This window comes from Micromonospora chalcea (assembly GCF_002926165.1).
GTDB classification, from domain to species: Bacteria; Actinomycetota; Actinomycetes; order Mycobacteriales; family Micromonosporaceae; genus Micromonospora; species Micromonospora chalcea.
This window is the reverse complement of the sequence record NZ_MAGP01000097.1, coordinates 1-95884: the sequence shown is the minus strand read 5'-3', so window position 1 is coordinate 95884 and position 95884 is coordinate 1. Positions and strand designations below refer to the sequence as shown.

Annotated in this window: 80 protein-coding genes, 1 pseudogene and 2 riboswitches; of the genes and pseudogenes, 34 read left to right on the top strand and 47 right to left on the bottom strand. The window is 73.9% G+C overall.

Going from position 1 to position 95884, the window contains the following annotated elements:
• Positions 1–127 precede the first annotated feature (127 nt).
• The 3 genes from BAW75_RS10745 to BAW75_RS10735 form a co-directional block, all read right to left on the bottom strand.
• Positions 128–2884: a beta-L-arabinofuranosidase domain-containing protein gene (locus BAW75_RS10745; protein WP_104113477.1), complete on the bottom strand. Its 2757-nt coding sequence runs from the start codon at positions 2882–2884 to the stop codon at positions 128–130.
• A gap of 55 nt (positions 2885–2939) precedes the next feature.
• Positions 2940–4322: a glycoside hydrolase family 43 protein gene (locus BAW75_RS10740; RefSeq protein WP_104113476.1), complete on the bottom strand. Its 1383-nt coding sequence runs from the start codon at positions 4320–4322 to the stop codon at positions 2940–2942.
• 182 nt (positions 4323–4504) lie between these two features.
• Positions 4505–4717 (bottom strand): hypothetical protein, encoded by a 213-nt coding sequence (locus BAW75_RS10735; protein WP_104113475.1) that lies wholly within the window; start codon positions 4715–4717, stop codon positions 4505–4507.
• A gap of 166 nt (positions 4718–4883) precedes the next feature.
• Here BAW75_RS10735 and BAW75_RS10730 point away from each other — a divergent pair, with 166 nt between their 5' ends.
• Both BAW75_RS10730 and BAW75_RS10725 read left to right on the top strand, forming a co-directional pair.
• A complete protein-coding gene (locus BAW75_RS10730) occupies positions 4884–6110 on the top strand; it encodes a sensor histidine kinase (protein ID WP_104113474.1) in 1227 nt (408 codons plus the stop codon).
• Complete coding sequence (locus tag BAW75_RS10725; protein WP_030499160.1) at positions 6098–6754, top strand: response regulator transcription factor; 657 nt, start codon at positions 6098–6100, stop codon at positions 6752–6754. Before BAW75_RS10730 ends, BAW75_RS10725 begins: the two co-directional genes overlap by 13 nt.
• Positions 6755–6810: 56 nt before the next feature.
• On the opposite strand, the gene BAW75_RS10720 is transcribed toward BAW75_RS10725, so the two are convergent.
• Positions 6811–7977, bottom strand: coding sequence for a serine hydrolase domain-containing protein (locus BAW75_RS10720; protein WP_104113473.1), 1167 nt, complete (start codon positions 7975–7977; stop codon positions 6811–6813).
• A gap of 235 nt (positions 7978–8212) precedes the next feature.
• Here BAW75_RS10720 and BAW75_RS10715 point away from each other — a divergent pair, with 235 nt between their 5' ends.
• A complete protein-coding gene (locus BAW75_RS10715) occupies positions 8213–8683 on the top strand; it encodes a hemerythrin domain-containing protein (protein ID WP_064445625.1) in 471 nt (156 codons plus the stop codon).
• Positions 8684–8734: 51 nt separating this feature from the next.
• Here the strand turns inward: BAW75_RS10715 and BAW75_RS10710 are convergent, their stop codons facing one another.
• Complete coding sequence (locus tag BAW75_RS10710; protein WP_104113472.1) at positions 8735–9634, bottom strand: hypothetical protein; 900 nt, start codon at positions 9632–9634, stop codon at positions 8735–8737.
• A gap of 349 nt (positions 9635–9983) precedes the next feature.
• Here BAW75_RS10710 and BAW75_RS10705 point away from each other — a divergent pair, with 349 nt between their 5' ends.
• The 5 genes from BAW75_RS10705 (at position 9984) to BAW75_RS10685 (ending at position 16664) form a co-directional block, all read left to right on the top strand.
• Positions 9984–11600: a cellulose-binding domain-containing protein gene (locus BAW75_RS10705; protein WP_104113480.1), complete on the top strand. Its 1617-nt coding sequence runs from the start codon at positions 9984–9986 to the stop codon at positions 11598–11600.
• A gap of 180 nt (positions 11601–11780) precedes the next feature.
• On the top strand, positions 11781–12590 hold the full coding sequence (locus BAW75_RS10700; RefSeq protein WP_104113471.1) for an ABC transporter ATP-binding protein: 810 nt from the start codon (positions 11781–11783) through the stop codon (positions 12588–12590).
• Between the two features lie 28 nt (positions 12591–12618).
• Positions 12619–13608 carry an ABC transporter substrate-binding protein gene (locus BAW75_RS10695; protein WP_043323338.1) on the top strand — a complete coding sequence of 330 codons (990 nt, stop codon included), beginning with the start codon at positions 12619–12621 and terminating at the stop codon, positions 13606–13608.
• 5 nt (positions 13609–13613) lie between these two features.
• Positions 13614–15716 (top strand): iron ABC transporter permease, encoded by a 2103-nt coding sequence (locus BAW75_RS10690; RefSeq protein ID WP_104113470.1) that lies wholly within the window; start codon positions 13614–13616, stop codon positions 15714–15716.
• A gap of 45 nt (positions 15717–15761) precedes the next feature.
• A complete protein-coding gene (locus BAW75_RS10685) occupies positions 15762–16664 on the top strand; it encodes a siderophore-interacting protein (protein ID WP_104113469.1) in 903 nt (300 codons plus the stop codon).
• Positions 16665–16711: 47 nt separating this feature from the next.
• Here the strand turns inward: BAW75_RS10685 and BAW75_RS10680 are convergent, their stop codons facing one another.
• Genes BAW75_RS10680 through BAW75_RS10665 form a run of 4 tightly spaced genes read right to left on the bottom strand, consistent with a single transcriptional unit; the run spans position 16712 to position 21929 of the window.
• Positions 16712–18496, bottom strand: coding sequence for an IucA/IucC family protein (locus BAW75_RS10680; RefSeq protein WP_104113468.1), 1785 nt, complete (start codon positions 18494–18496; stop codon positions 16712–16714).
• Positions 18493–19077, bottom strand: coding sequence for a GNAT family N-acetyltransferase (locus tag BAW75_RS10675; RefSeq protein WP_064445630.1), 585 nt, complete (start codon positions 19075–19077; stop codon positions 18493–18495). Before BAW75_RS10675 ends, BAW75_RS10680 begins: the two co-directional genes overlap by 4 nt.
• Positions 19074–20348, bottom strand: a complete 1275-nt coding sequence (locus BAW75_RS10670; protein ID WP_104113467.1) for a lysine N(6)-hydroxylase/L-ornithine N(5)-oxygenase family protein — start codon at positions 20346–20348, stop codon at positions 19074–19076. The genes BAW75_RS10675 and BAW75_RS10670 overlap by 4 nt, the downstream gene beginning before the upstream one ends.
• A gap of 27 nt (positions 20349–20375) precedes the next feature.
• Positions 20376–21929 carry a pyridoxal phosphate-dependent decarboxylase family protein gene (locus BAW75_RS10665; RefSeq protein WP_104113466.1) on the bottom strand — a complete coding sequence of 518 codons (1554 nt, stop codon included), beginning with the start codon at positions 21927–21929 and terminating at the stop codon, positions 20376–20378.
• Between the two features lie 228 nt (positions 21930–22157).
• Between BAW75_RS10665 and BAW75_RS10660 the strand changes: the two genes are divergently transcribed.
• Both BAW75_RS10660 and BAW75_RS10655 read left to right on the top strand, forming a co-directional pair.
• Positions 22158–24194, top strand: a complete 2037-nt coding sequence (locus BAW75_RS10660) for a penicillin acylase family protein (protein WP_104113465.1) — start codon at positions 22158–22160, stop codon at positions 24192–24194.
• Positions 24191–24748: a GNAT family N-acetyltransferase gene (locus BAW75_RS10655; protein WP_104113464.1), complete on the top strand. Its 558-nt coding sequence runs from the start codon at positions 24191–24193 to the stop codon at positions 24746–24748. The genes BAW75_RS10660 and BAW75_RS10655 overlap by 4 nt, the downstream gene beginning before the upstream one ends.
• Before the next feature lie 13 nt (positions 24749–24761).
• Here BAW75_RS10655 and BAW75_RS10650 read toward each other — a convergent pair whose 3' ends face one another.
• Positions 24762–26987 (bottom strand): hypothetical protein, encoded by a 2226-nt coding sequence (locus BAW75_RS10650; RefSeq protein WP_104113463.1) that lies wholly within the window; start codon positions 26985–26987, stop codon positions 24762–24764.
• A gap of 174 nt (positions 26988–27161) precedes the next feature.
• Between BAW75_RS10650 and BAW75_RS10645 the strand changes: the two genes are divergently transcribed.
• Together BAW75_RS10645 and BAW75_RS10640 are read left to right on the top strand one after the other, a co-directional pair.
• Positions 27162–27446 carry a thioredoxin domain-containing protein gene (locus tag BAW75_RS10645; protein ID WP_244206077.1) on the top strand — a complete coding sequence of 95 codons (285 nt, stop codon included), beginning with the start codon at positions 27162–27164 and terminating at the stop codon, positions 27444–27446.
• Between the two features lie 22 nt (positions 27447–27468).
• A complete protein-coding gene (locus tag BAW75_RS10640) occupies positions 27469–28698 on the top strand; it encodes an epoxide hydrolase family protein (protein ID WP_051610913.1) in 1230 nt (409 codons plus the stop codon).
• A 53-nt stretch (positions 28699–28751) separates the two neighbouring features.
• On the opposite strand, the gene BAW75_RS10635 is transcribed toward BAW75_RS10640, so the two are convergent.
• Both BAW75_RS10635 and BAW75_RS32305 read right to left on the bottom strand, forming a co-directional pair.
• Positions 28752–29717, bottom strand: coding sequence for a golvesin C-terminal-like domain-containing protein (locus BAW75_RS10635; RefSeq protein ID WP_030499177.1), 966 nt, complete (start codon positions 29715–29717; stop codon positions 28752–28754).
• The gene (locus BAW75_RS32305) at positions 29717–29869 is read right to left on the bottom strand and encodes a hypothetical protein (RefSeq protein WP_166456009.1); all 153 of its coding nucleotides are present in this window, start codon (positions 29867–29869) and stop codon (positions 29717–29719) included. Before BAW75_RS32305 ends, BAW75_RS10635 begins: the two co-directional genes overlap by 1 nt.
• A gap of 210 nt (positions 29870–30079) precedes the next feature.
• Between BAW75_RS32305 and BAW75_RS10630 the strand changes: the two genes are divergently transcribed.
• Complete coding sequence (locus tag BAW75_RS10630; protein ID WP_104113462.1) at positions 30080–31315, top strand: glycoside hydrolase domain-containing protein; 1236 nt, start codon at positions 30080–30082, stop codon at positions 31313–31315.
• Positions 31316–31370: 55 nt separating this feature from the next.
• Here BAW75_RS10630 and BAW75_RS10625 read toward each other — a convergent pair whose 3' ends face one another.
• Positions 31371–32261, bottom strand: coding sequence for an SGNH/GDSL hydrolase family protein (locus BAW75_RS10625; protein ID WP_104113461.1), 891 nt, complete (start codon positions 32259–32261; stop codon positions 31371–31373).
• Positions 32262–32672: 411 nt separating this feature from the next.
• Here BAW75_RS10625 and BAW75_RS10620 point away from each other — a divergent pair, with 411 nt between their 5' ends.
• Positions 32673–33746 carry a hypothetical protein gene (locus BAW75_RS10620; RefSeq protein WP_064445638.1) on the top strand — a complete coding sequence of 358 codons (1074 nt, stop codon included), beginning with the start codon at positions 32673–32675 and terminating at the stop codon, positions 33744–33746.
• Between the two features lie 63 nt (positions 33747–33809).
• On the opposite strand, the gene BAW75_RS10615 is transcribed toward BAW75_RS10620, so the two are convergent.
• The 13 genes from BAW75_RS10615 to BAW75_RS10555 form a co-directional block, all read right to left on the bottom strand.
• Positions 33810–35663, bottom strand: a complete 1854-nt coding sequence (locus tag BAW75_RS10615; RefSeq protein WP_104113460.1) for an AfsR/SARP family transcriptional regulator — start codon at positions 35661–35663, stop codon at positions 33810–33812.
• 101 nt (positions 35664–35764) lie between these two features.
• Positions 35765–36721, bottom strand: coding sequence for a Gfo/Idh/MocA family protein (locus BAW75_RS10610; RefSeq protein WP_104113459.1), 957 nt, complete (start codon positions 36719–36721; stop codon positions 35765–35767).
• Complete coding sequence (locus BAW75_RS10605) at positions 36705–37550, bottom strand: inositol monophosphatase family protein (protein ID WP_064445640.1); 846 nt, start codon at positions 37548–37550, stop codon at positions 36705–36707. The genes BAW75_RS10610 and BAW75_RS10605 overlap by 17 nt, the downstream gene beginning before the upstream one ends.
• A complete protein-coding gene (locus BAW75_RS10600) occupies positions 37547–38080 on the bottom strand; it encodes a flavin reductase family protein (protein ID WP_043323361.1) in 534 nt (177 codons plus the stop codon). The genes BAW75_RS10605 and BAW75_RS10600 overlap by 4 nt, the downstream gene beginning before the upstream one ends.
• On the bottom strand, positions 38077–39570 hold the full coding sequence (locus tag BAW75_RS10595) for an amino acid adenylation domain-containing protein (RefSeq protein WP_104113458.1): 1494 nt from the start codon (positions 39568–39570) through the stop codon (positions 38077–38079). The genes BAW75_RS10600 and BAW75_RS10595 overlap by 4 nt, the downstream gene beginning before the upstream one ends.
• Positions 39571–39635: 65 nt before the next feature.
• Positions 39636–40748 (bottom strand): acyl-CoA dehydrogenase family protein, encoded by a 1113-nt coding sequence (locus tag BAW75_RS10590; RefSeq protein ID WP_244206076.1) that lies wholly within the window; start codon positions 40746–40748, stop codon positions 39636–39638.
• Positions 40741–41901 (bottom strand): acyl-CoA dehydrogenase family protein, encoded by a 1161-nt coding sequence (locus BAW75_RS10585; RefSeq protein WP_104113456.1) that lies wholly within the window; start codon positions 41899–41901, stop codon positions 40741–40743. Before BAW75_RS10585 ends, BAW75_RS10590 begins: the two co-directional genes overlap by 8 nt.
• Positions 41898–42152 (bottom strand): phosphopantetheine-binding protein, encoded by a 255-nt coding sequence (locus BAW75_RS10580; protein ID WP_043323366.1) that lies wholly within the window; start codon positions 42150–42152, stop codon positions 41898–41900. Before BAW75_RS10580 ends, BAW75_RS10585 begins: the two co-directional genes overlap by 4 nt.
• A gap of 4 nt (positions 42153–42156) precedes the next feature.
• Positions 42157–43404 carry a type III PLP-dependent enzyme domain-containing protein gene (locus BAW75_RS10575; RefSeq protein WP_104113455.1) on the bottom strand — a complete coding sequence of 416 codons (1248 nt, stop codon included), beginning with the start codon at positions 43402–43404 and terminating at the stop codon, positions 42157–42159.
• Entirely contained in the window at positions 43397–44896 is a 1500-nt protein-coding gene (locus tag BAW75_RS10570; RefSeq protein WP_104113454.1) for a class I adenylate-forming enzyme family protein, read from the bottom strand. The genes BAW75_RS10575 and BAW75_RS10570 overlap by 8 nt, the downstream gene beginning before the upstream one ends.
• A complete protein-coding gene (locus BAW75_RS10565; protein WP_104113453.1) occupies positions 44893–46137 on the bottom strand; it encodes an acyl carrier protein in 1245 nt (414 codons plus the stop codon). Before BAW75_RS10565 ends, BAW75_RS10570 begins: the two co-directional genes overlap by 4 nt.
• Before the next feature lie 76 nt (positions 46138–46213).
• Positions 46214–47428 (bottom strand): inositol-3-phosphate synthase, encoded by a 1215-nt coding sequence (locus BAW75_RS10560; RefSeq protein WP_104113452.1) that lies wholly within the window; start codon positions 47426–47428, stop codon positions 46214–46216.
• 39 nt (positions 47429–47467) lie between these two features.
• The gene (locus tag BAW75_RS10555) at positions 47468–48742 is read right to left on the bottom strand and encodes a DegT/DnrJ/EryC1/StrS family aminotransferase (protein WP_244206075.1); all 1275 of its coding nucleotides are present in this window, start codon (positions 48740–48742) and stop codon (positions 47468–47470) included.
• 105 nt (positions 48743–48847) lie between these two features.
• Between BAW75_RS10555 and BAW75_RS10550 the strand changes: the two genes are divergently transcribed.
• The 3 genes from BAW75_RS10550 to BAW75_RS10540 are packed head-to-tail and all read left to right on the top strand — an operon-like array spanning position 48848 to position 52712.
• Positions 48848–49984, top strand: a complete 1137-nt coding sequence (locus BAW75_RS10550; RefSeq protein ID WP_244206074.1) for a glycosyltransferase — start codon at positions 48848–48850, stop codon at positions 49982–49984.
• A 14-nt stretch (positions 49985–49998) separates the two neighbouring features.
• The gene (locus BAW75_RS10545) at positions 49999–51438 is read left to right on the top strand and encodes a condensation domain-containing protein (protein ID WP_104113450.1); all 1440 of its coding nucleotides are present in this window, start codon (positions 49999–50001) and stop codon (positions 51436–51438) included.
• A gap of 38 nt (positions 51439–51476) precedes the next feature.
• Positions 51477–52712 carry an MFS transporter gene (locus tag BAW75_RS10540; protein ID WP_043323370.1) on the top strand — a complete coding sequence of 412 codons (1236 nt, stop codon included), beginning with the start codon at positions 51477–51479 and terminating at the stop codon, positions 52710–52712.
• Positions 52713–52733: 21 nt separating this feature from the next.
• Here BAW75_RS10540 and BAW75_RS10535 read toward each other — a convergent pair whose 3' ends face one another.
• The gene (locus tag BAW75_RS10535; protein ID WP_104113449.1) at positions 52734–53762 is read right to left on the bottom strand and encodes a ribonucleotide-diphosphate reductase subunit beta; all 1029 of its coding nucleotides are present in this window, start codon (positions 53760–53762) and stop codon (positions 52734–52736) included.
• Positions 53753–56149: a ribonucleoside-diphosphate reductase subunit alpha gene (locus tag BAW75_RS10530; RefSeq protein ID WP_043323373.1), complete on the bottom strand. Its 2397-nt coding sequence runs from the start codon at positions 56147–56149 to the stop codon at positions 53753–53755. Before BAW75_RS10530 ends, BAW75_RS10535 begins: the two co-directional genes overlap by 10 nt.
• Before the next feature lie 113 nt (positions 56150–56262).
• A riboswitch (cobalamin riboswitch) is annotated at positions 56263–56479 on the bottom strand.
• Between the two features lie 119 nt (positions 56480–56598).
• Here BAW75_RS10530 and BAW75_RS10525 point away from each other — a divergent pair.
• Positions 56599–57414, top strand: a complete 816-nt coding sequence (locus BAW75_RS10525) for a PrsW family glutamic-type intramembrane protease (protein WP_104113448.1) — start codon at positions 56599–56601, stop codon at positions 57412–57414.
• 326 nt (positions 57415–57740) lie between these two features.
• Here BAW75_RS10525 and BAW75_RS10520 read toward each other — a convergent pair whose 3' ends face one another.
• The 5 genes from BAW75_RS10520 to BAW75_RS10500 all read right to left on the bottom strand — a co-directional run bounded on the left by BAW75_RS10520 (position 57741) and on the right by BAW75_RS10500 (position 61888).
• Positions 57741–58367 (bottom strand): LysE family translocator, encoded by a 627-nt coding sequence (locus BAW75_RS10520; protein WP_030499184.1) that lies wholly within the window; start codon positions 58365–58367, stop codon positions 57741–57743.
• 3 nt (positions 58368–58370) lie between these two features.
• Complete coding sequence (locus tag BAW75_RS10515; RefSeq protein WP_030499185.1) at positions 58371–58883, bottom strand: acyl-CoA thioesterase; 513 nt, start codon at positions 58881–58883, stop codon at positions 58371–58373.
• Positions 58884–59014: 131 nt separating this feature from the next.
• Positions 59015–59228, bottom strand: a riboswitch (cobalamin riboswitch).
• A gap of 228 nt (positions 59229–59456) precedes the next feature.
• Entirely contained in the window at positions 59457–60065 is a 609-nt protein-coding gene (locus BAW75_RS10510; protein ID WP_104113447.1) for a copper resistance CopC family protein, read from the bottom strand.
• Positions 60066–60098: 33 nt separating this feature from the next.
• Entirely contained in the window at positions 60099–61325 is a 1227-nt protein-coding gene (locus tag BAW75_RS10505) for a Dyp-type peroxidase (protein ID WP_104113446.1), read from the bottom strand.
• On the bottom strand, positions 61322–61888 hold the full coding sequence (locus BAW75_RS10500) for a copper chaperone PCu(A)C (protein ID WP_104113445.1): 567 nt from the start codon (positions 61886–61888) through the stop codon (positions 61322–61324). The genes BAW75_RS10505 and BAW75_RS10500 overlap by 4 nt, the downstream gene beginning before the upstream one ends.
• Before the next feature lie 214 nt (positions 61889–62102).
• Between BAW75_RS10500 and BAW75_RS10495 the strand changes: the two genes are divergently transcribed.
• Entirely contained in the window at positions 62103–62504 is a 402-nt protein-coding gene (locus BAW75_RS10495; protein ID WP_104113444.1) for a Fur family transcriptional regulator, read from the top strand.
• A 46-nt stretch (positions 62505–62550) separates the two neighbouring features.
• Here BAW75_RS10495 and BAW75_RS10490 read toward each other — a convergent pair whose 3' ends face one another.
• The 4 genes and pseudogenes from BAW75_RS10490 to BAW75_RS10475 form a co-directional block, all read right to left on the bottom strand.
• Entirely contained in the window at positions 62551–62943 is a 393-nt protein-coding gene (locus BAW75_RS10490; protein WP_043323383.1) for an SCO5389 family protein, read from the bottom strand.
• 141 nt (positions 62944–63084) lie between these two features.
• Complete coding sequence (locus tag BAW75_RS10485) at positions 63085–68544, bottom strand: ATP-binding protein (RefSeq protein ID WP_104113443.1); 5460 nt, start codon at positions 68542–68544, stop codon at positions 63085–63087.
• Between the two features lie 182 nt (positions 68545–68726).
• Entirely contained in the window at positions 68727–69008 is a 282-nt protein-coding gene (locus BAW75_RS10480; RefSeq protein WP_104113442.1) for a DUF2188 domain-containing protein, read from the bottom strand.
• 86 nt (positions 69009–69094) lie between these two features.
• Positions 69095–70473: pseudogene (locus BAW75_RS10475) on the bottom strand (rhodanese-like domain-containing protein).
• 191 nt (positions 70474–70664) lie between these two features.
• On the opposite strand from BAW75_RS10475, the gene BAW75_RS10470 reads away from it, so the two are divergent.
• The 3 genes from BAW75_RS10470 (at position 70665) to BAW75_RS10460 (ending at position 72288) form a co-directional block, all read left to right on the top strand.
• Entirely contained in the window at positions 70665–71315 is a 651-nt protein-coding gene (locus tag BAW75_RS10470) for a class I SAM-dependent methyltransferase (RefSeq protein ID WP_104113441.1), read from the top strand.
• Between the two features lie 87 nt (positions 71316–71402).
• Complete coding sequence (locus BAW75_RS10465; protein ID WP_104113440.1) at positions 71403–72017, top strand: superoxide dismutase; 615 nt, start codon at positions 71403–71405, stop codon at positions 72015–72017.
• Between the two features lie 4 nt (positions 72018–72021).
• Positions 72022–72288, top strand: coding sequence for a superoxide dismutase (locus tag BAW75_RS10460; RefSeq protein ID WP_104113439.1), 267 nt, complete (start codon positions 72022–72024; stop codon positions 72286–72288).
• Between the two features lie 16 nt (positions 72289–72304).
• Here BAW75_RS10460 and BAW75_RS10455 read toward each other — a convergent pair whose 3' ends face one another.
• The 7 genes from BAW75_RS10455 to BAW75_RS10430 all read right to left on the bottom strand — a co-directional run bounded on the left by BAW75_RS10455 (position 72305) and on the right by BAW75_RS10430 (position 78395).
• Positions 72305–73531, bottom strand: coding sequence for a sugar efflux transporter (locus BAW75_RS10455; protein WP_244206072.1), 1227 nt, complete (start codon positions 73529–73531; stop codon positions 72305–72307).
• A 68-nt stretch (positions 73532–73599) separates the two neighbouring features.
• Complete coding sequence (locus BAW75_RS10450) at positions 73600–73905, bottom strand: DUF2470 domain-containing protein (protein ID WP_013286808.1); 306 nt, start codon at positions 73903–73905, stop codon at positions 73600–73602.
• On the bottom strand, positions 73902–74567 hold the full coding sequence (locus tag BAW75_RS32855; protein ID WP_244206071.1) for a biliverdin-producing heme oxygenase: 666 nt from the start codon (positions 74565–74567) through the stop codon (positions 73902–73904). The genes BAW75_RS10450 and BAW75_RS32855 overlap by 4 nt, the downstream gene beginning before the upstream one ends.
• 3 nt (positions 74568–74570) lie before the next feature.
• Complete coding sequence (locus BAW75_RS32850; RefSeq protein ID WP_244206070.1) at positions 74571–75440, bottom strand: heme ABC transporter ATP-binding protein; 870 nt, start codon at positions 75438–75440, stop codon at positions 74571–74573.
• Complete coding sequence (locus BAW75_RS10440) at positions 75437–76540, bottom strand: FecCD family ABC transporter permease (protein WP_104113437.1); 1104 nt, start codon at positions 76538–76540, stop codon at positions 75437–75439. The genes BAW75_RS32850 and BAW75_RS10440 overlap by 4 nt, the downstream gene beginning before the upstream one ends.
• Entirely contained in the window at positions 76537–77571 is a 1035-nt protein-coding gene (locus BAW75_RS10435) for a heme/hemin ABC transporter substrate-binding protein (protein ID WP_244206069.1), read from the bottom strand. Before BAW75_RS10435 ends, BAW75_RS10440 begins: the two co-directional genes overlap by 4 nt.
• Positions 77568–78395: a neocarzinostatin apoprotein domain-containing protein gene (locus BAW75_RS10430; protein ID WP_104113436.1), complete on the bottom strand. Its 828-nt coding sequence runs from the start codon at positions 78393–78395 to the stop codon at positions 77568–77570. The genes BAW75_RS10435 and BAW75_RS10430 overlap by 4 nt, the downstream gene beginning before the upstream one ends.
• Before the next feature lie 193 nt (positions 78396–78588).
• Between BAW75_RS10430 and BAW75_RS10425 the strand changes: the two genes are divergently transcribed.
• The 3 genes from BAW75_RS10425 to BAW75_RS10415 all read left to right on the top strand — a co-directional run bounded on the left by BAW75_RS10425 (position 78589) and on the right by BAW75_RS10415 (position 82261).
• Entirely contained in the window at positions 78589–80082 is a 1494-nt protein-coding gene (locus BAW75_RS10425) for an HtaA domain-containing protein (protein WP_064445664.1), read from the top strand.
• A gap of 95 nt (positions 80083–80177) precedes the next feature.
• Entirely contained in the window at positions 80178–81362 is a 1185-nt protein-coding gene (locus tag BAW75_RS10420) for a WxL protein peptidoglycan domain-containing protein (protein ID WP_104113435.1), read from the top strand.
• Positions 81359–82261, top strand: a complete 903-nt coding sequence (locus BAW75_RS10415) for a hypothetical protein (RefSeq protein WP_104113434.1) — start codon at positions 81359–81361, stop codon at positions 82259–82261. Before BAW75_RS10420 ends, BAW75_RS10415 begins: the two co-directional genes overlap by 4 nt.
• Here the strand turns inward: BAW75_RS10415 and BAW75_RS10410 are convergent.
• Complete coding sequence (locus BAW75_RS10410) at positions 82258–83832, bottom strand: FMN-binding glutamate synthase family protein (RefSeq protein ID WP_104113433.1); 1575 nt, start codon at positions 83830–83832, stop codon at positions 82258–82260. The genes BAW75_RS10415 and BAW75_RS10410 overlap by 4 nt on opposite strands.
• A 40-nt stretch (positions 83833–83872) precedes the next feature.
• Between BAW75_RS10410 and BAW75_RS10405 the strand changes: the two genes are divergently transcribed.
• The 4 genes from BAW75_RS10405 to BAW75_RS10390 all read left to right on the top strand — a co-directional run bounded on the left by BAW75_RS10405 (position 83873) and on the right by BAW75_RS10390 (position 86378).
• Entirely contained in the window at positions 83873–84484 is a 612-nt protein-coding gene (locus BAW75_RS10405) for an RNA polymerase sigma factor (RefSeq protein WP_104113432.1), read from the top strand.
• Positions 84477–85190 carry a hypothetical protein gene (locus BAW75_RS10400; RefSeq protein WP_104113431.1) on the top strand — a complete coding sequence of 238 codons (714 nt, stop codon included), beginning with the start codon at positions 84477–84479 and terminating at the stop codon, positions 85188–85190. Before BAW75_RS10405 ends, BAW75_RS10400 begins: the two co-directional genes overlap by 8 nt.
• 65 nt (positions 85191–85255) lie before the next feature.
• Positions 85256–85780 carry a hypothetical protein gene (locus tag BAW75_RS10395; protein WP_104113478.1) on the top strand — a complete coding sequence of 175 codons (525 nt, stop codon included), beginning with the start codon at positions 85256–85258 and terminating at the stop codon, positions 85778–85780.
• 37 nt (positions 85781–85817) lie between these two features.
• A complete protein-coding gene (locus BAW75_RS10390; protein ID WP_043323404.1) occupies positions 85818–86378 on the top strand; it encodes a DUF5872 domain-containing protein in 561 nt (186 codons plus the stop codon).
• Between the two features lie 64 nt (positions 86379–86442).
• Here BAW75_RS10390 and BAW75_RS10385 read toward each other — a convergent pair whose 3' ends face one another.
• Both BAW75_RS10385 and BAW75_RS10380 read right to left on the bottom strand, forming a co-directional pair.
• Positions 86443–87636, bottom strand: a complete 1194-nt coding sequence (locus tag BAW75_RS10385; RefSeq protein ID WP_104113430.1) for an endo-1,4-beta-xylanase — start codon at positions 87634–87636, stop codon at positions 86443–86445.
• Positions 87637–87838: 202 nt separating this feature from the next.
• The gene (locus BAW75_RS10380) at positions 87839–88843 is read right to left on the bottom strand and encodes a LacI family DNA-binding transcriptional regulator (RefSeq protein ID WP_043323408.1); all 1005 of its coding nucleotides are present in this window, start codon (positions 88841–88843) and stop codon (positions 87839–87841) included.
• 177 nt (positions 88844–89020) lie between these two features.
• On the opposite strand from BAW75_RS10380, the gene BAW75_RS10375 reads away from it, so the two are divergent.
• From BAW75_RS10375 to BAW75_RS10355, 5 genes are all read left to right on the top strand, one after another.
• Positions 89021–90289: an ABC transporter substrate-binding protein gene (locus BAW75_RS10375; RefSeq protein ID WP_244206068.1), complete on the top strand. Its 1269-nt coding sequence runs from the start codon at positions 89021–89023 to the stop codon at positions 90287–90289.
• A complete protein-coding gene (locus tag BAW75_RS10370) occupies positions 90286–91284 on the top strand; it encodes a carbohydrate ABC transporter permease (RefSeq protein ID WP_043323411.1) in 999 nt (332 codons plus the stop codon). Before BAW75_RS10375 ends, BAW75_RS10370 begins: the two co-directional genes overlap by 4 nt.
• The gene (locus BAW75_RS10365) at positions 91281–92147 is read left to right on the top strand and encodes a carbohydrate ABC transporter permease (RefSeq protein WP_043323413.1); all 867 of its coding nucleotides are present in this window, start codon (positions 91281–91283) and stop codon (positions 92145–92147) included. The genes BAW75_RS10370 and BAW75_RS10365 overlap by 4 nt, the downstream gene beginning before the upstream one ends.
• 39 nt (positions 92148–92186) lie before the next feature.
• Complete coding sequence (locus tag BAW75_RS10360; protein WP_104113428.1) at positions 92187–94511, top strand: beta-xylosidase/alpha-l-arabinosidase; 2325 nt, start codon at positions 92187–92189, stop codon at positions 94509–94511.
• Between the two features lie 149 nt (positions 94512–94660).
• Positions 94661–95764: a glycosyltransferase family 39 protein gene (locus BAW75_RS10355; protein WP_104113427.1), complete on the top strand. Its 1104-nt coding sequence runs from the start codon at positions 94661–94663 to the stop codon at positions 95762–95764.
• Positions 95765–95884: the final 120 nt, after the last annotated feature.

Below are 95884 nucleotides of genomic sequence, written 5' to 3'. Positions count from 1 at the left end.
GACCCACCCACCCCCCCCACCACAGCTCGCCGATCTTGCACTTCGCGCCCGCAGGATGTCCGGTTGGCGAACTTCGCGGGGGCCGAGAGTGCAAGATCGGCGAGCTGTGGTGGCGGGGGTGGGTGGGTCAGAGGAAGCGCCAGCGCTGGTGGGCGGCGCCGGTGTCGTCGGCGAGGACCGCCTGCGCGCCCTGGGTGCCGGAGCCGCCGCTGAGGCCGAGCACGCGGCCCCCGTTCGCGCACTGGATCCGGAACCAGCCGCCGCCGCCGTGCCGCAGCCGCCACCTGTGGTCGGCGGCGCCGTTGTCGGCCCACTGGACGATCCGGGCGCCGGCCGCTGTCGAGGCGCCCTCGACGCCCAGCACCTTGCCGCTGTTGCCGTTGCGTAACCGCAGGTAGCCGCCGGTGTCCACGAGCGCGGTCCAGAGGTGGTCGGCGGTCCCGGTGTCGCCCCACTGGATGACCGGCCCGCCGTCGGCGGTGGACATGTTCTGCACGCCGAGCACCAGCCCGCTGCCGAGGTTCTGGATCCGCCGCGCCCCGTTGGGCAGGAACCGCCACTGGTTGTCGAGGCTGCCGTTGTCCGGGTCCTGCACGGCGAACGCGCCCTGGGCGGTCGAGCCGCCGGAGATGCCGAGCAGCTTGCCGGTGTGCACGTTGCGCAGCTTGTGGCTGCCGTCGCCGACGTCGACGACGGCCCAGAGATGGTCGGCGGTGCCGTTGTCCGCCCACTGCAGGATCCGGGCGCCGTCGGCGGTGGACATGTTCTCCACGCCCAGCACCTTGCCGCTGTTGACGTTGCGCAGCCGTAGCGCCGACCCGTCGACCACGAGCTGCCAGTCGTGGTCGGCGGTGCCGGTGTCACCCCACTGCAGCGCGAGCCCGCCGTCGGCGGTGGACATGTTCTGGATGCCGAGCACCAGCCCGCTCGCCGCGTTCGCGAGCCGGAAGCTCGCCTCGCCACCGCCGCCACCGCCCGTGCCGATCCGCCAGTAGACCGTGTAGTTGTGCCCGTGGGCGTCGTAGAACGGGCCGAGGTCGACGGTGGCGCCGTCGGCCCGGGCGGTGAACGCGAGACTGCCCGTGCCGGTACGGGTGACCGAGGCCGGGTCCAGCGTCGGCAGCGCGCTCAGCGTGGTGTTGCCGTAGTTGCCGGAGAGCACCACCGGCCCGTACGTGATCGCGGCGACCGCGGCGTCGTCGTTGGCGGCCACCGTCGCCACCCGCATCGGCAGCCGGACCGTGACCGTGTCGCCGGAGGTCCAGTCGCGGGTCAGGGCGGCGTAGCTGCCGGGCGTGGTGGCGATGCCGGCCGCGACGCCGTTGACGCTGACGCTCGCCCCGGTGGCCCACGCCGGGATCCGGATCCGCATCGTCCACGAGCCGCTCACCGAGCCGGTGACGGTCAGCGTCGTGGTGTCGCCGACCGGGTACGACGTGGCCTGGGTGACGGTGATGCCGCGCTGGCTCCAGGTGAGCACCGAGGGCATGAACAGGTTGACGGTCAGCGTGGTGCCGTTGTGGAAGTAGATCGCGTCGGCGAGCGTGGTGTTGGTCTCCAGCCCAGTGCCCTGACAGCACCAGAAGGAGTTGTAGTCGGTGCTCCACGTGCCGCCGCCCCACGCCGGGCCGACACCGCGCCGCCCGCCCGGGTTGAGCGGGGTGAAGTAGGTGACGTGGCCGTGCGCGTCGGCCGGGTTCTGCTGGCCGATCATGTGGTTGAGCAGCGCGCGCTCGTAGAAGTCGGCGTACGCGACGCGGTCCGGGTCGAGCTGCCACAGCTCCCGGGTCAGCTTGAGCATGTTGTACGTGTTGCACGCCTCGCACGTGTCGTTGCGCAGGTAGCCGGCGATCGCGTTCGGGGCGCGGAAGTGCTCGGCCTGGCTGTTGCCGCCGATGGCGTACGTGTGCGCGCCGACGGTGATGGCCCACGCGTTGGTGGCGATGTCCCGGTAGCGGGTGACGCCTGTGGCCTTGTACTCCCGGGCCGCGCCGATCCACTTGGGCACCTGCGTGTTGGCGTGCAGCCCGTTGAGCTGGTCGGAGTTGGCGGCGAGCGGGTTGAACACGGCGGCGTGGTCGAACCGCTGCGCGACGGTGAGCCACCGCCCGTCGCCGGTCTGCTGGTAGAGGTCGGTCAGCACCGCGTTCATGCCGCCGAACTCGGTGCCGAGCATGGCCTGCATCTGGGCCGAGGTGAGCCGGCCGGTGCGCTGGTCGACCCAGCCGGCCAGCGCCAGCAGCACGTCCCGGGCCTGGGTGCTGCCGATCAGCCGCCACACGTCCAGCAGCCCGGCCAGCGTCTTGTGGATGCAGTAGTAGGGGACGTTGCCGTTGCTGAGCGTCCGGGCCTCCAGCGCGGTGAAGTCGGACTCCGGGAAGCCGGACAGGTAGCCGGCGCTGAACCCGGCCGCGCCGTTGTTGGCCTGGCAGCGGGCCAGCTCGGCGACCATGGTGAGCGCCTTGTCCCGGCAGGTGGTGTCGCCGAGCACCGCCCACGCCTGCGCCCAGGCGGTCAGGAAGTGACCCTGCATGTGGGTGCGGAACGGGAAGTTCGGCGCGTCCCAGCCACCGTTGGCGGCGGCGCCGCCGGTGGACAGGCGGTGGTTGGCCCGGAAGTTGTAGAGCAGCCGGTTGACGTCCACGAAGCGCAGGTACGCCACTGTGCGGTTCTCGTTGTCCTGCCACCGGCTCGCGGTCAGCCGGACCTGGCCCGGGTCGAACGCGTACGCGGACACGCCGATGTCGGGGCGGGCCGGTGGCAGCGCGGCGTGCGCCGTACCGCCTGCGGTGACGGACCCGGCAGCGGCGCCGGCGGTCGCCGCGACGGCGGTGGCGCCGGTGGCGCGGAGCAGGAATCGGCGGTTCACCAGGGGAGCGGGCATGGACGGCCTCCGTGGCGGGGGACGGTGGTGGCGGGGACGGTGGTGGTGGGAACGGCTACGCGGTGACCCGGAAGGTGGCGTCCTGCCGGTCGACCGCGGGGGAGCCGGCGCCGAGCGGGTCGATGCGCAGCCGGTAGTCGTAGTGCCGCAGGTAACGGGTGGGGAAGTTGTACGAGCGGAACGACGACCAGGTGGCGTCGGCCAGGCCGGCGGTGCGGTGGAAGGTGGCGTCGGCGCGGAACGTGGCGGTGCCGTCGTTCGGGTCCAGCCGGACCGCGTAGTCGTAGTGCCGCAGGTAGTTGCCGGGGTAGTTGAGCGACTCGAACGAGACGCCGGCAGCGTCGGCCAGGCCGGGGACCATCCGCCACATCTGGTCCTGGTACGGGTCGAACGGGTACGCGTCGACGCGGGCGATCCGGTCGGCGTGCCGCACGTAGCGGTCGGGGAAGTTCGACGACTTGAGCCGGACCCAGTTCGGCGTGCCCCAGCGGTTGACCAGCTCGGCGTACTCGGCGTCGGTGATGCCGATCATCGAGCCGTGCTTGGAGTTCAGCGGCGGGGTGTAGTCCCGCTGGCTCAGCGGCGTCCACGAGTTGCCGGAGATGGTCGTCGTGGACCAGGCGTAGTAGTCGTTGTTGACCGGGCTGAACGAGTCGCCCCACAGCCGCCAGCCGCCCTCGTTGGTGCGCAGCAGCAGCGGCGCCTCGATCGCGTTGCCCTGCCGCAGCCCGCTGGTGTACGTGGTGAAGCTGTTCGGCGCGGCGGTGGTGGAGCGGGCGCCGTAGAGATATCCGTCGTCGAGGTTCTTGTAGTAGAGGTACGTGGTGCCGCCGTCGACCACCACGTCGCCGTCGAGCACGCCGAAGGCGGGGCTGAAGTAGACCTGCGACGCGCTGACGGTGCGGAAGTCGCTCGTGTAGTTGACGAACAGTACGTCCCGGCCGTTGTTGGCGGAGTAGACGATGGCGTACTGCCCACGGGTGGCGTCCCAGAACGCGGTCGGCGCCCAGGTGTGGGTGTCGAGCGTGTGCATCCGGATGCGCCGGTAGCCGGTGAACGCGGTCAGGTCGGCCGAGTCCCACACGTGCAGGTACTGGCTGGTCAGCCCCCAGTTGGTGCCCTTGAGGTCGGTGGCCAGCACCACGAAGGTGCCGTCGGTCCTGCGCAGCACGAACGGGTCGCGCAGGCCGAGCTGCCCGGCGGTCGGGGTGACCACCGGGTTGTTCTGGTTCAGCGGAGTCCAGTTCAGCCCGTCCCGGCTGACGGCCAGGTGCAGGCCGTAGTCGGCGCCGAGGCCGTTCGGCGTCTCGGTGAAGTAGGCCATCGCGTAGGCGGTGTTCGCCGCCGCGAACGCGCCGCGGGGCAGGCTGAGCGCGCCGGAGGCGGCGGCAGCCGCGGACAGGGCGCCGACTGTGAACGCGCGTCGGGTCAGGGGCACGACGGGGGCCTTTCTCTGCGGTGGAGATGACGGCCGCGTTAACGCTAACAATCCCCCTTAGCCTGGCGTTCATATAGCTGACTGTCAATCGATTCGCAGCGCTGACGCGAACGCCGCAGGGCGGGCCGCTCGTTCTCGCGGCCCGCCCTGCGGCGGCTGTCCGGCGCCCGGCCGGCGAAAGATCAGCGGTTGCGGTAGTGGTCGACGGCAAGCGTCCCACCGCTCAGCAGCGCCAGCGCGCCGAAGGCGGAACCGGCCCACGGGTTGCCGACGACGCTCGACAGCACCACGTTCGCGGCCACGCTCACGATGAGCACCAGCCAGAGCAGCGGGCGCATCCGGGTAATCGACGACGGGGCGGCGGCGGGCTCGGCGGTACGGTCCAGGTCGTTCACGGCTGCCTCCTCGATGATTTCTGCTACCACCGACAGTAGGGACGGGAGCGGCCGGTAACGATCCCGCCAGCACGACAGTCGTGGTACAGCAGGCTGTACTTTCCGCGCCCGGGCCTGCCGGGCGGCGACAGCGGTGACCTATCGTTTCGCCCGGGGGTGGGCCGGGATGGAGTACGTGCGGAGGCGGTTCCGCGTGGCGGTGGCCGCTCTGGAGCACCTCGTCGGCGGGCTGGGCACCGCAGTGCTGGCCCTGGGCACGCTGCTCGGGACGCTCGTCGTCGCGGCGGCGTGCGTCGGCGGGGTCGGGCTGCTGCTCGTACCCGGACTGCTGCAGGCCGTGCGGTCGGTGGCCGACCGCGAGCGCGCCCGGCTGTCCCGGTGGGGAACGCCGATCCCGGCGCCCGGCCCGGTCCCGGCCGGGGTGCGCGCGGCGCTGCGCGACCCGGTGGTACGGCGGGAGCTGCGCTGGGTGGCCGTCCACGGGACGCTCGGCTTCGGCGCCGGGCTGCTCGCGTTCGTGCTGCCGATCTACGCCGTGCAGGACATCACGTTCCCGCTCTGGTACCGGCTGGTGCCGCCGGAGGCCGGCGCGCCCGGCATCGGCTGGTGGCACATCGACGGGCTCGGCGACGCGCTCGCGGTCGCCGTGCTCGGGGTCGGCTGGCTGCTTCTCGCGGTCTCGACCGGCCCGGCGCTCGCGCGGATCCAGGCCCGGCCGGGCCGGCGGCTGCTGCCCCCGCCGCCCGGGTTCGACCTGTCGCTGCGCGTCGCCGAACTCACCGCCACCCGGGCCGCCGCGCTCGACGCGCACGCGGTGGAACTGCGCCGCATCGAGCGCTCGCTGCACGACGGCACCCAGAACCGGCTGGTCGCGGTGAACGTGCTGCTCGGCGCCGCCCGGCGGGCGGTGCGCCGCGACCCGGACCGCGCCGACGAGATCCTGGAACGCGCGCAGGACGCGGCCGAGCAGGCGCTCGGCGAGCTGCGTACGGTGGTGCGCGGCATCCTGCCGCCGGTGCTCGGCAACCGGGGGCTGGCCGGGGCGTTGACCGGACTCGCGGCGGAGTGCGCGGTGCCGTGCCGCCTGTCGGTGGACGTCGACGTGCGCTGCGCGGCGTCGGTGGAGGCCACCGCGTACTTCGTGGTGGCCGAGGCGCTGACGAACGTGGTCCGGCACAGCGGCGCGGACGGCGTCGAGGTCGTCGTGCGCCGGGAACGGGACCGGCTGCTGGTGACCATCACCGACGACGGGCGCGGGGACGCCGACGAGACGCGCGGCTCGGGGCTGACCGGCATCCGCCGGCGGGTCGAGGCGTACGACGGGCGGATGACACTGACGAGCCCACCGGGAGGACCGACGAGGATGCACGTGGAGCTGCCATGCGGATCGTGATCGCCGAGGACGACGCGCTGCTGCGCGAGGGGCTGGCGCTACTGTTGCGCGCCGAGGACCTGGACGTGGTGGCCACCGCCGGCACGCCGGGGGAGTTCCTGACCGCTGTCGACGAGCACCGGCCGGACGTGGCGATCGTCGACGTGCGGATGCCACCCACCCACACCGACGAGGGCATCGTCGCCGCGGTCGAGGCCCGCCGCCGCCGTCCCGGCCTCGCGGTGCTGGTCCTGTCGGCGTACGTCGAGCAGGCGTTCGCCACCGAGCTGTTCGCGGTCGGCGCCTCCGGGCTCGGCTACCTGCTCAAGGAGCGGGTGGGCCGGGTCGAGGAGTTCCTCGCCGCGCTGCACCGCGTCGCGGGCGGCGGCAGCGTGATCGACCCCGAGGTGGTCGGGCAACTGCTCGCCCGCAACCGGCGGCCGGACACCGCGCTGGCCGAGCTGTCGCCGCGTGAGCACGAGGTGCTGGCGCTGATGGCCGAAGGGCTGGGCAACGGCGCGATCGCCGAGCGGTTGTTCGTCACCGAGGGCGCTGTGCACAAGCACATCCGCAGCATCTTCGCCAAGCTGAGCCTGCCGCCGGACGACCGCGCCGACCGCCGGGTCACCGCGGTGCTGCGCTACCTCGACGACGGCCGCCGGTAGCGCACACGCACGCGCGCCGCCTCGCGGTGAGGCGGCGCGCGGACGGGTCGGCCGGATCAGCGGCGGGTGCCGCACAGGGCCGCGTCGACGGTGCTGGTGACCGCCTCCAGCATCTCCAGGCTGGTCGGCAGCGCGGTCACCGCGACCACGGCGCTGCGCCCGTCGGTGGTGGACAGGTTGCGCGTCTCGAAGCCCTGGATGTCGCCGCCGTGCCCCCAGGCGTGACCGCCGCAGGGCAGCTCGTGCCGGGCGATGCCCAGGCCGTACTCCCACACCCCGTTGGGCTCGAAGTCGGGCGCCGGCACCGTGCGCGTCAGCGCCGCCTGCTGGGCCGGCTTGAGCAGCTTGCCCGCCAGCAGCGCCTCGAAGAACGTGCGCAGGTCCGACGGCGTGGAGACGAGCTGACCGGCGGCCCAGCCCAGCGACGGGTCCATCCGGGTCACGTCGACCCACGGCGCGCCCGGCTCCACCGCGACGTATCCGCGCGGCAGGCGGCCCGGCAGGTCCTGCTCGCCGGTCTGCGGCCAGTACGTGTCACGCAGCCGCAGCGGCTCGATGATCCGCTGGGTGATCTCCTCACCCACCGGACGCTTGGTGACCCGCTCGATGATCAGCCCGGCCAGCACGAAGTTGGTGTTGCTGTACTCCCACTTCTGACCCGGCGGGAAGCGCCGCGACTGGGTGAGCGCCTCGTCCAGCAGCCGGCGCGGGTCGAAGTAGTCGCTGCGGCGGTCCACCAGATCCTGCGCCTCGCTGAACACGACCTCGTCGTAGTCGGGCAGGCCGCTGGTCTGCTGCAGCAGCTGGCGTACGGTGATCCGCCGCCCGTCGTTGCCGTTGGCGCGCACCATCCCGGGCAGGTAGCGCTCGACGGTGGCGTCGAGGTCGATGCGGCCCTCGCCGACGAGCTGGAGAACGACCACCGCGGTGAACGTCTTGGTGTTGCTGCCCACGCGCACCCGGGCGTCGCGGGGGATCGCGGCGCCGGTGCGCAGGTCACCCACGCCCGCGGTGTAGTCGCGCACCCGGCCGTCGCGGCGTACGGAGGCCAGCACCCCGGGGAAGCCGTGCTCGGTGACCAGGCCGTCCAGTCGCGTCTGGACGGCGTCGGCGGCGGGACGCCGGGCGTCGGTGGTCGTGGCGGACGCGGCGGGCACACCGAGCGCGGTGACGGTCAGCAGGGCCGTGGCGCCGACGGCCATCGGGAGGGTACGGCGGGTCATGGGAACTCCTCGACGGAGGTGAACGGGTACGGGCTCAAGCCTCGCCAGAACCGGTCCCGCGTTCCATCCCACCAGCTACCGGGCCGGGGTAGCGCTGGCACTACTTGATCGCTCCCGGCGTCGCCGGTTAGGCTCCGCGCAGCGTCGCGTGCCGGTGGCAGACCGTGTCAGGCATGGAGGCGCCGGATCGAAGGGAGCACGACGATGACACTCGTCGTCCCTTCGCCCTCGCCACGTGGCTGAGGGCGAACAGACCAGGCTGGTGGCCTGGAGCCGGGAGATGCGCGCCGTCCACGAGCGGCTGCGCGAGGCGCTTGAGGTGACCCGGCGGGCGCTCGCCGCCGGTGAGCCGGCACGGCCCGCGACACGGGACCTGCTGCTGTTCTGCCACGGGTTCTGCGCGGCGCTGACCGCGCATCACGAGGGCGAGGACCGCAGTCTCTTCCCGGCGGTCGCGACGCGCCATCCGGAGCTGCGCGAGACGCTGGACCGGCTGCGACAGGACCACTCGATGATCGGTTACCTGCTGGCCGGGCTGGGTGCGGCGGTGGCTCGCGACGCCCCGCCCGACGAGCTGGCCCGGCACCTGGAGGGCGTTGCGGCGATCATGGAGTCGCACTTCCGGTACGAGGAGCGGCAGCTTCTTTCGGTGCTGGAGACGCTGGCGCTGGACGCCGACCCGGCCGACGTCCTCGGACCGCTGTGACCCCGGGTCGCGGCCCGGCGGGATGCGCGCCGCCGGGCCGCGACCGGGCGTTCAGTTCAGGCCGCAGGTGGCCAGCGCGTCCAGGTTCGGGCGCTGCGCGCCGACCCGGTTGAACGCGATCTCGATGCGGTCGAGCGCCGCGACGCGCTTGCTGCGCAGCGGCCCGAGGATCGCGTTGTCGATGAAGGCCGGTCCGCCCTCGGGGCGCACCGCGAGCTGGGCGAGGCGGGCGTTCGCCTCGGCGATCTGCTTGTCCAGCGTGGCCAGTTCGGCCTGCACCTGGCCGGCGGCCGCAGCCGGGACGGCGGGCAGCGCGACACGCGGGCAGTTGACCGTCCGGGCCGGTCCGGCCGCGTTGCCGTTCTGGCCGCCGGCGTTCCCGTTCTGGCCCCCGGCGTTGCCGTTCTGACCGCCGTTGTTCCCGTTCTGGCCCCCGGCGTTGCCGTTCTGACCGCCCGCGTTGCCGTTCTGGCCGCCGGCGTTCTGGCCGGCGCCGCCGTTGACGGCGCTCGGCACGCCCGGGGCGTTGAGCGAGCAGGCCGCCAGCGCGTCCAGGTCCGGGCGCGGCGCGCCGATCCGGTTGAACGCGATCTCGATGCGGTCGAGCACGGCGACGCGCTTGCTGCGCAGCGGGCCGAGGATGGCGTTGTCGATGAACGCCGGTCCGCCCTCGGGGCGTACCGCCTGCCGGGCCAGCCGCTCGTTCTGCCGGGCGATCTCCTGGTCCAGGTTGGCCAGTTCCCGCTCCACCTGGGCCGATGCCGCCGCCGGTACGGCCGGCAGCTTGTCGCGTACCGTCGGGCAGTTCACGGTCTGCGCGGCGGCGGTGGTGGCCGGGCGGTTGTTCTCGCCCGCCGACGCCAGTTGCAGCCCACCGGCGAACAACAGCGCCGCGAGGGCGCCCACCCCGCCGAGCTTCAGGACCGCGGTCTTGCGCGTACCCCTGGCCATGCACCTCTCCTCTGGTTGACCGGGAGGGTGCGGCGGCTGCCGCGCCGTCTCCACGGTGCGAAGTGACGACTGGAGGAATCGTGCTCGTGCCCGCTCCGGCATCGCGGTTCCGGCCGATGTTCCCGTCGGCAGTGGATACGGACGGCGGCGCGAGATCGTTCAGCGCACCCCGGATGTTTGACCGCATCGACGTCCGTCGTTAGGCTGCGCTGAAAGCGCTTACTGCGCGGGAGACGTGAGCGTTCGGCATGACACGGACGTCCGGGCGACAAGGCCCGCCCCTGACACCGACCGGGCATCGGTGCCGGTAGCGGCGTGGGCACCGCACCACCACCCGGAGGAGATCATCATGATCAACCGACACCGTCGTACGGTGTTGTGGACATCGGCCGCGGCGACGGCGGCGCTCGCCGCGTCCGGCCTGGCCGTCGGCGCGACCGCCGCCCAGGCGGCCGCCGGCTGCCGCGTCGACTACGCCGTAACCGCGCAGTGGGGCGGCGGCTTCACCGCCAACGTCAACCTGACGAACCTCGGCGACCCGCTCAACGGATGGGCCGTCACCTGGACCTTCGCCGCCGGGCAGACCGTCGCCCAGGCCTGGGGCGCCGAGATCACCGCCAGCGGCGCGTCGGTGCGGGCCGCCAACGTCAGCTACAACGGCAGCCTGGGCACCAACGCGAGCACGTCGTTCGGCTTCAACGGCACCTGGAACGACACCAGCAACCCGATCCCGACCTCGTTCGCCGTCAACGGCGTCACGTGCACCGGTGGCGTCACGCCCACCACCGACACGCCACCGACCAGCGCCCCGCCGAGCAGCCCGCCCCCGAGCACCCCGCCGCCGACGACGCCGCCACCGACCACGCCGCCGCCGGCCGGCGGCGCGATCTACGCCGCGCCGAACGGCACCGCCGGGGCGGCCGGCACCCAGGCCAGCCCCACCACCATCGCCGCGGCGATCACCCGCGTCGGCGCCGGCGGCACGATCTACCTGCGCGGCGGCACCTACAGCCTGTCCCAGACGGTCACCGTCGCCGCCGGCAACAACGGCACGTCGAGCGCCCGCAAGAACCTGTACGCCTACCCGGGCGAGACGCCGATCCTGAACTTCTCGGCGATGAGCGAGGACCCGGCCAACCGGGGGCTGGCGCTGAACGCCTCGTACTGGCACGTGCGCGGGCTCGTGGTGGAGCGGGCCGGTGACAACGGCATCTTCGTCGGCGGCAGCAACAACATCATCGAGCGGACGGTGACCCGCTTCAACCGCGACACCGGGCTGCAACTGTCCCGGATCGCCTCCAGCACGCCCCGCGACCAGTGGCCGGCGAACAACCTGATGGTGAGCGTGGAGTCGCACGACAACGCCGACTCCGACGGCGAAGACGCCGACGGCTTCGCGGCCAAGCTCACAGTGGGCGGTGGCAACATCTTCCGGTACGCGGTGTCGCATCACAACATCGACGACGGGTGGGACCTCTACACCAAGTCCGACACCGGCGCGATCGGCACGGTGACCATCGAGGACTCCCTCGCGTACAGCAACGGCACGCTCAGCAACGGCACCCAGAACGGCAACGGCGACCGCAACGGCTTCAAGCTCGGCGGTGAGGACATCGCCGTCAACCACACCGTGCGGCGCACCATCGCGTACCGCAACGGCAAGCACGGCTTCACGTACAACCGGAACCCGGGCACCATGACGATCTCGAACAATCTGAGCATCGACAGCACCGAACGGAACTTCTCGTTCGACGCCGGCACCTCGGTCTACCGGAACAACACCTCCTGCCGCTTCGCCGGCAGCGGATCGAACGACAGGACCGTCGGGAACGTGGACGGCTCGAACCAGTTCTGGTCCGGCGCCAACGGTTCCCGCTGCGCCACGTACTCCGGTGCCCTGGCCTGGTCCTTCGCCGGCGACGGCCGCCTCACGGTGACCCTCGGCGGCCGCCCGGTCTCGCTCTGACCCCCGGCGCCCCACGCGGTTGACCATGAGGTTGGCGGCCGGATCGGAGATCGACAACGCCGTCAACCTCATGATCGACCGGGTCGGGGCCGGGGTGGGGGAGGGGAGATCGGGCCGAAGGACCGGCTTGACAGGATGATCGAGTCTTAGGTTAGCCTAACCTGCGTGACGAGCGAAGCAGTGCGGGCCGACGGCCTGACGGGCAGTGAGCTGCGGCTGGGCTACCACGGCAAGACGGTGGTGCACGACGCCGCCATCACGCTGCCCCCCGCGGCGGTGACCGCGCTGGTCGGCCCGAACGGCAGCGGCAAGTCGACGCTGCTGCGCGGGCTGGCCCGCCTGCACCCGCTGGAACACGGCGAGGTCGTGCTCGCCGACGGCACCCCGGCCCGGGCGCTGTCCCCCCGGGACTTCGCCCGCCGGGTCACGCTGCTGGCGCAGAGCCGCCCCACCCCGAGCGGGGTCACGGTGCGGGACGTGGTCGGCTACGGCCGGCACCCCTACCGGCAGCGGTGGCGCGCCGGCGACCCCGACGGGCCCGCCGCGATCGACCGGGCCATGACCGTGACAGGTGTCGACGGCATGGCCGGCCGGCCGGTCGACGAGCTGTCCGGCGGCGAGCTGCAACGCGTCTGGCTGGCCACCTGCCTGGCCCAGGACACCGCGATCCTGCTGCTGGACGAGCCCACCACGTTCCTGGACCTGCGCTACCAGGTGGAGATCCTCGACCTGATGCGCGACCTCGCCGACACCGCCGGCGTCGCCGTCGGCGTGGTGCTGCACGACCTCAACCAGGCCGCCGCCGTCGCCGACCAGGTCGTGCTCCTGCACGAGGGCCGGGTCCGCGGCACCGGCACGCCGCACGAGGTGTTCACCGAGGCGGCGCTCACCGAGGCGTACGGCATCCGCGTCGAGGTGATCGTCGACCCGGTCACCAACCTGCTCTCCACACGTCCCGTCGGCCGGCACACGACCCGTATCCCCGCCTGACCGATCCCTGCACACAGAAGAGAAACCGATGCTGCGTACCCGCCTGACCCTGCTCGCCGCCGCCGCGGCGAGCGCGCTGCTGATCGCCGGCTGCGGCACCACCGAGGAGCCCGCCGCCGCACCGTCCTCCTCCGACGCCGCGCCCACCGGCCCGGTCACCGTCACCGACAGCCGGGGCAAGACCATCACGCTCAAGAGCCCCGCCACCAAGGTCGTCGGCCTGGAGTGGGGCGAGGTCGAGATGCTCGTCGGCCTCGGCGTGATGCCGGTCGGCGTGGCCGACCCCAAGGGGTACGCCACCTGGGTGACCGCCGCCCCGCTCGACCCGAGCGTCAAGGACGTCGGCACCCGGGGTGAGCCGAGCGTCGACTCCATCGTCGCCCTCCAGCCGGACCTCGTGGTGATGGAGGCCGAGCGCGGCTCCGCCGTCGTCACCCAGCTGGAGAAGTACGTCCCGGTGCTGGTCACCAAGGGCAGCGACGCCTCCGACAACATCGGCCGGATGCGCTCGGACCTGAAGATGATCGCCACCGCGACCGGGCGCACCGCGCAGGCGGACAAGCTGCTCGCCGACTTCGACGCCGCGCTCGCCGACGGCAAGAAGAAGATCGCCGACGCCGGTGCGGCCGGCAAGCAGTTCGCGATCGCCGACGGCTGGAAGGAAGGCAGCACCGTCTCGATCCGGATGTTCGGCGAGGGCGCGCTCGTCTCCCAGCTCGGCATCCAGCTCGGCCTCAAGAACGCCTGGACCGGCAAGACCGACGAGATGTGGGGCCTGGGCCAGACCGACGTCGAGGGCATGACCGTCCTCAAGAGCCAGGACCTGCACTTCTTCTACAACGCCTCGGACGGCACCGACGTGTTCGCCGACGGCCTCGCCGGCAACGCGATCTGGCGTTCCCTGCCGTTCGTCCAGCAGAACAAGCTGCACAAGATGCCCAACGGCATCTGGACCTTCGGCGGCACGCTCTCCGCCAAGCAGTACATCGACGAGCTGGTCAAGGTCTACACGGCTTGAGCGCGATGACCGCCCCCGCCCCACCGGGGCCGGCCACCCGGCCGGCCCCGGCCGGGCCGCCGCCCGCCCGGCGCAGCCGGGTCGCCGGCGCGTTCGCCCTCGCCGCCGCCCTGCTCGTCGCGATCACCGCGGTGCACCTCACCCAGGGCACCTCCTCGGTCGGGGCGCTGGACCTGCTCCGGCTGCTCACCGGCGGCGACGACGAGACCGCCCGGGTGCTCGTCGCCTCCCGCCTGCCCCGGCTGCTCACCGGCCTGGCCGTCGGCGTCGCGCTCGGCTTCGCCGGCGCGGCGTTGCAGTCGACCACCCGCAACCCGCTCGCCTCGCCGGACACGCTCGCCGTCAACGCGGGCGCGCACCTGGCGATCGTCTCCACCGCCGCGTTCGGGATCGCGCTGCCCGCGCTGCCCGCGGGCGGGCTGGCGTTCTGCGGCGGACTCGCCGCCGCCTCCCTGGTCATGCTGCTCTCGGCCGGCGGCCAGGCCGCCACCACCCGGCTCATCCTCGCCGGCTCGGCCACCGCGATGGCGCTGTCCTCGCTGACCATGCTGCTCATGCTGCTGTTCGAGCAGGCCACCATCGGCCTGTTCGCCTGGGGCAACGGCTCGCTCGTGCAGGGCGACCTGGTCGCGTTCACCCAGCTCGCCCCCGTGATCGCTGTCGCCGCACTGGTGCTCGTGGCCCTCGGGCACCGGCTGGACCTGCTCGCCCTCGGCGACGACACCGCCACCGTGCTCGGGCTCAACGTGCGTCGTACCCGGCTGACGGTCGTGCTGCTGGCGGTGCTGCTCTCCGCCGCGGCGGTCACCCTGGCCGGCCCGATCGGCTTCGTCGGTCTCGGCGCGCCGGTGATCGTCCGGCTGCTCGGCAAGTGGGTGCCCGAGGTGCACCGGCACCGCGTCCTGATGCCGCTGTCCGGCATCGTCGGCGTGGTCATCGTGCTCGGCTCCGACGTGCTGCTGCGCGCCGTGCTCGGCGGCCAGGCCGGTGTCGACGTGCCGACCGGCGTGGTGACCACGCTCTTCGGCGCGGTGCTGCTGGTGTGGCTGGCCCGCCGCCACCGCGACGCCGGACCGACCCGGCAGGCGCCGGGCGGCCACGCCGCCGTGCGCTCCCGCGGCTTCGTCGCCGCCGTCGTCGCGGTCTGCGCGGTCGTCGCCACCGCCGCGCTGGTGCTCGGCATGCTCGCCGGTGACACCTGGGTGCTGCTGGGCGACATCGTCAACTGGGTGCAGGGCCGCACCGGACCGGCGTACACCTTCGTGCTGGACGCCCGCTGGCCGCGCGTCGCCGCGGCGCTGCTGGCCGGCGCCGCGCTGGCCCTGGCCGGCACCACAGTGCAGGCGGTCTGCCGCAACCCGCTGGCCGAGCCGGGCATCCTCGGCATCACCGGCGGCGCCGGCATCGGCGCGGTGTCGCTGCTGACGTTCGCGCCGATGGCCGGCGTGCTCGCCCTGTCCGGCGCCGCCGGTCTCGGCGCGGTCGTCGCGTTCGCGCTGGTCTACGGCCTGGCCCGGCGGCGGGGACTCAACTCCGACCGGCTGGTGCTGATCGGGTTCGCGGTCTGGCAGGGCGGCACGGCGATCATCACGTTCATCGTGGTGTCCTCCGACCCGTGGAACACCGGCAAGGCGCTGACCTGGCTGTCCGGCTCCACCTACGGGCGCACCGCCCCGCAGGTGCTGCCGGTGGCGATCGCGCTGCTGGTCGCGCTGCCGGTGGTGGCCGCCGTGCGCCGCGAGCTGGACCTGCTCGCGCTCGACGACGACACGCCCCGGGTGCTCGGCGTCCGGCTGGAACGCGCCCGGCTGGTCGCGCTCGGCCTGGCGGCGCTGCTCACCGCCACCGCCGTGTCGGCGGTCGGCGTGATCGGCTTCGTCGGCCTGGTCGCGCCGCACGCGGCCCGGGCGCTCGTCGGCGGGCGGCACACCCGCGTCCTGCCGGTCGCGGTGCTGGTCGGCGCCACCCTGGTCAGCCTCGCCGACACGCTCGGCCGCAGCGTCATCGCCCCCGCCCAGGTCCCCGCCGGTCTGGTCACCGCCATGATCGGCACCCCGTACTTCGTCTGGCTGCTGTGGCGTTCCCGCGCCGCCGCGGCCGCCCGTTGACCCGTTCGCCGACGAACCACCCCCCGCACGTGAGAGGAATGACGCATGACCAGCACCCTGGCCGTCGCGCCCTGGCGAGTCTTCACCGTCGAGGTCCGCGCGCTACGCCGGCTCGGCCCGTCGTTCCTGCGCGTGACGCTCACCGGCCCGGACCTGGACCGGTTCGCCGACAACGGGTACGACCAGCGGATCAAGCTGGCCCTGCCGCCGGTCGACGGCGCGTCGGGGGAGCTGCCCGACGGGCCGGACTGGTTCCCGCGGTGGCGTGAGCTGCCGGAAGCGCTGCGCAGCCCGATCCGCACCTACACCGTCCGCGCGGTCCGGCCGGAGGCGTACGAGGTGGACGTGGACATGGCGCTGCACGGCGACGGCGGCCCGGCCACCCGCTGGGCCCGGCGGGCCCGCCTCGGCGACCGGATCGCCGTGGTCGGCCCGGACGCCGGCTGGGACGGCCCGCACGGCGGTGTCGAGTTCCAGCCGCCCGCCGGGGCGACGCTGCTGCTGGCCGGCGACGAGACCGCAGCGCCGGCGATCTGCGCGATCCTGGAGCGGCTGCCCGCCGACGCGCGCGGGCACGCGCTGGTGGAGGTGCCGGAGACCGGCGACGAGCTGCCCTGCCGGCCCCCGGCCGGCGTCACGGTGACCTGGCTGCCCCGCGACGGCGCCCCGCACGGCAGCCGGCTCACCCCGGCCGTGACGAGCCTGGCCGGCCGGCTGGTGCCGGTACCTGTCGCGGCGGGCGCCGCGCCGCTGGCCGAGGTGGACGTGGACCGGGACATCCTCTGGGAGGTGCCGGAGCGGCCCGACGGCGCGGCGCTCTACGCCTGGCTGGCCGGGGAGGCGGCGGTGATCCGCGGCCTGCGGCGGCACCTGGTCACCGAGCGGGGCATGGACCGGCGCGCGGTGGCGTTCATGGGCTACTGGCGGGCCGGTCGCGCGGAGAACTGATCGTCCCGTGGGAGCGGGCCGGCGCACGACGCGCCGGCCCGCTTCCGTCATCCGCGCGGCGCGTACGGGGCGAGCGGGTTGACCAGCGTGCCGGCGAACTGCAACGCGGCCGACGGGTCGGACAGGTCCACCATCTGCTGGTTGTTGCGCAGCTGGAGCCGGTTGAGGCAGGACAGCGTGAACTCCGGCGCGAACAGGTCGTGCCGGCGCATCCGGTCGGCCAGGTGCGGCACCATGGCGGCGTAGTCGGCGGCGCACGCGGCGACGGTGCGCCAGAACTCGGCCTGGTCGAGCACGCCCCGGGTGTGCAGGGTGGCGCTGAGGTGCCGCAGGAAGCAGTCGAAGACGTCGGTGAAGATGGACAGGATCTTCTCGTCCTCGGGTACGGCGGCCCGGATCCGCCGGACCCGCTCCGGCAGGTCCGCGTCCGGGTCCATCACCACGATCTCCTCGGCGATGTCCTTGAACACGACCCGCTCGACGACGCCGTCGCGCAGCACCAGGATGACGTTCTCGCCGTGCGGCATGAACGCCAGGTCGTGGGCGTACAGGCTGTGCAGCAGCGGCACCAGGTAGGCGTCCAGGTAGCGGCGCAGCCAGTCGGCCGGGGCCAGCCCGGACTCGTCGATCAGCGCCGCGGCCAGTGACCGGCCGTCGCGGTCCAGGTGCAGCAGCGAGGCCATGGTGGCCAGCCGCCGCCCGGGTTCCAGCCCGGGCACCGGGCTCTCCCGCCACAGCGCCGCCAGCATCTTCCGGTACGGCGAATAGCGATCGGTGGCCGCCTCGTACTGCCGGTGCCGGTAACCGATCGCGGCGCGCTCCCGGATGATCGACAGGCCGGTGCGCTTGAGCACCGGGTCGCCCTCGATCAGCCCGGCCAGCCAGTCGTTGATCGCCGGCGTGGCCTCCATGTACGCGGCGGACAGCCCGCGCATGAAGCCCATGTTCAGCACCGACAGCGCGGTCTTCACGTAGTGCTTCGCCGGGTCGCTGACGTTGAAGAAGGTGCGGATGGACTGCTGCGCCAGGTATTCGTCCGGCCCTTCGCCGAGGCAGACCAGCCGGCGCGCGGCCACCTCACCGGCGAACGTGACGGCGAGCTTGTTCCACCACTGCCACGGGTGCACGGGGACGAACAGGTAGTCGGCCGGGTCCAGGCCCAGCCCGGTGAGCGTGCCGGTGAACCCGGCCAGCGTCGCCTCGCCCAGCTCGGCCCGCATCAGCGTGTCGTAGTCCAGGTCGTCGGCGCAGGTGAACGTGGTGTGGTCGCGGTGCGCGGCGAGCCAGAGCAGCCGTACCGGCGCGGCGGCCTCCGGGGCGTACGCGCGGTACTCGTGCACGCCGAAGCCGAGGCGGCCGTTGTTGGCCACGAAGCAGGGGTGGCCCTCGGTCATGCCGGTCTCGATCGCCTGGAACCCGGCGGCGGCCAGCTCGGCGGCGCTCACCGCGGGCTTGGCCAGCTTGTACGCGGTCCCGGCCAGCGTGGAGGTGATCTCCTCCAGGTAGACCGGCAGGATCGCGTCGGTGAGGCCGAGCGCGCCGCGCAGCTCCACGCACAGATCCACGGCGTCCGGCGGCAGGTCCGCGCCGTCGCGGCGGCGCACGATGCTGTCCGCGTCGACCTCCCAATGGTCCAGCGCCAGCCGCCGCGCCGCGAACCGGTACTCGACGGCGGCGTCGTCGCTGCGGACCAGCCACTGCCCGGGGCCGGTGGGCTCGGGGGTGATCAGGCGCTCGTGGGCGAACTCGGCGAGCGCCTTGCGCACCAGCAGCCGGTTGGCGGTCGCCCACGCCTCGGGGGTCAGGTGGTCCACTGCTGCGCTGGCGTTCACGCCGGTGCCCCTTCCTCGCCTGCGGGCGCGCCGGTGGCGGCCCGGAACTGGTCCCGGGTGCAGACGCTGAGCAGCGCCTCCTTCTCGGGCTTGCGGATCGGGCCGACGACGGTGAAGCCGACGGCCGCGTTGAGCGCGTGCACGGCGGTGTTGCGCACGTCCGGTTCCACCACCACGCGGCGGGTCGCCGGGTCGGCGAACAGCCAGGCCATCACCGTGGTGATGACGGCGCGGGTGAAGCCGTGCACCGGCGTGTCGGCGGGCGCGCAGAGGAAGTGCATGCCCACGTCGCCGGGCTCCGGGTCGTACAGGCCGACCAGCTCGACGTGCGCCGGGTCGTACCGTTCGGCCAGGAACGCCGGGGTGCCGCGCCACGACCCGAGGTACGCGTCGTGGTGCGGGTGGTCGGCAATGCGCCGGTACTCGGCGGCGACCGCGGCCACGTCGGCGTCCTGCATCAGCCAGAACGCGGACTTGGGATGGGTGACCCAGCGGTGCAGCAGCGCGGCGTCGGCGTCCGGGTCCAGCGGGCGCAGCGCGAACTCGCCCAGCGCGTCGTCGACGCGGGTGAACGCGCTCACGCCGGCGCTCCGAACTCCTGGAAGGCGATGCTCTTCTCCACCGGGTAGTGCTCGCGGCCGGTCATCTCCCGGATCAGCCACGAGTTGCGGTACGGACCCATGCCCAGGTCCGGCGAGGTGATGCTGTGCGTGTGCGTGCCCCCGTTCTGCAGGAACACCCGGCGGCCGGTGTGGTCGACGCTGTAGTTGCGGGCCACGTCGAAGCGGCCGTGCGCGTCGAAGCGCAGCCGGTCGCGTACCGGCGCGAGGAACTCCGGCACCCGGTAGTGGTAGCCGGTGGCCAGCACCAGTCCTGCGGTGTCCAGCGTGAACGCGCGGTCCTGCTCGGTGTGGCGCAGCCCGAGGCGGTAGCGGCCGTCGGCGTACGCCGCCTCGACCAGTTCCGTGTTGGTGAGCAGCCGGGTCGGCGCCGGCCCGTGCAGGCTCTTGGCGTACAGCAGGTCGTAGATGTCGTTGATCAGGTCGGCGTTGATGCCCTTGAACAGCGGCTTCTGCGCGGCCTCCAGCGCGTAGCGGGTCGGCTCGGGCAGCGCGTGGAAGTAGTCCACGTAGTCCGGTGAGGTCATCTCCAGCGTGAGCTTGGTGTACTCCAGCGGGAAGAACCGGGGCGAGCGGGTCACCCAGGTGAGCTGGTAGCCGTACGTGTCGATGTCGCCGAGCAGGTCGTGGAAGATCTCGGCGGCGCTCTGGCCGCTGCCGACGATCGTGATGCTGTCCTTGGCCCGCAGCGCCTCCCGGTGTTCCAGGTAGCGCGAGTTGTGGATCATGTCACCGCCCAGCCCGGCGCAGGCCGGCGGCAGGTACGGCGGCGTGCCGGTGCCGAGCACGAGGTGCCGGGCCCGGTGGGTGACCGGCCCGTCCGGCATGTCGGCGCGCACCACGTACCGGTCGTCGGTCGCGTCGTACTCGACGGCGGTGACGGCGTGCCGGAAGCGCAGGTTCGGCAGCTTGGCGGCGGCCCAGCGGCAGTAGTCGTTGTACTCGGCGCGCAGCGGGAAGAAGCTCTCCCGGATGTAGAACGGGTAGAGCCGCCCGGTCTCCTTCAGGTAGCTCAGGAACGAGTACGGCGAGGTGGGGTCCGCGAGCGTGACCAGGTCGGCGATGAACGGCGTCTGGAGCCGGGTCGATTCGAGCAGCATGCCGGGATGCCAGTCGAAGCTGTCGCGGGCCTCCAGGAACAGCCCGTCGAGGTCGTCGATCGGCGCGGTGAGGCAGGCCAGGCCGAGGTTGTAGGGGCCCAGCCCGACGGCGATGAAGTCGTGGGTCGACATGGGGTTCTCGTTCTCCTCGACGGGGGGTCAGCCGACCGGGCAGGACAGCTCGGCGGCAGCGGTCCGGGCGTACCAGGCGGCGTGGTCGGCGATGAGGTCCAGCACGTGGGCGATGTCGTCCACTGTGGTCTCGGGGTTGAGCAGCGTGAGCTTCAGGTGGTGCGCGCCGTCGACCTTGGTGCCGGCGACCAGGGCGGCGCCGGAGGCGGCCAGCGCGTCGCGGGCGTGCAGGTTGGCCTCGTCGGCCAGGTCGGGCGCGAGGCCGGACGGCCGGTAGCGGAAGACCACTGTGCTCAGCTGCGACGGTGCGGCCACCTCGAAGCGCGGGTCGGCGTCGAGCCGCTGCCACGCCTGCGCCGCGAGGTCGACGACCTGGTCGGAGAGCGCGCCGACCGCGTCCGGCCCCATGATCCGCAGGGTCAGCCAGAGCTTGCAGGCGTCGAACCGCCGCGTCGTCTGGATGCTCTTGTCGACCTGGTTCGGGATGCCCTGCTCGACGGCGCGGGCCGGGTTGAGGTAGTCGGCGTGCCAGGTGGCGTGGCGCAGCGCCCGGCCGTCGCGCACCAGCAGCGCGCTGGAGCTGACCGGCTGGAAGAACGACTTGTGGTAGTCGACTGTCACCGAGGTGGCCCGCTCGATGCCGTCGAGCAGGTGGCGGCGGGTGGGGGAGACGAGCAGCCCGCAGCCGTACGCGGCGTCGACGTGCAGCCAGACGCCCGCGTCGGCGCAGATGTCGGCGATCTCGGGCAGGGGGTCGATGCTGCCGAAGTCGGTGGTGCCGGCGGTGGCGACCACTGCCATCACCACCTGACCGTCGCGGTGGCAGCTGTCGATCGTGCGGGCCAGCTCGTCGGCGCGCATCCGGCGGGCCGCGTCGGTGGGCACGGTGAGCACCGCGTCGGCGGCGAGGCCGAGCAGCTTGGCGGCCTTCTGCACGCTGAAGTGCCCGGCCGCGGAGGTGATGACGCGCAGCTGGGACAGCACCTGCGGCCGGTCCGGCCGGGTGGCCGCGCCACCCACCGCCCGGCGGTACGCCTCCTCCCGGGCCAGCAGCATGGCCTGGAGGTTCGACTGGGTGCCGCCGCTGGTGAACACCCCGTCGGCGGTCGGACCCAGCCCGATCCGCCCGGCCGTCCACTCGATCAGGCGCCGCTCCATCAGGGTGGCCCCGGTGCTCTGGTCCCAGGTGTCCAGTGAGGAGTTCACCGCGCTGAGCACCGCCTCGCCGAGCAGCGCCGGGATGACCACCGGGCAGTTGAGGTGGGCCAGGTAGCGCGGGTGGTGGAACCACACCGCGTCGCGTAGCCACACGTCGTGCAGCTCGTCCAGGGCGGCGTCGGTGTCGCCGAGCGGCCGGTCGAGGTCGATGCCGCCGATGAGCGGCGCCAGCTGGTCGGGCGTGACGCCGGTGAACGGCGTGTCCACCTCGCCGACCCGCCGGGCGACCCGGTCGACGCCGCGCGCCAGCACGTCCCGGTACCGCCCGAGCGAGCCGGCGTTGAACAGGTGGTCGCGGGCCGTGGCGGCGGCGCGGCCGGTGTCGGTGGGCGCGGCGCCGGTCGGGCTCCCGATCGAACTCATGCGACTTCCCAGCGGTCGTACGGACAGGACGTGCGGCCACAGCCGCGGCGATCAGGTTAGGTTAGGCTCGCCTAACTAGCAAGCGCGACTCGGTGCTCTTTGTCCTGGAACTACCGCCGGTTGGCGCCTGCCGCGTGTCGCGGTAAGGTCGCCCTCGGTTAGGGGAGGTTATCCTAAGTTGACTGTGGAACGGAACCGCCGCCCGGCGCGCCGAGGCGGGCCGAGACGGTGACGCGCGTCGATCGCGATCAGTGGGGCGTGCCGCAACTGTGGGCCGGTGACGCCGACGCGCTGGCCCGTCTGCAGGGGCGTGTCGCCGCGACCGACCGGGCGTGGCAGATCAGCGTCGAACGATGGCGTGCCGAGGGCCGCCTGGCCGCCCACGTCGGACCGTCCGAGCTGGCGTGGGACCGGTTCGCCCGCCGCGTACGGCTGGACGACACCGCCCGGCGCTGCTACGAACGGCTGGACCCGGACACCCGGCGGTGGGTCGAGGCGTACGTGGACGGGGTCAACGCCGGACTCGCCGAGGGCGCCGCCGCCGCACCCGAGTTCGCCGCCACCGGCGCCGCGCCCGAACCCTGGCGCCCCTGGTCGCCGCTCGGCGTGTTCCTCGTCCAGCACGTGCTGTTCTCCACCTTCCCGAACAAGCTCTGGCACGCGCACGTGGCCCGCACGCTCGGCCCCGATGCGGCCGGACTGTTCGCCGTGGAGGGACCCGCGTCGTCGGGCAGCAACGCCTGGGTGCTGCCCGCCGACCCGGCCACCGGGCGCGGCCCGCTGATCGCCGGCGACCCGCACCGGCTGCTCGAACTGCCCGGCGTCTACCAGCAGGTCCGGCTGGCCTGCCCGGAGTTCGACGTGGTCGGCCTCGCCTTCCCCGGCGTGCCGGGCCTGCCGCACTTCGGCCACACCGGGCACGTGGCCTGGGCCGTCACCAACGCGATGGCCGACTACCAGGACCTCTACCGCGAGCGGCTGCGCCGCGACGGCGACCGGGTGCTGGCGCGCGACGCCGACGGCTGGACCCCGGTCGCGCGTCACGTCGAGGAGATCGAGGTCCGCGGCGGCGACCCGGAGACGGTCGAGGTGATCGAGACGCCGCGCGGGCCGGTGATCGACCACGACCGGGTCACCGGCGAGGCCATCGCGCTGCGCGCCCCGAGCCGGGTGGAGGCCCGGCTCGGCTTCGAGGCGCTGCTGCCGCTGCTGCGCGCCCGGCGCGCCGCCGACGTCGCCGACGCGCTGCGCCACTGGGTCGAGCCGGTCAACAGCGTGCTCACCGCCGACACCGAGGGCGGCGTCCGCCGTCTGGTCGCCGGCCTGGTCCCGGTACGCGACGAACGGTGCCGCCGGGAGCCGGTGCCGGCCTGGGAGCCGGCCTACCGGTGGCGGGGCGACTACGTGCCGCCGGTGGACGAGCGGGTCGACGGCGTGGCGGTGTGCGCCAACGACCGCCGCGACGACGTCGCAGCGCACGGTGTCGACTTCGCCCCGCCGCACCGGGCGCGCCGGATCCGCGCGCTGCTCGCCGAGGGCGCCGAGGCGTCCACAGTGCACACCGACGACCGGCTCCCGGCCGGCCCGCTGTACCGGCTGCTCGACCGGCTCGACCCGGGCCGGCTCGACGAACCCGCCCGCGCGCTGCTGCGGCGGCTGCGCCGATGGGACCGGGCGATGGCGGGCGGGTCGGCCGAGGCGGGCGCGTACGCGGCCTGGCGGGCGGCGCTGGCCCGGCGGCTGCGCGTACACCCGGGGTTGCGTGCGCTCGACGAGCCGTGCGGGTTCGACGAGCTGTTCGCCCCCTGGACCGACCCGGCGGCGCGGATCGGCCTGGCGCTGGATCACCTCGCGGCCGGGTTCGACCTCGCGGAACCGGCGGCCGAGGCGCTGGCCGAGGTGGCCGCCGGCCCGCCGCCCGGTGAGTGGGGCAGCCGGCACCTGCTGCACCCGGTGCACCTGGGCGTCGCCCCGGCGGTCACCGACGCGGTGACCGCGATGCGGGAGCGGGTGGCGCTGGCCGGTGACACCGACTGCGTGCTGGCCACCTCCAGCGTGCCGGGCGTCTCCGACGCCTGCTGGCGCGGCCCGGTGGCCCGCTACGTGTGGGACCTGACCGACCGGGCGGCCAGCCGCTGGATCGTCCCGTTCGGCGCGTCCGGGCGCCCCGGCGATCCGCACTTCGCCGACCAGCTGACCCACTGGGCCGCCGGGACGCTGATCCCGGTGCCCGCCGGCCCACTGACGGGAGACGAGACGACGTGATCCACCTGGAGTCGATTTCCGGCCTCGGCGCGCTGGCGCTGGAGCCGCTCCGCCCCGAGCGGGACGCCGGCCTGCTGCACGGCTGGGTGATCCGGCCCCGCAACCGGTTCTGGGGCATGGGCTCGCACACCGTCGACCAGGTACGCGACATCTACGCGTTCGTCGACGGGCTGGAGACCCACCACGCGTACCTGATCCGGCTCGACGGCGAGCCGATCGGGCTGTTCCAGACGTACCAGCCGGAGGCGGACCCGGTCGGCGAGCGTTACCCGGTGCAGCCCGGCGACGTGGGGATGCACCTGCTGCTCGACCCGCCCCGGCGGTACCCGCGCGGCGTGACCGGCGCGGTCTTCCCGGCCCTGATGCGGTTCCTGCTGCGCGACCCGGCCGCGCGTCGCGTGGTGGCCGAGCCGGACGTGCGCAACGACGCCATGCTGCGCCGCCTGCGCATCGAGGGATTCACGCTCGGTGAGGAGATCGACATGCCGGACAAGCGGGCGAGGCTGGCGTTCCTCACCCGGGAGCGGTTCGAGGCGGACCACCCGCCCGCGTGAAGCCATGCCCGCGTCACGGCTCGGCGGCGCGCAGCCGCCCGGCCAGGTCCCGCACCGTCTCGGCGTACGCCGGGTCGTCCTCCGACGGGAGGTGACCCTTGATCGGCGGGGGGACGCTGTCCCAGGGCGGGGCGACCAGGCTCTCCGGATCCCGGAGGCGACGGTCCACAGTTGCCTCCGGGCCGGTGACGCGGGCCGGCTCGTCCGGGCGGTGCGGGGAGAAGATCCATCCGCCCAGCGCGTCGGTGTCCCGCCACAGGTTGCGCCACCGCCAGCCGATCCGGCCGCCGATCCCGCGCAGCATCTCGCCGCCGACGTAGGCGGGGAACAGCCGGGCGTAGAGCCGGCGCAGCGGCGAGCTGTAGGTGAGCAGGGCGACCCGCGCGCTGACCTCCGCCGGTAGCTGCAGGACGGTGGCGGCGACGAGCACCGAGCCGTGGCTGTAGCCGGACAGCAGCACCCCGTTGCCGCTGTGCACCAGGTACGTGATGCGCCGGGCCAGCTCCGGCACGGCCCGCTCGGCGTAGCAGGGCGGTGCGAACGGGTGTGCCGCCCGGGGCCAGAACGTGGCCAGGTCGAAGAGCACGCCGACGTGGTGCCGGAACCCGGGACTGCGGTAGGCGAAGATCCCGGCGAGGATGAGGGCCAGCACCGCCGCCGAGATCGCCACCCCGCCCACCTCGATGCCGAACATGACCAGCTCCGCCGGGACGTGCGTGCGGTGCTCCAGCGTCTCGCCCGGATCGGGACGGACCAGCGCCATCGCGGTGGTCGCCGCGCCCAGTCCGGCCATGACGGCGAACAGCACCGCCAGCGGCACCAGCAGGTCGGTGAACCGGGCCCGCACGATCATCGTCCGGACCTGCCGCAGCCGGGGCGCCGCCTCGGCCGGCGGCGACGGGAAGTCCCGCTCGACGATCGCCCCGGCGGCCCGCATCCGGCCGCGCCGGGACACCAGCGCCACCACGGCCGCGACCACCAGGGTGACCAGCAGCGCGCGGAAGAAGCCGTAGATCGCCCAGGTGTACGCGTGCGTCGGGCCCGGTATGTCGTCCGCCGGGGACACGCCCCGGTCCAGCAGGTCGGCGGTGCGCTGGACCAGCTCGGCGGAGTACGCCACCGCGAGCCCGCCCGCCGCCGCGGCTACCACGAGCGCCCCGAGCCCGTTCGGCGGCTGGTGGCCGCGGACTCGTAGGCGGTGCCAGATCAGCACCGCGGCCAGGCCGCCGAGCAGTACCGCGTGCGTGACCAGCAGCCAGGTCAGGATCGAGCCGTAGCCGGGCAGCCCGCCGCCGGCACGCCAGCGGGCCGGGGCGAACAGCAGATACCCGGCCACCACGACGGTGAGCCCGATCGCGGTGCCGCGCAGCACCCGGGCGACCCGGTCACGTCGCGGGTCGGTGGGCGCCCGGTCGACGAGCGGCGGCACGCAGACCAGGACCAGGCAGGCGAGCAGCACCGCGCCGGTGACCGCCAGCAGCACCGCCACCGTGGGCGGGACGCCCTGCGCGGCCCGGGCGGCGAGGAGACAGCCGTCGAGGGTGGCGAAGGCCGCCGCGATGTGGATCGAACGCAGCCGGCCCATCAGCGGCTCGGTGTCCCACTGGCCGATCGTGCTCAGCGGAGGCCCGGCCGTCGCCCGCTCCGGCGCCCGGAACGCGGTGAACGAGCGTCCCGGCCGCCGGGAGCCCCACCAGACCAGGCTCACCGCGGCCGCCGGGACCAGCGCCAGCACCACCAGCCGCAGCCCGACCGGCCGCCCGCCCATCCAGGACAGCCACTCCCGGTCGGCGACGCACGCCGGGACGGACAGGCACTGCCAGGCCACCAGGTCCAGCGCGACCCCGGCCCCGGCGAGCACGTACAACGCGGTCAGGCTCAACCCCAGCACCCGGCACAGCGCCCGCACCACCGCGCCGCCGACGGCGTCCCCCGGCCGCATCCACACGGCCACGTTGAGCAGCATGAAGGGCATCAGGAACAGCAGCGAGAGGGTACGCAGCGCGGTGCCGGACGGCAGGTCGTTCCACTGGTACGCCTCCAGCGTCACTCCGCTCGCGCCGCGCCCGTCGGCCAGGTCCGGACGGGGACGGTAAAAGCCGGCGCTGTGGTCGCCCGCGACCTGCCGGACCAGCGGCCGGCCCAGCACCTCGGCGGCCCCGCCCGCGGAGACCCCGTGCACCCGCAGCTCCACCACCTCGCCCGGCGGGGCCTGCGCCCGCCCTGGTCCAGCCGTCATCGACCCTCCGCGACGTCCCGGCCGCCCACGCCGCCTGGCACGGCCCGCCCTCGGGTGGCGCAGCGTCCTACCCCGCCGGGCGGCGGGCAAACGCCCGCGCACCTGCCTCGGGCGGCCGTTCGAAGCCGTGCCGTCCGGGTAACCGCCGACGGTCCGCCGAGGAAGGGGTCCCGCATGACCGGCGCTTCGCGTGACGACCTTGCCGTGGCGACCCGGCTGCCGCCGATCGACGTCCGCCGGTGGGTGAACTCCGCGCCGCTGACGCCGGAGGAGCTGCGCGGGCGCGTGGTTCTGGTCGACGTCTGGGAGTACACCTGCGTGAACGGGATCCGCACCGCCCCGTACGTGCGGGCGTGGCACCGCGACTACCGGGATCTGGGGCTCACGGTGATCGGCGCGCACGCTGGCCGACCGCTGGGTCGGCGTCTCCGCGCGTACGTCTTCACGTTCGGTCCCTGACCCGACCCGAGGAGGACAACCCGTGGCCGTCAAGACCCTGACGCCGACGCGTACCGGCGCCGACATCCGCGAGTTCCGCGTCGACGTGCCGGAGGCGGACCTGCAGGACCTGCGGACCCGGCTCGCGGCCACCCGGTGGCCAGAGCGCCAGACGGTGGACGACCAGTCCCAGGGTGTGCCGCTGGAGACCAGCCAGGCGCTGGCCCGGTACTGGGCGACCGAGTACGACTGGCGCAAGGTCGAGGCGCGGCTCAACGACCTGCCGAACTTCGTCACCGAGATCGACGGCCTGGACATCCACTTCATCCACGTCCGGTCCCGGCACGACGACGCGCTGCCGCTGATCGTCACTCACGGGTGGCCGGGATCGGTGATCGAGCAGCTGAAGATCATCGGCCCGCTCACCGACCCGACCGCGCACGGCGGCCGCGCCTCGGACGCGTTCCACCTGGTGATCCCGTCGATGCCCGGCTACGGCTTCTCCGGCAAGCCGGACGGGCCCGGCTGGGACCCGCAGCACATCGCCCGCGCCTGGACCGAGCTGATGCGGCGGCTGGGCTACACCCGGTTCGTGGCCCAGGGCGGCGACTGGGGCGCGCTGATCACCGACATGCTCGGCGTGCAGGCGCCGCCGGAACTCGCCGGCATCCACACGAACATGCCGTGCGTGGTGCCGCCGGACATCGACGCGCTGCTGCAACGCGGCATCACCGGCGTGAACAACCCCCTCGCGGAGCTGCCGGCCGGGCTCTCGGACGAGGAGCGGGCCGCCTGCGAGCGGATCGACTTCTTCTGGAAGCACTCCGCGTACGCGCTGATCATGACGACCCGCCCGGAGACGCTGACGGCGCTCGCCGACTCGCCGGCCGGGCTGGCGACGTTCATGCTCGACCACGACGCAGCCAGCCTGGATCTGATCTGCGCCGCCTTCGCCGGCCGGCCCGGCGGCCTGAGCCGCGACGACATCCTGGACAACGTCACGCTCTACTGGCTGACCAACACCGGCGTGTCCTCGGCCCGGCTGTACGCGCAGAACGCGCTGTCGTTCTTCGCCGCGAAGGGCGTCCGGGTGCCGGCCGCGGTGAGCCAGTTCCCGGACGAGATCCTGCTCGCGCCGCGCAGCTGGGCGGAGCGGGCGTACCCGAACCTGATCCACTACAACCAGCTGGACCGGGGTGGGCACTTCGCCGCCTGGGAGCAGCCGGAGTTGTTCGCGCAGGAGATGCGGGCGGCCTTCCGCTCGCTGCGCTGACTGCCGGGACGGATGCGGCCGGGTGGGATGTCCACCCGGCCGCGTCCGCGGATTCAGACCTCGGTCAGCCGGACCGCGTCGGCGATGACCAGGCCGGCGGCGGAGCTCCACCGGCTGACCGCCACCCGGTTGGCGTCCCCGGCCGGCAGCGTGAACGTGCCGAGTGAGCGCCACTGCCCGCCGGTCGCCCGCTGGTCGACGGTGACCGTCCGGTTGCCGGTGGTGGTGGCGACGATGTACGGCGTGGCCGCGTTGTAGCCCGCGTTCGCCGGCCACCACGCGTCGACCCGGTAGTTGCCGGTACGGGGGACGTTGAACTTGTACCAGGCGGCGTCGCTCGCGGCGACCGGGTCCGCGTACCGGTAGTCGGCGCCGTAGCGCTGCCCGGAGTAGGTCGAGGTGCCCCAGTTGGCGCTGGCGGTGAACCGGCCCGCGGTGGCGTTGTCCACCGTCGACGTCCAGCCGGTGCCGCCGCCGGCCATCTTGGCGGCCACGTCGGCGCGCATCGTGTTCAGGTCGATGAAGGACGGGTCGATCTTGCCGGTGGTGCTGGTCTCCCGGTGCCCCCGGGCGTAGCTGGAGTCCCGGCCGAGCCGCTTGAGCACGGCGGCGGTGGCCGCGATGCTCGCGTTGTACTGGGCGGTGGTCATCCGCTGGTCGACGCCGTTGTAGTCGATCTCCCAGCCGATCATCAGCGTGTTGCCGTCGCCGGCCGGGATCGGGCCGCTGCCGCCGCTGGTGCCGGCGTGGTTGCACCGGCCGGCCGAGATCACGTGGAACACGCCGTGGTAGTCCACGAGCGCCTGGCAGAGCGGGCCGGGCAGGTCGGAGCGGCCGTTGATGCAGATGTTCAGCGCCGGGTGCGGGTTGGTGGCGCTGGACGTGGCGGCGGTGTGGTGCCAGAGCACGCCGATCGGGTCGAACGAGCCGGAGCGCATCCGGTTGAGCCAGTCGCCCTCGACCACCACCTGCACGCCGGCGGCCCGCAGCACGTCAACGAGCCAGGGAATGGTCGCCATCACTGCTCCCGGAGCAGGTCGGCGAGGCACTCGGCCTTCGGCGCGGCGTGCGCCGTACCGGGACGGACGGCCACCACGAGGGCGGCGGCCGCCAGGGCGGGTACGCCGAGCAGACCTCGGCGTCGCAGACGGGGGGATCGTGACGTGGGCATGGCGCTCCTCGGGTGACGGCGCAATATCGATCGACGCTCGTGAGTGTGGGCACGCTATCCCGGCGTCGGGCGCTCTGTCGATACCCTTCAATGATCGTTTCCATTGTGAAAACTTTCGCCACCACCATCTGTCGTCGTTCGTCGATGCGTGGTAGAAATCCTGCCCAAGTCTCGCCGTCGAGCGAGGAACCCTTCACAGGAGGGGCGCCGATGAGAGCGTTCGTCACGGCCCTGACACTTCTCGTTGTGGCCGCGGCCGCGGCCCCGGCCACCGCGGCCGCCCCGGCCGAGGCCGCCGCCACTGTCGCCGCGGTCGGCCCGCAGCCCGGCACGTTCACCGGCAAGGGCTTCGACACGTGCACCGCGCCGTCGCAGGCCGCGATGGACGCCTGGCTGACCGCCTCGCCGTACCGCGCGGTCGGCGTCTACATCAGCGGCGCCAGCCGCACGTGCGCCCAGCCCAACCTGACCGCGACCTGGGTCGCCGACCAGACCCGCAAGGGCTGGCGGCTGATCCCGATCGAGCTGGGCTACCAGGCGCCGTGCGGCACCCGTACGCCGAAGATGTCCGCCGACCCGGCCACCGCCCGCGGGCAGGGCCGGACCGCGGCGGACAGCGCGGTCGCCGCCGCGACGGCGCTCGGCATCGGCGCGGGCAGCACGCTCTACAACGACATCGAGCAGTACCCGTCGAACGCGAGCTGCCGGGCCACCGTGCTCTCCTTCCTCTCCGGCTGGGTCGAGCGGCTGCACACGCGCGGCTACCTCGCCGGCATGTACTCCAGCGGCTCGTCCGGCATCACCGACGTCTGCAACGCCTACGACGACACCCGGTACCTGCGCCTGGACCAGATCTGGATCGCCTGGTGGAACGGCGTCGCGGACACCGACGGGGGCACGTACTGCGCCGACGACCGCTACGCCGACCAGCAGCGCCTGCACCAGTACGCCGGGGACGTCACCGAGACGTGGGGCGGCGTGACCATGAAGATCGACCGCAACTACCTGAACGTACGGGCCGGCACCCCGCCCGCGTCGTGGAGCGTCACGGTCGACAACGCCACGTCGGGCGGGTTCAGCGCGGGCGCGGCCTGGGGCGCCTCCGCGTACTCCGGGCAGCGCTACGGCGCCGACTACCGCTTCGCCACGCCGGTGGCGGCCAGCGACGTGGCCTGGTTCCGGGCGAGCCTGCCCGCGACCGGCGCCTACGAGGTGTCGGTGTGGTACCCGGCCGACCCCGGCTACAACGACCGCACCCCGTACCTGGTCGCCACCACGACCGGCAACCGGTCGGTGGCGGTCGACCAGCGCACCGGCGGCGGACGCTGGGTCTCGCTCGGCGTGTTCACACTCGCCGCCGGCGCCGGGGACAAGGTCGGGGTGAGCCGCTGGAGCGCCGGGACCGGGTACGTGGTCGCCGACGCGGTCCGCATCACCCGGGTGTGAGCCCGCGGGCCGTGAGCCGGTTCCGCCTCGGCGGGGCCGGCTCACGGCGTCCGGGTCAGCTCAGGTGGGCCAGCAGGGCGGTGGCCATGCCCTGCTCACCGCGGGCGTTCGGGTGGAACGGCGCGGCCGAGTTCTGCGGCACCAGCCCCTCCACCCAGCGGGTGCCGCTGCTCTTGCACGCGTCCCGGCCGATCGACGGGGTGTAGACGTCGGCGTAGCTGGCCCCGCCCGCCGCCGCGGTGTCGGCGAGCATCGTGTTGAGCGCCTTCTGGACGCCGCGCAGGTACGGCACGTCCTGGTAGGCGATCGGCACCACCGGCCAGCAGCCGTACCCGCTGTCGGGCAGGATCGCCGGATAGCCGAGCACCACCACGCGCGCGTTCGGCGCGGCCTGGCGGACCGCCCGCAGCACGGCCGTCACCTTCGGCGCGGCGGCGGCGATCCGGGCCCGCAACTGGTCGGTGCCGCCCGCGGTGAACCGGTCCTTGCAGGGCGACCCGAGCGGGCTGCTCACGCTCGCCTCGGCGCAGTCGCCGATGATGCCGGAGAAGCCGATGTCGTTGCCGCCGATCTGGACCGTGACCAGCGCCGTGCCGGAGGTGAGCGCGTTGACCTGCGGTGGCAGCGCGATGCCCAGCGCGCCGTCGCCGCCGTACAGGATGTCCTCGGTGGTGGCCCCGGAGCAGCTCACGTCGGTGAACGACGACGAACCGGCGGACGCCGCGACCAGGGACGGGTAGTTGCGGTTGGAGCGCAGGCAGTTCAGGTCGACCTGGGTGGGCACGAGCGGGGCGGAGGTGTAGGAGTCGCCGAGCGCCACGTACCGCCCGGTGGGCGCGGCGGCGACGGCGGGCGCGGTGGCCGCGAGCAGCACGCCGGCGGTGGCGGCGGCGACCGCGGCGAGTCTGGTGGCGGTCCGCATCAGCGGCAGGCGGGGACGGTTCATGGGGCCCTCCCGGAGGGGTCCTGGTGGTGGTGCTGGGATTCTGTCCACGCCTGTGGCGCACGTCAATATAGACAGGGCTCACTAAAGCGTGTCCCGGGATGTGGTCCGGCACTGCCTGGCGGAGGGTTGCCGACGCGGCCTCAGGTGTTGTGTGCGTCACACTTTTCGGCGTCCGCGGAGTCGGGTGCCGGGAGCCGGTAGACGGGTCGATTCGTTGCGGCGCAACGCTCCCCGGCACTGTCACTCCTGGTGGGTGGACCGGGGCCGGATTCGCGGAGGCACGCACCGGAGCCACCCCGGCACGGCTGGTGAGCGACCGATCGAATGTCGGCGATCCCGGATTTGCGGCCGTCATTACGCTGCGAAGTGGTTGATCGCCGGAACCACGGACGACAGGTGGAAGAACCTCAGATGAGTGACAATCACCCTCCCTACGGAGGCTATCCGGACCCGAACGCCGGAGCGTGGGGCAACCAGCCCGACCCGAACGCCCCGTACGGCGCGCAGCCGGCCTCCGGCGCGCCCTACGGCTCGCCGCCGGCGTCAGGTGCCCCCTACGGTTCGCCGCCGGCGTCGGGCGCGCCCTACGGCGCCCAGCCGGCCTCCGGCGCACCGTACGGCGCCCAGCCCGCTTCCGGCGCGCCCTACGGCTCGCAGCCGGCCTCCGGCGCGCCGTACGGGGCGCCGCAGCCCGCGGTGTCGTACCCGGGGCAGGCCGGCTTCCCGCCGCCGGCCGCGCCCTACGCGCCCGGCACGCCCCAGGGCGGCGGCGGCAAGAGCAAGGGGCTGATCGTCGGCCTCGCCGCCGGTGCGGTGACGCTGACGCTGCTCTGCTGCGGCGGCGGGCTCGCCTACGTCGCCTTCAACGGCGACGAGGAGGACCCGAAGCCGGTCGCCTCCGGCAGCGCCACCCCCGGGCCGGACGGCAGTCCGTCCGCGACCCCCAGCGCGGACGGGCCGGAGTCGCCCGGGCCGGACGGACCCACCAACAACGACGCGATCACCGCGCGGTACGCCAGCGAGATGTCGGCGGTCTGCGACGGGGGACCGATCCTCAACGCCGCCCCGTACACCGCGCCGGCGGGCTCGAAGGCGTACGTCTTCTCCAACTCCCCGGACCGGCCGACGTTCTGGTCGCAGAAGACGATCAGCTCGGCCAAGCCGTACTACGCCAAGTCGGCGGACTTCGCCACCGTGTCCGTCATCGGCTGCCTCAAGATGGTCGAGGGCAGCGAGGGCACGCCGAAGAAGTGCCAGTACAAGAACAGCGAGGACAAGGTCGTCACCGTCGACTACATCTCCTCGCGGTACACGCTGACGTTCCACGCCGCCAAGACCGCCGAGAAGGTCGGTGACGGCGGCACGGTGAACGCTCCGGCCGCCCGCTGCCCGAGCTTCATCTCCTACAACAAGGTGACGATGAAGTCGTACGCGACGCCGGACAGCGGCACCATCGAGGCCGCGCTGGACCGCTTCCTCAAGTGAGGAGACCCGGATCGGGGTGTGCGCGTCGGCTGACCCGCACACCCCGATCCGGCTGCCGGCGGGTCAGGTGGCCGGCAACGGGCGGCCGTGCGCGTCCACACACTCGCGGGCGAAGAGCCGTAGCAGCTCCGGCAGGTGGAAGTGCTGGCCCGGATCGTCCGAGTCGACGGGCAGCAGCAGATTGTGCTGGACCAGGTGCTCCACCATCCGGTTGGCCTGCTGCCGGGGCAGGCGCAGGATCTCCACCGCGCTGGCCGGGGTGATGAACGAGCCGGCGCGGGCCAGCGCGCGCAGCGCCCGGCGGGCGTCGACGTCCAGCGCCTGGTAGCTGACCGAGAGGCTGCCGCGCACCGAGATGTCCCCGACGGCCAGCTCGGACAGCCGGTTCTCCTCGTCCTCCAGGTGCGCGGCGAAGCCGGGCAGGGCGACGTCGGGCTGGGTGACGAGCCGGCTGCCGACGATCCGCAGCGCCAGTGGCAACAGGTCGCAGGCCGCGGCGATCCGGCCGAACACCTCCGGTTGCTCACGTACCCGGCGCTCACCGGCGATCGTGGCCAGCAGTTCCACCGCGTCGGCGCGGTCGAGCGCGCCGAGCGTCAACCGCCAGCCGACGTCCAGGTCCAGCAGGCGCTGCCGGCTGTTGATCAGCACCAGGCTGCGGCCCGCGCCGGGCAGCAGCGGACGCACCTGCTGCGCGCAGTGGACGTCGTCGATGATGAGCAGCAGCCGTCGGCCGGCGAGCGCGCACCGCAGCGCGGCGGAACGCTCCCGGATGTCCTCGGACACGTCGGCCAGCGGTACACCCAGCTCGACGAGCAGCTCCCTGATCAGTTCGCCGCTGCCGCGGGGTGTCTCGTCGCTGCTGTCGAAGCTGACGAAGAGCTGACCGTCGGGAAAGAGGTCGGCCAGGTCGTACCCGCTGGACACCGAGAACGACGACTTGCCGACGCCCGGCGCGCCGGACACGAGCACGACCCCGGCGTGCTCGTCGGCGCCGACCGGGTCGGCGATCCCCTCGGCGATGGTGCGGAGCTGGCTGGCCGTGGTGTCCCGGCCGACCAGGGACGGCGGCTTCATCGGCAGGGCCTGCGGGCTCGGCGGCGGGCCGGGCGGCGCCGCGGGCCCGGCGCCGAGGACCGCCGGCCAGCCGGACGGTGGTCGGACCTCGGCGGAGTCCCCGTCCAGCGCGGCCTGGAGGGCGCCCTGGAGGGTGGGACCGGGGTCGACGCCGAGCTCGTCGACGATGCCGCGCCGGGCCTGCTGGTACACGGCCAGCGCCTCGGCCACACGCCCCTCCAGCGTCAGCGCGGTCACCAGCTGCGCCTGCCGGCGTTCGTCGAGCGGCTCCTCGGCCACCATCCGGCGCAGCGACGGGATGACCCGGGCCGGTTGCCGCAGTCGCAGGCGCAGGTCGAACAGCTCGGTCGTGATCTCCCGGTGCTGCTCCCGCAGCGCCGTGACGGTCGCGCCCAGGTCGGTGCCCGGATCCGCCAGGTCCTCCAGCGGGGGCCCGCCCCACAGCTCGACCGCCTGGTCGAACAGCTCGGCGGCGACCTCCGGCCGGTCCCCCCGCGCGGCCCGGCGGGCGTCGTCGGTGAGACGCCGGAACCGCAGCAGGTCCAGCTCGTCCTCGTCGACCCGCAGGTGGTAGCCGGTGCCGTCGTGGACCAGCCGGTCGGCCGAGTCGCCGCCGCGGTCCAGCGCCTGCCGCAGCCGGTGTACGTACGTCCGCAGGTTGCGTACCGCCGACGCGGGCGGCGCGTCCGGCCACAGGCCGTCGACCAGCCGGGAGGTGGCGACCGTGCGCCCCGGGCTCAGCAGCAGCACGGCGAGCAGAAGGCGGGGCTTGGTGCCGGTGAGCGTGATCGGGTGATCGTCCACGTGAAGGGCCAGCGGGCCGAGGACACTGAACCGCATCGATGCATTCCCCCGCTCCGCAGGACCGTCCACAGTGTGGTGCACGGCTGGAATTCCCACCTTCGGCTGGGGAATACCTCGATCCCAGATGGTGCAAGTTGTCACCGATCGGTGTGTATCTCGTGACCCCGGGTGAGTTGCGCCGTCGCCCGGTGCGCCGCGTCGAGCACCGCCACCGCGTCCGCCACCCCGGCGCCCGCCGACCGGCCCGCGCGGACCAGCCCGGCGAAGTCCTCCGCCTGGCAGGCCAGGGCCGCGTACATGGTGGCGTCCCCGTCGGCCGGGTCGAGGAAGGTCAACCGCTCGTGGTCCCGGGTGCCGAACACCTCCACCGTCGCCATGTCGCCGCCCCGGTGGTGCCGGCCGAGCGAGACCAGCGCGGTACCGCCGCCGGACAGGCCGAGCAACGCCTGCGCGCTGTCCACGTCCCGGCCGCGTACCGCCGGGTCGGTGACCGGACCGGCGGGCTGCGCGGCGACCCGGTCGATCTCCTGCCCGGTCAGCCACCGGATCTGGTCGAACTCGTGCACGCCCATGTCCACGAAGATCCCGCCGCTGCCGGTGCGGAACGCCGCCGCCGGCGGCTCGCCGTCCCACTGCGACGCGGCCACGAACAGGACCTCGCCGAGCGCGCCGCCGGCAATCCGCTCGCGCAGCCGGCGCAGCTGCGGGACGAACCGCCGCCAGTAGGCGACCTGGAACGGGATCCCGGCGGCGGCGGCCACCCGCCCCGCCTGCGCGGCCCCGGCCGGGTCGAGCCCGGCCGGCTTCTCGCACAGCACCGGCAGCCCGGCCTCGGCGGCGGTCGCGACCAGCTCGCCGTGCCGGCCGGTGGGCGCGGTCACCAGGAGACCGTCCGGCGTGGCGTCCGCGAGCAGGTCCGCCACGCTCGGGTACGCGGGCAGCCCGGCCGCAGCGACCTCCGCCCGTGCCGCCGGAACCGGGTCGACCACGTGCCGGATCCGGACCGTCCGGTGGTCGGCCAGGGCCCGCAGGTGGTGGCGGCCCATCCGGCCCGCTCCCACAAGTGCCAGCCGGAACTCATCGCTGCCGGTCATCGTCGGTTCCCTTCTTCTCGTCGGCGTCGTCCGTACGGTCGGGGCTCAGCCAGCCGGCCAGCGCGGCCACGACGGCCGGCGCGCCGGTGGCCAGGACCGCCATCCCGTCGTGGCGCCACCGCCGGGTCACCCCACCGGCGGCCTCGACCAGCGCGGTGCCGGCCGCGACGTCCCACGGCGCGGGGTCGAAGCTGACGAACGCGTCCAGTTCCCCCCGGGCCACCGCCGCCAGGTCGCAGACCGTGGAGCCGGAGTTGCGCAGGTCCGCGACGAGGGGCGCGACGCCGACGAGCGACTGGTACGCCCGCCGCCGCGGGCCGGGCGCGTTCGGCACCGCGAACGCCACCAGGGCGTGCCCCGGCGCGGCCTCCCGGTCGACGGTGACCGGGACGTCGCCGTCGAGCGCGCCGTCGCCGTCGAGCACCAGGCAGGCGCCGGTTGCCGGTTGCAGGATGGTGGCGGCGACCACCTGGCCGTCGCCGTCGTCGCAGCCGGTCGCCACCGCGATGCTCACCGCGTAGCGGCTCGCCCCGTGGCTGAAGTTCAGCGTGCCGTCGAGCGGGTCGACGATCCAGCGCAGGCCGGAGCAGCCGGCGCTGAGCCCGGACTCCTCGGCCAGGACGGCGTCCTGCGGCCGGTCGCGGGCGAGCAGGTCGAGGATGGCCCGTTCGCTGGCGTGGTCGGCGGTGGTCACCGGGTCCTGCGCCGCCCCGCCCTTGTGCATGGTCCGGAAACCCTGGCTCCGTGCCTCGCGGATCGCGTCCGCCCCGGCCCGCGCGGCGCGCAGGCTCAGGTGGCGCAGGTCGCCGGGAGCGGCGCCGATGCTCATCGCGCCACCTGCGCTTCCGCCGGTGCGGCGACCCGCGCGTAGTGGCCGTCCACGAACAGCAGCGGTGGGGTCGGCCGGAGCAGGCCGGCGGAGCGGACCGCGCCGATCAGCACGGCGTGGTCACCGGCCGGGTCGGCGGAGACGGCCTCGCAGCCGAAGTACGCCACCCCGTCGGTCAGGCGCGGGCAGCCGGTCGCCCGCTCCGCGTCGTAGGTGACACCGGTGAAGCCGTCGGCGCCGCTGGGCCGTCCCCGGCTGGCGAACCAGGCCGCCTCCGCGCGCTGGTCGTCGGCGAGCACCGTCACCGCGAAGCGCCCGGTACGCCGGACCGCGCCGAGCAGCCGGCAGTCCCGCCGCAGGCAGACCAGCAGCATCCGGGGCGACAGCGACACGGTGGTGAAGGAGTTCACAGTCATGCCCACCGGGCCGTCGGGTCCGACGGCCGTCGCCACCGCCACTCCGGTGGCGAACCGCCCGGCCACCGAACGGAACGCCCCTTCCTGCTCGTGTCCGTCTCCTGTCCCGGTCATCGTCGTTCTCCTCTCGTCGCGCTGCCGACCAGGTCGGCGGTCCGGCGCCGGTCGGTCTTGCCGTTGGCGTTCGTGGGAAGCGCGGCCACGTGGTGAATCCGGGCCGGCACCATGTAGCCGGGCAGCCGGTCCGCGCACCGGCGGGTCAACTCGGCGGTGATCCCGGCGGCGCCGGTGTAGACGGCGCGCAGGGCGACGTCGGCGCCCGCGCCGAACGCCAGCACCACCGCGTCCTGCACCCCCGGGTGGCCGCGCAGAACCATTTCGATCTCGCCGAGTTCGATCCGGTAGCCGCGCAGCTTCACCTGGTCGTCCAGGCGGCCGTGGTGCACGAGCGTGCCGTGCTCGCGGCGGACCCGGTCCCCGGTGCGGTAGTACCGGCGACCGGCGTACGTGACGAACCGGTCCTCGTCGTCGGCCGGGTCGAGGTAGCCGTCGAACCGCTGCGGCCCGTGCACGCACAGCTCGCCGTCGTCACCGCCGACGGTGCCGTCCTCGCCGCGCAGGATCGCGTCGAGCCCGGGGTGCGCGTCACCGATCGGCACGGTGCCGTTCGAGGTGGCCGGCCAGTCCGCCGGATCCGCCGGCAGCCGGTGACCGGTGCAGGTCACGGTCAGCTCGGTGGGACCGTAGAGGTTCTCCACCACGCTGCCCGGCGCCGCCGCCGCCCACGCCCGCGCCTGCTCCAGCGTCAGCGCCTCGCCGGCGAAGAGGCTGTGCCGCAGGCCCGGCATGGCGCCGGGGGAGAGCATCCGCATCCGGCGGGCCAGCGAGACCACCGAGGGCACCGAGAACCAGTGCGTGATCCGTCGTTCGTTGACGAACCGCACCGGCGTCAGCACCTCGTCGGGCTGCGGCACCACGAGCGTGGCGCCGCCGCCCCAGGCGACGAACATGTCGAAGACGGACGGGTCGAAGGTCAGGTCGAAGGTCTGCGACAGCCGGTCGCCCGGGCCGACCGGGTAGCGGTCCCGGCAGCACGTGAGGAACGCGTCGACGTTGCGGTGCCGGATCGGCACACCCTTGGGCCGCCCGGTCGAGCCGGAGGTGAACAGCAGGTACGCCACGTCGTCCGGCGCCACCGGGGCGGCCGGCGGCGCGACGCCCGGCGCGCCGTCGAGGCGTACGGTCACGGCGTCGCCCGCGACCTGCGCCGCCGTCGCGGCGCCGGCGTCGTCGACCACCAGCGCGTCCACCCCCGCGTCCCGGCACAGCCGGGCGGTGCGGGCCGGTGGGAAGGCCGGGTTGAGCGGCACCACCACCGCTCCGGCGCGCAGCGCGGCCAGATAACCGGCGTACGCGGGCAGGCTGCGGGCGGCCAGCAGGCCGACCGCGCGCGGGCGTCGGCCCACCTCGGCGTGGATCCGGCCGGCGAGGCCGTCGGCGAGGTCGCGCAGCCGGCGGTAGGTCACCGGCTCCCCGCCGACCTCCAGCGCGACCGCCTCCGGCACCCGTGCCGCGGTTCGCTCGAACCACTGGTAGAGACTCACGGCGTTGCTCCCTTCGCTGTGCTGTCGTCGATCGGCGTCCCGCCGCCACCGGGCGCGGGACGCCCTCAGGTCACCGCGCCGGCCAGCTCGTCGGCGTGGTCGGCGATGCCGGCGAGCATCGCTCCGGTTGCTCCACCGGCGATGCCGAACATGGCCGCCTCGGTGCGCAGCTGCGCCTCCCCGCCGTCGCGGAACGCGTCCGCGCCGCGCAGGCGCACCGCCTCGGCGGCGACCCGGTCCACGGTCTCGGCGGCGCTGACCTTCAGCAGCATCCCGGTGACCGCGGACGGGACGGCCGCCGGCGCGTCCAGCAGCGGCGCGCACAGCGCGTCGAGCTGGTGCGTGGCGACCAGGCACCGGGCGTACCGCTCGCGGACCGCCGGGCGGTCCCACAGCGTGCCCGCCCCGGCCGGCCGACGCCGCAGCCAGTCGCGCAGGCCCGCCAGCATCCGGTGGCACATCGCCCGGGCCCACAGCGCCCCGGCGACCCGTTCGACGCCGACCTGCCGGGCGAACCCGGCCAGCGCCCGGCCGGGGCGGCCCAGTACGGCGTCCGGGGGCAGCGCCACGCCGGCGAAGCGCAGGTGGCCCACGCCGGACCCGGCGAACGCCCGGCCGGCGGATCCGACTGTCACGCCGGGCGCGTCGGCCGGCGCCAGCACCCAGCAGAAGCTGGTGAAGTGCCGCGCCTCGCGGTGCCGGGCCAGCACCAGCGCCGCGTCGCAGCTCGTCGCGTTGGTGATCCAGTCCTTGCCACCGTCCAGGACGGCGCCGTCGTCGCCCAGCTTCACCCGGGTCGTGGCGTCGAGCAGGTCCGATCCGGACCCGGCGGCGTCGGTGACGGCCAGCGCCACCACGGTCTCGCCGCGCAGCATCCCGCGTCGCGCGCGCTCGGCCGGCCCGGTCGCGCCGGCCAGCAGCGGCAGCACCGTGGCGACCTGGACGCAGACCGACAGCGTCACGCCGAGCGGGCAGCCGGCGTCCAGCTCGGTGAGCAGGGCCGACAGCCGCCGGGGGTCGGGCTGGACGCCGTCGGGGTAGAGCGCCTCGATGATCCCGGCGGCGCCCAGCGCGCGCCACACCGCACCCGGGTCGGTGGGGTCCACTCCGGACAGCGCGGCGCCCACCGGGGCGGCGTGCTCCCCGGCCGGCGTCGGCGTCGCCCTCGGCTCAGGCAAGACGCACCCCCGGGTCGCGCAGTGACAGCGCCCCGTTCGCCAGGCGCAGCCGGTCGTTCGCGTAGTTCAGGGAGGCCGAGCGCAGATCCCGGAACGTGCGCTCCAGCGCCAGCGGCGAGTCGGTCAGGTACCCGTGGCGCAGGCCCGCCAGCTCGACCAGTTCGTGCGCGGCGGCGAAGGACTCCTCGGCCGCGCGGATCTTCAGCGTGTTGAGCAGCATCTGCACCGGCGCCGCCGACATGTCCGGCGCGTCGGTGACCACCGAGACCGTGTGCCGCAGCAGCGCGTGCGCCGCGTCCAGCCGGGCCCGGATCCCGGCCAGCCGCAGCAGCACCAGCTCGGAGGAGGGGGCGAACTGCCGCCGTCCCGCCTCGCTGCGGGCGTGCCGCAGCACCCGGGCGTACGCGCCGGCCGCCGCCCCGATCCAGGCCGCCGCCCAGCCGACGTGCGCCAGCGGCGCGAAGACAGTGGTGGCGATCTCCCGGAACCCACCGTGTTCGCCGATCACCTGCCACTGCGGCACCGCGCCGCGCAGCCGCATCGGGACGCTGTGCGTGGCCCGCATGCCCAGCGGGCGCCACCCGCCGGTCACCTCGACCTCCACCTGGTCCCGGTCGGCGTAGACCAGGTCCACCTGGGCCGCCGAGCCGGCGCCCGGGGCGCGGGTGGTGATCAGGAAGGCGTCCGCGTACGGGCCGCCGGTGACGATCGGGGCCTGCCGGTCGACGCGCAGCATCTCGCCGTCGTGCTCCAGCGCCGACTCTGCGGTCAGCAGGTGACCGCCCTTGCCGGCCTCGGTGGTGACCGAGCCGAGATACCGCTCGCCCCGGGCCACCGACGGCAGCACCTCGGCGCGCAGCTTCTCCCCGCCGTACGCGGTGATCGCGGCGACCTGCTGGCAGTGCATGGCGAAGACCATCGCCACCGACATGTCCACCCGGCCCAGCGCCAGCGTGACGTCGACCAGGTCCGGCAGCGTCCCGCCGGCGCCGCCCTCGGCTTCGGGGACCAGCAGCCCCAGCAGCCCGCTACGACGCATGGCGGCCAGCGCCTCGGTGGGGAAGGCCGCGGTCTCGTCGGCCTGGCGGGCGTGCTCCGCCGCGATCTCGGCGACGGTCTCGACGGCCGGGGCGTACCCGGCGACGGCCGTCATCGGGAACCACCGCCGACCGGTGTGCGCAGCTCCTCGACCACGCCCCACAGCCCGCCGGCGGTGGCGAACGTGGAGTCGACCAGCTTGTCGTCGGGCACGGCGACCCCGAACGTCTCCTCGATGGCGAACAGCAGCTCGATCTCGCGCATGGAGTCCAGGCCGAGGTCGCGCAGCCGGGCGTCCTCGGTGATCTCCTCCGGGCCGGCGAACTTGAGGAACGGCCGGAGCAGCTCGGTGAATTCGGTGTTCATGACGTCACCTTTCTTCTCGTGGTTCGTCAGTGGCTCCCGGCGCGTCGACCGGGTGCCGTGTCAGGGTCAGCCGGGACGTCTCGACGACGCGGTCGCCGTCGCAGACGACCTCGACCGGCGCCGGGTGGCCGAGGAAGGCCAGCAGGCTCGCCGAGAGCCCGTACGCCCCGACGTTCGGCACGGCGAGCACGTCGCCGGGCCGTACGTCGGGCAGGCTCGCGGCTCGGGCCCAGGTGTCCAGCGGCGTGCACAGCGGCCCGGCGACGATCGCGGCCTCCAGTGGCGCGCCGTCGCGGTCGTCAGCGGCGTGCAGGGCGGGCACGAGCGGCGGCAGCCGGCGCAGGCCGGACATCCCGCCGAGGTGGTTGATGCCGGACTCCAGCACCACCACCGGCGTGCCCTGCGACCGCTTGACGTCCAGCACCCGGGTCAGCAGCGTGCCGGCGGTGGCGGTGAGGAACCGTCCCGACTCGAAGGCCACCGTGGGCGCGCCGTCGCGCCAGCCGGGGAAGAGCCCGTCCAGGGCCGGGCCGACCCGGTCGGCGAGGCCGGTCAGGTCCGCGTTGTGGCCGGGCCGGGCGAACGGCGCGCCGAAGCCGCCGCCGAGGTCGAGCAGGGTCAGGTCGATGCCGAGCAGGTCCCGCAACCGCCGGGCGGTACGCGCCGCGGCGGTGAACTGGGACACCAGCGCGTCCACCGAGTCGACGTTGCTGCCGGTGTAGAGGTGGAACCCGCGTACCGGGGCCGACGGGCGGGAGCGGAACCGGTGCGGTTCCCGCTCGATCCAGTCGGCGTCGGCGCCGAACTGGGACGCGACGCCGGTCATGGTGAGCCCCTGACCCGGGTTGGGCACCCGGTCGTTGACCCGCAGCAGGCAGCGCAGTTCGACGCCGTGCGCGGCGGCGATCCGGTCGGCCTGGTCCAGGCCCTCGGGCGAGTCGACGGAGAACCAGCGGACGCCGGCACGCACCGCCTCGGTCACCTCGGCGTCGCGCTTGCCCGGTCCGGTGTAGAGCATGCGCTCGCCCGGCACGCCGGCCCGCAGCGCCGCGGCCAGCTCGCCCGGCGAGCAGATCTCCGCGTCGCAGCCGGCGGTGTGCAGCGCCGCGACCAGTGCCGGGTGCGGGTTGGCCTTGAGCGAGTAGAACAGCCGGCTCGGCGCGGGCAGCGCGGCGACCAGGGCGGCGTGGCTGGCGCGTACCCGGGCCAGGTCGTAGCGGTAGGCCGGGGTGTCGAAGGGCAGGTCAGCCATCGTGCTCACCCGCCAGCCGGGCCAGCGCCCGCCGGTCCACCTTGCCGTTGCCGGTGAGCGGCAGGTCGGGCAGCACGACGCAGCGCGCCGGCACCTTCATCTCCTCCAGCTGCTCCCGTAGCCGGCGCAGCACGTCGGCGGGGGTGAGCGCGGCCACCACGAACAGCGTCGCGCCGTCGTGGCCGTCGGCCGGCGGCAGCACCCCGGCCGCGGCCACGCCGTCGACCCGGTACGCGGCGGCCTCCACCTCGGTGGCGCTGACCCGGGTGCCCTTCTCCTTGTAGACGTCGTCGCGCCGGCCGGCGAAGTGGACGTACCCGTCGTCGTCCACGTGGCCGTGGTCGCCGGTGTGCAGCTGCGGGAAGAGCCCGTGTACGCGGCGGAACCGCTGGGCGGTCAGCTCGGGCCGCCGCCAGTAGCCGGCCATCACGTGTGGGCCGCGTACCACCAGCTCGCCGGGAACGCCCGGTGGTTGACGCCGCCCCTCGGCGTCCACTGTGAAGATCTCGGTGCCGGGCAGCGCCCGCCCGCAGGCGCCGGGCCGGCGCAGGTCGGCGTCCGGCGGCATGATCGCCGCGCGTTTGCACTCGGTGAGGCCGAACATGAGCTGGACGCTCAGGCCGGGCAGCAGCCGGCGCAGGCCGGCCAGCACCTCCGGGGGCATGGTGGCGCCGGTGTTGGTGAGCAGGCGCAGCGGCGGGCGCGGCGCGCCCGCGCGGCCGAGCAGCCGCAGCAGGTTGATCGCCAGCGACGGCACGCAGGGCAGCACCGTGGCGCCGGACTCGACCAGGCTCACCAGCAGGCGGCCACCGGTCTCCGCGCTGTCGCCCAGGCGCAGCTTGGCGCCGGCGACGGTGCTGAGGAAGATCTGGTAGAGGCCGTAGTCGAACGACGGCGGCAGCAGGACGTGCACCACGTCGTCGGGCCGGTAGCGCAGCTCCGACTGGATCGCCCGGACGGCGAACGTGACCTGGGCGTGCGTGGAGACCACGGCCTTGGGCATGCCGGTGCTGCCGGAGGTGTAGATCAGGCAGACCGGGTCGACGGCGAGCGGGGCCGGGCCGGTGGGCGCGTCGCCGATCGCCGTGGCGGACGCGGCGTGCCGCGCCTCGGCCGCGCCTCGCACCGGGACGCCGCGGGCGCGGGACAGGCCGGTCAGGACCGGGTCGTCGGTGAGGACCAGGACCGGTTCGGCGTCGTCCAGCACGTGGGCGAGGGCGACCTCGGGGGCCGGCGTCCGGAGAACGACGAAGACCGCGCCGGTACGGGCGACCGCGTACAGCAGCGCCGGCAGCGTCGCGTCGGCGGGCAGCGCCACCAGCACCCGGTCGCCGCGCCGGACGCCCTGCCCGCGCAGCCAGCCGGCCAGGCGCAGACTGTCGGCCCGCACCTGACGGTACGTGCGCTCGACGGTCCCGTCCCCGGCGGCGGGCGCGTCGGGGCGCGCGTCGGCGGTGCGGTCCAGCAGGTCGTGCAGCAGCTCGGCACTCATCGGGCACCTCCGGTGGCGGCGCCGAACATGGCGCACAGGGAGCCGACGTCGCGCAGGTCGGCCGCGGAGAGCGCGGTGGCCGGAACCTCGACGCCGAGCCGCCGCTCGACCCGGTCGATGACGTCCACCAGCCGGAACGAGTCGAAGCCGGGAAGCTCCCGGAGCACGTCGGTGGTGCGCAGCGTCGAGCCGTCCAGGTCCAGGGTTTCGCCGAGCGCGCCGAGCACCGCGGCGCGTACGCCCTCCCCACCTGCCGGGTCCGGCGCGGGCGGTACGGCGTCGTGGCCGGGCGTGGCGGCCGGTTCGGCGATCGACTCCAGCGCGTCGAGGTGGTCGGAGATCAGCTCGCCGAGCGCGTCCGCCAGTTCCGGCGCGGCCGGCCGGCCCGCCTGGGCCCGCCGCAGCGCCACGTAGCTGCGCGTGGCGAGCTGCTGCCAGCGGGCTGTCTGCCCGGCCAGCGCGGCGGCGGCCTCGGGCGCGACCGCCGCGAGCCAGCGTTCGTGCAGGTCGCGGGCGCGGGCCAACAGCCAGACGTCGAGCACGAAGCGGTGCAGCCCGGACACGGTGTCCAGGGCGGCGCCGGTGCGGTCCAGGTAGCGGGCGATCTCCGGGCGGGCCTGGCGAGCCCGGGCGGCGTTGCCGGCGAGCATGGCGGGCACGTCGATCGCCGGCGCCGGGTGCGCCGTCACCGCCAGCGTGTGCGCGCCGCCGGCCAGCGCCGCGTCGAACGCGGCGGTGGGCAGCCGCCACACGCCGGGCCGCGCGGGGCCCCAGGCGGTGTCGTTGTGGTACGCGTCGACCACTGTGACCTGATCCGGCCCGGCCTCGGTGGCGAGGAAGCTGTGCCGCATGTGCTCGTGCCGGTGGTAGGGACACCACGGCAGGTCGTACGCGTCGGCGGTGACGTAGAGCGGCTGGCCGGGCGCGCACAGCCGGCGGACCTGCGGGCCGTCGAGCTGCATCCACCGGCCCTCGACGCGCAGGCCCAGCAGGTCGACCGCTTCGGCGGCCCGGTCGTCCGAGGTCGCCTCGACGGAGATCAGAGCGTCCTGATCCCGGGTGCGGAACCCGTACCGGGCGCCGAGGGCGAGATGGCTGCCGGACCCGTTCGCGTAGTCGGCGAGCAGAGCGAAGCTCGTCTGGAGACAGTCCAGCGCGGTCGCGTGCAGACCGGTCAGGATCGGCGTCCACACCGGATCCGTGCTCGGCCGGTCCGGCGCGTTCGGGACGTGTGGGGACATGGGAGGCTCCTCGATGCGGATACGTGGGGCGGGGCCGCCGGCGCGGGAGTCGCCGCGCCGGCGGCCGGTACGAAGGTCAGCTGTCGCCGCGGCCGTCCAGCCCGTTGGCCCAGCTGGCGAGCGCCTGCGCCTGCTCGGCCAGCGCGTGCTCGTCGGTGCCGATCGGGTCCTTGAAGAAGAACCCCAGCTCCTCGATCGGGCCGACGTGCCCGGCGCGGTGCGCCGCGGCGGTCAGCGGGGCCAGGTCGAGCACCAGCGGGGCGGCCAGCGTGGAGTCCACCCCGCTCCAGGTGAGCTGCATGGACATCCGGACGCCGAGGAAGCCCTCGAACGAGACGTGGTCCCAGGCGGTCTTGTGGTCGCCGAGGTCCGGCACGTTGTCGATGTGCAGCGGGGCGGTGACGTCCTCACCGAGCAGCGCGGGCAGCACGCCCGACTTCGAGCTGAGCTTGCTGCGGGCGTTGCGCGGGTCCTCCAGCGTCGCCCCGTCACCGCCGCCGAGCAGGTTCACCCCGGCCCAGGAGAGCACGTGCAGGGCGCGGCTGGTGAACATCGGCGCCAGGGCGGTACGCAGCAGCGTCTCCCCGGTCTTGCCGTCGGAGCCGGCGAACGGCACCCGCTCCCGCTGCGCCAGCATCTCCAGCGCGGGCAGCCGGGCGCCGGTGGACGGGGTGAAGTCGACGAAGCCGCAGCCGGCCCGGAACGCCGCGTACGCGACCACCGAGCTGGCCGGCAGCGCCTTGTCGTCCGGGTCGGCCAGGGCGCGGGTCAGCGCGTCCAGGTCGTCGTGCTCGGGCCGGTGGTCGGCCGGCGGCTCGGTGGAGGACACGTTGATGACGACGACCCGGGACAGCCCGTGGCGGGCGCGGAACTCCTCGATGTCGCCGGCCAGCCGGTCGACCACCTCGGCCAGCGGTCCGGTCTCGGTACGCGCGTCGTAGCCGGTGCGCAGGTTCTGCTCGACCTCGGGCAGGCTGCCCCGCACGGCGGCCAGCACCGGCGCCGGGATGACACCGGAGTCGACGAGCGACTCGGCCTTCTTCTCCAGCGGCGTGTCGACGATGTCGTGCCCGCCGACCACCAGGTCGGTCCAGCTCACCAGCGGCGCGTCGCGCAGCATGCCGGTGTCGGTGACGCAGCCGGTCGAGTCGGCCATGCCGGCGCGCAGCGCCAGCAGACCGGTGATCGCCGTGGTGGCGACCGAACCGCGGGCGCCGTTGAGCCACACGCCGACGGGTGCGTCCGTTTCGGGGGACGGGGCGTGCGAGGTCTCGCGTTGGGTGACGGTCACGGGAAGACTCCTTCTCTGGGTGCGCCGGGACGGCGCGGTTCAGCGGGTGAGCACCTTGGTGACGGCGGCGGCGATGTCCTCCATGTCCTGTTCGGTGCCGAGGAAGGTGCTGTGGTGTGTCTGGACGGTGTGTGCGGCGAGCCACTCGGTGTTGGGGTACGTGCGCTCCCGGTGGATCGCCGCGAAGCGCTCGGCCAGCGGCGCGAGCAGCGGCTTCGTCCACGGCTGCAGCAGGCGGCTGCGGTGCAGCGGCTCGTCGGTGCAGTAGAACCGCCGGCCCAGCTCGGCGGTGAGCGCGGCGGCCACGGCGGCGTTGTCCAGGCCGGCCGGCAGCTCGTCGAAGACGATCGTGCCCTCGTAGATCGAGATGCGGGTCTGCCCGGGCGCCGGTTGCAGCAGCCGTACGCCGTCGACACCGTCCAGCAGCTCGCCGAGCAGCCGGTAGTTGTGGTTGCGCACGTCGTGCTGGCCGTCCAGGACGGCCAGTTGCGCGCAGGCCACGGCGGCGGAGAACTCGCTCAGGCAGAAGTTGGCGCCCTGCACACCGGCGCTCTCCTCCAGGTCCAGTTCGCCGGCCGGCGTCCGGTCGCCCCGGTAGCGGCGCGAATCGGCCCGCAGCTCCTCGAGCACCGGCGCGAGCGTGTCGTCGTCGGTGACCACGGCCCCGCCCTCACCGCAGGTGAGGACCTTGCCGTGCTGGAAGCTGAAGCAGCCGAGCCGGCCGAGCGAGCCGGCCTGGCGGCCCTGCCAGGTGGCGCCGTGGGCCTGCGCGCAGTCCTCCACGACGGAGATGCCGCGCGGCCGGGTGACCGCGTCGAGCGCCGGCACGTCGGCCATGTTGGAGGCCCAGTGCACGGCGACCACGGCCCGCGGGTCCACGGACAGGTCGAGGTGGTCCGGCCCGACGCAGCCGGTGTCCCGGTCGACGTCGACGAGCACCGGGACCAGGCCGGCGCGCAGCGCGGCGGTCGCGGAGGCGGTCCAGGTCAGCGCCGGTACGAGCACCGTCTCGCCGTAGCCGAGGCCGAGTGACTCCAGGGCCACCACCAGGGCACTGGACCCGTGGTCGACCGGCACGCAGTGGCGGGTGCTGACGTAGCGGGCGAAGTCGGCGGCGAAACGTCGCTCGAACAGGACGGTGTCGCCGACGGACGGGCTGCTGATCGCCCACCGGCCGCCGGTCAGCACCGCGGACAGGTTGGCGGCGGCATCCGGCGCGGGGGTCGGCCAGCGTGGCCATGGGCGGTCCGGCGGGCGGACCGGCCGGCCGCCGTCCACGGCGAGCCGCCGGTCGATGGGGATGGAGGTCGTCATGCCTTCGACCTTGATGGCCATCGATACATCAGCGGTACATGTGCGATGGCCGCAAGGGCCGGCGCTGTGTATCGGCGCTGTACCCCGGTGGTCGAACCTCGGGGCATGAGCCGATCCGCATCGCCCGTGGGCGAACCGACCGAACCCCGCGCCGTCACGCGCGGCGTCTCCGTGGTCATCCCGGTCAAGGACCGGGTGGCGGAGATGCGCCGCCAGCTCCGCAGTCTGCGCGACGCCGCCCCGAACTGCCCCGAGCCGGTGGAGGTGGTGGTCGTCGACGACTCGGCGCCCGCCGCGGCCGCCGCCCACCGGGCGGCCTGCGCCGAGTACGGCGCCCGCTACGTGCGCGGGCCCCGGCACGTCGGGGCCAAACGGAACCTGGGCGTCCGGCACGCCCGCCACGACCTGGTGCTGTTCACCGACTCCGACTGCCGGGTGCCGGCCGACCTGATCACCCGGTACGCGGCCCGGCTGCGCGCCTCCGGCGAGGAGGTCGCCGGCGTCACCGGCCCGGTGATCGTCGAGCCCGGCGACAGCGCGTTCTTCCGCGTGATGCGCCGCTCCTACCTGCTGCTCGGCGACCTGACCCGGCCGCTGCACTACGAGCGCGTGTCCTGGGGCGCCGGCGCGAACATGGCCGTCAAGCGCGCCGTCTTCGAGGCGGTCGGCGGGTTCCCGGAGGACTCCCCGATGCCGCTGGGCGGGGAGGACCTGCACCTCGGGCTGCTCCTCACCGACGCCGGCTACGTGCTGCTCACCGACCCGGACGGCGTGGTCACCCACGACACCGGCGTCGCCGACACCTTCCGCGCGGTCGCCTACCGGTTCACCACGTACGGGCGCTCCGAGCAGTGGCTCTGCCTGGCCCACCCGCACCGGCGCCGGTTCGTGCTCAACACCGCCAGCATGCTCGCCGTGACCGCGCTGGCCGGGCTGCTGACCGCCCGGCGCAGCGGGGGACGCAGCCTGCTCGCGGTGCCGGCCGTCGCGGCCGCCGTGATCGCCGCGAAGACGCCCGGCCGGCTCGGCGGCGACCGGGGACCGCGTGCGGTGGCCGGGTCGGCGGCCTGCGCGGCGATCGAGACGCTCTTCGACGGGGCCGCGTTCGTCACCTCGCTGCGGCTCGGCCGTCCCGACCTGCTCTTCACCGGCTTCCGCGCGCCGGACGAGGCGGACTACCAGCCGGACGAGACGGACCACCGGCCGGTCGCGCCGGTGGCCGCGCCGCCGGTGGCGGCCTGACGGGGGGAGTGGCAGTGCCGACGACGTACCCGCTGGCCCCCGGCCAGCAGATGATGTGGGAGTTCATGACCGCGCTCGACCCGGCCCGTCCCGGCGCCTCACGGCTCGTGGTGGTGGAGTTCCGCCGGTTGCGCGGCACGCTGCGGGTCGACGTGCTGCGGCAGGCGATGCAGGACGTGGTGGACCGGCACGACGCGCTGCGGATGCGGTTCGACCGCATCGGCGTGCAGCCCGAGGTGCGGATCCTGCCGCACGTGGAGTCGCCGCTGGAGTACGTCGACCTGTCCGGACTGCCGCCGGCCGAGCAGCAGGCCCGCGTCGAGCAGATCGCGTACGCGCACCGCAACGACGCGTTCGACCCCGGCCGGGCGCCGCTGTGGCGGGCCGCGCTGGTCCGGCTCTCCGCGACCGAGCACGTGCTCGCGCTCTGCTTCTTCCACATGGTCTCCGACGGCTGGTCGTGCCGCGTCGTCGTGGAGGACCTGTGCCACGCGTACGCGGCCCGGCTCGGCGCGGCCGACCCGCAGCCGCCGCTGGGCGTGGACCCGGCCGCGCTCGCCGCGCTCCAGGAGGCGGAGCAGGCCGGCAACGGCGTCGACGCCGCCGCCCGGGCCGCGTACTGGCGGGACCGGCTGCGGCCGGTGGAGCCGTACCAGCTCTTCCCGGCGTCGCCGCCGGCGCCGGACGTCGCGCTCAGCGCCGAGGTGGCCACCCGCTTCGCGTTCCCGCCCGAGATCACCGCGCGGCTGCGCCCGGCCGCACGGCGGGCCCGCACCAGCCCGTACGTGCTGCTGCTCGCCGCGTACCTGGTGCTGCTGTCGCGGCGGGCCGGCCGGTCCCGGGTGGTGCTGGGCACCACCACGCTGGGCCGGGAGAGCCCGCTGTCCCGGCAGCTCGTCGGGCAGTTCACCAACAACGTCTACCTGCCGGTCGACGTCGCGCCGGACGCGCCGATGAGCGCTGTGGTCGGCGCCGCGCACGCCTCGCTGGCCGGGGCCGTCGCGCACGCCACCGCGTACCACCGGCTGGCCCGGGCGGTCCGTCCCGGCTTCGCGGCGATCCGCCCCTGGCCGGACAACCACCTGTTCGACGCCTGGTTCCAGTCCGCCGCGTCGGCGTCGCCGGTGCTGCACTGCCCGGATCTGCGGGTGGAGCCGGTCGACATCACCGCCCGGGCCGCGCCCGGCACCCCGCCGCCGGTGGTCGCCGCCGACGTGCCGCCCGAATGTCTGCCCGTCTGGGTGAAGCGGGGTTCACCGATCGTCGTGGTGGACGACGTGCGGGCCGGCGGCGTGGTGATCCGCAACCGGGGTGTCTTCGGCGACGACCTGGTACGCGGGCTGATCGACGACTACGTCGCGGTGGTCTCGGCGCTCGTCACCGACCCCGGCACCACACCGGAACGGGTACGCCTTCCTGACGGTGCGTGCTTCCTCGACCACGCGATCGGGTAGGAGTTCCGACGGACCGATCCCAGAGAGGTACGACGACCATGACGGACACCTCGACGAACCAGCACACGACGGAGCAGCCCGCGCCGCCGGTGCCCCGCTCGGCCGTACGGGCCCGCTGGTCGGTGGCGCTGCTCTTCGTCATCATGGGCCTGGCCATCGGCGGGTGGTCGGCCCGCGTGCCGGAGGTGCGGGACGCGGTAGGCGTCGGCAACACCGGCTGGGGCCTGGCGAACATCGCCACGAACGCGGGGGAGCTGGTCTCCCTGGTCGTGGTGGCGGTGCTGATCAGCCGCATCAACACCCGCCGGCTGGCGCTGGCCGGGGCCGCGCTGATCCTGCTCAACGCGCCGCTGCTGGCCGCGTCCACCACTGTGGTGGCGCTGGTCGGCGGGCTCGCGGTCTGGGGCTTCGCGGCGAACCTGCTGGCCACGCCGATGAACGCCCAGTCGGTCGAGGTACAGAAGCGGTACGGGCGGCCCATCCTGTCCACGTTCCACGCGGGCTTCAGCATCGGCATGCTGGTCGGCGGCCTCTGCGGCACCGGGGCCGCGGCGATCGGGATGTCGCCGTCGGCGCAGATGGCCGTCACCAGTGTCCTGCTGGGCGCGCTGCTGATCGGCACGCACCGTTGGCTGCCCGACACGCCCCGCCAGGAGACCAAGGACGGCGAGGCGCGGCGCCGGCTGCGTGACCGGTTCACCCCGCAACTGCTGCTGCTCGCGGTGATCGCCTTCCTCGCCTCGTTCATCGAGATGGCCGGCGCCCAGTGGAGCGCGCTGTACGCGACCGAGGTGGCCGGCGCCACGGCGGTGCTCGCCGCGGCCACGTACACCTGTCTCTCGCTGGCCGCGACCGTCGCCCGGCTGTTCGGCGACCGGCTGGCCGGCCGGGTCGGGCGGATCCGCTTCGTCCGGCTGTCCGCGCTGGTCGCGACAGCCGGCGTGGCGCTGCCGGTGGCGTACCCCCATCCGGCGGCGGTGATGGCCGGGTTCGGACTGCTCGGGTTCGGCCTGGCGTGCGTGACCCCGACGGTGCTCGGCTTCGCCGGTGAGCAGCCGGGCCTCACGTCCGGCGAGGGCGTCTCCGTGGTGGCGATGGGCCAGTGGCCGGGCGCGCTGCTCGCGGCGCCGGTGATCGGCCTGCTCGCCGGCGCGCTGGACCTGCGTACCGCGTTCGTGGTGGTGGCCGTGCTGGCGCTCGCCGTGGTGGCGTTGATCGGGCGGGTCCGGGCGGCGGCGCTGCCCGGCGAGAGCCCGGCCCCGCCCCGGCCGTGACGGCCGGGGCGGGGGCGGCGGTCAGAAGTCGTCGTCGAACGTGACGCTGCCGGTCACCCCGACCTGGTACGCCGACACCCGCCGCTCGAAGAAGTTCGACAGCTCCTGCACGTCCTGCAACTCCATGAACGCGAACGGGTTGGCGCTGCCGTACATCGGGGCGATGCCGAGCACCGCCAGGCGCCGGTCGGCCACGTGCTGGAGGTACTCGCGCATGTCGGCCAGCGACATCCCCGGCACGCCCTGGCCCAGCAGGTCCGCGGCGAAGCTCACCTCGCACTCCACCGCCTCGGCCAGCATCTCCCGTACCTGCTTCTCCATCTCGGCGTCGAACAGGTCCGGCTCCTCGGCGCGTACGGTCTCCACCACGTCGAACGCGAACGCCATGTGCATCGACTCGTCCCGGAACACCCAGTTGGTGCCGGAGGCCAGCCCGTTGAGCAGGCCCCGGGACCGCAGGAAGTAGACGTAGGCGAACGCGCCGTAGAAGAACAGGCCCTCGATGCACGCGGCGAAGCAGATCAGGTTGAGCAGGAACGCCCGCCGATCCGCGCGGGTCCGCAGCTCGCGCAGCTCGAAGATGGAGTCGATCCACCGGAAGCAGAACTCGGCCTTGCGGGCGATCGACGGGATGTTCTCCACCGCGGCGAACGCGGCGAAGCGCTCCTTCTCGTCCGGCACGTACGTGTCGAGCAGGTTCAGGTAGAACTGGACGTGCACCGCCTCCTCGAACAGCTGCCGGGACAGGTAGAGCCGGCCCTCGGGCGAGTTGACGTGCTGGTAGAGGTTGAGCACCAGGTTGTTGGCGACGATCGTGTCGCCGGTGGCGAAGAACGCCACCAGCCGCGACACCAGGTGCCGTTCGGCGGGGGACAGCTTCGCCAGGTCGGCGAGGTCCGAGTGCAGGTCCACCTCCTCGACCGTCCAGGTGTTCCTGATCGCGTCCTTGAACCGGTCGAAGAAGCGCGGGTAGCGCATCGGCCGCAGGGTCAGGTCCATGCCGGGGTCGAGCAGCATGTGCCGGGTCGGTGCGGTGGTGGTCACTGGCATGCCTCGCAGCTCTCGGGGTTCTCCAGGGAACAGGCCAGCGCCTCGTCGTCGCTCACGGCGGAGACCACGCCGGGCACCGGGGCGGGCACCGGGGCGACGGTGGCCTGCTGGATGCGGGTGGCGGGACGGGAACGCAGGTAGTAGGTGGTCTTCAGCCCGGCCTTCCAGGCGTACAGGTACATCGAGGACAGCTTGCCGATGGTCGGCGCGCTCAGGAACAGGTTCAGCGACTGGGACTGGTCGACGAACGGCGCCCGCGCGGCGGCCAGGTCGATCAGCGCCCGCTGCGGCAGCTCCCAGGCGGTGCGGAACAGCTCCCGCACCGGCGCGGGCAGTTCGGTGATGTCCTGCACCGAGCCCTCGGCCCGCTTGATCCGGTCGCGGACCTGCGGCGTCCACAGTCCGCGGGCCTTCAGCTCCCGCACCAGGTACGTGTTGACCTGGAGGAACTCCCCGGACATCGTCTCGCGCTTGAACAGGTTGGACACCTGCGGCTCCACGCACTCGTAGCAGCCGGCGATGGAGGCGATGGTGGCGGTCGGTGCGATCGCCACCAGCAGCGAGTTGCGCAGCCCGCCTGCGGCGATCCGCTCACGCAGCGCCGCCCACCGTCCGGCCTGCGCCGGCTCCGCGCCCCACAGGTCCGGGTGCAGGTCACCCTTCGCGGCCCGGGTCTGCGGGTACGCTGGATGCGGCCCGAACTGCTCGGCCAGCCCGGCGGAGGTCTCCAGCGCGGTCAGCAGGATCTCCTCCTGCACGCGGGTGGACAGCTCCTTCGCCTCGGGGGAGTCGAACGGCAGGCGCAGCGTGAAGAACGCGTCCTGCAACCCCATCAGGCCGAGCCCGACCGGCCGCCAGCGCGGGTTCGACGCCGCCGCCTGCTCGGCCGGGTAGTAGTTGATGTCGATCACCCGGTCGAGGAACACCACAGCGGTGCGGACCGTGGCGCGCAGCCGCTCCCAGTCCACCCCGTCGGCGGTGACGTGGGCGCCGAGGTTCACCGAGCCGAGGTTGCACACCGCCGTCTCGGCGTCGTCGTTCACCTCCAGGATCTCGGTGCACAGGTTGGACAGGTGGATCACGTTGCCCGGCTCACCGGTCTGGTTGGACAGCCGGTTCGCGGCGTCCTTGAACGTCATCCAGCCGTTGCCGGTCTGCGCGAGCGTGCGCATCATCCGCCCGTACAGGTCCCGGGCCCGTACCGTGCGGACCGCGTTCTTCTCGGCCGCCCGGTACGCGGCGTCGAACGCCTCCCCGTACAGGTCGGGCAGCTCCGGGGCGTCCGACGGATCGACGAGCGACCACTCGCCGTCGGCCTCGACCCGGCGCATGAACTCGTCCGGGATCCAGTTGGCCAGGTTGAGGTTGTGCGTACGCCGGGACTCCTCGCCGGTGTTGTCCCGCAGCTCCAGGAACTCCTCCACGTCCGGGTGCCACGGCTCCAGGTAGACGCAGGCCGCGCCCTTGCGCCGGCCGCCCTGGTTGACCGCGGCCACCCCGGCGTCGAGCGTCTTGAGGAACGGCACGATGCCGTTGGACCGGCCGTTCGTGCCCCGGATCAGCGCGCCCCGGCCGCGCACCCGCGACCAGGCGATGCCGATGCCGCCGGAGAACTTCGACAGCTTCGCCACCTGGTGGTAGCGCTCGTAGATCGAGTCAAGCTCGTCGCGCGGCGAGTCGACCAGGAAGCACGACGACATCTGGGTGTGCCGGGTGCCGGAGTTGAACAGCGTGGGGGAGCTGGGCAGATAGGCCAGGCTGGACATCAGCCGGTAGAAGCCGACCGCCTCGCCCGGGGTGCGGGACAGTCCGCAGGCCACCCGCAGCAGCCAGTACTGCGGCGTCTCCACCACCAGCCGCGACTGCGGGTGCCGCAGCAGGTAGCGGTCCGCGACAGTGCGCAGTCCGAAGTACTCGAACCGCCTGTCGCCGTCCGGGTCCACGGCGTCGTCGAGCTTGCGCGCGTGCCGGGCGACGAACGCGGCCGTCTCGTCGCCGATCAGCCCCAGCCCGTGCGCGTACGCGATCGACTGGCTGAAGCTCGCCACGCCCTGACCGCGGACCTCCTTGTCCACGTACGCGGCCAGCAGCCTTGCCGCCAGCTTCGAGTACTGCGGCTCCTCGCCGATCAGCTCCGCCGCGGTCTGGATCGACAGCCGGTCCAGCTCGGCGGTGGTCGCCCCGTCGTAGAGCCCGCTGATCGTCTTGGTGGCCACCCGCAGCGGGTCCACCTCGTCCAGGTCGGCGACCCAGCGCTCGACCGCCCGGACGATCTTGCCGACGTCCACCGGCTCGGTGTCGCCGTCCCGTTTGCGTACCCGCATCGCCGGCCGGCGGGCCTCGGACCCGCCGCCGGTGGCCGGCGGGCTTTCCTGCACGACAGTCATGACCTCTCCTCGCTGTCACCGTCTGGAGACGGCGGGAGACGCCAACGGGCACGGCGCGGCCGGCCCGGCTGCTGGCGTCGGTCGTCCCGCGCGACCTCCGGCCGCCGTACGCGGAGGCGCACGGCGCGCTGGCAGGTCTTCGGACTCGCGGGCCCGACCGGGGTCGCCGGTCGCCTACCGGCCGTCGCTTCCCAGGCCGGTGGCCCAGTGCTGTTGACGGCTGTCGTTCCCACTCACCGCTGCGGGGCAGTCCCGGATTTCCACCGGGTTCCCTCTTGCCTCGGCCCCGCCCCGGAGGGCTCGGCCGAACCAGCTGCGGCACCACCATATATGGCGGTGGGGGCGGTTGGGCAACACCAGATGTCGTGTCGGGCGTGTCGCATGGATCTCACTGTCCACAGTGCCTACCCCCGATGCCGGCGCTCGCCGCCGGGCGCGATACTCGGCGTATGGGGAATACCGGACGCCGCTGGGCGTGGGTGGCGGTCCTGCTCGTCGGCGTCGGGCTTCACCTGCTGGTGCTGGAGACACTGTCCGGCACCGGCACCGTCACGTTCGTACCGGCGCTGATCGTGCTCGGCGCGTGCGTCGCGCCCGCCACGTTCCTGGCCTTCGCCCAGGGGCGGCCGGCCCGCCGCCCGGTCCCCGGCTCCGTCGTCGGCGTCGCCGCGCTCCTCGGCGGCGTGGTCGGCGTGGTCGCCGCCGGCTGGCTGGAGTACGGCACCCTGCACCGCCTCGGCGTCCTGCCGATGGCGCTCGTCGGCCTGGCCGAGGAGACCGCGAAGCTGATCGTGCCGGCCGGCATCCTGCTGCTGTGGCGGCGGCACCGGTCACCGGCGCAGGGCCTGGTGATCGGCGTGGCCTCCGGCGCCGGGTTCGCCGCGCTGGAGACCATGGGGTACGCGTTCGCCGCGTTCGTCGGATCGGAGGGCAACCTCGGCGCCGTCGAGCGGACGCTGCTGGTTCGCGGTCTCGCCGCGCCCGCCGCGCACCTGGCCTGGACCGGGCTGACCGCCGCCGCGTTGTTCACGTTCGCCGCCGCTCCCGGCGGCCGGAGACTGGCGGCGTTCCTGCTCACCTTCGCCGCCGCCGTCACGCTGCACACCTGCTGGGACACGTTCGGCACGCAGCCCGCGTACGTGTTCATCGGCGGTGTGTCGCTGGGCTGGGTGCTGCTGCGCCTGCACCTGGACCGCGAGCGGCCCGCCGCCCCGCCTCGTGCGCTGGCGGAGTCGCCCCTGGAGGCGGCGGAGCGCTCCGGCTGACCCCGCCCGCCTGCCCAGGTCACGGCCGCGCGACCCGTGCGGCGCCCGGCCGCGTCGACCCGCGCTCGTCGGCCAGATCCACTCCCTCCATCTGGGATCGACGTTCCCCACTCTGGGACACGCCATGATGATCATCACCGGTTCGCCGAGGTGGCGGGGTCGGAGCGCTTCTGATGCCGCCACCTCGGCGTAATGGAGTCGATCAAGCCCGGACACGTCAACCGGCCCGGGCACTGCCGACCCCCGACGTCAGCCGACGCCCGCACCGCGCTCCGCCACCGTCAGCTCGGCCCGGAACGGGCCGATGTCGGCGGCCCCGGCGTGCCTCAGCCGGCGGCCAGCCGGACACCGAGCGCGACGAAGGCGACAGCGCAGAGCCGGTCGACCCGCCGCGACCAGCGGCTGTCGCCCCAGCGGCGGGCGAACCGCCCGGCGCCCACGCCGAGAGCCAGGTCCACGGTGAGCTGCACCGCGACGAACAGCGCGCCGAGCAGCACCAGCTGTGCCGCCACCGGGCCCGCGTCGGGCCGGACGAACTGCGGCAGGAACGCCACGCTGAACAGGATCATCTTCGGGTTGAGCAGGTTCGTGAGCAGCCCGCGCCGGAACGCCCGCCCGGCGCCGCCGCCGTCCGCCCCGTCCGCCGCGACGCCGGGCCGGCCCGTGCCGCGCAGCGCCCGCAGGCCCAGCACGATCAGGTACGCCGCACCGGCCCACCGGATCGCGGTGAACAGCACCGGGGACGCGGCGATCACGGTGGCGAGTCCGGCCACCACGGCGGCGACGTGCACCGCCTCCCCGGCCGCGACCCCGAGCGCCGCCACGGCCCCGGCCCGCGCGCCGTACCGGGTGGCGTTGGCGAGCACGAACATCATGTCCGGCCCGGGGGTGAGCATGAGCACCACGATCGCGGCCAGGTATCCCGCGAGCGTGGCCGCCGACAGTCCGAGCACGCCTCAGCCCTCCTCGGCGCCGTCGAGCAGCGCCCGGCGCAGCGCCAGCCGGTGTTCGCGCCGGATCTGCGCCTCCCGGTAGCGCCGCCGGTCACCGTCGGTGCCGGGCAGCAGCGGCGGCACCGGCCGGGGCTGGCCCTCGTCGTCCACGGCCACCATCACCAGGTGCGCGGTCGCCACGTCCACCGGCGGCACCGCGCGGTCCCAGCGGTCCGCGCTGACCTTCACGGCCACCTCCATCGAGCTGCGGCCGGCCCAGGTGATCCGGGCGTCCACGTGCACCACGTCACCGACGCGGACAGCGCGCAGGAAGGCTGTCTCGTCGATGGCGGCGGTGACGGCCGGTCCGTCGGAGTGGCGGGCGGCGACCACCCCGGCGACCGAGTCGATCAGGTTGAGGATCCGGCCGCCGTGCACCGTGCCCATCAGGTTGGTGTGGTGCTGGTCCATGATCTGCGACAGGGTCAGGTGCGACGCCGACGGTGGTCGGCCGGTGAGGGTGATGGCATCGGTCACGGTGCGGTTCCGTCCTCGCAGAAGCGGACCGCCGACCGGACGGGGGAGTTGCACGTCGAGGCACGCCGACGGCTCCCGCCCGGCGTGTCACCCGCCCGACCCACCCGCGAGGTCGACGGCAGCGCGCACCGGTGGTACGCGCGACGCGGGCAGGTCTTCGGACTCGCGGGCCCGACCGGGGTCGCCGGTCGCCTACCGGCCGTCGCTTCCCAGGCCGGTGGCCCAGTGCTGTTGACGGCTGTCGTTCCCACTCACCGCTGCGGGGCAGTCCCGGACTTCCACCGGGTTCCCTCTTACGACACCCGGCCGTCGCCGACCGGGTGAACCAGCGCTCCCGGCAGCCTAACCCAGCCCCGACCCGCCCTCGCCGCGACCCGCGTTCCACCTTGCCGCAGCCCGTCCCCAGTCACGCAGGCTCTCCGGCGCACCCGTCGCCGTGCCGCAGACGCGGTCCACAAAACGGGACTTGTCTCCCGCTTCGTAGGACGCCCCGAGATCTTGGAAGGAAACGGCCCCTATAGGGGCCGATTCTTACCAAGATCTCCGGGCGGACCCGCGTCAGCGGGCGACGGGTCAGGCGGCGCGGCGGCGTCGAAGCAGTAGCGCGGTCACGCCGGCTGCCGCCACCGCGGCGACCGCTCCGCCGACCAGGATTCCCACCGGTAGACCGCCGTCGTCGGCGCCCGTCGAGGCGTCGGCACTCGCCGGAGACGCGTCCGCACCTTCCGACGTACCAGCCGGAGCGGAAGCGGAAGTGCCAGTCGAAGCGTCGGTGGCCGGGGACGGGGCGGCCGCCGGGGGAGCGGCCGGGTCGGCGACGGTGAAGCGGTACGAGCCCTGGACCGGGTGGCCGTCGCGGGAGACCACGCGGTAGGCGACGGTGTAGGTGCCGTTGCCCAGCGGCTCCTCGATCGTCACCGTGCCCGTCGCGCCGTCCACGGCGGGCGCGCTCGCGGGCACCTGACGGTCGGTGGAGTCGCGCAGCGTGATGGTGGTGAAGGCCGGGTTGAGCCGCTGCAGGAACCGCAGCGTCACCTGCGTCGGCGCGGTGGTGAGCCGGGCGTCGCGGGCCGGCGTGGCCTCCTGCAGCGAGTTGTGCGCCGCCGCGGGCGTGGCCGGGACCAGCAGCAGCGCCGCGGTGAACAGCGCGGCGAGGAGTGCGGAGACGGTACGGGTACGCATGACGCGCCTTCCTGGTCGTGGTCAGCGTCGTGGTCAGCCGAGCAGTTGCTGGCCGATCCAGCCGCCCTCGGGGCAGCCGGGCGGTACGGCGAACACGGCGGAGCCGATCGGGGTGGTCCACTCGTTGAGCAGGTCCCGTTCGGCAAGCCGCCGCTGGATGGGCAGGAACTGCCGGGCGATGTCGGCCTGGTACGCGGCGAAGACGAGCCCGCTGTCCGCGTGTCCCTCGGCGGTCGGCGCGCCGTCGTAGTTGTAGGGCCGGCGCAGGATCTTCTGCCGGTCGTCGGTGACGCGGGCCCGGGTCAGGTGCGAGAAGTCCGGGATCACGGTGAGCCCGTCCGGTCCGAGCGCGGCGAAGTCGGGCTCGTCGTGCTCCGCCTCGCCGGTCAGCGGCGCGCCGGTGTCGAGGCGCCGACCCACCGCGAGTTCCCGGTCGGCGCGGCCGAGCAGGTCCCACGTCTCCAGGTTCATGCTGATCCGGCGCACCACCAGGGTGGTGGAGTCGCGCAGCCAGTCCGGCCCGTCGGTCACCCAGACGGCGGTGTCCGCCGACACGCCGGGCTTCGGGTTGGCGGTGCCGTCGAGCTGGCCGAACAGGTTGCGCTGGGTGCGTCCGGGCTCGGCGCCGGCGGCCCGGCGGAAGCCCTGCTGCACCCAGCGGACGGTGGCGAACGGGCGGCTGTCCTTGGTCAGGACCCGTTGGGCGTGCGCGACGGTGAGCGGGTCGTCGGCGCAGATCTGCAGCAGCAGGTCGCCGCCGGACCAGCGGGGCTGCAACCGGTCGATCCGGAACGCCGGCAGGTCGGCCACCGACGTGGGGCGGCGGTCGTCGAGCCCGGCGGCGGCGTAGAGCCCGGGGCCGAAGCCGAACGTGACTGTCAGCCGGGCCGGCAGCAGGCCCAGTTCCGGCTCGGTGTCGGCCAGCGCCGGGCGACCCTGGGTGAGCCGGGCGGCGTCGTCGGAGAGCAGTCGCAGCATCCGCCCGAGCGCGGCCCGGTCCGTGTCCGGGCGCAGCGTGAACGCGACGAACGCGGCGTGCGCCTGGGGCTCGGTGGTGACACCGGACTGGCGCGCGCCGTGGAACGGCTCGACAGCGCTGCCGACCTGGGCCACCGGGACGGCGTCGTCGGGGCGTACCCCGTGGGAACGGAGGGCGGCGAGGGCACCCGCGCCGGCCAGCGCGCCCCCGGCGGCCGCCGCGCCGCCGGTGAGCAGGCCGCGCCGGCTGACCCGGCGCGCGGGCGCGCCGGTTCCGGTCATGACGCGGGGCTCGCGCCGTGTCCGGGCGCGTACGTCTCCTGGGCGCCGGTGAACGGCTTGGCCACCGCGGTGAACGTCTGGGTGCGCCCGTCGGCGAAGGTGAGCGTGACGTCGAGCTGGTCGCCGGGGCGCACCGGGCGGGTCAGGTCCATCAGCATGAGATGGTCGCCGCCGGGCTCCAGCGCGGCCTGGGCTCCGGCGGCGACCACGACGCCGCCCTGCTTCTGCCGCATCGCCATCTTCCCGTCGGTCATGGCCATCTCGTGGATCTCGGCCCGGGACACGTCGGTGGTCACCCCGGTGATCGTGACGTCGGCGTCGCCGTCGTTGACGAGCGTGGCGAACGCGGCGGTCATGCCCTTGTCGGCGGCCTTCACCCACGGGTCGCGGATCGTCAGCACGCCCGCTGCCGCGCTCGCCGGGGCCGAGGCGGGCGCCGACGCCGACGGCGCGGTTGTGGGCGTGGCGTCGGCGGAGCCGCAGGCGGCGACGGACGCGGCCAGGACGGCGGCGCCGATCAGGGCCGCCGTGCGTGGGAAGCGGCGGCTGGTGGTGCTGGGCATGCGGTCGTCCCCTCGAAGATCCGGTGTTCGTACCGTTGGTCGGGGCGGCGCCGCGGATAGTTCCGGCCCGGGGAGTCGGTCGCGTCACATGCCGGCCGGGCTCACCGCGACCGGGGACCGGGGAGCGCCCGGAAGGCATAATGGTTCCGGGTGTCACGTGGCGCGCCGGGCGCGGCCGTGGCCGGAGAGGGCGCCCGGACGAGGGAGGCGGACGGTGACGGCGACGACCGGGGCGACCCGCAACACCCGGCAGCGCGCCGAGGTGCTGGCGCTGCTGCGGGAGCTGGACGGCTTCCACAGCGCGCAGCAGTTGCACCAGATGCTCGTGCGGCGGCAGGCGAAGGTGGGCCTGACCACCGTCTACCGGACGTTGCAGCTGCTCGTCGACAACGGCGAGATCGACTCGGCGCGGCTGCCCGGCGGCGAGCACCTCTACCGGCGGTGCAGCCAGAGCCGCCATCACCACCACCTGGTCTGCCGCCGCTGCGGCCGTGCGGTGGAGGTGGCCGGCCCGGCCGTGGAGCGGTGGGCCGACCAGGTCGCCGCGCAGCACGGTTTCACCGACGTCGGGCACACCCTGGAGATCTTCGGCACCTGCGACCGCTGCGCCGCCTGAGCCACCGCCGCGGGCGGGCGGTGACCCGCCCGCGCCGGACCGCCGGTCAGCAGTTGCGCAGCGCCGGTGACTGGTTCAGCAACTGGCCGCGGCTGGAGGTGAACCGGCGGTACGCCTCGGAGCCGGCCGCGCCGGGACGGAAGGCTGCCACCCGGTGGCAGTTCTGGAACGCCAGCGTGATCCCGAAGTGCCGCTCCAGCCCGGCGCGTATCGCATCGCTGGCCATCGCGCGCAGCAGTTGGCCGCGCTCGGCGTCGCCGGGCGGCGGTACGACGTTGTCGGCGAACTCGGCGTCGGTCGCGGCCAGGTCGGCGGCGACCCGGCTGACCGTCTCCCAGGCGTACGGCAGGGAGTCGCGGACACAGGCGACGAACGCCTCCTCGTCGACGGGACCGGTCTCGGCGGCGTGCAGCAGGGCGGGCGGAACGGTGAGCGACATGGGTCCTCCGGCAGCTCTAACGAACACGGTTTCCATTACCATCTGAGCACACCATGTCGCCGGACGACCGTCAAGCACCGGCGCACGCGAAACGGCGGACGGACCCGAAGGCCCGTCCGCCGTGTGACGTCGCGGAACGTGTCAGCGCAGGTGCGCCTCGATCGCCTCGATGACCCGGGGCCGCAGCTCGGCGGCGCGGATCACCGCGTCGACCGAGCCGACCTCGACCGCCCGCTGGATGCTGTGCACCCGGTCGAACTCGGCGGCCACCTCGCCCAGCTTCTCCGCCCGCACCGACCCGCGCAGCTCGTCCAGCTCCGCGCTGAGCGTGGCCCGCTCGGTACCGGTGGCGGACGCCACCCGGCCCTCCAGCTCGCGTACCCGGGAATCGGCCGCGGTGCGGGCGGCGACGGCACCGGCGAACACCACGGCGGCGGCCGGCGCGCCACCGAGCACCGAGGCGAACGACCCCTCGATCGCCAGCACCGTCATGTCCGGGTTGAGCGCCTTGGAGAAGACCACGAACGCGCCGCCGTGATAGCGCGAGATCACGCAGAACACGATCGGGCCGCGGAAGTTGACGATCGCGCGGCCGATCTCCGCGCCGTACTCCAGCTGGAGCTTGCGCATCGACTCGGGTGAGCCGTCGAAGCCGGACAGGTTCGCCAGCACGACCAGCGGCCGGTTGCCGCTGGCCGCGTTGATCGCCCGCGCGGCCTTCTTCGACGAGCGCGGGAACAGCGTGCCCGCGGTGTAGGTGTCCGGGCCGTCGGTGGGCGGGAAGCCGTGCCGGGGCACCGACCGCGACTCGATGCCGAGCAGGCACACCGGGATGCCGCCCAGGTGCACGTCCTGCACCACAGCGGTCTCCGCGTCGGCCATGCCCGCCCACCGCTCCAGCACCGGATGGTCCTGGTCGGCGAGGGCCCGCATGACGGTACGGATGTCGAACGGCTTCTTGCGGTCCGGGTTCGCGGTGGCGGAGAAGATCTCGCCCACCGTGGCGAAGTCGCTGCCGGCCACCGCGTGCGGGTAGCCGCAGATGTCCCGGTCCACCGGGTCCATGGTGACGGTCCGGCGCGGCGCGTGCTCGCCCGGCACGACGTACGTGTGGTCGTAGTGCGCCATCAGCACGTCCCGCGCGCCCGGCAGGTCCGGCGCCCAGTACTGCGCCTGCCCGTTCGGGCCCATCACCCGGTCGTAGCCACCGATGCCGAAGTTGTCCTCGGCGGACACGCCGCCGGAGAAGTCCAGCGACTGCTTGCCGGTGAGCACCATCGCCGAGTCGGGCGTCATGACCAGCACGCCCTTGGTGTGCATGAGCATCGTCGCCTCGGCGTTCCAGTACGGCTGGGCGCCGACGTTGATGCCCGCGACCACGATGTTGATCTCGCCGCCGTCCTGGGTGAACTCGACGATCCGCTTCAGCGCCGCGGCCACCCAGTCCATGTTCTCGGTGCCGGAGGTCATCGAGATCCGGGCGCCGGCGCTCAGCGCGTACCACTCCAGCGGCACGCCCATCCGCTGCGCCAGGTCCAGCGCGGCGATCACCCGCCGGCACTCCGGCTCGGACAGCGCGCCCAGCGACTTGGTCGGATCGCCGAGCAGCACCACCCGGGTCACGCCCTGCGGGTGGCGGGGCGTCGGCGTGGTGACCACGCCGGCCACGATCGCCGCGCTGTTGCGGCCCTTGGGCCGGTCCACCGGCACCAGCTGGTGGTCCGCGTCCAGGTCGTGCTCGACGAAGTCGCCCAGCAGCCCGGTCAGCTCGTACGGGTAGACGGTGTTGCGGCTGGCCGCCCGCAGCACCTTCAGCCGGTACTCGTCCAGCGGCTCGACCGGCTCGCTCGGCGGCTCACCCACGTCGAGCCGGGCGTGCCCGGTGACGTCGAAGGTGATCCGCACGCCGACCTTGGTCAGCTCGCCGGTACGGCGGTCGCGCTGGCGCGCGATGAACAGGATCTCCTCCAGCTCCGCGCCCACCGTGGTGGGGCGTACCCGGCCGGCGATCAGCTCCATCTCCTCGCGGGTCAGCTCGCTGGGCGGCCACACGTAGATGACGATCCGGTTGGTCGGGAACCGCGACTTCGACGGCCGCCGCGACTGCGCCCGGCGGATCGAGTCGATGCAGGCCGCCACCGTGTCCTCGGTGGTGGGCAGCGACACCAGGCGGCCGTCCTGCTCCCGCAGCCCGGTCAGGTCGCGTACCTGCGCGAACGCGACCAGCCGCTGGTCGGACGGGTTCTGCCGGGCCACCGCCTGGAACAGGTAGACCTCCTCGTCCAGCGACGGCAGGCGGGTCAGGTCGAACTCGCGCAGCCGCTCCAGCTGCATCCGCTGCGCGATGTGCGGGTGCAGGCCGCGGATCAGGCGCTCCTCGGCCATCCCGTCCTCGCCGGGCCGGAACGTGAAGTGGTGGTGCATCACCGCTCCGCCGCGCCCGGCGACGGTGGTGGTGATCCGGCGTACCGCCGCCGGCAGCGGGTGCGCGTTCAGCACGTCGAGCAGCGCGGCGGCGGTGGCGTCGAAGTCCTCGGGCTGGTTCTCCCAGGACAGGTAGACGTCCGCGTCGACGGCGTCGCGCTCGCCGGCCACCTCGGCCAGTCCGCGCAGCGCGTCGCCGAGCGCGTCGAACCGTACCGCCGCCGACACGACGCTCGAACCGTCCCGCCCGGCCACCACGAACGTGCAGCCACCGGTGGTCCGGGTGGTGACCTCGGTGAGCGCCTTGTTGCCGTAGTAGCGGCGGGTCAGCACCTCCAGCATCGTCGCGTTGTCCAGGTCGTCGCGGACCAGGCGCTGGCCGAGCAGCCGGACCAGCGGCTCGGTGCTGCGTACCATCTCGGCGACCCGGTCGGCGCGGTCCGGCGCGTCCGCGTGCGTGTCGAGGTGCCGCAGGTGCGCGCGGACCCGCGCGTAGACCCGGGCCCGGTTGCGGCGCAGCAGCGGCTGGGCGAACCAGGCGAACACCACGCCCCGGGCCAGGTCGGCGACGACCGGGAAGCGGACCTGGGTGGCCGCGACGAGACGCTCCAGGGTGAGGCCGGCGGGCTCGCGCAGCGCCTCGTCCGGCGGCGGCTCGCGCAGCCACGAGCGCAGCAGCGCGGCGATCACCGTGGCGTCCGCGGCGGCCCGCTGCAGGGCCAGGAAGATCCGGAAGACCGCGGCCTCCAGCTCGGGGGAGCGGTCCAGCTCGGTGACGCCGTAGTGGGCGAGCGCCTTGGCGAGGCGGGCCCGGAACGAGTCCGGGGAACCGGCCCGCTCGACGTCGAGGCTCTGCAGGTAGGTGTGGAAGTACTCGCGGGCGCTGTGCACGTGCCCGGCCGGCCCGTCGTCGCCGGGACGGTTGCGGCTCAGCTCGGCCAGGTCGGCGAAGACGCCGACCAGTTCCAGCTCCTCGGCCAGCGGCCGGTGCCCGGCCTCGGTGGCCGCCCGGCGCGCGTCCAGGTAGTCGTCGAGCACCCGGCGCTCGTCGTGCGGGTCGACGTCGTAGCCGAGCAGCAGCGCGCACAGGTCCTCCTGGCCGCGCTCGGCCCGGGACCGCGCCGGCACGTCCGCCGCAGGCGCCGGCAGGTCCAGCTCGACAGCGGGACCGGCCGGGCCGTCGGCGGCCTCGGCGCCTTCCTCGACGAGCGGCTCCAGACGCAGCAGCGGCGCACCCGCCTCCACCTGGGTGCCGACCTGAACCGACGACTCCTTGAGGCGGGCCCGGAACGGCGCGCGCAGCACCGTCTCCATCTTCATCGCCTCCAGCACCAGCACCGGCGCGCCGGCCTCGACCTCCGCGCCGACCGCAAGTGGCGTGGCGACCACGAGCGCCGGCATGGGGGAGCGCACCACGCCGCCCTCGTCGCGGCTGATCCGGTGCGTCACGCCGTCGACCTCGACCAGGTGCACCGGGCCGTGGGTGTCGGTGAGCAGGCGGAACCGGGCGCCGTTGACGGCGATCTGGCCGGTGTGCCGGTCGAAGCGGTCCAGCTCGACGTCGGCAGTGCGCACGTCGCCACCGGCCTCGACACCGACCCGGAACCGGTGCGCGCCGACCCGGGCCACCCGCATCCGGTAGGTCACGCCGCGCAGCTTCAGGTCCAGCGGCCGGCCGCTGCGGTGCTGCACCTGCGGGCGTCCACCCGCCGCTGTGGACAGCAACCGCTGCCGCTCGGCGGTCTCGTCCTCCTCGTACGCCTCGATCGCGGCGGCGGCGAGCGCGACGGCGGAGTGCCGGTGCGCGACCAGGCGGCCCTCGCCGCGTACCCGGTCGATCCAGCCGGTGTCCGCGCTGGCGTCGATCACCTCGGGCTGGTCGAGCAGGTCGAGCACGAAGCTCTTGTTCGTCGCGCCGCCGGCGATGACCACTGTGGTGTTCGCCATCGCCCGGCGCAGGCGGCCCAGCGCCTCGTCCCGGTCCCGGCCGTACGCGATGATCTTTGCGATCATGGAGTCGAAGTCGGCCGGGATGGTGTCGCCCTCGCTGACTCCGGTGTCGACCCGGATGCCCGGCCCGGCGGGCAGGTCCAGCCGGGTGATCCGGCCGGGGGAGGGCGCGAAGTCGCGGTCCGGGTCCTCGGCGTTGAGCCGCGCCTCGATCGCGTGCCCGCGCTCGACCGGCGGCTCGCCGGTGAGCCGGCCGCCACCGGCCACGTGCAACTGCGCCTTGACCAGGTCGAACCCGGTGGTCGCCTCGGTGATCGGGTGCTCGACCTGAAGGCGCGTGTTGACCTCCAGGAAGGCGAACAGCCGGTCGCCCGGGTGGTAGAGGAACTCGACAGTGGCCGCGCCCCGGTAGCCGACCGCCACCGCCAGGCGCTCCGCCGACGCCTTCAGCTCCGCCGCCTGCTCCGGGGCGAGCACCGGCGACGCGGACTCCTCGATCACCTTCTGGTTGCGCCGCTGCACCGAGCAGTCCCGTACCCCGAGCGCCCACGCGGTGCCCTGGCCGTCGGCGATCACCTGAACCTCGACGTGCCGGGCGCCGGTGACCAGGCGCTCCAGGAACACCACGCCGCTGCCGAACGCCCGCGCCGCCTCCTGGCTGGTGCGCTCGTAGGCGTCGGCCAGCTCGGCGTCGCTGCGGATCACCCGGATGCCGCGCCCGCCGCCACCCGCCGTGGCCTTCAGCATCAGCGGGTAGCCGATGTCGGCCGCCGCGCGCAGCGCGTCCTCCAGGCTCTCCACCGCGCCGCGGCTCCACGGCGCGACCGGCACGCCGACCTCCTCGGCGATCAGCTTCGCGCCGATCTTGTCGCCGAGCTTGCGCATGGCGTCCGGGCTCGGCCCGACGAACGTCACGCCGATCTTCTCGCACAGCTCGGCGAACGCCGGGTCCTCGGCCACGAAACCCCAGCCGACCCAGGCGGCGTCCGCGCCGGTCTCCACCAGCGCGCGTTCCAGCGCCTTCAGGTCCAGGTACGGGCGGGCGGACGCGGGGCCCAGGTCGTAGGCGACGTCCGCCTCGCGGACGAAGGTGGCGGTACGGTCGACGTCGGTGTACAGCGCGACGGTCTCGATCCGGCTGCCGGTCTCCGCGGCCAGTTCCCGGACCGCGTGGATGAGCCGCATCGCGGACTCACCACGGTTGACGATGGCGACACGGGTGAACACGTGACCGTCCCCTTCGATAGAACCACGGTGGCGCGCCGGGTGGCGACGATGCCCCCGGCTTGCCTCACCCTTCCGCCTGCGCGCGTACGGCGCCATGTCGTAACGGCCGAAGCCTGAGCGGGAGCCGTTGTAGGAACCGAACAAAACTTTTTAGCCAGCCACTCACTACCCGCCGGTACGCGCTACGGCGCCGGACCCGTGCGGGTCCGGCGCCGTGACGTGCGTGCGGGGCTCAGCCCGGAATGTCCCGGGGGTCGCGCTCGCGGGGGGTACGTGTTCTTCTCGCCGATGGTGCCGTCCTGCTTCTTGATCACGTGCTCGGCGCCGCGCTCGACCGCCATCTCCCGGCCGGCCGCCTCCGCCTCCGCCTTGGTGTCGTGGCGGCTGCTCGCGCGCTCGTTGCCCTCCGGGCGGTTCTTCCACTGCCCGTCCTGCTGGTAGGTGTCGATGTCGCCCTTCGCCATGCCGTCAGCTCCCTCGATCGCGTGTCCGATGACAAATGTCTGCCCATGCGAGGGGAGTGCTAATCCTGGCGGCCCGAATCCGTGCCTCACGCCGCGGCGTGCAGGCCCTGCCAGGCGCCGTAGCCGCCGAGGAGGTCGGAGACGTCGGCGTGACCGGCGTTGCGCAGCAGGCTGGCGGCGACCGAGGAGCGGTAGCCGCCGGCGCAGTGCACGACGACGGGGCGGTCGGTGGGTACCTCGTCGAGGCGGTGGGTCAGCTCGGCCAGCGGGATGTGCCGGGAACCGTCCACCGCGCCCTGCTCCCGCTCAGCGGCGTTGCGGACGTCCAGCACCACAGGCGCGTCCGGGCCGTCGAGGGCCGCGCGCAGCTCGGTGGCGGTGACCCGGCTGGCCGGGGTCATCTCGGCGGTCATCTCCAGGAAGGCGTTGTCGGGTTCGCGGAGGTAGCCGATCACGTGGTCGAAGCCGATGCGGGCGAGGCGGACGACGATCTCCTCCTCGCGGTCCTGCGGGGTCACCACGAGCACCGGCCGGTCGGGCGCGATGACGCTGCCGGCGGTCTCGGCGAACCGGCCGTCGGCTGGGATGTTGAGCGCGCCGCGTAGGTGTCCGGTGGCGTACTCCTGCGGGTCGCGGGCGTCGACCACGACGGCGCCGTCGGCCCGGGCGGCCAGGAACTCGGCCGGGGTGAGTGGGCGGGCCGGTCGGGCGTGGTCGAACAGCTCCCGGGCCTTGCGGTTGAGCACCGCGTCGAAGGCGAAGTAGCCGGGCGCGGCCGGCTGCCCGCCGGTGACCAGGGCGAGGAAGCGCTCCTCGCTCATCGGCGCGCAGGCGTAGTTGGTGCGGCGCTGCTCGCCGATGGTGGACTGCCGTTCGGTGGACAGGTTCTTGCCGCAGGCCGAGCCCGCGCCGTGGGCGGGGAAGACGCGCACCTCGTCGGGTAGGCCCATCAGCTTGTGCTGCACGCTGTGGTAGAGCATGCGGCCGAGTTCCTCGGCGGTGACGCCGAGCGAGGCGAGCAGGTCGGGGCGGCCGACGTCGCCGATGAACAGCGCGTCGCCGGTCAGCACGCCGTACGGGACCGGGTCGTCGGCGTGTTCGTAGACGAGGATGCTGATCGACTCGGGTGTGTGGCCCGGGGTCTCCATGATCTCCAGGGTCACGTCGCCGAGGCTGATCCGTTCGCCGTCGGTGAGCTTGCGGCTCGGGTACTCGGTCTCGGCCCGGTGCCCGTAGCCGATCCACGCGCCGGTCGCGGCGGCCACCTCGAGGTGCCCGGCGAGGAAGTCGGCGTGGAAGTGGGTGTTGACGACGCCCTCGATCGTCAGGCCGTGCGCCTTCGCGTCGGTGAGGTACTCGTCGATGTCCCGGCGCGGGTCGACGAGCACCGCCCGGCCGGTGCGGTCTCGGCGATCAGGTACGAGGCCTGGGACAGGCAGTCGAGGTAGTACTGGGTGAACAACATGAGCCGCACTCCTTCGCGCAGTGATGTCGGGCGATACGGCAACTGTAGCGCATACCCCCGGGGGTATATTCCGAGGCGGCTGCCGCCCGGAAGTATTTGCCGGAACGGCAAGGTTCCTTGCTGGCCGGTGGACCCCGGCGCACGATGGCGAGGGCCCGGGCGGGCAGACGCCCGGCGGCGAGGAGGCGGACATGACGGGGCACCACCACGAGCACCCGGCGGCGGACACCGACCCGGCCCGGTTCTGGGACGAGCGGTACGGCCAGCGGGACCGGATCTGGAGCGGCCGGGTCAACCCGGTCCTGGCCGAGGTGGCCGGCGCGCTGCCCCCGGGCACCGTGCTCGACCTGGGCAGCGGTGAGGGCGGCGACGCGGTGTGGCTGGCGTCGCGCGGCTGGCGGGTCACCGCCGTGGACATCTCGTCCGTCGCGCTGGACCGCCTCGCGGTGGAGGCCGAGCGGGCTGGGGTGGCGGAGCGGATCACCACCGTCCGGCACGACCTCACCCAGGGCTTCCCGCCCGGCCGGTACGACCTGGTGTCCGCGCAGTTCTTCCAGTCGCCGCTGGTCCTGCCCCGGGAGAAGGTGCTGCCCACGGCGGCCGAGGCGGTCGCGCCCGGCGGCCGGCTGCTCGTCGTCGAGCACGGCGCGCCGCCGCCCTGGGCCGGGCCCGACACCGGCCACCACCGGTTCGCCGAACCGGAGGAGATCCTGGCCGCGATGAGCCTCGACCCGGACGGCTGGGACACCGAGCGGCTGGGCGCGGCGCGGCGTACCGCCACCGGCCCGGACGGCCAGACCGGCGAGCTGATCGACCACGTGGTGCTGGTGCGGCGCCACTGACCGGACGCGCGGGATGGGAGCACCGTCGGCCACCTTGTTGCACTATGTTGGCAACAGCAATGATGCGGCAACAAAAGTGGAGGATCGATGACGCTCTACACCCTGCCCGACATGCCCTACGACTACGGCGCCCTGGAGCCCGCCATGTCCGGCGAGATCCTGGAACTGCACCACAGCAAGCACCACGCGGCGTACGTCAAGGGCGCCAACGACGGGCTGGAGCAGCTCGCGGAGGCGCGTGCGAAGGGCGACTTCGGCCGGCTGGTCGGGCTGGAGAAGACGTTCGCGTTCAACCTGTCCGGGCACGTGCTGCACACCATCTTCTGGGGGAACCTGTCGCCGGACGGCGGTGACCGCCCGGACGGCGAGCTGGCCGCGGCGATCGACGAGCACTTCGGCTCGTTCGACGCGTTCGCCGGCCAGCTGTCGGCGGCCACGAAGAGCGTGCAGGGCTCCGGGTGGGGCGTACTCGCCTGGGAGCCGCTGGGACAGCGACTGATCGTCGAGCAGGTCTACGACCACCACGGCAACGTCGGCCAGGGCACCACGCCGTTGCTGGTCTTCGACGCCTGGGAGCACGCCTACTACCTGCAGTACCGCAACGTGCGTCCGGACTATGTGGACCGGCTGTGGAACCTGGTGAACTGGTCGGACGTGATCGCACGCTTCGACGCCGCCCGCGCCGCGACGCCGAAGATCTGATCCGGTGAGCGGGCCCACCCCCGAGGCGGCGGAACTGGTGCAGCGCGCCGCCGGGGTGATCGCGGCCAAGCACCGGGGTGACCTCGCCGGTGCTGAGGATCTGCTCGCCGCGTTCCCCGGCGAGCAGGCCCGGACCCTCGGCTTCTACCTGCTCGCCGACCTGGCTCTCGGCCTGGTGCGGGCGAGCAGTGGGCAGAGCATGGACGACCTCGTCCGGGAGTTGTCCCTGCTGATCGCGGCCACCGCCGGCCGCCCGCCCACCCCGAGCTGATCCCGGTGCCCGCGGGTCACCCGCCCACGGGCACCGACCCGGCCGCCCGCGCGGGCGGCCGGGTCAGCACCAGCACCAGCAGCCCGGCCGCGCACAGCGCGGTGCTCATGCCGTACGCCCACCGGTAGCCGACCTGCGCGGAGAGCCCGAGCAGCGGCCCGGCGAGCATCGCGCCGATGGGGAACGTGTTGGTGAACAGCGTGGTGGCCCGGCCCGGCTCGCCCGGCAGCAGATCCTGCACGTAGGCGATCCCGACGCCGGACACCGCGGCGATGAACAGCGCGTTCACCGGCTGCGCGAACAGCAGGAACGGCACGCTCGGCGCCAGCGCGGCGGCCGCGTAGTAGGCGACCCCGCAGGCGCCGCCGACCAGGATCAGCGGCCGCAGCCGGACCCGCGCGGTCAGCGCGCCCAGCCCGAGGATCAGCGGGATCTCCAGCGCCGCGCACAGGCCCAGCACCAGCCCGGCGCGGGAGGGGTCGTCGTGCAGTTCGGTGTCGATGAACAGCGGCATCGCCTGCACACCGACCGTCAGCGGGCACTGGAGCAGCACGAACGTGAGCGCCGTCAGCGCCAGCCACCGCAGGGACGCGCCGCGCGGGCCGGGCGTGGCGCCGTCCGGATCGGCCGCGACCGGCCGCGCCGGCAGCGGCAGCTCCTCCAGCCGGAACGCGGCCACCAGCGCGGCCAGCGCGTACATGACGGCGGCCATGCCGTAGACCAGGCGGAAGCCGCCGACGTCGAGCAGCACCGCGGCCAGCGCCGGCCCGGCCACCCAGGCGACCGAGAACACGGTACGCATGAGGCTGACGCCGAACGCCGCCCGCGCCGGATCGTCCCTGTCGAACAGCGCCCGGGTGTACGCGAACGACTGCGGGAACAGCGAGTTCGCCAGCGCGGTGGCGGTCGCGGTCAGCCCCAGCAGGATCCAGTAGTCCCGGACGTACGCGGTCAGGCCCGCGCCCAGCACGCCGGCCAGCGCGGCGCCGACCAGCAGCGCGCGCCGGATCGGCAGGCGGTCCGACAGCCGGCCGATCAGCGCGGAGGCGACCACCCCGGACAGCGGCGCGACGACCAGGAACACGGTCACCCGTAACGGACTGGCGTGGACCTCCCGGTCGAGGAACAGCGACAGGAACGGCAGCACCACGGCGGTGGACAGACCGACGGTCAGGAAGACCACACCCAGCGGGAGCAGCCGGAATCGGCCGGCGCGCACCGCCGGCCTCGTGTCCACAGCCATGCGGTGGACTGTACGCCGCGGCGGCGCGGCGGCCGACCGGGTTTCCGCGGCCCGGACGGTCCCGGCGCTCAGCCGGCCGGGCGGGGCGGTACGCCGGCCCGGTCGCAGGCCTCCCGGTACATGCGCACCACCTCCCGGCGGATCTGCGCCCGTTCGGTGAGCCGGTGGGCGAACGGGACGCGCACCGGAACCTCCGTGCCGCCGACGGTGACGGCGAAGTCGATGCCGTCGGCGTCCAGGCCGGTGGTGCGGGCCGCGGTGGCGTCCGGCCGGCCGCCGAGCGTACGGCAGATCAGCAGCGCGTCCCCGGCGTGGTCGTCGTTCATGTGCCGGCTGACGGCGGCGACCACCTCCGGCGGGAAACCGGCGCTCACGCGGCGCCCTCCCGGCTGCCCGCCGCCACCAGGCGACCCAGGTCGGTGAAGACCGCGATGTTGTGCTCGTACGCCACCAGCACCTCGTCGCGCAGCGCTGCCCGGCCGGTCTCGTCCAGCGCGAGCGCGTCCAGCCTCGCCCGGTAGGCGTCCTTGTACGACTTCGGATCGGTGATCCGCGGGAAGCGGTAGAACGACGCCCCGGCCTCGCCGGTCACCCCGTAGTACCGGGCCACGCAGCGCCCGATGTGCCGCCCGCCGGACAGGTCGCCGAGATAGCGGATGTAGTGGTGCGCGATGAACCGCTCGGGCGATCCGGCGCAGGCCGAGGTGATCCGCGCGGCGTACGCGACAGCGGCCGGGATCGGCTCCATCACCTCGCGCCAGCGCGGGCCGAGCAGGAACCGCAGGTCGGCGGCGAGCGCGGGCAGCCGGGTCAGCGCGTCGTCGACGAACGGGCCGGCCAGCGGGTCCTCGCGCATCGTCTCCGCGACGCCCTCCAGCGCCGCGTAGATGCCGTGGTGCGCGACGACGAGCGCGGTGTAGCCGGCCACGTCGAGCTCACCGGCGGTGAGCGCGGAGACGTACCGCTGGGACTCGGCGCTCTGGTGCGCGTCGCGGGTCTCGGCGCGCAGCCGGGCCGCGAACGTCTGTGTATCCATCTGCTATCTCTCCTCGTCGGCTGACGGTCTTGCGGGCCGGCCGCGTCGGGGCACGATCAGCGGCAGCCCGTCACGCGGGTGGGGGACGACGTCGATGTCGTACCGGTAGACCCCGCTGAGCAGCGGGGCGGTGAGCACGTCGCGCGGCGCCCCGGCGGCGCGGACGCGACCGTCGCCGAGCAGGGTCACGGTGTCCGCGTACGCCCCGGTCAGCGTCAGGTCGTGCAGCACCACGACCACGGCGTCCCCGGCGCGGGCCCGCTCCCGGGCGATGTGCATGACCAGTTCCTGGTGCCGCAGGTCGAGCGCGGCGGTCGGCTCGTCGAGCAGCAGCGTGGTGGCCCGCTGCGCCAGGACCCGGGCCAGCGCGGCGCGGGCCTGCTCGCCGCCGGACAGCGCGGGGTACGGCCGGGCCGCGAAGCGGGCGACGTCGCAGCGTTCGAGCACGTCGGCGACGACGGCGTCGTCCTGGTCCCGCTCCGGCCGCCCGGCCCACGGCGCCCGGCCCATCCGCACCACCTCCCCGACGGTGAACGGGAAGCTGAGCGTGTTGCGCTGGGCGAGGACGGCCCGGCGCCAGGCCAGCTCCACCGGGCTCCACGACTCGCGGGGCAGCCCGTCGACCTCGATCCGGCCGGCGGCGGCCGGCACGTCACCGCTGATCGCGCCGAGCAGCGTCGACTTCCCGGCGCCGTTCGGCCCGACCAGGGCGTGCACCTCGCCGGCGCGTACCCGAAGGTCGATCCCGTCGAGCACGGTCCGGCCGGCGCGTTCGACGCGCAGCCCGGCCACCCGGATCCGGACGTGCCCGGCGGGCGCCGGGCGCGGCGGACGGGCGGCGGCGAACCGGCGCGGTGTACGCGGAAGGCTCATCCCCAGCCTCCGGCCCGGTCGCGGGTGCGGCGCAGCAGCCAGAAGAACGCCGGGCCGCCGATGACCGCGGTGAGCACGCCGAGGGGCAGCTCCTGGTGTTCGACGAGGGTACGCGCCGCGAGGTCGGCGCCGATCACCACGACGGCGCCGCCGAGCGCGCTGGCGACCAGCAGCACCCGGTGGCCCGGTCCGGCGACCATCCGGATCAGGTGCGGCACGACCAGTCCGACGAAGCTGATGATGCCGGTGAACGCGACAGCGGCGGCGCCGGGCAGCGCGGTGACGACGATCAGCCGCAGCCGCAGGCGTTCGGTGTTCACGCCGAGGTGCCGGGCGGCGGGTTCGCCGAGCGCGAGCAGGTCGAGCCGGCGCGCGTCGGCGCAGGCGACGGCGAGGCCGACGAGCAGGCACGGCGCGGCGAGACCGACGGCCGTCCAACTGGCCTGGGCGAGGCTGCCGAGGTTCCAGAACGCGATGGCCTGTACGCCGGCCTGGTCGGTGACGAACATGAGCAGCCCGATCACCGAGCCGGCGACCGCGTTGACGGCGACGCCGGTAAGGACCAGCGTCACCACCTCGGTCCGGCCCCCGGAGCGGGCCAGCGCGTACACCAGGTAGGTGGTGGCGAGGCCGCCGGCGAAGGCGGCGAGCGGCACTGTCCATCCGCCCAGGACGGTGACGCCGGTGACGATGGCCAGCGCGGCGCCGACGGCCGCGCCGGCCGACACCCCGATGACGCCGGGCTCGGCGAGCGGGTTGCCGAAGACGCCCTGCATGACCGCGCCGGCGCAGCCGAGGGCGGCGCCGACGACGGCCGCCAGCAGCACCCGCGGGAAACGGACGATCCAGAGCGCGTTCTCGCCCTGCGCCGCCGAGGGCAGCGGACCGAGGTCCAGGCCGAGGCGGTGCAGCACGGAGCCGAGCACCTCGGCGGGGGAGATCGCCACCTGGCCGCGCCCGGCCGCCAGCAGGGCGACGAGCACCAGGGCGACGCCGAGCCCGGCCAGCAGTACGGTTCCCCGCCGGCCGGGGGACCGGGGCGCGCCGGGCACGGGCGTCGGGTCGGCGGCGGGCGCGGGCCGCTTCCGGAGCGTGGTCACGACGGGTCCTCGCACGAGTAGACGGCGCGGGCCAGGGCCTGGACGACCCGGCCGGAGCGGACGCCGAAGGTGAGCAGCGTGCCGTCGGCCATGTCGACGACGCGCCGGTTCGCCCCGGCCGGCGTCTGCGCCACGCCGGGCAGCTTCACCAGACCGTCGACGCCGCCGACGGAGGCGAGCCCGGCGCTCATCACCAGGATCACGTCGGGCGCGGCGTTGATGAGGCCCTCGCTGGTCAGCGGACGGAACTTGGACAGCCCGGCGGCGCTGCCGGCGTCGACGCCGCCGACCGCCTCGATCATCGCGTCGGACCCGGCGCCCCGGCCGCCGATCAGGTAGACCCCGGCGGTGCCGCGCAGGTAGAGGAACGCGATCCGTGGCGCGCGGCCCGCCGGGGCGGTACGCCGGGCCTCGGCGATCTCGCTCCGCACGCGGGTCACCAGCCGTTCTCCGGCCTCGGGCACGCCGAGCGCCGCCGCGATCGCGCGGATGTGCGCCGGTACGCCGTCGAGCGTCGGCTCGGCAGGTACCCGCACGACCGGGATGCCGGCGGCGCGGAGCTGGCGCAGCACCTCGGGCGGCCCGACGCCGTCGTCAACGAGCACGACGCTGGGGTCGAGGTCGAGCACCGCCTCGGCGGAGAGGTCGTGCCCGCCCGGGGTGACCACCGGCAGGTGCGCGGCGGCGGGGAACGTGGTCGAGGTGTCCCGCCCGATGACGTTGCCGCCCAGGCCGAGGCCGAAGACGATCTCGGCGATCGAGCCGTGCAGGTTCACCGGGAGGATGCGGCTGACGTCGTCGACGGTCACCGTCGTGCCGTCGCCGGAGCCTACGGTGGCCGGCAGCGCGGGCGTGGGCGTCGGGCGGACCGGCTCGACGTCGGCGTCGTCCACTGTCGCGGTGACCGGGCCGCAGCCGGTGGCGGACGGCGTACCCGATCGGCCCGGCGCGGCGCAGCCGGTCGCCGCCAGGGTCACCGCGAGCAGCGCGACGAGTGGTCCCCGGCCCGGTCGCCGGTGCGGGCGGCTCACCGGCCGGCACCGCGACGGCGCCGCCACCGGCCGAGGCCGAGCAGGACGACCAGGGCCAGCGCGGCGGCCACCACCCCGACGGTCCATCCGCGTCCGGCCCCGGCGGTGTCGCTGACCCGCGTGACGTGGAGGTCGGAGGCCGCGGCCTGCGACGGCGCCCCCGCGCCGGGCGCGGCGCCCGTCACCCCTGCCGCCCCCGCTGTGGCCGGCGCGCTGCCGGAGACGGCAGGGGCCGGAGCGTCCTGGCCGGTGGAGGCCCGGGGCGTGGCGGCGGGCGTGGTCGCCTTCGGCGCCGGGCCGGCCTTCGGCGGGGCGCTCGTGGCGCCGGCGGCGAACGTGACCGGCACCCGTACGTCCTGGGACCGGTCGGAGGCCCGGGTGTGGTCGGCGCGGGTGACGACCGCGCACCGCCGGACGGTGCAGTCGACGTCGCCGATGGTGGGGGTCACCTTGACCGTCACGGAGAAGGAGCCGCCGGGGCCGTACGGCTCGGGCAGGCCCTCGGCGTAGGCGGGCGGGTTCGACGAGATCCACTGCGAGGCGCCGAGGCTGCCGGTGGTGTCGGCGCCGCCGCCGCACGGGGTGGCCGCCACGCCCGGTCCGTTGTCGACGCAGTACGCGACGTAGATGCCCTTGTCGACGTCGTAGCCGCGCCCGGAGACGGACACGGTGGCGCCGGAGCGGCTCAGGCCGGTGCTCGGGGTGACGGTGAGCTTCTGGCCGCCGCTGCCGGCGGCGGTGCCGGCGTGGGCCGGCGCGGGCGTGGCGACGACGGCGGCGGTGAGCAGAACGGTGGTCCAGATGGTGCGGCGCCGTGCTCGCATCGGGCTCCTCACACGACAGGTCCGGCCGGACGTGCCGGCCGAGCGGTTACTTAGGTTTGGCTAACCTAAGTGGCGAACGCGCAGGTGGCAAGGGGTCCGTTCGGCTGAAGATCTTGGGACGCTTCGTGGATCACCCAATCATCTTAGGTTTGCCTAACCTAATGCCTTCGCTTCCCCTCCCGAGAGGAACAGCATGTTCAGATCCAGAGCCGGAGCCCTCCGGTCGATGCGCTGGGCGGCGGTGCTCGCCCTCGGCGTGTCGAGTGCGCTCGTGGGCGCCGGACCCGCCTCGGCGGCCGAGGCCGAGATCGCCAGCGGCAGCCTGACCTGGGGTTTCAAGGCCAGCTTCCGCAACTACGTCAAGGCCGGCAACGGGGACCCGCCGATCGCTGTCAGCAACGGCGCCACCGTCAACGCCGACGGCACGTTCACGTTCCCGTCGACCGGCGGCACGCACGACGCCGCCACCGGTACGACGAACGCCACGTACGGCGGCACCGTGGTGTTCTCGTACCCGGCGCACCTGCTGACCATCACGCTGGCCAACCCGACTGTCGCCGTCTCCGGCGGCACCGCCTCGCTGAAGGCGGACGTCGACCTGGCCACCACGATGACCGAGCCGGTCTCGGTGAAGCAGGCCACCATCGCCACCCTCACCGGCGCTCCCGCCACCAGCGGCAACACGGTGACCGGCAGCAACCTCGCCGCGGCGCTCACCAGCGTGGGAGCCGGCGCGTTCAACGGCTTCTACGCCGCCGGTGAGGCGCTGGACCCGGTGTCGTTCACGTTCACCACGGCAGGCGGCACCGCGCCCGCGACCCCGGCGGTGACCGTCGACCCGGCCCAGGGCCTCGACCCCGCCGGCGCGACTGTCACCGTACGCGGCACCGGCTTCGACCCGGACTTCAACAACGGGGCGGGCATCTACGTCTCGTTCGGACCGAAGGTCGACGAGCACTGGGCCAACGCCGGCGTCCTCCAGGTCACCAAGTGGGTCAACAAGACCAACGAGCCGACCGACGCCCGGGACCGGATGGCCGCCGACGGCAGCTTCACCACGACGCTGCCGATCAGCGCCGTCTACACCGACCGCAACGGCGACGAGGTGGACTGCACCGAGGTGCAGTGCTACGTCATCACCTTCGCCGCCCGCGGCTCGGCCGACCGCCGCCAGGACACGTTCACGCCGATCACCTTCACCCGTACCGGCGCGGGTGGGAACTCGGCCCAGCAGCGGATCACCAGCACGGTGACCGGCGGCCCGCTCAGCCTGAGCGTGGCCGGCGCGAACGTCGCCCTGCCGCCGGTCGGCAAGGGCGAGTACGCCCGGGCGCCGCTGAACACCGCCACGGTGGCCGACCTGCGCGGTGCCGGCACCGGCTGGAGCCTGGTCGGACAGGTTTCCGACTTCACCTCCGCCGCCGGTGGCGTCATCGCCGGGAACTACCTCGGCTGGGCGCCGACCGCGAACGTGGTGGACGACCCGCTGGGCGGCACCACCGGCGCCGTCACCCCGGGTGCGGTGGCCGCTCCCGGCGCCGGTCTCGGTGAGGCCCGAGCGTTGTGCACGGCCGGCGCCGGGACCAGCAACGGCGTCTTCGCCTGCGGCGCCGAGCTCAACCTCGGTGTGCCGGCGTCCGCCGCGGCGGGCGACTACGTCGCCACGCTCACCCTGACCCTCTCCTGATTCACCGACCGGGTCGGCCCTGGTGGGGCGCGGGCACGTCGCCCGTGCCCCACCAGCGGCGTCTGCCCGGCGACCACCTCGCAGCGGAGCACGGTATGCCCCTCCTCACGCCCTCCACCCGCATCCCGGCCGCCCGGATCGGCGCCGCGCTCGCCGCCGTGCTGCTCGCGGTGCTGCTCGGGCCACCGTCGCGCGGCGAGGCGGCCCCCCGGCCGGCGCCGTCCGCCGACCCCGGCGCCGCCCGCTGGGCGGTCCAGCCGTCCGGGCCCGCGGGGCCGACCGGGCGCAACTACTTCACCTACGACCTGGCGCCGGGCGCCACGATCACCGACCACGTCGGGGTGACCAACCTCGGTGACCGGCCGCTCACCTTCGCGGTGTACGGCACCGACGCGTACACCACCACCGACGGGGCCTTCGCGTTGCTGCCCTCGGACCGGGCCGCCACCGACGTCGGCGCCTGGATCGGCGTCGACCGGCGGAGCTGGACCGTCCAGCCCGGCAAGCGCGCGGACATCCCGTTCCGCCTCACGGTGCCGCGCAACGCCACGCCGGGCGACCACACCGGCGGCGTGATCGCGGCGGTCGCCCAGGACGGCGTCACCGCCGACGGGCAGCGGGTCCGGCTCGACCAGCGGATCGCCGCCCGGGTCTACCTCCGCGTGGCCGGCGAGGTCCGCCCCGCCGTGACAGTCGAATCGGTACGCGTCGACTACGACACCCCGCTCAACCCGATCGGACGCGCCGACCTCACGGTCACCTACCGCATCCGCAACAGCGGCAACGTCCGCGTCGGCGGCACCGGCGCGGTGGTCGTCGACGGCCCGGGTGGCTGGACGCTGTCCCGGACCAGCCCGGTCGACCTGCCGGAGCTGCTGCCCGGCGCCGAGTTCACGGTGACCGAGCGGGTCACCGGTGTGCCGCCCGCGTTGCGGCTGACCGCGACAGTCGACCTCGCGCCCACCACCGTCGACACCGCGCTGCCCCCGGTGCAGCGCGCCGCGAGCGTGTGGGCGCTGCCCTGGCTGCTGCTCGCCGCGCTGGCGGCCACGGGAGCCTGGCTCCACCTGCGCCGTCGCCGCCGTCCCACCTCGGCCGCGCCCTCCACCACGCCCGGGCTGGCGTCGGTGTCCGAGCCTCCGGCGACGGCTGCACCCGCCGGGCCGGCGTCGGTGTCCGAGCCCTCCGCCGCTCCCGGCGGGCCGGCGGATGCGTCCCGGGCCCCCGTCGCGGGAATGGCCGAACCCCCGGCGGGCGGCACGGCGGCCGGTGCCCGGTGAACCCGGTCCTGCCGGCCGCCGCCGTGATCCTCGCGCTGGCCGTGCCGGTCCCGGCACCGCTGTCCACCCCGGACGGCATCGCCGTCTCCGCCCCGGCCGCGCCGTCGTCCACTGCGGCCTCTGCGCCGCCGCGGCCCGCTGTCGTCGTGCCGTCCGGCCCGCTGACTGTCGGGCAGCGGGTCACCGTCACGCTGCGCGGCTGGCCGGCCGGCCCGGTCCACCTCACGGTCTGCGGTAACGACGCCCGCCGGGGCGCGCTCGACTGCGCCAACGAGCAGGCCACCACCGTCCAGGCGCCGGCGGGCACGACGGCGGCGCCGATCGCGCTGGCGGCGCCACCCGTCGCCTGTCCCTGCGTGCTGCGCGCGCATGCGCTGACCGGCGCCGTCCAGGCCACTGCCGCGCTGCCGGTCCGGGGCGTGACCGCCGCCCCGGCGCCCGCGCCGGCCGCCACGCCGCGACTGCACCTCGACGAGCTGCGCGTCGCCGGCCGCCGCCCGCTGCGGGAATGGTTCGGGCTGCCCGAGACGCTCACCGTACGCGTCGCGCTGCGCAACCCCGGCCCGGCCGACGTGGTCGACCCGCCGTTCACGCTGCTACTCGGCCGGCCCGGACGGGCGCACACCATCGTCGCCGCCCCGCCGCTGGGCACCATCGGCGCCGGACAGGCCCGGACGTACGAGATCCCGGTGCCGGTGGACGTCGCCGTGCTCGGGGCACACGAACTCCACGGCCGCGTCGACCTGCCGGAACGGCCGGTCGCATTCGTGGTCGAGACCAGCCGCCACCCCTGGGGACTGCTCGGTGCGGCGGCGGTCCTGGTGGTCGCGCCGATCGTGCTTCGCCCGCGCCCGCCGCGCCGCCGGGGGCGGCACCGCACCGGCGAGGGAACCGGCTAGCCGACGGCGGTGGGGGAGGGCGGCGCGCTGCCGCCCTGCGGCGCCTCGGCGGTCATCAGCCGCACGATCTCCGCCCGGTCCGCTGCCGACGGCATCCCCCACTCCGGCCGGTAGCCGAACGCCCGGTCCAGCGGGATCGACGAGGTCCGGCCGTCGAGGATCTCGACCGAGTCGGTGCCGATCAGCCCGGGATGCTCGACGCCGCACGCCTCGGCCACCTTCACCAGGTCGCGGCGCAGCGTCCGGATGTAGTTCGCGGCCCGTACCGACTTGCGGGCCGGGTCCAGACCCCGGGCCAGCCACGCGTTCTGCGTGGCGACGCCGGTCGGGCAGGTGTCGGTGTGGCACTTCTGCGCCTGGATGCAGCCGATCGCCAGCATCGCCTCCCGCCCGACGTTGACCATGTCGGCGCCGAGCGCGAACGCCACCACGGCGTTGTCGGGCAGGCCGAGCTTGCCGGCGCCGACGAACACCACCTTCTCGTGCAGGTCGCGTTCGGCGAAGGTGCGGTAGACCCGGGAGAAGCCCTGCTGGAACGGCAGCGAGACCGAGTCGCTGAAGATCAGCGGCGCGGCCCCGGTGCCGCCCTCGCCCCCGTCGACGGTCACGAAGTCAACGCCGCGCCCGGTGTCGCGCATCAGGGTGGCCAGATCCTCCCAGAACCCGAGGTCGCCGACGGCGGACTTGATGCCGACCGGCAGGCCGGTCTCGGCGGCGAGCAGCTCCACCCAGTCGAGCAGGCTGTCGCAGTCGGAGAACTCCGCGTGCCGGGACGGGCTGACGCAGTCCTGACCGGCCGGGACGCCCCGGGTGGCGGCGATCTCGGCGGAGACCTTCGCCGCCGGCAGCAGGCCGCCGAGGCTCGGCTTGGCGCCCTGGCTGAGCTTGATCTCCAGCGCGCGTACCGGCGCCGACGCCACCAGGTCCTTGAGCCGCGGCAGGCTGAACCGGCCCTGCTCGTCGCGGCAGCCGAAGTACGCGGTGCCGAGCTGGAAGACCAGCTCACCGCCCATGCGGTGGTACGGCGACAGCCCGCCCTCGCCGGTGTTCTGCAGACAGCCGGCCAGCGCGTAGCCCCGGTTGAGCGCCTCCACCGCGTTGGCGGACAGCGAGCCGAAGCTCATGCCGGAGATGTTCACCACCGACTCCGGGCGGAACGCCCGCGCCCGGCCGCGCGCCGCGCCGAGCACCTTGGCGCAGGGCAGCGTCACGTCGTGCCCGGCGGTCGGGGCCGACGGCGGCACCGCCCGGCCGAACGTGCGGTGCTTGATGATCGGATAGCCGGAGGTGTGCTCGATGTCGTTGTCGGTGCCGAACCCGAAGTAGTTGTTCTCCTGCTTGGCCGAGGCGTACACCCAGCGCCGCTGGTCGCGGGTGAAGGGCCGCTCCTCGTCGTTGCCGGCCACGATGTACTGCCGCAGCTCCGGTCCGATCGACTCGATCAGGTACCGGGCCCGGCCCAGCACCGGGAAGTTGCGGCGCAGCGCGTGGTCGCGTTGCAGCAGGTCCCGCGCCGCCAGCGCGGCGACGGCGGCGACGGCTGCGGGTACGGCTCTTCTCGCCCAGCTCATCCCGCCACTCTTTCCGGCACGGTCACCGGTCAAACGCCTGATGGAACCCGGCCGCCCCGGGCGGTGTCATGGAAGCGGACCGACGGCGGAGGCTGCCCTGGACGACGACGACCTCGTCACCCGCGTACGCGCCGGCGACCGGGAGGCGTACGACGCCCTGGTCGCCCGGCACACCGCGTCCGCGTACCGGACGGCGGTGCTGCTGGGCGCCGGTCCGGACGCCGAGGACGTGGTCCAGGAGGCGTTCGTGAAGGCGTACCGGAAACTGTCCCGCTACCGGGCCGAGGCGTCGTTCCGGTCCTGGCTGCTCGCGATCGTCGCCAACGAGACCCGGAACCTGCACCGGACGCGCAGCCGGCGCGACGGGCTGACGCTGCGCGCGGCGGCGGCGGAACCGGTCGTGGCCGGCGGCGCCGACGACGGGCTCGACGCGGTGCTGGCGGCCGAGCGCCGGGCCGCGCTGGTCGGAGCGCTGCGGCTGCTGCCCGCACGTGACCGCGAGGCGATCGTCTGCCGCTACCTGCTGGACCTCGGCGAGGACGAGACGGCCACGGTGCTGGGGCTGCCCCGGGGCACCGTGAAGTCGCGGACCCACCGGGCGCTGGCGAAGCTGCGTGCCCTGCTGGACCGGGAGGTGGCGCACCGTGGATGACCTGGAGCGGGAGCTGCGTGACCTGACCGGCTGGCTGGAGCCGGCGCGGACGCCCGACGTCACCGCGCGGGTCCGCGCCCGGCTCGACGCGCCCGCGCCGCGCCGCCGCCGGCGGTACGTGCTGGCCACCGTGCTCGCCGCGCTGCTCGTGGTGGCGCTGCCGCCGGGCCGCGCAGCGCTCGCCGACGCGGTGACCGGGCTGCTGCGGTTCTCCGGCGTCGTCATCGACTCCGCGCCCGCCCCGCCGCCGACCGGCACGCCCTCGCCACTGCCCGCGCAGCGGCACGTCGCCCTCGCCCAGGCGCAACGCCAGGTCCGCTTCCCGATCCGGGTGCCGTCCCGCCTGGGCGCGCCGGAACGGGTGCTGGTGGCCGACCCGGACGGCGCCGGCGGCCACCGGGTGGTCAGCCTGCTCTACCGGGGCGGCACGGTACGGCTGGACGCCTTCGACGGCTCGCTCGACATCGTGTTCCACAAGCGGTCCCTCGGCGCGGACGTGACGCTCACCCAGGTCGGTGGCGAGTTCGCGATCTGGGTCGGCGGTCCGCACGCGCTGGCGTACGTGGACCGGTCGGGCACGGAACGGGTCGCCACCGCGCGGTTGTCCGCGGCCACGCTCATCTGGGAGCAGGGCGGGCTGAGTTACCGGCTGGAGGGCGACCTCACCCGCGAGCAGGCGCTGGACGTCGCGGCCTCGCTCCGGTGAGCGACGGGAACCCGGCGGCCCCGGCCGGTGTCCTGTTGACGAGAGCCGTCGACGGGGAGGCCGCGATGTTCGTTGCGAGAAGAGTCCTGCTGGTGCCGGTCCTGCTGCTGGCCGGGTGCTCCGGTCCGGCCACGGTCCCGGCCGGAGCGCCGGTGACCTCGGCGCCGGCGGCCACCGAGCCGGCCGCGCCGGCGGCCTGCGCCGAACGGGTGGAGACCGGCCGGCTGCCGGACTGGGCGGACGCCGGGTTCACCGGCGACACCCGGATGCGGCACGTCTTCGGCGCCCGGGGCCACATCGTGGCGATCCTGTTCGCGTACCCCCTCGTGCACGCCCGGGGCGACGGTGCGAACAACAAGATCCTCTGGGTGCCGCGTCCCGAGGAAGGCCGCTCCGAGCCGGCGCCGCGGACGCCTCTGGTGATCACCGCGACCCGGGACGGGACGGGCGCCCCGGTCGTCCGCGAGGTGGACGGCGGGCCCGGGCCGTCCATCGTCGACCTGCCGGCCGCCGGGTGCTGGCGGCTGCGGCTGGACTGGTCCGGCCGCACCGACACGATGGATCTGGTCTACCGGCCGGGACCCGGCTGACCGGCATGGCCGCCGCCGGCGCGGGTAACGCTGCGTCATGGCGAAGTACACCGAGCCGGAACTGCGCGAGCGCCTCAAGGCCGAGATCCGCGCCTCCGACAAGGGCGGACGACCGGGGCAGTGGTCGGCCCGCAAGTCGCAGCTGCTGACGAACGAGTACAAGAAGGCCGGCGGGGGATTCGAGGGCCCGAAGGACGCACGGCAGCGGTCGCTGCAGCGCTGGGGCGGCGAGAAGTGGCAGACCCGCAGCGGTGACACGCGCGCCCGCAACGGCGGCGAGACCCGTCGTTACCTGCCCGAACAGGCGTGGAAGGAGCTGTCGGAGGAGCAGCGGCGCGACACCGACACGCGCAAGCGCCGCGCGTCGCGCTCCGGCCGCCAGTACGTGCCGAACACCGGCCCGGCGAAGCGGGCCCGCCGGGACGCCACCGCCGCGGAGCAGATGACCGAGCTGCCGGTGACCGAGGCGGTCAAGCTCGTGCGCGACCTCGACACCCGTCAGCTCGACGCGGCGCTGCGCCGGGAACGGCGTGGCAAGGCCCGCAAGACGCTCATCGGACGGCTGGAGTCGGAACTGGGCCGCCGCCGGGCGGCGTGAGCGTGATCCCGTGGCGTACCGCGACGCAGGGGCCGGCCCGAAGGCCGGCCCCTGCGCGCGACAGTCAGCGGCGCGGGTGCTGCGGGATGCGCGGCAGCACGTAGGGCGGACCGGAGAACATCAGGTCTGCCTTGAGCTCGTGGTAGGCGAGCTTGGGCTGGTAGTTCTCGTCGTACACGGTGGCCAGGCCCTCCGGCGGGTCGGAGAACGCGCCGGGCACCCAGGAGTGCTTGTCGGTGAAGCCCCAGAGCGTGAACGACAGGCAGTGCCGCTCGGCCAGGCACGCCTGCATCAGCACGCTGAAGCCCGCCGCGGACGCCTGCAGGCGCGGGTTGATCTCGGCGGAGTCGCCGGCCTCCACCCCGTCGGTGATCTGGCTGCGCACGTCCACCTCGGTGAGCGCCGTGGCCAGCCCGAGCCCGGCGAACTTGCGCAGGGCCGCGACCACCTGGAGCGTGCTGAAGTTGCCGTACTGGGTGCCCAGGTGGCCCTGCGCGCCCACGCCGTCGATCGGCACGCCCTTGGCCCGCAGGTCACGGACCATGTTGTAGACGAACTGCGTCTTGTCGTCGGCCGGGTTGCCGGAGCCGAACGCCTCGATGTTGTAGTCGTTGTAGAACAGCAGCGCCTTCGGGTCGGCGGCGCGGGCCCAGCGGAACGCGTCGGCGAGGTAGCCGGGCCCGAGGTTCTGCGCCCAGAACCCCTTGTAGTGCAGGGTGGACGGGGTGTCCCAGGGGTCGCTGACCGCCTCGTTCACCACGTCCCACTGCCAGATCTTGCCCTTGAAGTGGGTGACCACCGCGGTGATGTGGTTGCGCAGGATCTGGCGCAGCTCGGCCTTGCTGATCGAGCCGTCCGCGACGCCGCTGGTCAGCCACGCCGGCAGCTGGTTGTGCCAGACCAGCACGTGGCCCCGGACCCGCTGGTTGTTCTTGCGGGCGAACTCGATCAGCTCGTCGGCCGGACCCCAGTTGTAGGTGCCGCGGGTGGGCTCCAGGCTCTCCCACTTCATCACGTTCTCGGCGGTGACGGTGGAGAACTCGGACGCGGCCAGCTCGCGGTACCGCGGCTCGGCGGCGTCGTTGAGGGCCGCCATGTCCACTGCGGTGCCCACGTACAGGCCGTGGCGCTTGGCCAGCTCGCGCAGGCTCTGCGCGGCCAGCGCGTACGGGCGTCCCGCCGTCGCGGGGACGACGTTGAGGGCGGTGGCGGTCACGACGGCGACCGCGCCGGCGGCGAGCCAGCGTCTCAGCTTCATCTCGTTCCTTCCGGGCAGGTGCGCTCGGCCCGAGGGCCGGCGGTGGCGGTGCCGGGGCCGCCGCGACGTGGAACGGAGCGGCGGGTGCCCGGGCGGGCGGTGCGGCTTCCGAAACTTCCGGGGCATCTTCCGGAAGTAGCCCGAAACCTTACGGACCTCGATAGCCGCCCGTCAATCGCCGTTCGGGTAGGAGCGGGGCGTATCAGCGCAGGGGCGCGCAGGAGGCCCGCACGACCAGTTCGGTGGGAAGCTGGATGTGGGTCTCCCGCTCGACGCCGGCGATCAGGTCGATCAGCAGGCGCAGTGACTCGGCGCCCATGCGTTGCAGCGGCTGCCGGATCGTGGTGAGCGGCGGGTCGACCAGCGCCGACTCGGGGATGTTGTCGAAGCCGATGACCGACAGGTCGTCCGGTACGCGCAGGCCGAGGTCGCGGGCGACGTCCACGGTGGAGATGGCGGAGAGGTCGTTGCCGGCGAAGATCGCGGTCGGCCGGTCGGGGAGGGCGAGCAGTTCGGCGGCCGTGCTGGCGGCGCTCTCGGTGCGGAAGCCGCCCACCCGCACCAGCCGCTCGTCCACCGGCGTGCCCGCGTCGGCCATCGCCTTGCGGAACCCGGCCTCGCGCAGGCGGGCCGACTCCAGGTCGGGACGGCCGCTGATGTGCGCGATCCGGCGGTGCCCGAGCGACAGCAGGTAGTCGGTGGCCAGCACCGCGCCGGCGAAGTTGTCGGAGTCGACAGTGGGCAGGCCGGACGGGCCGGTGTGCGGGTCGACGGCCACCACGTGGAAACCGTGCTTGGTCTCGACCACCGTCGGCGTCACGATCACCGCGCCGTCGATGAGCGTGCCGGACAGGCGTGCCAGCGAGCGCCGCTCCCACCCTATGGCCGCGCCCTTGCCGTCCCCGCTGGAGTAGGCGAGCAGTTGGTAGCCGCTGCCGGCGACCTCGCGGGAGGCGCCCTTGAGCAGCTCGGTGGAGAACGGCTCGAACTCGGCGACCAGGATGCCCAGCACGTTCGTCCGGTGGCTGCGCAGGCTCTGCGCCCCCAGGCTCGCCTCGTATCCGAGTTCGTGGATGACCTGCTGGACGCGCTCGACGGTGGCCTGTGCGACGCCGTACCGACCATTGACAACTTTCGATACGGTTGCCACCGAGACGCCGGCCGTACGGGCCACGTCTGACATCTTGACGCGCTGCGGGAACACCACGCCGACGATGATAGAGGGCCTTCCCAGGGTGATCGAAGACGTTGTCGAAAACGTTATCGATACCGATTGACTTCACGTTACGGCCCTGTAAAACTCCCCGGCAGGTAACCCGACTAAGTGGTCGAGGAGACATCTATGGCGATGAAGCGCCGTGCTGGCGCCGTCCTGGCACTGTTTGTGACAAGCGCTCTGCTGGCCTCCGCGTGCAGTGGTGGTGGCGACGACGAGAAGGCCGCCGAGAGCGAGCTGTACAAGAACCCGGTGACGCTGACCTGGTGGCACAACGCCTCGCAGGACGGGCCCGGCAAGACGTACTGGGAGAAGGTCGCCAAGGACTTCTCCGCGGCCCACCCGACCGTCAAGATCGAGATCGAGGCGATCGAGACGAACCAGCTCCAGCGCACCCGGCTGCCCGCCGCGCTGCTGAGCAACGACCCGCCGGACATCTTCCAGGCGTGGGGTGGCGGCGAGATGCGCGAGCAGGTCGAGGCCGACTACCTCAAGGACATCACCGACCAGGTGAAGAGCGAGGTCGCCGACATCGGCAGCGCCTCCGAGATCTGGCAGGTGGAGGGCAAGCAGTACGGCCTGCCGTTCCGGATGGGCATCGAAGGCATCTGGTACAACAAGGACATGTTCGCGAAGGCGGGCATCACGGCGCCGCCGACCACCTTCGAGGAACTCAACGCCGCGGTCACCAAGCTCAAGGCCATCAACGTCATCCCGATCGCCCTGGGCGCCGGAGACAAGTGGCCGGCCGCGCACTGGTGGTACAACTTCGCGCTGCGGGCCTGCTCGGTCGACACGCTGAAGAAGGCGACCAAGGACCGGACCTTCGACGACCCGTGCTTCGTCAAGGCCGGCCAGGACCTGAAGAGCTTCATCGACACCAAGCCGTTCCAGAACAACTTCATCGCCACGCCGGGCCAGAACGACCCGACCAGCGCCAACGGTCTGCTCGCCAACGGCAAGGCCGCGATGGAACTGATGGGCGACTGGAACCGTGGCACGCTGGACACCGTCGCCACGGACAAGGCGGCCCTGGGCAAGTTCCTGGGCTGGTTCCCGGTGCCGGCGATCTCCGGCTCCGCCGGTGACCCGAAGGCGGCCCTCGGCGGCGGCGACGGCTTCGCCTGCTCGAAGAACGCCCCGGCCGAGTGCGTCGAGTTCCTCAAGTACATCGTCAGCCCCGAGGTGCAGAAGGGCTACGCCGCCACCGGCACCGGCCTGCCGGTCGCCAAGGGCGCCGCCGACGGCGTCACCGACCCGGCGCTGAAGTCCATCCTGGAGGCCACCTCCTCGGCCACCTACGTGCAGCTCTGGCTGGACACGGCCTTCGGCAGCACCGTCGGCACCGCGATGAACGACGCGATCGTCGCGATCTTCGCCGGCAACGGGACACCTGAGAAGGTCGTCTCGGCCATGAAGGCGGCCGCAAGCAAGTGACGTCCGCATCGCAGACCCGTACGCCCGCCGACGGCGCTCTCGCGCCGCCGGCGGGCCTCCGGCCCGGCGCACGAGCCGCCTCACGCCGCGCCGAGACCCGCCGCAAGTGGTACGAGATCATCGGCCTGACGACGCCGGCGGTCCTCATCTACGTGCTGTTCGTGCTGGTGCCGATGGGCTTCGCGTTCTACTACAGCCTGTTCCGCTGGCGCGGGGTCGGGCCGCCCACCGAGTACGTCGGCTTCCGTAACTACACGCTCGCGTTCCAGGACCCGATCTTCCTCGACGCGCTGCGCAACAACGCCATCATCGTCTTCGGATCGCTGCTCATCCAGGGGCCCGTCGCGCTCGGCATCGCCCTGCTGCTCAACCGCCGCTTCCGCGGGCGCTCCGCGTTCCGCCTGCTGGTCTTCGTGCCGTACGTGCTCGCCGAGGTCACCGTCGGCATCATGTGGAAGCTGATCCTGACCGACGGCGGCACGCTCGACGCGCTGCTGCGGTCGGTCGGGCTGGGCGGGCTGGTGCAGGCGTGGCTGGCCGACCTCGACGTGGTCATCTGGACCCTGCTGTTCGTGCTCACCTGGAAGTACGTCGGCTTCGCCATCATCCTGCTGCTCGCCGGCCTGTCGAACGTGCCGCCCGAGCTGAACGAGGCCGCCGAGATCGACGGCGCGAGCTGGTGGCAGATCCAGCGTCACGTCACGTTGCCACTGCTCGGCCCGACCATCCGGATCTGGATGTTCCTGTCGATGATCGGCTCGTTGCAGGTCTTCGACATGGTCTGGGTGACCTCCGTGCCCGCGGTGCGGTCGCTCGGCGCCTCGGCCACCATGGCGACGTACATGGTGGACAACGGCTTCTTCGCCCGGCTGTGGGGCTACGGCAACGCGGTCGCCGTGATCCTGTTCGCCATCTCGTTCGTCGCGGCGCTGCTGTTCCAGCGGTTCCTGCTCAGCCGCGACATCGAGGGCGCCATCACCCGGAAGGGGAAGTGACAGTGGCCGTGAACTCCGTACCCGCCCCTTCGCCCGGGCGCCGTCCGGTGCAGTGGAGCTCGCCGCTGACGTACGCGATCGCGCTCGCGGTCGCGGCCGTGTCGATCGCCCCCGTCGTGTACGTCATCGTCGGTGGCTTCCGGACCACGCCGCAGATCGTGAACGACCCGGCCGGCCTGCCCGACCCGTGGGTCTGGGACAACTACTACCGGGTGCTCACGCAGAGCGACTTCTGGCGGCAGGCGTTCAACAGCGCGGTGATCGCTCTGGGCACCACGCTCGGCGTGGTGGTGCTCGGCATGGCCGCCGCGTTCGTGCTCGCCCGGTACTCGTTCCGGGGGCGTGAATGGCTCTACACGTTCTTCACGCTCGGTCTGCTCTTCCCGGCCGGCGCGGCGATCCTGCCGCTGTACCTCCTGCTGCGTGACCTGAGCCTGATCAACTCCTACTACGCGGTGATCCTTCCGCAGGTCGCCTTCTCGCTGCCGCTGACGATCGTCATCCTGCGGCCGTTCCTGTCGGCCATCCCGCGGGAGCTGGAGGACGCGGCCGCCATCGACGGCGCCGGCCGGCTCGGCTTCCTCTGGCGGATCGTGCTGCCGCTGTCGCGGCCCGCGATCGTCACCGTCGGTATCCTCGCGTTCGTGGCGAGCTGGAACGCGTTCCTCCTGCCGCTGCTCGTCCTCGGGGACGTCAACCTGCACACCCTGCCGCTGGGCGTGCAGAACTTCTCCAGCCAGTACACCACCGACACCGCGGGCGTCCTCGCCTTCACCTCACTGGCGATGCTGCCGGCGCTGCTGTTCTTCACCCTCGCGGAGAAGCAGATCGTGGGCGGGCTCCAGGGCGCGGTCAAGGGCTGAGCGGCAGCAGCACCAGCACAACCAATGGAAAGGCACACCATGACAGGGGTCCACGCGGTGGTGGACGGGCCGGTACCGGCCCAGGCAGATTCGGACCACGACCGGTCGGACGGGCACGACGCCGAGACGCGCGTACGGGAACTGCTCGCTCGCATGACGACCGAGGAGAAGATCGCGCAGCTCGTCGGGTTCTGGGAGAAGGAGGACGGTGAGGCGGTCGCGCCCCTGCAGGGCGAGTTCGCCGACAGCGGCCGGCTCGAAGACTTCGCCCGGCACGGGCTGGGTCACCTCACCCGTCCCTACGGCACCCGCCCGGTCGATTCCGCGGCCCGCGCGGCCTGGCTGTGGAAGTTCCAGCGGGACCTGGTGACCGGTACCCGGCTGGGCATCCCGGCCATCGTGCACGAGGAGTGCCTGACCGGCCTGTCGGCCTGGAAGGCGGCCACCTTCCCGACGCCGCTTGCCTGGGGCGCCGCGTTCGACCCCGAGCTGGTCACCGAGATGGCGGCGGCGATCGGGGCCTCGATGCGCGCGCTCGGCATCCACCAGGGACTGTCCCCGGTGCTGGACGTGATCCGGGACCCGCGCTGGGGCCGGGTCGACGAGTGCATCGCCGAGGATCCGTACCTCGTGGGCACCATCGGCACCTCGTACGTGCGGGGACTGCAGTCGCAGGGCGTGCTCGCGACGCTGAAGCACTTCGCCGGCTACTCCGCCTCGCGGGCCGGGCGCAACTTCGGCCCGGTGCACGCCGGTCCCCGGGAACTCGCCGACGTGCTGCTGCCGCCGTTCGAGATGGCGATCCGCGACGGCGACGCGCGCAGCGTCATGCACTCGTACGCTGAGATCGACGGCGTGCCGGTCGCCGCCGACCCGACCATGCTCACCGACCTGCTGCGGGACCGGTGGGGGTTCGACGGCACCGTGGTGGCCGACTACTACGGCGTCGCCTTCCTCAACCTGCTGCACCACGTCGCGGCCGACCACGCGGACGCGGCGGCGCAGGCGCTGGCCGCGGGCCTGGACATCGAGTTGCCCACCGGCGACGCCTTCCTGACGCTGACCGAGTCGGTGCGGGCCGGCACTGTCGACGAGGCGCTGGTCGACCGGGCGGTGCTGCGCGTGCTGCGCCAGAAGCAGGAACTCGGGCTGCTCGACGCCACGTTCGCCGACGAGCCGCCGGGTGCCGTGGACCTCGACTCGCCGGAGCACCGGTCGATCGCGCGCCGGCTCGCCGAGGAGTCGATCGTCCTGGTCGCCAACGAGGGCGTGCTCCCGCTGCCGGCGGGCCGCCGGGTGGCGGTGGTCGGCCCGAACGCCGACCGGCAGGGCGCGTTGTTCGGCTGCTATTCCTTCCTCAACCACGTGCTGGCCCATCACCCGGGCGTGGAGACCGGCTTCGAGGTGCCGACCGTCCTGGAGGCGGTGCGCGCCGAGTTCGGCGCCGACCGGGTCACCTTCGCGGCCGGCTGCGAGGTGGACTCGGCGGACCGGTCCGGCTTCGACGAGGCGGTCGCCGTCGCGTCCGCCGCCGACGTGGCGGTCCTCGTGGTCGGCGACCACGCCAGCCTGTTCGGCCGCGGCACGGTCGGGGAGGGCTGCGACCGGGACGACCTGGAGCTGCCCGGCGTGCAGCGCCAGCTCGTCGAGGCGGTGCTGGACACCGGCACCCCGGTCGTCCTGGTGCTGCTGACCGGCCGGCCGTACGCGCTGGGCTGGGCGCTGACCCGGTGCGCGGCGGTGCTGCAGACGTTCTTCCCGGGCGAGGAGGGCGCCGGGGCGATCGCGGGTGTGCTCTCCGGGCGGGTCAACCCGTCCGGCCGGCTGCCGGTCAGCCTGCCCGGCTCGGCCGGCGCGCAGCCGTACTCGTACCTGCACCCGGAGCTGGGGGCGGGCACGAACGGCACCAACCTGCCGGCGACGCCGGTGGCGCCGTTCGGTCACGGGCTGTCCTACACCACGTTCGCGTACACCGACCTGACCGTGCCGGCCGAGGTGCCGGCCGACGGGGCGCTGCGGGTGTCGGTGCGGGTCACGAACACCGGCGCGGTCGCCGGTGACGACGTGGTGCAGCTCTACGGCCGGGACCTGGTCGCCTCGGTGACCCGGCCGGTGGCGCAGCTGCTCGGCTACCGGCGGGTGAGTCTGGAGCCGGGGGCCTCGGTCACCGTCGAGCTGAGCGTGCCGACCACGCGGCTGGCCTTCACCGACCGCACGCTCACCCGCGTGGTGGAGCCCGGGGAGGTCGACGTCTGGGTGGGTACGAGCGCCCGGCGCGACGTCCAGGCGCGGACCACGCTGACCGGCGACACGGTCGAGATCACCGCCGCCTCGCCCCGCTGGACGACCACCGACCTCCGCTGAGCCGGGTCCGCCGGTCGTCCACGGGGCGGACGGCGGACCCTTTCAACCCATATTGGCGTTATGTCGATTTTGGCTCAGTAGGCTCCAGGATGTCATCCAGCCCCGGCTGGATCCCGGTCGCCGGCACCCACAGGGATGCGTGAGTCACGATGATGGACGCGGACACCATGGTCCTGCCCCGGATCGGGGACGCCGCGGTCGAGGACCCCTGGGGCGAGGACCGTCCGCGCCGCTCCACCGTCCGCGCCGCGACCGCCGCCGTGACCCGGTGGCGGATCGCGGCGTGGCTGCTGCCCGCGGTCCTGACCGGCGCGCTCGGCGCGACCCGGATCGCGACAGCGGGTCCGAGCGCCGGGGAGTCGGCGGCCCGCCGGGCGGCGACGTCGCCCTGGCAGGGGATCGGGCTCACCGGCGACGACATCGCGCTCGGGCCGTACCACCTGCTCCTGCGCGGCTGGGCGGAGCTGTTCGGCGCGGCGGACCTCGCGCTGCGCGTACCGTCGCTGCTGGCCATGGTCGGGGCCGCGGCGCTCGTCGGCGCGCTCGCCACCCGGATCGCCACGCCCGCCGCGGGCCTGCTCGCCGGCCTGATCTTCGCGGCGCTGCCGACGTCGACCCGGTACGCGCAGGAGGCGCAGCCGTACGCCCTGGCGGTGCTCGCCGCCGTGCTCGCCACCTGGCTGCTGGTGCCCGCGCTCGACCGGCCGGGCCCGCGGCGGCTCGTGCCCTACGCGGGCGCGGTGCTGCTGCTCGGTCTGTGCCAGCCGGTGGCGTTGCTGCTGCTCGCCGCGCACGGCTGGGTCGTGCTGGCGTTCCGCCGCCGGGACACCGTCCGGTGGCTGGCCGCAGTGGCCGTCGGGCTGCTGCCGGTCGCCGCGCTGCTCGCCGTCGGCGTGCGTGAGGGCGGGCGCCTGGCGTCCGGCGCGTGGCCCGGCGCCACCGTGCTGGCGGCCACGCCCGGAGAGCTGTTCGGCGTCGTCGCGCTCGGCGGCGTGCTGGCCGGGCTGGCCCTGTTCAGCCTCCCGCTGCGGTACCCGGCCGCGATCTGTACCGCCTGGGCGCTGGTGCCGGCGCTCGGGCTGCTGGCGCTGGCGCAGGCCGTGCCGGTCTGGTCGGCGGTGAACCTGCTGTTCACGGTGCCGGCCTGGGCGGTGCTCGGCGGGGTCGCCCTGGCCCGGGCGCGTGCCGCCGGCGCGCTCGCCGTGCTGGCTCTCGTGGCGCTGCTGGCGGCGGCGGCCCAGCTTCCCGCCTGACAGTGAGGATGTAGGGGTGGGGTCACCCGGCCTGGTCTGACTCACCGCCTGACCGACGTTGCTGTCCTGGAGCGGATCCGTCGGCTTGGTCCGGGTGACCCCGTTCCTGCACGTCACTGG

Excerpts from the sequence above, each read along its gene's own strand:
- BAW75_RS10745 (WP_104113477.1), bottom strand. The coding sequence starts at position 2,884 with ATGCCCGCTCCCCTGGTGAACCGCCGATTCCTGCTCCGCGCCACCGGC.
- BAW75_RS10730 (WP_104113474.1), top strand. The coding sequence starts at position 4,884 with ATGGAGTACGTGCGGAGGCGGTTCCGCGTGGCGGTGGCCGCTCTGGAG.
- BAW75_RS10725 (WP_030499160.1), top strand. The coding sequence starts at position 6,098 with ATGCGGATCGTGATCGCCGAGGACGACGCGCTGCTGCGCGAGGGGCTG.
- BAW75_RS10720 (WP_104113473.1), bottom strand. The coding sequence starts at position 7,977 with ATGACCCGCCGTACCCTCCCGATGGCCGTCGGCGCCACGGCCCTGCTG.
- BAW75_RS10710 (WP_104113472.1), bottom strand. The coding sequence starts at position 9,634 with ATGGCCAGGGGTACGCGCAAGACCGCGGTCCTGAAGCTCGGCGGGGTG.
- BAW75_RS10705 (WP_104113480.1), top strand. The coding sequence starts at position 9,984 with ATGATCAACCGACACCGTCGTACGGTGTTGTGGACATCGGCCGCGGCG.
- BAW75_RS10695 (WP_043323338.1), top strand. The coding sequence starts at position 12,619 with ATGCTGCGTACCCGCCTGACCCTGCTCGCCGCCGCCGCGGCGAGCGCG.
- BAW75_RS10690 (WP_104113470.1), top strand. The coding sequence starts at position 13,614 with ATGACCGCCCCCGCCCCACCGGGGCCGGCCACCCGGCCGGCCCCGGCC.
- BAW75_RS10685 (WP_104113469.1), top strand. The coding sequence starts at position 15,762 with ATGACCAGCACCCTGGCCGTCGCGCCCTGGCGAGTCTTCACCGTCGAG.
- BAW75_RS10670 (WP_104113467.1), bottom strand. The coding sequence starts at position 20,348 with ATGTCGACCCACGACTTCATCGCCGTCGGGCTGGGCCCCTACAACCTC.
- BAW75_RS10665 (WP_104113466.1), bottom strand. The coding sequence starts at position 21,929 with ATGAGTTCGATCGGGAGCCCGACCGGCGCCGCGCCCACCGACACCGGC.
- BAW75_RS10650 (WP_104113463.1), bottom strand. The coding sequence starts at position 26,987 with ATGACGGCTGGACCAGGGCGGGCGCAGGCCCCGCCGGGCGAGGTGGTG.
- BAW75_RS10645 (WP_244206077.1), top strand. The coding sequence starts at position 27,162 with ATGACCGGCGCTTCGCGTGACGACCTTGCCGTGGCGACCCGGCTGCCG.
- BAW75_RS10635 (WP_030499177.1), bottom strand. The coding sequence starts at position 29,717 with ATGGCGACCATTCCCTGGCTCGTTGACGTGCTGCGGGCCGCCGGCGTG.
- BAW75_RS32305 (WP_166456009.1), bottom strand. The coding sequence starts at position 29,869 with ATGCCCACGTCACGATCCCCCCGTCTGCGACGCCGAGGTCTGCTCGGC.
- BAW75_RS10630 (WP_104113462.1), top strand. The coding sequence starts at position 30,080 with ATGAGAGCGTTCGTCACGGCCCTGACACTTCTCGTTGTGGCCGCGGCC.
- BAW75_RS10625 (WP_104113461.1), bottom strand. The coding sequence starts at position 32,261 with ATGAACCGTCCCCGCCTGCCGCTGATGCGGACCGCCACCAGACTCGCC.
- BAW75_RS10620 (WP_064445638.1), top strand. The coding sequence starts at position 32,673 with ATGAGTGACAATCACCCTCCCTACGGAGGCTATCCGGACCCGAACGCC.
- BAW75_RS10615 (WP_104113460.1), bottom strand. The coding sequence starts at position 35,663 with ATGCGGTTCAGTGTCCTCGGCCCGCTGGCCCTTCACGTGGACGATCAC.
- BAW75_RS10610 (WP_104113459.1), bottom strand. The coding sequence starts at position 36,721 with ATGACCGGCAGCGATGAGTTCCGGCTGGCACTTGTGGGAGCGGGCCGG.
- BAW75_RS10605 (WP_064445640.1), bottom strand. The coding sequence starts at position 37,550 with ATGAGCATCGGCGCCGCTCCCGGCGACCTGCGCCACCTGAGCCTGCGC.
- BAW75_RS10600 (WP_043323361.1), bottom strand. The coding sequence starts at position 38,080 with ATGACCGGGACAGGAGACGGACACGAGCAGGAAGGGGCGTTCCGTTCG.
- BAW75_RS10585 (WP_104113456.1), bottom strand. The coding sequence starts at position 41,901 with ATGACGGCCGTCGCCGGGTACGCCCCGGCCGTCGAGACCGTCGCCGAG.
- BAW75_RS10580 (WP_043323366.1), bottom strand. The coding sequence starts at position 42,152 with ATGAACACCGAATTCACCGAGCTGCTCCGGCCGTTCCTCAAGTTCGCC.
- BAW75_RS10575 (WP_104113455.1), bottom strand. The coding sequence starts at position 43,404 with ATGGCTGACCTGCCCTTCGACACCCCGGCCTACCGCTACGACCTGGCC.
- BAW75_RS10570 (WP_104113454.1), bottom strand. The coding sequence starts at position 44,896 with ATGAGTGCCGAGCTGCTGCACGACCTGCTGGACCGCACCGCCGACGCG.
- BAW75_RS10565 (WP_104113453.1), bottom strand. The coding sequence starts at position 46,137 with ATGTCCCCACACGTCCCGAACGCGCCGGACCGGCCGAGCACGGATCCG.
- BAW75_RS10555 (WP_244206075.1), bottom strand. The coding sequence starts at position 48,742 with ATGACGACCTCCATCCCCATCGACCGGCGGCTCGCCGTGGACGGCGGC.
- BAW75_RS10550 (WP_244206074.1), top strand. The coding sequence starts at position 48,848 with ATGAGCCGATCCGCATCGCCCGTGGGCGAACCGACCGAACCCCGCGCC.
- BAW75_RS10540 (WP_043323370.1), top strand. The coding sequence starts at position 51,477 with ATGACGGACACCTCGACGAACCAGCACACGACGGAGCAGCCCGCGCCG.
- BAW75_RS10535 (WP_104113449.1), bottom strand. The coding sequence starts at position 53,762 with ATGCCAGTGACCACCACCGCACCGACCCGGCACATGCTGCTCGACCCC.
- BAW75_RS10530 (WP_043323373.1), bottom strand. The coding sequence starts at position 56,149 with ATGACTGTCGTGCAGGAAAGCCCGCCGGCCACCGGCGGCGGGTCCGAG.
- BAW75_RS10525 (WP_104113448.1), top strand. The coding sequence starts at position 56,599 with ATGGGGAATACCGGACGCCGCTGGGCGTGGGTGGCGGTCCTGCTCGTC.
- BAW75_RS10510 (WP_104113447.1), bottom strand. The coding sequence starts at position 60,065 with ATGCGTACCCGTACCGTCTCCGCACTCCTCGCCGCGCTGTTCACCGCG.
- BAW75_RS10505 (WP_104113446.1), bottom strand. The coding sequence starts at position 61,325 with ATGACCGGAACCGGCGCGCCCGCGCGCCGGGTCAGCCGGCGCGGCCTG.
- BAW75_RS10500 (WP_104113445.1), bottom strand. The coding sequence starts at position 61,888 with ATGCCCAGCACCACCAGCCGCCGCTTCCCACGCACGGCGGCCCTGATC.
- BAW75_RS10490 (WP_043323383.1), bottom strand. The coding sequence starts at position 62,943 with ATGTCGCTCACCGTTCCGCCCGCCCTGCTGCACGCCGCCGAGACCGGT.
- BAW75_RS10480 (WP_104113442.1), bottom strand. The coding sequence starts at position 69,008 with ATGGCGAAGGGCGACATCGACACCTACCAGCAGGACGGGCAGTGGAAG.
- BAW75_RS10470 (WP_104113441.1), top strand. The coding sequence starts at position 70,665 with ATGACGGGGCACCACCACGAGCACCCGGCGGCGGACACCGACCCGGCC.
- BAW75_RS10465 (WP_104113440.1), top strand. The coding sequence starts at position 71,403 with ATGACGCTCTACACCCTGCCCGACATGCCCTACGACTACGGCGCCCTG.
- BAW75_RS10455 (WP_244206072.1), bottom strand. The coding sequence starts at position 73,531 with ATGGCTGTGGACACGAGGCCGGCGGTGCGCGCCGGCCGATTCCGGCTG.
- BAW75_RS32855 (WP_244206071.1), bottom strand. The coding sequence starts at position 74,567 with ATGGATACACAGACGTTCGCGGCCCGGCTGCGCGCCGAGACCCGCGAC.
- BAW75_RS32850 (WP_244206070.1), bottom strand. The coding sequence starts at position 75,440 with ATGAGCCTTCCGCGTACACCGCGCCGGTTCGCCGCCGCCCGTCCGCCG.
- BAW75_RS10430 (WP_104113436.1), bottom strand. The coding sequence starts at position 78,395 with ATGCGAGCACGGCGCCGCACCATCTGGACCACCGTTCTGCTCACCGCC.
- BAW75_RS10425 (WP_064445664.1), top strand. The coding sequence starts at position 78,589 with ATGTTCAGATCCAGAGCCGGAGCCCTCCGGTCGATGCGCTGGGCGGCG.
- BAW75_RS10420 (WP_104113435.1), top strand. The coding sequence starts at position 80,178 with ATGCCCCTCCTCACGCCCTCCACCCGCATCCCGGCCGCCCGGATCGGC.
- BAW75_RS10410 (WP_104113433.1), bottom strand. The coding sequence starts at position 83,832 with ATGAGCTGGGCGAGAAGAGCCGTACCCGCAGCCGTCGCCGCCGTCGCC.
- BAW75_RS10405 (WP_104113432.1), top strand. The coding sequence starts at position 83,873 with ATGGAACCCGGCCGCCCCGGGCGGTGTCATGGAAGCGGACCGACGGCG.
- BAW75_RS10395 (WP_104113478.1), top strand. The coding sequence starts at position 85,256 with ATGTTCGTTGCGAGAAGAGTCCTGCTGGTGCCGGTCCTGCTGCTGGCC.
- BAW75_RS10390 (WP_043323404.1), top strand. The coding sequence starts at position 85,818 with ATGGCGAAGTACACCGAGCCGGAACTGCGCGAGCGCCTCAAGGCCGAG.
- BAW75_RS10385 (WP_104113430.1), bottom strand. The coding sequence starts at position 87,636 with ATGAAGCTGAGACGCTGGCTCGCCGCCGGCGCGGTCGCCGTCGTGACC.
- BAW75_RS10360 (WP_104113428.1), top strand. The coding sequence starts at position 92,187 with ATGACAGGGGTCCACGCGGTGGTGGACGGGCCGGTACCGGCCCAGGCA.
- BAW75_RS10355 (WP_104113427.1), top strand. The coding sequence starts at position 94,661 with ATGATGGACGCGGACACCATGGTCCTGCCCCGGATCGGGGACGCCGCG.